General features: G+C 66.5%; 114 protein-coding genes, 1 pseudogene and 1 riboswitch (1 of these 116 only partly in view). Of the genes and pseudogenes, 39 read left to right on the top strand and 76 right to left on the bottom strand.

The window, feature by feature from the left end:
- The 7 genes from ACFWCF_RS14270 to ACFWCF_RS14240 form a co-directional block, all read left to right on the top strand.
- A protein-coding gene (locus tag ACFWCF_RS14270; RefSeq protein ID WP_378562320.1) for an ABC transporter substrate-binding protein crosses the window boundary here: on the top strand, positions 1–1,179 show its 3' portion. 465 nt of this gene lie to the left of the window's left edge; 1,179 of the gene's 1,644 nt are visible here — the last part of the coding sequence; its start codon lies beyond the left edge, outside the window; its stop codon occupies positions 1,177–1,179.
- Positions 1,179–2,189 (top strand): ABC transporter permease, encoded by a 1,011-nt coding sequence (locus ACFWCF_RS14265; protein WP_378562318.1) that lies wholly within the window; start codon positions 1,179–1,181, stop codon positions 2,187–2,189. The genes ACFWCF_RS14270 and ACFWCF_RS14265 overlap by 1 nt, the downstream gene beginning before the upstream one ends.
- Complete coding sequence (locus ACFWCF_RS14260) at positions 2,186–3,895, top strand: dipeptide/oligopeptide/nickel ABC transporter permease/ATP-binding protein (protein ID WP_378562316.1); 1,710 nt, start codon at positions 2,186–2,188, stop codon at positions 3,893–3,895. The genes ACFWCF_RS14265 and ACFWCF_RS14260 overlap by 4 nt, the downstream gene beginning before the upstream one ends.
- A complete protein-coding gene (locus tag ACFWCF_RS14255) occupies positions 3,892–4,653 on the top strand; it encodes an ABC transporter ATP-binding protein (RefSeq protein ID WP_378562313.1) in 762 nt (253 codons plus the stop codon). Before ACFWCF_RS14260 ends, ACFWCF_RS14255 begins: the two co-directional genes overlap by 4 nt.
- Before the next feature lie 20 nt (positions 4,654–4,673).
- Positions 4,674–5,180: a hypothetical protein gene (locus ACFWCF_RS14250; protein WP_378562310.1), complete on the top strand. Its 507-nt coding sequence runs from the start codon at positions 4,674–4,676 to the stop codon at positions 5,178–5,180.
- A gap of 19 nt (positions 5,181–5,199) precedes the next feature.
- A complete protein-coding gene (locus ACFWCF_RS14245) occupies positions 5,200–5,607 on the top strand; it encodes a hypothetical protein (protein WP_378562307.1) in 408 nt (135 codons plus the stop codon).
- Between the two features lie 76 nt (positions 5,608–5,683).
- On the top strand, positions 5,684–5,896 hold the full coding sequence (locus ACFWCF_RS14240) for a DUF4287 domain-containing protein (RefSeq protein ID WP_378490801.1): 213 nt from the start codon (positions 5,684–5,686) through the stop codon (positions 5,894–5,896).
- 62 nt (positions 5,897–5,958) lie between these two features.
- Here the strand turns inward: ACFWCF_RS14240 and ACFWCF_RS14235 are convergent, their stop codons facing one another.
- The 9 genes from ACFWCF_RS14235 to ACFWCF_RS14195 all read right to left on the bottom strand — a co-directional run bounded on the left by ACFWCF_RS14235 (position 5,959) and on the right by ACFWCF_RS14195 (position 14,463).
- The gene (locus ACFWCF_RS14235; RefSeq protein WP_378562593.1) at positions 5,959–6,633 is read right to left on the bottom strand and encodes a hypothetical protein; all 675 of its coding nucleotides are present in this window, start codon (positions 6,631–6,633) and stop codon (positions 5,959–5,961) included.
- On the bottom strand, positions 6,630–7,274 hold the full coding sequence (locus ACFWCF_RS14230; RefSeq protein ID WP_378562304.1) for a hypothetical protein: 645 nt from the start codon (positions 7,272–7,274) through the stop codon (positions 6,630–6,632). Before ACFWCF_RS14230 ends, ACFWCF_RS14235 begins: the two co-directional genes overlap by 4 nt.
- 107 nt (positions 7,275–7,381) lie before the next feature.
- On the bottom strand, positions 7,382–7,648 hold the full coding sequence (locus ACFWCF_RS14225) for a glycosyltransferase (RefSeq protein WP_378562590.1): 267 nt from the start codon (positions 7,646–7,648) through the stop codon (positions 7,382–7,384).
- A gap of 399 nt (positions 7,649–8,047) precedes the next feature.
- Positions 8,048–9,265, bottom strand: coding sequence for a glycosyltransferase 87 family protein (locus ACFWCF_RS14220; RefSeq protein ID WP_378490804.1), 1,218 nt, complete (start codon positions 9,263–9,265; stop codon positions 8,048–8,050).
- 86 nt (positions 9,266–9,351) lie between these two features.
- Positions 9,352–10,008, bottom strand: a complete 657-nt coding sequence (locus ACFWCF_RS14215) for a response regulator (RefSeq protein WP_378490805.1) — start codon at positions 10,006–10,008, stop codon at positions 9,352–9,354.
- Entirely contained in the window at positions 10,005–11,135 is a 1,131-nt protein-coding gene (locus tag ACFWCF_RS14210) for a sensor histidine kinase (protein ID WP_378562301.1), read from the bottom strand. The genes ACFWCF_RS14215 and ACFWCF_RS14210 overlap by 4 nt, the downstream gene beginning before the upstream one ends.
- Positions 11,136–11,383: 248 nt before the next feature.
- Positions 11,384–12,544 carry a M20 family metallopeptidase gene (locus ACFWCF_RS14205; protein ID WP_378562294.1) on the bottom strand — a complete coding sequence of 387 codons (1,161 nt, stop codon included), beginning with the start codon at positions 12,542–12,544 and terminating at the stop codon, positions 11,384–11,386.
- Positions 12,541–13,701 (bottom strand): M20 family metallopeptidase, encoded by a 1,161-nt coding sequence (locus ACFWCF_RS14200; RefSeq protein ID WP_378562291.1) that lies wholly within the window; start codon positions 13,699–13,701, stop codon positions 12,541–12,543. Before ACFWCF_RS14200 ends, ACFWCF_RS14205 begins: the two co-directional genes overlap by 4 nt.
- 63 nt (positions 13,702–13,764) lie before the next feature.
- Positions 13,765–14,463, bottom strand: coding sequence for an enoyl-CoA hydratase/isomerase family protein (locus ACFWCF_RS14195; protein WP_378562288.1), 699 nt, complete (start codon positions 14,461–14,463; stop codon positions 13,765–13,767).
- Positions 14,464–14,527: 64 nt separating this feature from the next.
- Between ACFWCF_RS14195 and ACFWCF_RS14190 the strand changes: the two genes are divergently transcribed.
- Both ACFWCF_RS14190 and ACFWCF_RS14185 read left to right on the top strand, forming a co-directional pair.
- Positions 14,528–15,337, top strand: coding sequence for a purine-nucleoside phosphorylase (locus ACFWCF_RS14190; RefSeq protein WP_378562285.1), 810 nt, complete (start codon positions 14,528–14,530; stop codon positions 15,335–15,337).
- Complete coding sequence (locus ACFWCF_RS14185) at positions 15,334–16,806, top strand: phospho-sugar mutase (protein ID WP_378562282.1); 1,473 nt, start codon at positions 15,334–15,336, stop codon at positions 16,804–16,806. The genes ACFWCF_RS14190 and ACFWCF_RS14185 overlap by 4 nt, the downstream gene beginning before the upstream one ends.
- Before the next feature lie 27 nt (positions 16,807–16,833).
- Here the strand turns inward: ACFWCF_RS14185 and upp are convergent, their stop codons facing one another.
- Positions 16,834–17,457 (bottom strand): uracil phosphoribosyltransferase, encoded by a 624-nt coding sequence (gene upp / locus ACFWCF_RS14180; protein ID WP_378562279.1) that lies wholly within the window; start codon positions 17,455–17,457, stop codon positions 16,834–16,836.
- 90 nt (positions 17,458–17,547) lie between these two features.
- Between upp and ACFWCF_RS14175 the strand changes: the two genes are divergently transcribed.
- The 5 genes from ACFWCF_RS14175 to ACFWCF_RS14155 all read left to right on the top strand — a co-directional run bounded on the left by ACFWCF_RS14175 (position 17,548) and on the right by ACFWCF_RS14155 (position 21,016).
- Positions 17,548–17,919, top strand: a complete 372-nt coding sequence (locus ACFWCF_RS14175) for a hypothetical protein (RefSeq protein ID WP_378562277.1) — start codon at positions 17,548–17,550, stop codon at positions 17,917–17,919.
- Positions 17,919–18,935, top strand: a complete 1,017-nt coding sequence (locus ACFWCF_RS14170) for a C40 family peptidase (RefSeq protein WP_378562274.1) — start codon at positions 17,919–17,921, stop codon at positions 18,933–18,935. Before ACFWCF_RS14175 ends, ACFWCF_RS14170 begins: the two co-directional genes overlap by 1 nt.
- A gap of 95 nt (positions 18,936–19,030) precedes the next feature.
- Positions 19,031–19,369 (top strand): hypothetical protein, encoded by a 339-nt coding sequence (locus ACFWCF_RS14165; RefSeq protein ID WP_378562271.1) that lies wholly within the window; start codon positions 19,031–19,033, stop codon positions 19,367–19,369.
- A 64-nt stretch (positions 19,370–19,433) separates the two neighbouring features.
- On the top strand, positions 19,434–19,733 hold the full coding sequence (locus ACFWCF_RS14160; RefSeq protein WP_378562268.1) for a YbaB/EbfC family DNA-binding protein: 300 nt from the start codon (positions 19,434–19,436) through the stop codon (positions 19,731–19,733).
- Positions 19,734–19,789: 56 nt separating this feature from the next.
- Positions 19,790–21,016: a primosomal protein gene (locus tag ACFWCF_RS14155; protein WP_378562265.1), complete on the top strand. Its 1,227-nt coding sequence runs from the start codon at positions 19,790–19,792 to the stop codon at positions 21,014–21,016.
- Positions 21,017–21,034: 18 nt separating this feature from the next.
- Here the strand turns inward: ACFWCF_RS14155 and ACFWCF_RS14150 are convergent, their stop codons facing one another.
- The 3 genes from ACFWCF_RS14150 to ACFWCF_RS14140 are packed head-to-tail and all read right to left on the bottom strand — an operon-like array spanning position 21,035 to position 23,837.
- The gene (locus tag ACFWCF_RS14150; protein WP_378490818.1) at positions 21,035–22,123 is read right to left on the bottom strand and encodes an adenosine deaminase; all 1,089 of its coding nucleotides are present in this window, start codon (positions 22,121–22,123) and stop codon (positions 21,035–21,037) included.
- Positions 22,124–22,141: 18 nt separating this feature from the next.
- Positions 22,142–23,425 carry a thymidine phosphorylase gene (locus ACFWCF_RS14145; protein WP_378562262.1) on the bottom strand — a complete coding sequence of 428 codons (1,284 nt, stop codon included), beginning with the start codon at positions 23,423–23,425 and terminating at the stop codon, positions 22,142–22,144.
- Positions 23,418–23,837, bottom strand: coding sequence for a cytidine deaminase (locus tag ACFWCF_RS14140; RefSeq protein WP_378490820.1), 420 nt, complete (start codon positions 23,835–23,837; stop codon positions 23,418–23,420). The genes ACFWCF_RS14145 and ACFWCF_RS14140 overlap by 8 nt, the downstream gene beginning before the upstream one ends.
- Positions 23,838–24,091: 254 nt before the next feature.
- Here ACFWCF_RS14140 and sdhC point away from each other — a divergent pair, with 254 nt between their 5' ends.
- Genes sdhC through ACFWCF_RS14120 form a run of 4 tightly spaced genes read left to right on the top strand, consistent with a single transcriptional unit; the run spans position 24,092 to position 27,483 of the window.
- On the top strand, positions 24,092–24,499 hold the full coding sequence (gene sdhC, locus ACFWCF_RS14135) for a succinate dehydrogenase, cytochrome b556 subunit (protein ID WP_378490821.1): 408 nt from the start codon (positions 24,092–24,094) through the stop codon (positions 24,497–24,499).
- A 1-nt stretch (position 24,500) separates the two neighbouring features.
- Positions 24,501–24,941: a succinate dehydrogenase hydrophobic membrane anchor subunit gene (locus ACFWCF_RS14130; RefSeq protein ID WP_378490822.1), complete on the top strand. Its 441-nt coding sequence runs from the start codon at positions 24,501–24,503 to the stop codon at positions 24,939–24,941.
- A gap of 14 nt (positions 24,942–24,955) precedes the next feature.
- The gene (gene sdhA / locus ACFWCF_RS14125; RefSeq protein WP_378490823.1) at positions 24,956–26,707 is read left to right on the top strand and encodes a succinate dehydrogenase flavoprotein subunit; all 1,752 of its coding nucleotides are present in this window, start codon (positions 24,956–24,958) and stop codon (positions 26,705–26,707) included.
- On the top strand, positions 26,707–27,483 hold the full coding sequence (locus ACFWCF_RS14120; protein WP_378490824.1) for a succinate dehydrogenase iron-sulfur subunit: 777 nt from the start codon (positions 26,707–26,709) through the stop codon (positions 27,481–27,483). Before sdhA ends, ACFWCF_RS14120 begins: the two co-directional genes overlap by 1 nt.
- A 64-nt stretch (positions 27,484–27,547) precedes the next feature.
- Here ACFWCF_RS14120 and ACFWCF_RS14115 read toward each other — a convergent pair whose 3' ends face one another.
- The 4 genes from ACFWCF_RS14115 to ACFWCF_RS14100 all read right to left on the bottom strand — a co-directional run bounded on the left by ACFWCF_RS14115 (position 27,548) and on the right by ACFWCF_RS14100 (position 31,801).
- Positions 27,548–28,582 (bottom strand): YhjD/YihY/BrkB family envelope integrity protein, encoded by a 1,035-nt coding sequence (locus ACFWCF_RS14115; protein WP_378562259.1) that lies wholly within the window; start codon positions 28,580–28,582, stop codon positions 27,548–27,550.
- Between the two features lie 19 nt (positions 28,583–28,601).
- Positions 28,602–29,651 carry a tryptophan--tRNA ligase gene (gene trpS, locus ACFWCF_RS14110; protein WP_378562256.1) on the bottom strand — a complete coding sequence of 350 codons (1,050 nt, stop codon included), beginning with the start codon at positions 29,649–29,651 and terminating at the stop codon, positions 28,602–28,604.
- A gap of 56 nt (positions 29,652–29,707) precedes the next feature.
- A complete protein-coding gene (locus ACFWCF_RS14105; protein ID WP_378562253.1) occupies positions 29,708–30,511 on the bottom strand; it encodes an exodeoxyribonuclease III in 804 nt (267 codons plus the stop codon).
- A 66-nt stretch (positions 30,512–30,577) separates the two neighbouring features.
- Complete coding sequence (locus tag ACFWCF_RS14100) at positions 30,578–31,801, bottom strand: NADP-dependent isocitrate dehydrogenase (RefSeq protein ID WP_378562250.1); 1,224 nt, start codon at positions 31,799–31,801, stop codon at positions 30,578–30,580.
- Between the two features lie 276 nt (positions 31,802–32,077).
- Positions 32,078–32,192, top strand: a riboswitch (SAM riboswitch).
- A gap of 36 nt (positions 32,193–32,228) precedes the next feature.
- Between ACFWCF_RS14100 and ACFWCF_RS14095 the strand changes: the two genes are divergently transcribed.
- A complete protein-coding gene (locus ACFWCF_RS14095; protein WP_378562247.1) occupies positions 32,229–33,356 on the top strand; it encodes a homoserine O-acetyltransferase in 1,128 nt (375 codons plus the stop codon).
- 12 nt (positions 33,357–33,368) lie between these two features.
- Here the strand turns inward: ACFWCF_RS14095 and ACFWCF_RS14090 are convergent, their stop codons facing one another.
- Both ACFWCF_RS14090 and ACFWCF_RS14085 read right to left on the bottom strand, forming a co-directional pair.
- A complete protein-coding gene (locus ACFWCF_RS14090) occupies positions 33,369–33,653 on the bottom strand; it encodes a DUF3017 domain-containing protein (protein WP_378490830.1) in 285 nt (94 codons plus the stop codon).
- Between the two features lie 9 nt (positions 33,654–33,662).
- Entirely contained in the window at positions 33,663–34,517 is an 855-nt protein-coding gene (locus ACFWCF_RS14085; RefSeq protein WP_378562244.1) for a bifunctional methylenetetrahydrofolate dehydrogenase/methenyltetrahydrofolate cyclohydrolase, read from the bottom strand.
- 86 nt (positions 34,518–34,603) lie between these two features.
- Here ACFWCF_RS14085 and ACFWCF_RS14080 point away from each other — a divergent pair, with 86 nt between their 5' ends.
- Positions 34,604–35,068, top strand: coding sequence for a tRNA (cytidine(34)-2'-O)-methyltransferase (locus ACFWCF_RS14080; RefSeq protein WP_378490861.1), 465 nt, complete (start codon positions 34,604–34,606; stop codon positions 35,066–35,068).
- 24 nt (positions 35,069–35,092) lie between these two features.
- Here the strand turns inward: ACFWCF_RS14080 and ACFWCF_RS14075 are convergent, their stop codons facing one another.
- Genes ACFWCF_RS14075 through ACFWCF_RS14055 form a run of 5 tightly spaced genes read right to left on the bottom strand, consistent with a single transcriptional unit; the run spans position 35,093 to position 41,017 of the window.
- Complete coding sequence (locus tag ACFWCF_RS14075; RefSeq protein ID WP_378562241.1) at positions 35,093–35,884, bottom strand: RsiV family protein; 792 nt, start codon at positions 35,882–35,884, stop codon at positions 35,093–35,095.
- On the bottom strand, positions 35,881–36,549 hold the full coding sequence (locus ACFWCF_RS14070) for a GNAT family N-acetyltransferase (protein ID WP_378562238.1): 669 nt from the start codon (positions 36,547–36,549) through the stop codon (positions 35,881–35,883). The genes ACFWCF_RS14075 and ACFWCF_RS14070 overlap by 4 nt, the downstream gene beginning before the upstream one ends.
- Before the next feature lie 37 nt (positions 36,550–36,586).
- Positions 36,587–36,895 (bottom strand): rhodanese-like domain-containing protein, encoded by a 309-nt coding sequence (locus ACFWCF_RS14065; protein ID WP_378490833.1) that lies wholly within the window; start codon positions 36,893–36,895, stop codon positions 36,587–36,589.
- The gene (locus ACFWCF_RS14060; protein WP_378562235.1) at positions 36,888–37,766 is read right to left on the bottom strand and encodes a DUF4349 domain-containing protein; all 879 of its coding nucleotides are present in this window, start codon (positions 37,764–37,766) and stop codon (positions 36,888–36,890) included. Before ACFWCF_RS14060 ends, ACFWCF_RS14065 begins: the two co-directional genes overlap by 8 nt.
- Positions 37,767–37,777: 11 nt before the next feature.
- The gene (locus ACFWCF_RS14055; protein WP_378562587.1) at positions 37,778–41,017 is read right to left on the bottom strand and encodes an error-prone DNA polymerase; all 3,240 of its coding nucleotides are present in this window, start codon (positions 41,015–41,017) and stop codon (positions 37,778–37,780) included.
- A gap of 176 nt (positions 41,018–41,193) precedes the next feature.
- On the opposite strand from ACFWCF_RS14055, the gene ACFWCF_RS14050 reads away from it, so the two are divergent.
- On the top strand, positions 41,194–41,526 hold the full coding sequence (locus ACFWCF_RS14050) for a DUF6191 domain-containing protein (protein ID WP_378562232.1): 333 nt from the start codon (positions 41,194–41,196) through the stop codon (positions 41,524–41,526).
- Here ACFWCF_RS14050 and ACFWCF_RS14045 read toward each other — a convergent pair.
- Complete coding sequence (locus ACFWCF_RS14045) at positions 41,474–42,382, bottom strand: D-isomer specific 2-hydroxyacid dehydrogenase family protein (protein WP_378562229.1); 909 nt, start codon at positions 42,380–42,382, stop codon at positions 41,474–41,476. The two genes, ACFWCF_RS14050 and ACFWCF_RS14045, sit on opposite strands and share 53 nt — an antisense overlap.
- Before the next feature lie 21 nt (positions 42,383–42,403).
- Complete coding sequence (locus tag ACFWCF_RS14040) at positions 42,404–42,661, bottom strand: hypothetical protein (RefSeq protein ID WP_378562227.1); 258 nt, start codon at positions 42,659–42,661, stop codon at positions 42,404–42,406.
- A gap of 133 nt (positions 42,662–42,794) precedes the next feature.
- On the opposite strand from ACFWCF_RS14040, the gene ACFWCF_RS14035 reads away from it, so the two are divergent.
- Positions 42,795–44,366, top strand: a complete 1,572-nt coding sequence (locus tag ACFWCF_RS14035; RefSeq protein ID WP_378562585.1) for a multicopper oxidase family protein — start codon at positions 42,795–42,797, stop codon at positions 44,364–44,366.
- A gap of 274 nt (positions 44,367–44,640) precedes the next feature.
- Entirely contained in the window at positions 44,641–46,764 is a 2,124-nt protein-coding gene (locus tag ACFWCF_RS14030; protein ID WP_378562224.1) for an MMPL family transporter, read from the top strand.
- Positions 46,765–46,805: 41 nt separating this feature from the next.
- Here the strand turns inward: ACFWCF_RS14030 and ACFWCF_RS14025 are convergent, their stop codons facing one another.
- The 4 genes and pseudogenes from ACFWCF_RS14025 to ACFWCF_RS14010 form a co-directional block, all read right to left on the bottom strand.
- Positions 46,806–47,684 carry a sucrase ferredoxin gene (locus tag ACFWCF_RS14025; RefSeq protein ID WP_378562222.1) on the bottom strand — a complete coding sequence of 293 codons (879 nt, stop codon included), beginning with the start codon at positions 47,682–47,684 and terminating at the stop codon, positions 46,806–46,808.
- Positions 47,685–47,736: 52 nt separating this feature from the next.
- On the bottom strand, positions 47,737–48,264 hold the full coding sequence (locus tag ACFWCF_RS14020) for a hypothetical protein (RefSeq protein WP_378562220.1): 528 nt from the start codon (positions 48,262–48,264) through the stop codon (positions 47,737–47,739).
- A gap of 106 nt (positions 48,265–48,370) precedes the next feature.
- Entirely contained in the window at positions 48,371–48,538 is a 168-nt protein-coding gene (locus tag ACFWCF_RS14015; RefSeq protein ID WP_378562217.1) for a zinc ribbon domain-containing protein, read from the bottom strand.
- 29 nt (positions 48,539–48,567) lie between these two features.
- Positions 48,568–49,443 (bottom strand): annotated as a pseudogene (locus tag ACFWCF_RS14010) (RNA-guided endonuclease InsQ/TnpB family protein); the annotation flags it as partial.
- Between the two features lie 235 nt (positions 49,444–49,678).
- On the opposite strand from ACFWCF_RS14010, the gene ACFWCF_RS14005 reads away from it, so the two are divergent.
- The 3 genes from ACFWCF_RS14005 to ACFWCF_RS13995 are packed head-to-tail and all read left to right on the top strand — an operon-like array spanning position 49,679 to position 53,199.
- Positions 49,679–49,984 carry a hypothetical protein gene (locus ACFWCF_RS14005; RefSeq protein WP_378562215.1) on the top strand — a complete coding sequence of 102 codons (306 nt, stop codon included), beginning with the start codon at positions 49,679–49,681 and terminating at the stop codon, positions 49,982–49,984.
- Between the two features lie 29 nt (positions 49,985–50,013).
- Entirely contained in the window at positions 50,014–52,407 is a 2,394-nt protein-coding gene (locus ACFWCF_RS14000; protein ID WP_378562212.1) for a hypothetical protein, read from the top strand.
- Positions 52,408–52,413: 6 nt separating this feature from the next.
- The gene (locus tag ACFWCF_RS13995) at positions 52,414–53,199 is read left to right on the top strand and encodes a hypothetical protein (RefSeq protein ID WP_378562209.1); all 786 of its coding nucleotides are present in this window, start codon (positions 52,414–52,416) and stop codon (positions 53,197–53,199) included.
- Positions 53,200–53,223: 24 nt separating this feature from the next.
- Here ACFWCF_RS13995 and ACFWCF_RS13990 read toward each other — a convergent pair whose 3' ends face one another.
- The 3 genes from ACFWCF_RS13990 to ACFWCF_RS13980 are packed head-to-tail and all read right to left on the bottom strand — an operon-like array spanning position 53,224 to position 56,396.
- The gene (locus ACFWCF_RS13990; protein WP_378562206.1) at positions 53,224–53,985 is read right to left on the bottom strand and encodes an alpha/beta fold hydrolase; all 762 of its coding nucleotides are present in this window, start codon (positions 53,983–53,985) and stop codon (positions 53,224–53,226) included.
- A 15-nt stretch (positions 53,986–54,000) separates the two neighbouring features.
- Positions 54,001–55,575 carry a DNA polymerase Y family protein gene (locus ACFWCF_RS13985; protein ID WP_378562203.1) on the bottom strand — a complete coding sequence of 525 codons (1,575 nt, stop codon included), beginning with the start codon at positions 55,573–55,575 and terminating at the stop codon, positions 54,001–54,003.
- Positions 55,572–56,396 carry a hypothetical protein gene (locus ACFWCF_RS13980; protein ID WP_378562582.1) on the bottom strand — a complete coding sequence of 275 codons (825 nt, stop codon included), beginning with the start codon at positions 56,394–56,396 and terminating at the stop codon, positions 55,572–55,574. The genes ACFWCF_RS13985 and ACFWCF_RS13980 overlap by 4 nt, the downstream gene beginning before the upstream one ends.
- 198 nt (positions 56,397–56,594) lie before the next feature.
- On the opposite strand from ACFWCF_RS13980, the gene ACFWCF_RS13975 reads away from it, so the two are divergent.
- Positions 56,595–57,791: a serine/threonine-protein kinase gene (locus ACFWCF_RS13975; protein WP_378562200.1), complete on the top strand. Its 1,197-nt coding sequence runs from the start codon at positions 56,595–56,597 to the stop codon at positions 57,789–57,791.
- Between the two features lie 104 nt (positions 57,792–57,895).
- Positions 57,896–58,357, top strand: coding sequence for a hypothetical protein (locus tag ACFWCF_RS13970; RefSeq protein WP_378562580.1), 462 nt, complete (start codon positions 57,896–57,898; stop codon positions 58,355–58,357).
- A gap of 48 nt (positions 58,358–58,405) precedes the next feature.
- Here ACFWCF_RS13970 and ACFWCF_RS13965 read toward each other — a convergent pair whose 3' ends face one another.
- The gene (locus tag ACFWCF_RS13965) at positions 58,406–59,092 is read right to left on the bottom strand and encodes a response regulator (protein ID WP_378562197.1); all 687 of its coding nucleotides are present in this window, start codon (positions 59,090–59,092) and stop codon (positions 58,406–58,408) included.
- A complete protein-coding gene (locus ACFWCF_RS13960; RefSeq protein WP_378562194.1) occupies positions 59,089–60,426 on the bottom strand; it encodes a PspC domain-containing protein in 1,338 nt (445 codons plus the stop codon). Before ACFWCF_RS13960 ends, ACFWCF_RS13965 begins: the two co-directional genes overlap by 4 nt.
- 97 nt (positions 60,427–60,523) lie before the next feature.
- Between ACFWCF_RS13960 and ACFWCF_RS13955 the strand changes: the two genes are divergently transcribed.
- On the top strand, positions 60,524–61,927 hold the full coding sequence (locus ACFWCF_RS13955) for a PspC domain-containing protein (RefSeq protein WP_378562191.1): 1,404 nt from the start codon (positions 60,524–60,526) through the stop codon (positions 61,925–61,927).
- On the top strand, positions 61,920–62,177 hold the full coding sequence (locus ACFWCF_RS13950) for a hypothetical protein (RefSeq protein WP_378562188.1): 258 nt from the start codon (positions 61,920–61,922) through the stop codon (positions 62,175–62,177). The genes ACFWCF_RS13955 and ACFWCF_RS13950 overlap by 8 nt, the downstream gene beginning before the upstream one ends.
- Positions 62,178–62,249: 72 nt before the next feature.
- Here ACFWCF_RS13950 and guaA read toward each other — a convergent pair whose 3' ends face one another.
- The 4 genes from guaA to guaB all read right to left on the bottom strand — a co-directional run bounded on the left by guaA (position 62,250) and on the right by guaB (position 68,563).
- Positions 62,250–63,821, bottom strand: coding sequence for a glutamine-hydrolyzing GMP synthase (guaA, locus tag ACFWCF_RS13945; RefSeq protein WP_378490851.1), 1,572 nt, complete (start codon positions 63,819–63,821; stop codon positions 62,250–62,252).
- 79 nt (positions 63,822–63,900) lie between these two features.
- Positions 63,901–65,628: an FAD-dependent oxidoreductase gene (locus ACFWCF_RS13940; RefSeq protein WP_378562185.1), complete on the bottom strand. Its 1,728-nt coding sequence runs from the start codon at positions 65,626–65,628 to the stop codon at positions 63,901–63,903.
- Positions 65,629–65,828: 200 nt separating this feature from the next.
- Positions 65,829–66,968, bottom strand: a complete 1,140-nt coding sequence (locus tag ACFWCF_RS13935) for a GuaB3 family IMP dehydrogenase-related protein (RefSeq protein WP_378490853.1) — start codon at positions 66,966–66,968, stop codon at positions 65,829–65,831.
- A gap of 71 nt (positions 66,969–67,039) precedes the next feature.
- Complete coding sequence (gene guaB, locus ACFWCF_RS13930; protein WP_378562182.1) at positions 67,040–68,563, bottom strand: IMP dehydrogenase; 1,524 nt, start codon at positions 68,561–68,563, stop codon at positions 67,040–67,042.
- A 261-nt stretch (positions 68,564–68,824) separates the two neighbouring features.
- Here guaB and ACFWCF_RS13925 point away from each other — a divergent pair, with 261 nt between their 5' ends.
- On the top strand, positions 68,825–69,235 hold the full coding sequence (locus ACFWCF_RS13925) for a DUF5319 domain-containing protein (protein WP_378562179.1): 411 nt from the start codon (positions 68,825–68,827) through the stop codon (positions 69,233–69,235).
- A 75-nt stretch (positions 69,236–69,310) separates the two neighbouring features.
- Here the strand turns inward: ACFWCF_RS13925 and ACFWCF_RS13920 are convergent, their stop codons facing one another.
- The 3 genes from ACFWCF_RS13920 to ACFWCF_RS13910 form a co-directional block, all read right to left on the bottom strand.
- Positions 69,311–70,357, bottom strand: a complete 1,047-nt coding sequence (locus tag ACFWCF_RS13920; RefSeq protein WP_378562176.1) for an anti-sigma-D factor RsdA — start codon at positions 70,355–70,357, stop codon at positions 69,311–69,313.
- The gene (locus ACFWCF_RS13915) at positions 70,350–70,928 is read right to left on the bottom strand and encodes a sigma-70 family RNA polymerase sigma factor (protein WP_378491979.1); all 579 of its coding nucleotides are present in this window, start codon (positions 70,926–70,928) and stop codon (positions 70,350–70,352) included. Before ACFWCF_RS13915 ends, ACFWCF_RS13920 begins: the two co-directional genes overlap by 8 nt.
- Before the next feature lie 122 nt (positions 70,929–71,050).
- The gene (locus tag ACFWCF_RS13910; RefSeq protein WP_378562173.1) at positions 71,051–71,974 is read right to left on the bottom strand and encodes a hypothetical protein; all 924 of its coding nucleotides are present in this window, start codon (positions 71,972–71,974) and stop codon (positions 71,051–71,053) included.
- 524 nt (positions 71,975–72,498) lie between these two features.
- On the opposite strand from ACFWCF_RS13910, the gene ACFWCF_RS13905 reads away from it, so the two are divergent.
- On the top strand, positions 72,499–72,792 hold the full coding sequence (locus tag ACFWCF_RS13905; RefSeq protein WP_054807538.1) for a WhiB family transcriptional regulator: 294 nt from the start codon (positions 72,499–72,501) through the stop codon (positions 72,790–72,792).
- A 145-nt stretch (positions 72,793–72,937) separates the two neighbouring features.
- On the opposite strand, the gene groL is transcribed toward ACFWCF_RS13905, so the two are convergent.
- Positions 72,938–74,554, bottom strand: a complete 1,617-nt coding sequence (gene groL / locus ACFWCF_RS13900) for a chaperonin GroEL (protein WP_378562170.1) — start codon at positions 74,552–74,554, stop codon at positions 72,938–72,940.
- Between the two features lie 87 nt (positions 74,555–74,641).
- A complete protein-coding gene (gene groES, locus ACFWCF_RS13895) occupies positions 74,642–74,944 on the bottom strand; it encodes a co-chaperone GroES (protein WP_006550071.1) in 303 nt (100 codons plus the stop codon).
- A 316-nt stretch (positions 74,945–75,260) separates the two neighbouring features.
- Between groES and ACFWCF_RS13890 the strand changes: the two genes are divergently transcribed.
- Positions 75,261–76,964: an Hsp70 family protein gene (locus ACFWCF_RS13890; RefSeq protein WP_378562167.1), complete on the top strand. Its 1,704-nt coding sequence runs from the start codon at positions 75,261–75,263 to the stop codon at positions 76,962–76,964.
- A 61-nt stretch (positions 76,965–77,025) separates the two neighbouring features.
- Here the strand turns inward: ACFWCF_RS13890 and tsaD are convergent, their stop codons facing one another.
- The 8 genes from tsaD to glmS form a co-directional block, all read right to left on the bottom strand.
- Entirely contained in the window at positions 77,026–78,054 is a 1,029-nt protein-coding gene (gene tsaD / locus ACFWCF_RS13885) for a tRNA (adenosine(37)-N6)-threonylcarbamoyltransferase complex transferase subunit TsaD (RefSeq protein WP_378492017.1), read from the bottom strand.
- A gap of 14 nt (positions 78,055–78,068) precedes the next feature.
- Positions 78,069–78,548: a ribosomal protein S18-alanine N-acetyltransferase gene (gene rimI, locus ACFWCF_RS13880; RefSeq protein ID WP_378562164.1), complete on the bottom strand. Its 480-nt coding sequence runs from the start codon at positions 78,546–78,548 to the stop codon at positions 78,069–78,071.
- Positions 78,545–79,216 (bottom strand): tRNA (adenosine(37)-N6)-threonylcarbamoyltransferase complex dimerization subunit type 1 TsaB, encoded by a 672-nt coding sequence (tsaB, locus tag ACFWCF_RS13875; RefSeq protein WP_378562161.1) that lies wholly within the window; start codon positions 79,214–79,216, stop codon positions 78,545–78,547. The genes rimI and tsaB overlap by 4 nt, the downstream gene beginning before the upstream one ends.
- Before the next feature lie 32 nt (positions 79,217–79,248).
- The gene (gene tsaE, locus ACFWCF_RS13870) at positions 79,249–79,737 is read right to left on the bottom strand and encodes a tRNA (adenosine(37)-N6)-threonylcarbamoyltransferase complex ATPase subunit type 1 TsaE (protein WP_378562158.1); all 489 of its coding nucleotides are present in this window, start codon (positions 79,735–79,737) and stop codon (positions 79,249–79,251) included.
- On the bottom strand, positions 79,703–80,761 hold the full coding sequence (locus tag ACFWCF_RS13865; protein ID WP_378562155.1) for an alpha/beta fold hydrolase: 1,059 nt from the start codon (positions 80,759–80,761) through the stop codon (positions 79,703–79,705). The genes tsaE and ACFWCF_RS13865 overlap by 35 nt, the downstream gene beginning before the upstream one ends.
- Positions 80,758–81,879: an alanine racemase gene (alr, locus tag ACFWCF_RS13860; protein WP_378562578.1), complete on the bottom strand. Its 1,122-nt coding sequence runs from the start codon at positions 81,877–81,879 to the stop codon at positions 80,758–80,760. The genes ACFWCF_RS13865 and alr overlap by 4 nt, the downstream gene beginning before the upstream one ends.
- A 118-nt stretch (positions 81,880–81,997) precedes the next feature.
- Complete coding sequence (locus tag ACFWCF_RS13855) at positions 81,998–83,458, bottom strand: NAD(P)H-hydrate dehydratase (RefSeq protein ID WP_378562152.1); 1,461 nt, start codon at positions 83,456–83,458, stop codon at positions 81,998–82,000.
- Positions 83,459–83,510: 52 nt separating this feature from the next.
- The gene (gene glmS, locus ACFWCF_RS13850) at positions 83,511–85,376 is read right to left on the bottom strand and encodes a glutamine--fructose-6-phosphate transaminase (isomerizing) (RefSeq protein WP_378562149.1); all 1,866 of its coding nucleotides are present in this window, start codon (positions 85,374–85,376) and stop codon (positions 83,511–83,513) included.
- Positions 85,377–85,515: 139 nt separating this feature from the next.
- On the opposite strand from glmS, the gene ACFWCF_RS13845 reads away from it, so the two are divergent.
- Complete coding sequence (locus ACFWCF_RS13845) at positions 85,516–86,364, top strand: hypothetical protein (RefSeq protein ID WP_378562146.1); 849 nt, start codon at positions 85,516–85,518, stop codon at positions 86,362–86,364.
- A gap of 9 nt (positions 86,365–86,373) precedes the next feature.
- Here ACFWCF_RS13845 and ACFWCF_RS13840 read toward each other — a convergent pair whose 3' ends face one another.
- The 9 genes from ACFWCF_RS13840 to eccCa all read right to left on the bottom strand — a co-directional run bounded on the left by ACFWCF_RS13840 (position 86,374) and on the right by eccCa (position 97,192).
- The gene (locus ACFWCF_RS13840; RefSeq protein ID WP_378562143.1) at positions 86,374–87,708 is read right to left on the bottom strand and encodes a hypothetical protein; all 1,335 of its coding nucleotides are present in this window, start codon (positions 87,706–87,708) and stop codon (positions 86,374–86,376) included.
- On the bottom strand, positions 87,705–88,052 hold the full coding sequence (locus tag ACFWCF_RS13835) for a hypothetical protein (protein ID WP_378562140.1): 348 nt from the start codon (positions 88,050–88,052) through the stop codon (positions 87,705–87,707). Before ACFWCF_RS13835 ends, ACFWCF_RS13840 begins: the two co-directional genes overlap by 4 nt.
- Before the next feature lie 108 nt (positions 88,053–88,160).
- On the bottom strand, positions 88,161–89,498 hold the full coding sequence (gene glmM, locus ACFWCF_RS13830; RefSeq protein WP_378562137.1) for a phosphoglucosamine mutase: 1,338 nt from the start codon (positions 89,496–89,498) through the stop codon (positions 88,161–88,163).
- A gap of 169 nt (positions 89,499–89,667) precedes the next feature.
- On the bottom strand, positions 89,668–90,201 hold the full coding sequence (gene rpsI / locus ACFWCF_RS13825; protein WP_378562135.1) for a 30S ribosomal protein S9: 534 nt from the start codon (positions 90,199–90,201) through the stop codon (positions 89,668–89,670).
- Entirely contained in the window at positions 90,198–90,641 is a 444-nt protein-coding gene (rplM, locus tag ACFWCF_RS13820) for a 50S ribosomal protein L13 (protein WP_378562132.1), read from the bottom strand. Before rplM ends, rpsI begins: the two co-directional genes overlap by 4 nt.
- Positions 90,642–90,926: 285 nt before the next feature.
- On the bottom strand, positions 90,927–91,232 hold the full coding sequence (locus tag ACFWCF_RS13815; RefSeq protein ID WP_378491996.1) for a WXG100 family type VII secretion target: 306 nt from the start codon (positions 91,230–91,232) through the stop codon (positions 90,927–90,929).
- Between the two features lie 44 nt (positions 91,233–91,276).
- On the bottom strand, positions 91,277–91,618 hold the full coding sequence (locus tag ACFWCF_RS13810; protein WP_378562129.1) for a WXG100 family type VII secretion target: 342 nt from the start codon (positions 91,616–91,618) through the stop codon (positions 91,277–91,279).
- Positions 91,619–91,751: 133 nt separating this feature from the next.
- Entirely contained in the window at positions 91,752–93,209 is a 1,458-nt protein-coding gene (locus ACFWCF_RS13805; RefSeq protein ID WP_378562126.1) for a type VII secretion-associated protein, read from the bottom strand.
- Positions 93,191–97,192, bottom strand: a complete 4,002-nt coding sequence (eccCa, locus tag ACFWCF_RS13800; protein ID WP_378562123.1) for a type VII secretion protein EccCa — start codon at positions 97,190–97,192, stop codon at positions 93,191–93,193. Before eccCa ends, ACFWCF_RS13805 begins: the two co-directional genes overlap by 19 nt.
- Positions 97,193–97,393: 201 nt before the next feature.
- On the opposite strand from eccCa, the gene eccD reads away from it, so the two are divergent.
- Complete coding sequence (gene eccD / locus ACFWCF_RS13795; RefSeq protein ID WP_378562120.1) at positions 97,394–98,857, top strand: type VII secretion integral membrane protein EccD; 1,464 nt, start codon at positions 97,394–97,396, stop codon at positions 98,855–98,857.
- A gap of 125 nt (positions 98,858–98,982) precedes the next feature.
- Positions 98,983–100,350, top strand: coding sequence for a type VII secretion-associated serine protease mycosin (gene mycP / locus ACFWCF_RS13790; RefSeq protein ID WP_378562117.1), 1,368 nt, complete (start codon positions 98,983–98,985; stop codon positions 100,348–100,350).
- Here the strand turns inward: mycP and eccB are convergent.
- A complete protein-coding gene (gene eccB, locus ACFWCF_RS13785; protein ID WP_378562114.1) occupies positions 100,296–101,750 on the bottom strand; it encodes a type VII secretion protein EccB in 1,455 nt (484 codons plus the stop codon). The two genes, mycP and eccB, sit on opposite strands and share 55 nt — an antisense overlap.
- 109 nt (positions 101,751–101,859) lie before the next feature.
- Here eccB and eccE point away from each other — a divergent pair, with 109 nt between their 5' ends.
- Entirely contained in the window at positions 101,860–103,503 is a 1,644-nt protein-coding gene (gene eccE / locus ACFWCF_RS13780) for a type VII secretion protein EccE (protein ID WP_378562111.1), read from the top strand.
- 8 nt (positions 103,504–103,511) lie between these two features.
- Here eccE and ACFWCF_RS13775 read toward each other — a convergent pair whose 3' ends face one another.
- Both ACFWCF_RS13775 and ACFWCF_RS13770 read right to left on the bottom strand, forming a co-directional pair.
- Positions 103,512–104,144, bottom strand: coding sequence for an NADPH-dependent FMN reductase (locus ACFWCF_RS13775; RefSeq protein WP_378562108.1), 633 nt, complete (start codon positions 104,142–104,144; stop codon positions 103,512–103,514).
- Positions 104,145–104,164: 20 nt separating this feature from the next.
- Entirely contained in the window at positions 104,165–104,320 is a 156-nt protein-coding gene (locus ACFWCF_RS13770; RefSeq protein WP_378562106.1) for a hypothetical protein, read from the bottom strand.
- A 461-nt stretch (positions 104,321–104,781) separates the two neighbouring features.
- Between ACFWCF_RS13770 and ACFWCF_RS13765 the strand changes: the two genes are divergently transcribed.
- A complete protein-coding gene (locus tag ACFWCF_RS13765; RefSeq protein WP_378562103.1) occupies positions 104,782–104,913 on the top strand; it encodes a hypothetical protein in 132 nt (43 codons plus the stop codon).
- Positions 104,914–104,991: 78 nt separating this feature from the next.
- Here the strand turns inward: ACFWCF_RS13765 and ACFWCF_RS13760 are convergent, their stop codons facing one another.
- The 9 genes from ACFWCF_RS13760 to infA form a co-directional block, all read right to left on the bottom strand.
- Positions 104,992–106,023, bottom strand: coding sequence for an alpha/beta hydrolase (locus ACFWCF_RS13760; protein WP_378562100.1), 1,032 nt, complete (start codon positions 106,021–106,023; stop codon positions 104,992–104,994).
- A 10-nt stretch (positions 106,024–106,033) separates the two neighbouring features.
- The gene (gene truA / locus ACFWCF_RS13755) at positions 106,034–106,942 is read right to left on the bottom strand and encodes a tRNA pseudouridine(38-40) synthase TruA (RefSeq protein WP_378562096.1); all 909 of its coding nucleotides are present in this window, start codon (positions 106,940–106,942) and stop codon (positions 106,034–106,036) included.
- Between the two features lie 5 nt (positions 106,943–106,947).
- Positions 106,948–107,508, bottom strand: coding sequence for a 50S ribosomal protein L17 (gene rplQ / locus ACFWCF_RS13750; protein WP_378492009.1), 561 nt, complete (start codon positions 107,506–107,508; stop codon positions 106,948–106,950).
- Positions 107,509–107,538: 30 nt separating this feature from the next.
- Positions 107,539–108,597 (bottom strand): DNA-directed RNA polymerase subunit alpha, encoded by a 1,059-nt coding sequence (locus ACFWCF_RS13745; RefSeq protein ID WP_378492010.1) that lies wholly within the window; start codon positions 108,595–108,597, stop codon positions 107,539–107,541.
- Positions 108,598–108,720: 123 nt separating this feature from the next.
- Positions 108,721–109,326 carry a 30S ribosomal protein S4 gene (rpsD, locus tag ACFWCF_RS13740; RefSeq protein WP_378492011.1) on the bottom strand — a complete coding sequence of 202 codons (606 nt, stop codon included), beginning with the start codon at positions 109,324–109,326 and terminating at the stop codon, positions 108,721–108,723.
- A 26-nt stretch (positions 109,327–109,352) separates the two neighbouring features.
- The gene (gene rpsK / locus ACFWCF_RS13735; RefSeq protein ID WP_132471062.1) at positions 109,353–109,766 is read right to left on the bottom strand and encodes a 30S ribosomal protein S11; all 414 of its coding nucleotides are present in this window, start codon (positions 109,764–109,766) and stop codon (positions 109,353–109,355) included.
- Positions 109,766–110,134 carry a 30S ribosomal protein S13 gene (rpsM, locus tag ACFWCF_RS13730; RefSeq protein ID WP_378562092.1) on the bottom strand — a complete coding sequence of 123 codons (369 nt, stop codon included), beginning with the start codon at positions 110,132–110,134 and terminating at the stop codon, positions 109,766–109,768. Before rpsM ends, rpsK begins: the two co-directional genes overlap by 1 nt.
- A 207-nt stretch (positions 110,135–110,341) precedes the next feature.
- Positions 110,342–110,455, bottom strand: a complete 114-nt coding sequence (rpmJ, locus tag ACFWCF_RS13725; RefSeq protein ID WP_003938068.1) for a 50S ribosomal protein L36 — start codon at positions 110,453–110,455, stop codon at positions 110,342–110,344.
- A gap of 92 nt (positions 110,456–110,547) precedes the next feature.
- Entirely contained in the window at positions 110,548–110,769 is a 222-nt protein-coding gene (gene infA, locus ACFWCF_RS13720; protein ID WP_006554587.1) for a translation initiation factor IF-1, read from the bottom strand.
- A gap of 185 nt (positions 110,770–110,954) precedes the next feature.
- Between infA and dtd the strand changes: the two genes are divergently transcribed.
- A complete protein-coding gene (gene dtd / locus ACFWCF_RS13715) occupies positions 110,955–111,392 on the top strand; it encodes a D-aminoacyl-tRNA deacylase (protein ID WP_378492013.1) in 438 nt (145 codons plus the stop codon).
- Positions 111,393–111,476: 84 nt separating this feature from the next.
- On the opposite strand, the gene map is transcribed toward dtd, so the two are convergent.
- The 3 genes from map to secY are packed head-to-tail and all read right to left on the bottom strand — an operon-like array spanning position 111,477 to position 114,161.
- Positions 111,477–112,274, bottom strand: coding sequence for a type I methionyl aminopeptidase (gene map, locus ACFWCF_RS13710; RefSeq protein ID WP_378562089.1), 798 nt, complete (start codon positions 112,272–112,274; stop codon positions 111,477–111,479).
- A gap of 31 nt (positions 112,275–112,305) precedes the next feature.
- Positions 112,306–112,851: an adenylate kinase gene (locus ACFWCF_RS13705; protein WP_378492015.1), complete on the bottom strand. Its 546-nt coding sequence runs from the start codon at positions 112,849–112,851 to the stop codon at positions 112,306–112,308.
- Positions 112,848–114,161, bottom strand: coding sequence for a preprotein translocase subunit SecY (gene secY, locus ACFWCF_RS13700; protein WP_378492016.1), 1,314 nt, complete (start codon positions 114,159–114,161; stop codon positions 112,848–112,850). The genes ACFWCF_RS13705 and secY overlap by 4 nt, the downstream gene beginning before the upstream one ends.
- Between the last annotated feature and the right edge of the window lie 211 nt (positions 114,162–114,372).

Raw genomic sequence — 114,372 nt, 5'->3', positions numbered from 1 at the left:
CGGTTCGTGTGCGACTACGCGTGCCCCGAGCTCGGCACCGTCACGCTCGCCGACCTCCCCGTCCTTCCCGAACACTTCTGGTCGGCGATCGACCCGGCGAAGGCGAAAGAGGTGACCGACTACCCGATCGGCACCGGCCCGTACAAGCTCGTCGACTACAGCCCCACCACCGGATACCGCTTCGAGGCCAACGCCGACTACTTCGCGGGCGCACCGACGGTCGACGCACTGGTCATGCCGGTGATCTCCGACTCGTCCGCCGCATTCACCGCGCTGCGTTCCGGCCAGGTCGACGCCGTCGACCGTGCGCTGACCCCCGAATTGGTCGATCAGTTCACCGCATCGAGCGACATCGGCACCCTCACCGTGGCGCCCTTGCAGTACCCCGAGCTCAAACTGAACTTCACGCGTGAGCCCTTCGCGCAGGCAGATTTCCGCGCTGCGCTGAACCTCGCGGTCGACCGCGACCAGATGCTCGACATCGTCGGCCTGGGCCAGGGCCGACCCGGCACCCAGGGCTATGTGCACCCGGACGCACCGTTCGCCGACCCCGACGCCTCCACCCCGTACGAGCCCGGGCAGGCCACCGCGCTCCTCGACTCACTCGGATGGAAGGACACAGACGGCGACGGCACCCGCGAGAACCCGGCCGGAGAGGACGCGTCGTTCACGTTGATCGTCAACGGCGGTGACGCGCCGATGGTCCGCGCCGCCGAACTGATCGCCGAGGACTTCGCCGAGGTCGGAATCGACGTCGCCGTGAGCCCGCTCGACGCCGGCTCGCTCTCGGATGCCTCTGCGAACAAGAACTTCGACCTCTACGTCACCACCAACAGCCCGCACGCGGTGGCCGACTCGACGCAGTTCATCATGTCGCACCGTTCGGGCAACCTGTGGAAGCACCCCGATCTCGCATACCCGGAATTCGATGCGCTGTACGAGAAGTGGCGCGCCACCCAGACCAACGAATCGCGCATCGCGGCGATGCAGGAGATGCAGGAGCTGTTCAACCGTCAGCCCACCGCCATCGCCCTGTACTACCCGGACGAAACCTGGGCATTCCGCTCCGACCGATTCACCGGCTGGGTCGAAACCCCCGGCTACGGCATCGTCCACAAGTGGTCGTTCCTGCCCTCCGACGTCGTCGACGCCGCGAACGCAGAAGCTCCGCAGGACTGATGACCGCGCTGCGCCGAGCGGGACAATACGCCCTGGTGCTGTGGGCCGCGGTGACGTTGAACTTCGTTCTTCCACACCTGGCACCGGGCGATCCGGTCAACTACCTCTACGGTGGCGACCAGCAGTCGCTCGACCCGGTTTACGTCGCACAGATACGCGCAGACTACGGCCTCGACCAGCCGATCCTCGAACAGTACGTCTCGTTCTGGTCCGGGCTGCTGCACGGAGATCTCGGGATGTCCGTGCAGCACAATCGTCCCGTGCTCGATGTGCTGTGGGAGAAGCTCCCGTGGACGATCGCGCTGGTCGGGATCGGGACACTCCTCGCGTTCGTCATCGGATCCCTGCTCGGCACGTGGGCGGCATGGCGCCGCGGCACCGCGAAGGAAACCGGGAGTGTCGTCACGGTTCTCGCGCTCGATTCGATGCCCGGCTTCTGGATCGGCATGATCCTCATCGCGGTGTTCTCGGTGACGCTCGGCTGGTTCCCTTCCTACGGCGCCGCCTCGTTCGATGCGACCGGATTCGAATGGCTCACCGAGGTCGCGTCCCGCATGGCGCTTCCCGTCGCGACACTCACCATCGCCGGCATCGGCGGGTTCTTCCTCATGACCCGCGCCTCGATGGTGGGCGTGCTGGACGAGCCGTTCATCCGGCTCGCCCGGGCGAAGGGGCTCGGCGAGCTTCGTGTCGCGCTCGGGCATGCACTACGCAATGCCCTGCTGCCCGTGTACACCACGCTCATCCTGACCGTCGGGGTGCTGCTGTCGGGAGCCGTCGTCGTCGAGTCCGTCTTCGCCTATCCGGGCCTGGGCAAACTCACCTTCGACGCCGTCACCGCGCGTGACTACCCGCTTCTGCAGGGCGCTTTCCTGCTCGCCACCGTCGGCATCGTCGCGGCGAATCTGCTCGCGGACCTCACCTACCCGCTGCTGGACCCTCGAGTGCGCAAAGACCGGACCGCAGCGAAGAAGCGCGACGCGCGATCACCGGAAGGGATACCGGCATGACGCTTCTCGGAACGAAGACCCGCTCGCAACGCCTCGCACTCGTGGGCACCCTGATTCTGGGGATACTTCTCCTCTGTGCGGCCACAGCACCGTGGCTCGCGCCGTACGATCCCACCGAACGCGTCACCCGGCCGTTCGCCGAACCTTCCGCAGACCACTGGCTCGGCGCCGACGACGTGGGCCACGACCTGCTGTCGATGCTCATCCACGGCGCCCAGATCTCCCTGTTCATCGGTGTGGTCGCGGCGCTGGTCGCGACGACGATCGGCACCGTGGTGGGCATTGCCGCCGGGTATGTGCGCGGCGCGGTCGACACCGTCCTGATGCGCATCGTCGACGTGGTGTTGTCGTTGCCGGTGCTGCCTCTGACGATCGTCATCGGAGTCTTCGCGGGCCCCGGCCTCGGCACGCAGATCATGGTGATCTCGGCGGTGCTGTGGGCGGGCTTGGCCCGGGAACTGCGCGCCCAGGTGCTCACTCTGCGCGAACGCGACTACATCCAAGCGGAACGTGCCATGGGTGCCGGCCCGGTGTATGTGTTGCGTCGGCATATCATCCCGGCGATCGTGCCGCTGGTGATCCCGCAGTTCGTGCTCACTGTCAAGACAGCAATCCTGCTCGAAGCATCACTGGCGTTCCTCGGACTCGGCGACATCTCGTCTGCAAGTTGGGGCTCGATGCTGTCGATGGCCCACGCGCGCAATGCCTTCCTCACCGACGCGTGGGTGTGGTGGGTTCTGCCACCCGGTATCGCGATCGCGGTCACGGTGCTCGGCTTTGCACTCCTCGGCAATGCGATCGAGGAGCGGTCCCGGCCGGTTCTCACCACCCGTGAACGGGCTCGTCTTCGCCGAAAAGCTCGCCCGGCAGAGACCTTCCCGGCCGGTGCGGCACCGGTCGTGAAAGCACCGACAGCTCCGCTCGTCGTCGACGATCTGACGGTCGTGTACGGCGAGAACGGTCGTGGCGCGACGAACGTCTCCTTCACCGTCGCAGCCGGCGAACTCGTCGGCCTCGTCGGTGAATCGGGCAGCGGCAAATCCACCGTTGCCGCCGCGACGCTCGGACTTCTTCCTTCCGCCGCCCGGATCGCATCGGGACGGGTCCTCGTCTCCGGCCGCGATGTCGCCACCCTGTCGAACACCGAACTGCGGACGCTCCGCGGAAACCGGATCTCCCTGATCCCGCAAGAAGCGTTGAGTGCGCTGAACCCCGTGCGGAGAGTCGGTTCTCAGATCGACGAGGCGATTCTCGTCCACCGCTCATGCAGTCGGCGCGAGGCACGCGACCGCACCCTCGCTCTGCTCACGCAGGTCGGACTCGGCGCCGACCGCGCCGACGCGTATCCGCACCAGTTGTCCGGCGGCATGCGCCAGCGGGTGGTCATCGCCATGGCCCTGGCCAACGAACCGGACGTGGTGATCGCCGACGAACCGACCAGTGGCCTCGATGTGCTCCGCGAGGCCGAAGTACTCGCGTTGCTCGACGATCTGCGCACGCGCCATTCGCTCGCACTGCTCATCGTCACGCACAACCTCCCGGTCATCGAACGGATCGCCGATCGCATTGCCGTGATGAAGGACGGCGAGCTCGTCGAGATGGGTACCGCCGCGCAGATCGCAACCGAGCCGCAGCATCCGTACACCCGCCGACTCGTCGACGCCGCGCCGCGGCTCGAACCCCTCAGGGAGAAGGTCACCCGATGAGCATCCTGCTCGAGGTCGAATCATTGTCGGTGGCGTTCGACGGGGCGCCCGCGGTCAGCGACGTGAACCTGCTGGTTTCGACCGGTGAATCCATTGCGCTCGTGGGAGGTTCCGGTGCCGGGAAATCCACTGTCGCGCGCGCGATCGCCGGCCTCGTGCCCCCGACGTCCGGGAGAATCGTCTTCGACGGTATCGATCTCGCGACTGCCTCGAGGCGCACGGGCCGGGCACTGCGGCGCGGGATGCACATGGTCTTCCAAGATCCGTATGCGTCGCTCCCACCCGGCATGCGGGTGGGCAACATCGTCGCCGAGCCGATGGTGATCCATCGCATCGGTACCCGGTCCGTGCAACGGGATGCGGCGCTGGACGCGCTGGAATCGGTGCGTTTGACACCGGCAGCCGATTTCGTCGACCGCTACCCACACGAGTTGTCGGGCGGGCAACGCCAGCGCGTCGCATTCGCGCGCGCCCTCGTCACTCGTCCCCGGCTCCTGCTCGCCGACGAACCCACCAGCGGGCTCGACGCGTCGCTGCGCATCGAGATCGTCGATCTGATGTCCGAACTCGCCCGCACTCAGGATCTTGCGGTCCTGCACATCACACACGATCTGGCGCTCGCGGCACGAAGCTGCGACACCGTCATGGTCATGCAGGACGGAAGGGTCGTCGAAAAGGGCGATTCCGCCGAAGTATTCACCGCCCCGTCGCACCAGTACACCGCGGCCTTGGTGGCCGCCGCGACCGGCACCCACTGACAGATATCCAGGAGAAGAACATGGCTGCACCGCTGGAACTCGTCGACAACGGAACACATCTCGATTTCACTGTCGCCGACGTCATGAAGTATCACGGGCCGGGATTCCCCGGAGGGGTCGCCCATGCCGTCAAGGTGCTCGAACGTGCCCTGCCCGTCCTGAGCCCCGACTCCCCCGCCGAACGGCGCGAGATCTCCGTCGCCACTGCCCACCGCGGTCCGGGCGTGCGCGACACGTTCGAAGCGGTGACCCGCGCCGTGACGGAGGATCGTTTCACGGTGGACTCGACTCTCGAACGCACCGACCGCGGCGCAACTCTGGAGCGGTACGTATTCGTGCTGACCTATCGCGGTGTCTCCGTGCGCCTCGAGATCCGGGAGGGGTTCGTCACCGACGAGTTCATCGGTCTCGGCCGCAAGGCGGATCGCACCGACGCGGAGAACGCACGACTGACCGTCCTCAAGCAGGAGATGGCCGATCACCTGTTCGCCGCACCTGCGGACGAGGTGTACGACATCATCGGATAGGTCCCCGTACCGTACGACCATGCCCACCACGCGCACAGCGCTGACCCTGATCGTCGTCGCCGCTGCGTCCGCGGCGACCTGGTTCGCATGGCTCGGGTGGGAGACCGGTTACCGAACGCTGCCGGATGGCAGTGTGACAGGACCGTATTCGACGATGCAGGTGGTCGCGGCCGGAGCGACGATTGCCTGCATCGTCGTCGCCGGGTGCCTGGCGTTGCGCTGCTCGGTCAGGGGCAGCATCGCGGTGGTCGCGTGCACGACCGTCGGGTTCGCGCTCGCGTGGGGGCGCGCCGCGGCAGCGAGCGACGAGACCGGATTGTGGGTCGTGGGTCTGCTCTTGCTCGTAGTGGGCACTGCTGCCGGAGGATCCGCGGTCGCGGTGCTCACCCGGCTCATGTCTCGCCGCGTACTGCAACACCGGCGCTGAGCGAGCCAGCCGCTGGTCGAGGTGGACCAGGCGACGTTCACCGAACGTGTCGGACGCCCCGATTACCCTCCCGAGCATGACCGACACACCCAAGGGCCCCGAATCGTACTTCCCGTCCATCGAGAAGAAGTACGGCCGTCCGATCGAGGAGTGGATGGCGTTGATCCGCTCGTCCGAACTGACGAAACACATGGAACTCGTGAACTGGCTGAAGGCCGATCACGAAATGGGGCATGGTCACGCGAATGCTCTTGTCGCCCATACCCTGAGGGATTCCCCGGCAGAGTAGGCCGGCGCCCGGTCACCGACAATGCGGTGACCGGGCGTCGTCGTCTCACATATCCGACGTACTCATGTGTTGTCGACCCAGCGCAGGAGCGCGTAGAGAAATCGGGTCGCGCCCGGCATGAAGTTGCTTCCGTGGTGGTACGTCGGATCGAGGGTCGTGACGATCAGGCGCCCCGGCGTCGAGACGGTGTCCTCGTACAGCATCATGCCCGCGTCGTGCGCGTCACCCGCGGCGTCGGGCTCCTCGGACACGATCAGCGGCACCACGTCCGCGTCCGTGCGCAGCAGTCCGTGGTGATGCCAGATCGCCGACTTGGTGGTCAGGTACTGCCATGATTCGTGGTCGTGACTGCGGGTGCGGATCAACGGATCCTCCCCGTGGAGCCACCACCAGAAGTTCGTCGGCCGCGGTTCCCATTCGACGCCGGGAAGCCAGGTGTGGACCTGGTTCTCGCCGAGTACGACGAGCGTGCCGCCGCGCTCGGCGACAGCGCGGAACTGCGCGGCGTGACGGGCAACGAGATCAGGGTGCAGGCGGTCTGCAACGATCACCGTCGAGTAGCCGTCGAGGTCGCCGTCGGCGAGGTCTGCGAGGTAGTGGAAGTCCGGCTGGTGGGCGAGCACCGCCGGGTCCTTCATCGTCTGCAGGTGCGGGTAGGAGCCGCCGTGGACGAGCGCGAGTCGCGTGCCCCGCGCAGGCGCACGGTCGGTACGGGAGAAGGGTTCGACGGTCGTCACCGCTGCATCAGCCAATCGATGAGTTGAGTGGTCAGTTTCGAAGAGCTGTTGGGGTCGTTCGCCCAGCCGGTGAGGTCGTTGCCGCCGTGAGCAAGCACCTGCCCCTCGCCCAGTGGGTAGACGTAGTCGAGGGGAAGCGCATGCCGCCCGATCCGGGTGGCGACGAGGGCGTCCTCCGGAATCTTGTCGATGTAGCCGCGCGCGTAGAACCCGGTGACACCCTTTCGAGTACTCAGATCGACAGGATCGACGCCGGCCCATACCGGGTGCGGGTCGCCGAGAGTGATCGCCAGGTCTTTCGGACCGGTGTACGCGAGCTTGCGCCACACCCCCAGCCCCGGAAGGAAATCGGTGAGCACGTGCCCCATGACCGCGACCCGGCCACCCGAGGTGACGAACTCGGTGAGCAGGTCCTTGTTGCGCTCGAGGAAGATCTGGTCCGATCCTCCGCCGATGATCAGGCCGCGTACCGACGTGAGGTCCGTGCTCGGCAGGCGGTAGAGGTCGACCTCACCGAGCCGAGGGTCGCCGTGGGTGCCCCCCGCGAGGTTGTCGGTTCCCATGGTGATTCGTAGGACCGGAGCGAGTGCGGCGGAGGCCGATTCGCCTGAGCCGGGAGCGATGAGTTCAGGTGCTGACACAGAATTCTTCCGTTAGGTCGAGCAGGACGCCCGTAAGGTGACGTAACGATTCATAAGGTAAGCCTTTCTTAACTGATGGTCAACTTTCACGCCTCTCCGCAATGGGCTCACTCCAGGAGACCGGCGAGTGTCTTCCAGGTCGCGTCCCATGCCCAACTCTGCGCCCACTCCCGTCCGGCGCTGCCCATTCGGGTTGCGGCGTCGGGATCGTCGAGCAACATGAGCGGGACGAGCGCGCGGAGGTCACGACGGCGAGGTCCGTCACCGACCGACACGAGTCGGGTGTCCGGGTGGCGGTCGCGGATCATCGGCAGCGCTCGAATCAAGGCGTCCTGTCCCTTTCTGCGCACCAGTCTCGCAACACACACAATCACCGGCCCCCTGTGCCCGATCGGGACCGTGCCGTTTCGCCCACCACGTTTCGTGCCCGTGGCCGGATGCGACGATGCGATGCACACCGACCGTGCGGAGGGGACGCGCAAGAGACGAGAGCGGCGCGGCAGCGGCGAACCAGACACGATCACATCCGTGCTCGACCGCGATCGACTGCACCGTCCGTGCCATACGCCGGGCGGGAAGAAGCATGCGCGAAAGATCCCTGATCACCCGAAACGGCATCTGCGCATCGTGGTGGACGGCACCCGGTTCAGCGGAGGTGTAGACGATCACGTCAGCCGGATCGAAGCGGCGGACCATCTCGAACGCGAACGTTTCGATACCCCCTGCCTGGGCAGGAAAATCGTTGGTCACGACCAGGATGCGGTTCTGGAAGTTCACCGGGCCGTCTCCGTCCGGCTCATCTGCACCCGAGTCCGCGCGGAGCGACAGGCCGTGTCCAGCGCGAACACGACTGCGGTGCCACCGAGAACCAGCGGGTAGACGAAGTACCCGAACCTGGAAGTGGGAGCGAGCAGGAAGACAACCGTGAGGAGGACGGCAGCGAACGAGGCAGCACGAACGAAGGAGTCCGGCGGATTCCGCACCAGCACCACGGCAGCACAGACTCCTGCAACGGCCAGAACGACCGACGCGAGCGTCGGACCGTACGGCACCAGACGAGCCAGTGCCCCGCCGACAAGGGAGTCTCCGGCCGGGGTCACGACGTCCGTGCGCCCCAGCGGGAAGAGCAGCGTGTGCCGGACGAAGGCCGCCGGATCGGTGAAGGCCGGAACGTGGAACACGACCGTCAGGGCGGCGCATGCCACCCCTGCCCGCAGGGCCGTGCGGCGGTCGTATCGCGCACACATCAGAACGAGCGCGACCACGAGAACCGGGACCGCGAGCGGCTTGAGAGCGCAGGCGAAGGCGAACGACACCGCCGTCGTCACCACCCGGCCTCGGGTCGCCGCCGCAAGACCGAGAAGTGCTGCACCGACAACCGGAAGATCGACTCCACCGACCGTCATGGCCAGGGCAACCACCGGCGACGCGATCAGAACCGTCATCTGCATTCCAGAGCGTCGCGGGAGCGGCCGGGCCAGGACCATCGTCGAGGTCAGCAGGACACACACGACGAAGAACAGTGCGAACCAGATTCGCGGATCACCGAGCGGGTTCTCCGGGAACAGTTGCGAGGGTGTGCCGAAGAGCGTCATTGCAGGGCCGTACGGGTTGTACTCGGCGAGCACCGACGGGTCCGGAACGTAGGGGCTGCCCGTGGTGATCAGATAAGCGGCCGACTCCGCGACCACCGACACTTCCAGCTGCGCGGTGCGTGTCGCGATCAGTGCCGTTCCCGGCGCCACTACGGCGCCGATCACCGCAGACACCGCGGCCGGCGTGAGGCGCCGCCTCACGGCAAGCACAGTGGCCACCGCATATCCGACGACTGCCCACAACGCCCAGACGCGATGCGGATGCAGCTGCGTCACTGCACCGTACACGAGAGCAACTACGGAGAAGGCCGCGAAGGTCAGCGTCCATCGATGGGCGAACAGACCGGCCGAGACGAAACGTGCCCGGTCGTGAATGCGGGTGCGCTCGAGTAGCATGCGGAAAACGCTACGGACGCACGATCATCCGAACATCCCCTGCAGCAGCGATTTTCGGGGTAGCTCGGGCGAGCTACCCCGAGCGCTCAGGCCCGGCCCTGGACGTGCTCGAAATAGAAGACGACCGCCTGCGTCCGGTCGCGCAGGCCCAGCTTCGCAAGGATTCGCCCGATGTGCGTTTTCACCGTTTCCTCCGCCACCGACAGTTCCGACGCGATCTCGGGATTCGACATGCCGCGCGCCATCACCTGCAGGACTTCCCGTTCCCTCGGCGTCAACACCGACGCCCGACCGGATTCCACGACCGCAGTGCCCTTGCGCCTGGCGAATTCGGCGATCAGACGGGTGGTGACCGACGGTGCGAGCATCGACTCCCCCGCTGCGACGGTGCGCACACCGGTGATGAAATCCGACGCGGGCGACTGCTTCAGCAGGAACCCGCTGGCTCCGAGACTCAGCGCGTCGTAGACGTAGTCGTCGAGGTCGAAGGTGGTCAGCATCATCACTCTGGTGCGATTGTCCGGTCTGGTGAGTACCGCCTCCGCAGCGCGGATTCCGTCGAGCCTGGGCATCCGGATGTCGAGGACCACGACGTCGGGATCCAATGCTGCGACGAGCTCGACCGCCTCCGCGCCGTCCTCCGCAGATCCCACCACGTCGATGTCGCTCTGAGTGTTCAGCACCGCGGCAATTCCGTCGCGGACGAGCGCCTGGTCGTCGGCCACCACCACGCGAATCATCATCGCTCCTCCCTGAGACCGGCGTGTGCCCCAGCACGATGGTCGAACTCGACATCGACGACGAACCGTCCATACTCGTCTGGGCCCGTCTCCACGGTCCCGCCGTACGCGGCGACCCGTTCGCGTATTCCGATGAGCCCGTGCCCTCCGCCACCGGACGCCGGGTGGCCGGGCACGATGACGTTACCGACCGTGAGGCGCGAATGTCCCGCTCCGATCCGGATCTCGACGGCCACGCCGCTTCCTGCCCCGTGCCGATGCGCATTGGTCAGCGCTTCCTGGAGGATGCGGTACATCGCACACGAGATCTCCGTCGGTACCGTGTCCGGATCCCCGAATACTCGCAGGTCCACCTGATGCCCCGACGAACCGCACCATCTCGCGACCAGGTCGTCGAGTCCGTCGAGTGTAGGAGCTTCCGATCCGCCCTCCGTTTCGGGGCCTCGGAGGACGTCGACGACCCTGCGCATCTCGGTCAACGCGGTCGCTGCCGCCGCGTGGATGTCGTCGAATGTGGAGTGCACACCGACCGGTAGTTCCGGATGTGTGAATGTCGCGGCCTGTGCCTGAACCGCGATCATCGACATATGGTGGGCAACCACGTCGTGCAACTCGCGTGCGATACGGGTGCGCTCGCGGGCGATGGCTTCGCGGTGTTCCTGTTCACGGCGCAGCCCTCGTTCCACGACCAGATGTGTCTCGGCAGCGCGCAGTCGCCGAAAGACCGCGCCGGCAGCCACGATCCCCGTAGCGGCAACAGCGATCATCGCAACCGCATGCAGCGGCAGGCCGACCGTCCACATTGCAGGAAGGACGACCAGGATCAGCGACGTCGACGCCGCAGCCGACACCACCCGAAGCGGCCGGTCCGAGGCGAGTGCGATCAGTGCCGTACCGGCCGAGATGCAACTTGCGACCGGCCATGGCACGACTTCGTCCTGGACCAGCCCCGAGACCGTGCCCGCAGCAAACCCGAAGGTCATCAGTTGCCAGGTCACCAGCGGGCTCGCGAACACGAACACCAGAGGAAGCACTTGTAGCGCCCCGAGCAGGTAGGCGGCCACGACCCACGGCACCATGTCGGTCAGCTGCCCGACCGACGTGCCGAACAGCAGGGTCAGCAACAGCACTGCACCGACGAGACCTGGTGTTCCGCTGCGTCCGCGCGGGCGCAGCGGAGCGTACGACGTCTCCGGTGTCCACGCTTCGACAACGGCCCGGCCCTGGCCGGAGGCGACATGCCGGACACGTGATGATGGGTCGGTCGCCCTCGATCTCGTATGGAGCACACCCGACACTAGGTCGATGGTTCGTCGTCGGGCATCCCCCCGGAGAGCTATTTATCTTGCGGGGGAATCCGCACCGCCCCGCGAAGGAGCTATCCGATCGCGCCGAGCGCAAGGTTGGTCAGCACCCGCACACCCACCGGGAGTGCCCGCTCGTCGAGATCGAACGTCGACTGGTGGATGTCGAGTTCCGGTCCGGAACCGGACCACACGCCGAGCCGTCCCATCGCGCCCTGGATCTGTTCGAGGTACCACGAGAAGTCCTCGCCCCCACCGGACTGCGGGGTGTCGGAGAGCATGTCGGGGCCGGCGGCGCGGATGGCGTCCTCGAACATCCGCGCGGACACCTCGTCGTTGACGACGGGCGGTACACCTCGACGGTAGTGCAGTTCGTAGCTCACCCCGGTGGGTGCGAGAAGCCCGTGCACGATCTCGCGGACCATCGGTTCGAGCAGTTCCCAGGTCTCGTGGTCGCCGGTGCGTACGGTGCCTGCCAGCATTCCGGTGCGCGGGATGGCGTTCGGAGCCTTGCCCGCGCTGACCGCACCCCACACCATGACGGTGCCGGTGCGCGGATCGATCCGTCGGCTGAGCATGCCCGGCAGTCCGGTGATCACGGTGCCGAGTCCGTAGACGAGGTCGCCCGTCAGGTGCGGGCGCGACGTGTGCCCGCCGGGTGAATCGAGGACGAGTTCGATGGTGTCGGCGGCCGAGGTGATCGCCCCTACCCGCATGCCCACCTTGCCGACCTCGAGCCGCGGATCGCAGTGCAGTGCGAAGATGCGCGAGACCCCGTCGAGGCCTCCGGCGGCAACGACGTCGAGCGCACCGCCCGGCATGACCTCCTCGGCGGGCTGGAACACCAGCCGCACACCGACGGGCAGTTCGGGGACCGATGCGAGCGCCAGACCTGCTCCGAGGAGCACGGTCGTGTGTGCGTCGTGGCCGCACGCATGTGAGACGCCGGGGACGGTCGAGGAGAAACTGAGCCCCGTCATCTCCTGCAGCGGGAGGGCATCCATGTCGGCACGCAGCGCGAGGCGTGGTCCGTCCGTCGGACCGAGATCGCAGATCAGACCTGTGCCCCGAGGCAGCACCTTGGGGGCAAGTCCGGCCGCTGTCAGCTTCGTCGCGACGAATTCGGTGGTGGCGTACTCCTGCCGCGCCAACTCGGGGTTGGCATGGATATGGCGACGCCACGCGATCAGATCGCCGGCGTGCTCGTCGAGCCACTTCTCCACGTACGAGTTCATCGGCGGCCGACCCCTTCGAGCAGGCGGGCACGCTGAGCGGGATCGGCGGCAGCGCGGGCCGCGGTCGCGGCGAGGGCCCGGGCACCGTCGAGGAGGGCACGGTCGGCGGAGTCGGTGATGCACGCAGCCGCGAATGCTGCCTGGTGTGTGACGGCGCCTCCCGAGTCGAGTCCGATGACCGGGTGTATTCCTGGCACGACGTTCGTCACGTTTCCCATGTCGGTGCTGCCCAGCGGGCGGAACCCTTCCTCCTCGACGGGCAGCGGTGCGCGCCCTAGACCGATGACCTCTTCACGATATGCCTGCACCAGCCACGGGTCGGGGGTGAGTTCGGTATAGGTGGGCGACACCGTCCGGATGCTGTGGGTGCACCCGGCAGCGAGCGCACCAGCAGCGAAGCAGTGCCCGGAGCGTTCACGGAGATCGTCGAGCAGGTCGGCGGTGGTCGCGCGCAGGTAGTAGAGCATCTCGGAGTGCCCGGGCACGATGTTGGGCGCGGCTCCGCCGTCGCTGACGATGCCGTGGATCTGCTGGCCGGGCATCAGATGCTGGCGCATGAGGCCGACCGCGACCTGCGCCACGGTTGCCGCGTCGGCCGCATTGCGTCCGTATTCGGGTGCCGCGGACGCGTGCGCTTCATGTCCGGCATAGGAGACGGCGATGTCGGCGAGCGCGAGCGAGGTCGCCCCGGTGATGTCGAACGGACCCGGATGGACCATCATGGCGGCGCCGACGTCGTCGAACTCGCCTCGCTCCAGCATGAGGACCTTGCCGCCACCGGTCTCCTCTGCGGGGGTGCCGATCACGCGGACGGTGACACCGAGTTCGTCCGCCAGCGCGGCCAGGCCGATGCCGGCACCGACGGCCGCAGCGGCAATGATGTTGTGCCCGCATGCGTGCCCGATTCCGGGAAGCGCGTCGTATTCTGCGCAGAAGGCGAGGACGAGATCGCCGCTGCCGTACCGGGCATCGAAGGCGGTGGGGAGATCGGCGACACCGGTGCGGACGTCGAACCCGCTGTGTCGCAAGACGTCGACGATCTTGGCTGCACTGCGATGTTCCTCGAACGCCAATTCCGGCTCTGCGTGGATCGAATGCGACAGTGCGATCAAGGTGTTTGAAGCAGCCTCGATCGCACTGTCGGCTTCGGTCGTCACGGTGCCCAGTCTGTCATGCCGGACGGGACACGATCGACGGTGCCACGCAATCCTGCCGGGTGGTCAGCCGAGGCGGAAGTTGGACTCGTCCGTCTTCGTCCGCAGGGCCTCGATCAGCGGCGCATGCAGGCCCCGCTTGATTCCGCCCAGGTTCTTGCCGCGGGTCGCGGTCAGCGTCGCAGCCTTCTCGACGGCAGCCGCGAGGACGCCGTCGCCGTCCACGTGCCGCTCGGCGATCCCGGCGTCGACTGCGTCGACACCTCCGAACCGGCGGCCGGTGGTCATCGCGTCGACCGCGGTCTGGATAGGGAGACGTTCCCGCATCAACGCGGACATTCCGACGGTGAACGGCATGTTCAGATTCACTTCCGGCAGGCACCAGAAACCGCGGTCGGCGCGCATCACCCGGAAATCGTGGGTGAGGGCGAGCATCGCCCCCGCCCCGAAGGCGTGGCCCTGCACTGCGGCGACCGTCGGCGCCTCGAAGGTGAGAATCCGGACGAAGAGTTCGTGAACCGAATCCAAATAGCCGGGTAGGTCTGCCAGGTTGCCGAAGATCCAGTCGGTGTCGAGGCCGTTACTCCAGAACTTCCCGGTCGCGGCGGTCACGAGGGCTGCGGGGCCCTCGTGGGCCTCGACCTCGTCGAGCCGGCGATGCAACTCGGTGAGCATGTCCGGGTGGAAGCGGTTCTCGCTCACCTCCTCGTCCCGGTTGCCGAGATTCAGGACGAAGACGTCGCCGTCGCGTTCGAGATAGGGCATGACGGCCACGATACCCCTTTCCTACTCACGAGTAACTTCCGAGTTCCCGCTAGGGTCTGACCTCATGGGAACACCCGAGATACTCGATCCCGCCACCACGGCGAAGGCCGCGGCCGATGTCGTCACCGAACGCACAGGCGTCACCGCGCACAGCGTTGCGATCGTCCTCGGTTCGGGCTGGCGCGCTGCCGTCGACCGATTCGGTGCACCCACCGCGAGCATCCCGATGAGCGACCTCCCCGGTTTCGCGCCGCCCACCGCTGCCGGACACCCCGGCACCGTGCACTCGTTCGTCGTCGGCGGCAACGCAGTGCTCGTACTCGCCGGGCGCACACACGCCTACGAGGGCCACGACCTGAGCCGGGTCGTCCACCCGGTACGCACCGCGGTCGCCGCGGGTGCACACACCGTGATCCTCACCAACGCCGCAGGCGGAATCGATCCCGATTTCCGCGTGGGTCAACCGGTACTCATCTCCGACCACCTCAACCTCACCGGTCGCTCACCGCTCGTCGGCGCCCAGTTCGTCGATCTCGTCGACGCGTACTCCTCCGATCTGCGCGCCCTCGCCCACGAGATCGATCCGACTCTGCCCGAGGGCGTCTACGCAGGACTACCGGGACCGCACTACGAGACACCCGCCGAGATCCGCATGCTCCGAACCCTCGGCGCCGACCTCGTGGGCATGTCGACGGTGCACGAGACCATCGCCGCCCGCGCGGCAGGTGCGCGCGTCCTCGGACTCTCACTGGTGACCAACGCCGCCGCGGGCGTCACCGGCGAGCACCTCGACCACGAAGAGGTCCTCGCCGCAGGACGAAACGCCGCGACCCGCATGGGAGACCTGCTCCACGACCTGGCGGCCCGGCTGTGACGCTCCGGTTCGGGACCGCGGGGCTGCGCGGCCCCGTCGGCGACGGGCCGGACTGCATGAACGTCCCGACCGTCGTGCGCACCACAGCGGGCCTCGCAGCGTGGTTGATCGAGCAGGGGCACCGCGGCGGCACAGTCGTCGTCGGGCGCGACGCGCGAACCGGTTCCGCGGAGTTCTTCACGGCGGCCACCGAGGTGCTCGCCGCGGCAGAGTTCGACGTCGTCGCCCTCCCCCGCCCACTTCCGACCCCGGTCACCGCGTACGCGGTACGCGAGCTGAATGCAGTTGCCGGAGTGCAGATCACCGCGTCGCACAATCCCGCAACCGACAACGGCTACAAGGTGTACCTCGCCGGTGGCGCCCAGATCGTCTCGCCGGCCGACCGTCGGATCGAGTCGGCGATCGACGACGCGCCCGACGCCGATGCAGTTCCGCGCGCAGCAGTAGCCGCCTCGGGCGGAGACCTCGTCGACCGCTATCTCACGCGGGTGGCGTCGCTGCCACGCTCGCAGCACCGGAACCTGAGGATCGCGTTGACGCCACTGCACGGCGTAGGAGGCGAGACAGCCGTCGCCGCATTGCACACGACCGGATTCACCGACGTGCACGTCGTTGCGGCGCAGTTCGAACCCGATCCCGCATTTCCGACGGTCGCGTTCCCGAATCCGGAGGAGCCCGGCGCCGCCGACGCCGTGCTCGAACTCGCCGCCGACGTCAACGCCGACATCGCGATCGCATTGGATCCGGACGCCGATCGCTGCGCGGTCGCGGTGCCCACCGCGACCGGGTGGCGGCTACTGCGCGGCGACGAAACCGGGGTGCTCCTCGGCGACCGCATCCTCGAGAACGCACCGGAGGGCTCGCTGGTGGCCACGACGATCGTCTCGTCGGCCCTGCTCGGCACCCTGGCCGCCGCGCGCGGCGCCCGATTCGCGCAGACCCTCACCGGCTTCAAGTGGCTCACCCGGGCCGGCGAGGGGCTGGTCTACGCGTACGAGGAAGCTATCGGGCACTGCGTCGACCCCGACGCCGTGCGCGACAAGGACGGGATCGCCACGGCAGTCCTGGTCGCCGACTATGCGGCCGAGCTCAAAGCGTCGGGCCGCACCCTCGTGGACGCACTCGACGACCTGCATCGCGAGTTCGGCGTGCATGTGGGCGATCAGGTGGCGATCCGTGTCACCGAACTCACGCAGATCGACACGATCATGGCGGGATTGCGTGCAGATCCGCCTCCCGCGTTGGCCGAGGAGTTGGTGACCACGACCGATCTCGCGACCGACCCGGGACCACTGAACACCGACGCACTCGTCTTCGAGGGTGCCACGGTCCGTGTCGTGGTCAGGCCGTCCGGGACCGAACCGAAACTCAAGTGCTATCTCGAAGCGGTATCCCGCAGCGGCGATCGCGACACAGCGACGAGGTCGCTGGACGCGTTGCGCCGCTGGGCGATCGGACTCGCCGGCTGACCGGCCGTCAGAGCGCCGGCTGGTTTGTCAGCGCGGCCCGAACTGGCGATCGCCGGCGTCACCGAGCCCCGGAACGATGTACTTCGCGTCGTTGAGACCCTCGTCGATCGAGGCGGTCACGAGGCGAACGGGATGCCCCGACGCGGCGAGCGTCTCGACGCCCTCCGGCGCGCACACGACGCACACCGCGGTGATGTCGGTCGCGCCGCGCGAGACCAGCATGTCGAGCGTCTGCACCATCGATCCGCCGGTCGCGAGCATCGGGTCGAGCACGAACACCGGAAGACTCGACAGATCCTCGGGCAGCGACTCCAGGTACGGCACCGGTTCGAAGGTCTTCTCGTCGCGGGCCAGCCCTACGAATCCCACCTGTGCCTGGGGGATGAGTGCGTGCGCCTGCTCGACCATGCCGAGCCCGGCGCGCAGAACCGGAACGAGCAGCGGGGGCTGCTGCAAACGCACCCCGGTGGTGACCGCGACGGGCGTCCGGACGTCGAATTTTTCGACCGGCGCTTCACGCACCGCCTCATAGATCAGCATCTGGGTGAGCCGGCGCAGTGCGTGCCGGAATGCAGCATTGTCGCTGCGTTCATCCCTGAGGGTGGTGAGCAGGGAAGCGGCGAGCGGGTGGTCGACCACGAGCGAATCCATGAATCGAAGGATAGAACGAGGGAACCGACGAGTCCTCCGGTGCGTCCAAGCAATGTGACACACATCCATCGGCGAACGAGGAGACACGCGGTGCCCGACCCACAGACCGACACAGCAACACTTCAGGCCGACACAGCAACACTTCGGGCCGACACAGGGGTCATCGCGGGATTCGGCCGCATCGCTGCCGACCTCGCCGAACAGATCGATCAGGCCGCACTCCAGACCCGGATGACCGATCCGACCGGACTCACGCCTCTGCTCGGCGCCGTCGGCACCGACTTCCTCGCCGCGTTCACCGCTGCATACGCCGGCCACACCCGCGAACTCGACCGGATCCGCGAGGTCCTCTCCGGGATGGGCACGGCGGCGACGCTGACCGCGGCCGCGTACGAACGCACCGTGGGCGAGACGGCCGACGCTCTGCGGGGCGCCGCCGAGCGGCTCGGGGACACCCCGTGATGGCCGGGGTGGGGGCAGATGCCCTCGTCTCGCCGCTGCACGACCTGCTCGGGGCGTTCGGTTCCGAGATGTCGCCGGGTTCGGACCCGGGCAGCGGCCTGCGCGCCGGTTCCGCGATGACAGAACAAGCGCATGCCACGTGCCGGACCGCGCTCGCCGAACTCGCATGGGGGTGGACCGGTACTGCCGCCGAGACCGCACTCGTCAGCGGCGAGAGGGTCCTCGCCGACACCATCGGTGCCGTCGACCGCGGGATCGAGCTCGCCACCGGCGTCCTCGACGCCACGGTCACGGTGGTCACCGGAGCGGCCGAACTGAAGCGCATCATCGACTCGTTCGTGGCTCTTGCCCAGCAGGCGGCTCCCGTGCTGGCTCTCCCGCAGGGACAGCTGATGCTGATCACCGCCGCGATCGAGCACATCACCGAGGGGCTCGGCGTGCTCACACGGGTGGTGGCCGCGCTGTCCGAGCTCACCGCGAAGGTGACGGCGTTGATCCCCGAACCACCGATGGGCGCTCCGATGCCGGGCGATGGCGGCGCTGCACGGGCCGAGCTCGGGGGCCCGGCCACGGGGTCCGGCGAGATCTCGACGATGGGCGGTTCGGCACCCGGCTCCGGCGGCGGGATCGCAGTGACGCTGCCCGACGGCACCGTCGCACACGCTCCGAACCCGACCGCCGCCGAAGCCGTTCGTCGTGCACTCGACCAACAGGGAACTCCGTACGTGTGGGGCGGCACGACTCCGGGTCGCGGACTCGACTGCAGCGGCCTGACCCAGTGGGCGTATGGAGAGGCGGGCCTCGAACTGCCGCGTCTCGCGCAGGAACAGGACGTCGGAGCACCTGTCGACTCCGGATCCGTGCTGCCGGGCGACCTCGCGGTCTGGGATGGGCACGTCGCAATGGTTGTCGGCGGCGGAATGATGGTCGAAGCAGGCGATCCGGTGTCCGTGACGCCCATCCGTACCACGAACGGAGCGATGGGCTTCCAGGGTTTCTACCGGCCGACCGAGTGACCGGAATCGGTGTTGCGACCGGAACACTGCCGGGTGCCGCTGATCTCTCCCGCACAAGAGGGAACCGATTCGCCTTCCGATGCGTCCAACCGTGTATGGACACCATCAAGACGATTCCGGTGACGGCCACCGCACAGAACGCAGCAGGCACGATCCGGATCCGCACGACCGATGAAGGCCTGCCGATCGATCTGCGCATCGACCCGCGAGAACTTCGGTTCGGGGCAGCGCAGCTCGCCGATGCCATCGTGGCGCTGAATCGGCGGGCAGCACTCGAAGCGGCGATTCTGCGGCGTGAGCAACTGTCCGCCCAGGGCGTCCACAGCGACGTCCTCGACCGGATGGGCATGCCCACCCGCGACGACCTGCCCGACCTCGATCACGACGACGCCGGGCACGGCACACACCCGATCTGGATGCACCGGCCCCTGTGACCGCATACCCGACAACACGGAAAGGCCGAGACGCGATGAGACAGCACCGAAAGGACCCGACGTCATGAGCGAACAGCAGGTCGAAGCGATCGTCGATCGCGTACGCACACAGCTGGGGTCTCTCGAGCACACACTCGACGGCCTCGGTACGGTTCGCGGTTCCGCGAGGAACGAGGACGGCAGCATCGTCGCGTACGTCGACGGTCGAGGTGCCCTGGCGGGCCTGGACCTGGCCGAATCGGTCACCCGGCGCGACCCGGCCGAGCTCGGGTCCGAGATTCTCGCGACGATTCATGAGGCCGCTCGCCGTGCAGCCACAGAACGCGCCCGGCTGCTTCACGACCTGCGAAGTGCCCTCTCGTGACGCTTTTCCCCCTCCCGCGCTATATCTTCGGCGGCGACATGGCTAGGCTTCCCGCCATGGCTGGAGACATCGTCCCGATCGAACTCGGTCTCACCGACGGCGACCTCGTCACTTTGTGGGCACCCAAGTGGCGCGAAGGCGACGACGAGTGGGAGGCCTTTCTCGGCCACGGCGACGACCTGTACGCATTCCCGTCGGTGGCGCATCTCGTCGCGTTCGTCCGCGCGAACAACGACAACGACCTTGTCGAGCATCCGGCGTGGCCGGTCGTCTCGAAGCTCGCCGCCGTCGAGTTCGAGCCCGATGAAGCGCACGCGTTCGATCTGATCGCTGTCCCCGAGCTCGTGGCCGGCGATCTCGATCCGGTCTTCGTGTCGGAACTCCAGGACACCTTCGACATCGTCAGCATCCTCGGCGACGTGTGCGAGCTCGATGTGGTCACCAAGTTCTTCGAGCGCCCCGAGGTGGAGTCCGTGCTTCGGTACGGCGTCGCAGCATTCGACGACCGCGCCGGCATGGAGTTGTGGAACAAGCTCGGTGCCGCGGTCGTCGAGGACTGGGACGCCGTGATCGATGCGCTCGACGCAGTGGTCACGACCCCGGACACCGAGGCGGCGGCCGTGTCGGAGATCGAGTCGGAGCTGGTGGCGGTCGACGAGAACGACGTCGAGGCGGACGACGCGGTCGATGACGCCGAGGAGGATGAATACGAGTACGTCGACGACGAGGCGGGCGACGACTTCTGGACGTCCGTAGGCATCGACCCCATCAAGATCATCACGACCGAGGGCACGTGGTTCACGCTGCGGTGCTATCTCGACGACGACGCCGTGTTCCTCGGCTCCGAGAGCTCGATCCTCGTGTTCGGGTCCGAACGCGCGCTCGGCCGGTACCTCGCCGACAACCACGACCACGATCTGGCGACGCTGGAAACGTACGAGACCATCCGGCACGCCGCCACCGACGGGTCACTCGAAGTCACTGTCACCGAGGACAACGTCTACGTGCTCACCGGCATCGCCGACGACATCGTCGAGGGAGTCACCGCGGTCGATCCCGAACAGATGGAGCTCGCTGTCGAGCTGTTCACCGATGCCGCGAACTACGTCGGCGAGGACGCAACCGACGCCGCGCTCGCCGGCTCCACCGAGCTCGGCTGGTTCGTCAACTATGTGATCGAGCCGGATTCGAGCAGGCCCTCCCCGAGCACACCGTTCGACGCAGAAGCCGTCGCGTGGCGCGGGCTCGAGCGCGAGTTCGAGGCCCACCTGCGCAAACTGTGAGCTGTCCGGCCCGGGTACTCAGCCCACGAGCACTGCGTATCCCGGCTTGATGACGTCGTCGATCAGTTCGAGGCGCTGGTCGAACGGGAGGAACGCCGATTTCATCGCATTGATGGTGAAGCGCTCCAGATCCGACCACCCGTAACCGAACGCCTCGACCAGCCGAGTCATCTCCCGTGTCATCGTGGTGTCACTCATCAGCCGGTTGTCGGTGTTGACGGTCACCCGGAAACGCAGACGGGCGAGCAGATCGAACGGGTGCTCCTCGATGGTCCGCACGGCCCCGGTCTGCACATTGGAACTGGGACACAGTTCCAGCGGAATCCTCTTGTCCCGCACATAGTTCGCGAGCAGCCCGAGGGACTTCGTCCCGTCCGGGTGGACGGTGATGTCGTCGACGATACGCACGCCGTGCCCGAGACGGTCGGTGCCGCAGAACGCCACTGCCTCGTGGATCGAGGGCAACCCGAACGCCTCGCCTGCGTGAATGGTGAAGTGTGCGTTCGCGGCGCGCGTGTACTCGAATGCGTCGAGGTGCCTGCTCGGTGGATTTCCCGCCTCCGCACCTGCGATGTCGAATCCGACGACCCCTCGGTCACGGAACCTCACGGCCAGTTCGGCGATCTCCCGGGATCGCGCGGCATGCCGCATCGCGGTGAGCAAGCAGCCCACCCGAACCTGTCGCCCGCTCGTCGCGGCCACCTCGGACTCCCCCGCACGGAATCCCTCGAGAACGTGTTCGACGACGCGATCAAGGCTCAACCCCAGCTCGAGATGCTGCTCGGGAGCGAACCGCACCTCGGCGTAGATGACGCCGTCCTCCGCAAGGTCGATGACGCATTCCCGCGCGACCCGCTCCAGGCCCTCGGGGGTCTGCATCACGCCGACGGTGTGCTCGAAGGTCTCCAGGTAGCGTTCGAGCGACCCACTGTCGGCGGAGTCACGGAACCACGAGGCGAGCCCGTCTGCGGTATCGGCAGGCAATCGATGACCGCACTCACCGGCGAGCTCGAGGATCGTCGCGGGCCGGAGCCCGCCGTCCAGGTGGTCGTGCAGGACCACTTTCGGCGCGACCCGAAGGCGCGTCCCTCCCGGCTGCTCGTTCATGTTCCGGACGGTAGTCGCCTAGTCGGTGATCCGCTCGATGACGAGGGGTCGCCGTTGCGGCGCCTCGGTCCCGATCCGCAATCCGTCACGCAGGGCGGTGAGCGCGGCCGGGAGAATCTGCGGCGTGTCGGTGTGGAGGGTCGCGATCGGCTGCCCCGCCCGGACCGAATCGCCCGGGGTGCCGTGCAGTTCGACACCCGCACCCGCCTGCACAGCGCTGCCCTGGTGTGTTCGCCCTGCGCCGAGCCGCCATGCGGAGAGCCCGACGGCCATCGCATCGAGACCGACGAGTACCCCGTCCGCGTCGGCGTACAGGGTTTCGGTGTGGTGTGCGGTCGGCAGCGGCGCATCCGGGTCGCCGCCCTGCGCGACGATCATCGAGCGCCAGCGATCCATCGCGGATCCGTCACGCAGTCGATCCGCGGGGTCGAGGTCGTCGATGCCCGCCGCGGCGAGCATGTCGCGAGCGAGCGCCAACGTCAGTTCGACGACGTCGTCGGGGCCGCCGCCTGCGAGCACTTCGACGGCTTCTCGCACCTCGAGGGCATTGCCCGCGGTACGACCGAGCGGTGCGTCCATCCGGGTGAGCAGTGCGGTGGTGATCAGGCCGGCATCGGTACCCAGTTCCACCATCGTCCTGGCGAGCTCTCGGGCTTCTCCGAGCTCCTTCATGAATGCTCCGCTGCCGACCTTCACGTCGAGGACCAACGCCCCGGTCCCCTCGGCGATCTTCTTGCTCATGATCGAGCTGGCGATGAGGGGTATCGATTCGACGGTTCCTGTCACGTCGCGCAGCGCGTAGAGCTTCCGGTCGGCGGGGGCCAGATCTGCGCCCGCGGCGCAGACGACGGCGCCGACATCGGGGTCGGTGAGGATCTCGGCCATCTCGGCGGTGCTCAGGTCGGCGCGCCAACCCGGAATCGATTCGAGCTTGTCGAGCGTGCCTCCCGTGTGCCCGAGCCCGCGACCCGACAGTTGAGGCACCGCCGCTCCGCATGCGGCCACCAGCGGAGCGAGAGGCAGGGTGATCTTGTCCCCGACTCCTCCGGTGGAATGCTTGTCGACGGTGCGCAGGCCCAGGCCGGTGAAGTCGAGTCGTCTGCCCGAGTCGATCATCGCCGTCGTCCAGCGTGAGGTCTCGGTGCGGCTCATTCCGCGGAAATAGATGGCCATGGCGAGCGCTGCCATCTGCTCGTCGGCGACGATACCGTGGGTGAACGCTTCTATCACCCAGTCGATTTCGGATCCGGTCAGCTCGAAGCCGTCGCGCTTGCTTCGGATGATCGAGGTGATTTCAGGCATGTTCACCACCGTCGGGGCCGGTCGCAGCAAGGTCCTCGGGGCCGAATGCGTCGGGAAGTAGCTCCGACATCGGGCGGGCACCGGTGGTCGTATCGATGAGCAGACCCGGGCCACCGTGCTCGAGCAGGACCTGCCGGCACCGGCCACACGGCATCAGTATTGCTCCACGTGCGTCACACACCGAGACAGCGCGAAGGCGACCCCCACCACCGGAGATCAAGTTACCGACGAGTACGCATTCGGCACAAAGACCCAAGCCGTGTGAGACATTTTCCACATTGCACCCGCTCACAGTCCGGTCGTCCACGGTGAGAGCAGCAGCCCCCACCGGAAACTTCGAGTAGGGTGCGTAAGCGCACTCCATGGCCTCATGTGCTTTGGCGCGCAAGGACTTCCAGTCAATTTCCGGCACAATCACGCATCTTTCCATGGTGGTCTGCGCAACGATTCGACGCCCCCGCCGTCCGCAATCACAGTTGGAAAGGCAAACCTAACTTACGTTTTCACGCCGGTACGAATCAGGCGGGAGATTAGTTCCCGGCTTTGCGATGGGTTTAGAGTCATCCCAAGTCGGTTCAGGTTTCACGTCGGGCCCGTACTGCGGAATTTCCCACAGGCGAGAGCGGCTCGACGCGTCCACCATTGACGTTGGAGGCACAGCACTCGATGAGCAGCACGACTGAAGCCGCCCCCGTAGAAGCGGGGCGCACACGGTCGCTATACCGGGGGGACCCCGGAATGTGGTCCTGGGTTCTACACCGGATCACCGGCGTGGCGACATTTTTCTTCCTGTTCGTCCATGTCCTCGATACCGCACTCGTCCGGGTGAACCCCGAGACCTACGACGCGGTGATCGATACCTACAAGACCCCGATCGTCGGCCTGATGGAGCTCGGCCTGGTGGCCATGGTGCTCTACCACGCCCTCAACGGTATCCGCGTCATGCTCGTCGACTTCTGGTCCAAGGGCCCGAAGTACCAGCGCGTGATGCTCTGGACGATCCTGGCGATCTGGTTCGTGGTGATGATCCCCGCAACCATTCGCATCTTCTACAACATGTTTGCGGGGCACTGACATGACTGAAGCGAAGACCCTCGGCACGGCGTACGACCGCCCCGCCAGTCTCGACAACCCTCGGTCCCCGCGTCGTGCCGCGAAGAACAACTTCGAGCTCTACGCGTGGCTGTTCATGCGCCTGTCCGGCATGGCCCTGGTCATCCTGGTGCTCGGTCACCTTCTGATCATGCTCATGCTCGACGACGGTGTGCACCGCATCAACTTCGCCTTCGTCGCAGGTCGCTGGTCCAGCCCGTTCTGGCAGGTCTGGGATCTGTCGATGCTCTGGCTCGCGCAGCTGCACGGCGGCAACGGCCTGCGCACCGTCATCGCGGACTACGCACGCAAGGACTCCACCCGGTTCTGGCTCAACACGATCCTGGTCGTGTCGATGATCCTGATCATGGGCCTGGGCACCTACGTGATCTTCACCTTCGATCCCAACATCGTTGCGAGCTAGGGGACCAAGACTTCATGCAGGAACATCGTTATGACGTGGTCATCGTCGGTGCCGGTGGCGCCGGAATGCGCGCCGCGATCGAAGCCGGCCCCCGGGCCCGCACCGCGGTTCTAACCAAGCTCTACCCCACTCGCAGCCACACCGGCGCAGCGCAGGGTGGCATGTGCGCCGCCCTCGCGAACGTCGAGGAAGACAACTGGGAGTGGCACACCTTCGACACCGTCAAGGGCGGCGACTACCTCGCCGACCAGGACGCCGTCGAAATCATGGCGAAGGAAGCCATCGACGCGGTCCTCGACCTCGAGAAGATGGGCCTTCCGTTCAACCGCACGCCCGAGGGCAAGATCGACCAGCGTCGATTCGGCGGACACACCCGCGACCACGGCAAGGCTCCGGTCCGTCGCGCGTGCTACGCAGCCGACCGCACGGGTCACATGATCCTGCAGACGCTGTACCAGAACTGCGTCAAGCACGACGTCGAGTTCTACAACGAGTTCTACGCGCTCGACATCGCCCTGACCGAGACCGAGAACGGCCCGGTCGCGACGGGTGTCATCGCCTACGAGCTCGCCACCGGCGAGATCCACATCTTCCACGCGAAGTCGATCGTGTTCGCCACGGGCGGCTCGGGCCGCATGTACAAGACGACGTCCAACGCCCACACCCTCACCGGTGACGGCCTCGGCATCATCTTCCGCAAGGGCCTGCCGCTCGAGGACATGGAGTTCCACCAGTTCCATCCGACGGGACTGGCCGGGCTCGGCATCCTCATCTCGGAGGCCGTCCGCGGTGAAGGCGGCATCCTGCGCAACGCCGACGGCGAGCGCTTCATGGAGCGGTACGCCCCCACCATCAAGGACCTCGCGCCCCGCGACATCGTCGCGCGCTCGATGGTTCTCGAGGTGCTCGAAGGCCGCGGTGCCGGACCGAACAAGGATTACGTCTACATCGACGTGACCCACCTCGGCGAAGACGTCCTCGAGGAGAAGCTCCCGGACATCACCGAGTTCGCTCGCACCTATCTCGGCGTCGACCCCGTCACGGAACTCGTGCCCGTGTACCCCACCTGCCACTACGTCATGGGTGGTATCCCCACCAATGTCCAGGGTGAGGTGCTCCGCGACAACGACAACGTCGTCCCGGGTCTGTACGCCGCCGGTGAGTGCGCATGTGTGTCCGTGCACGGTGCCAACCGTCTCGGCACCAACTCGCTCCTCGACATCAATGTGTTCGGCCGCCGCGCCGGCATCGCTGCCGCCGAGTACGCGAACAGCCACGACCACGTGGACATGCCGGAGAACCCGACGAAGTACGTCGACGACTGGCTCGACCTGATCCTCCACCAAGGTGGCAGCGAGCGTGTCGCAGACATCCGTCGCGATCTGCAGCAGACGATGGACAACAACGCATCGGTGTTCCGCACCGAGGAGACGCTGACGCAGGCGCTCAACGATGTCCACGAGCTGAAGAAGCGCTACAAGGAGATCACGGTCCACGACAAGGGCAAGCGCTACAACAGCGACCTGCTCGAGGCGGTCGAGCTCGGCTTCCTGCTCGAAATGGCCGAGGTGACCGTCGTCGGCGCCCTGAACCGCAAGGAATCGCGCGGCGGTCACGCACGCGAGGACTACCCGAACCGGGACGATGCGACCTACATGAAGCACACCATGGCCTACAAGGTGGGCGAGGAACTGATCTCCGACATCCGCCTGGACTACAAGCCGGTGGTCCAGACCCGGTACGAGCCCATGGAGCGGAAGTACTGATGACAACTCTCGAAAAGCACGACACTGCCGCAGAGGATCTTCCTCCTGTTCCCGAGGGCGCCGTCATGGTCACCCTCAAGATCGCGCGGTTCAATCCGGAAGACACCAAGGGTCAGCACTGGGACTCCTTCCAGGTGCCTGCGCTTCCGAGCGACCGGATGCTCAACCTGCTGCTGTATGTGAAGGGCTACCTCGACGGCACCCTCACCTTCCGTCGCAGCTGCGCGCACGGTGTCTGCGGCTCCGACGCGATGCGGATCAACGGTGTCAACCGCCTGGCCTGCAAGATCCTGATGAAGGACATGCTGCCCAAGGACGGCAAGCCGGTCACCATCACGATCGAGCCCATCCGCGGTCTTCCGGTCGAGAAGGACCTCGTCGTCGACATGGAGCCGTTCTTCGACGCGTTCCGTGCCGTCAAGCCGTTCCTCATGACCACGGGCAACGAGCCGACCCGCGAGCGCATCCAGTCGCAGCACGACCGCGCACGTTTCGATGACACCACCAAGTGCATCCTGTGTGCGTGCTGCACCACCTCGTGCCCGGTGTACTGGAGCGACGGCAGCTACTTCGGTCCCGCTGCCATCGTCAACGCTCACCGCTTCATCTTCGATTCGCGTGACGAAGGTGCTGCAGAGCGTCTGGACATCCTCAACGACAAAGAAGGCGTGTGGCGCTGCCGCACCACCTTCAACTGCACCGACGCATGCCCTCGCGGCATCCAGGTGACGAAGGCGATTCAGGAAGTCAAGCGCGCGCTGATGTTTGCTCGCTGATTTCCAGCACAGAATGCGGGCCGGCCCTAATGGGGCCGGCCCGCATTGTTTGTTTCGTGTCAGTTCACTTGCGGCGCAGCCGCACCCCTGCAAGCACCCCGCCGACGACACCGGCGCCGAGCAGAGCCAGCCCTCCTCGTACACCGGGCCCCTCCTGGACCTGGACGCGCGGCGTGATCACCGCGGGATCCGGTGCGGGAATGTACGCGAGCGCGAGGCTCGCCTTCGTCGACGCGGCGAACGCAGTGCAGAACAACACGAGCTGCGCGGTGATGTTGCCGAACACGAGGATGCCCAGGATCGGACCGAACGCGACACCCGCAGGGCCTTGGAGGACACTCCCGAGGTAGATCGAACCGACCTGTTTGAGGATCTCGAATCCGATGCCCGCGATCACGCCGGCCAGGATCGCACTGCGGAACGGGACCGGTTCGCGCGGCAGGCGGGCGATGACCCACGTGAACACCGCACTCGTGGCGGCCACCGCAATGAGGAGCGCAGCGATGCGCAGCAGCACACCCACGCCGACGATGTTCTCGATGTTCAGGAACTCCACGATCCACCGCATCACCGGTCCGCTGCTGACCGCGGACAACCCCAGCGACACGACCATCGCCAGGCCCAGACTGATCAGCGCGCCGGCATCGCGGAGCTTGACGACGAGGAAATTTCCCGTCTCGCGCGGGTTGTCCCACATTGCGGTGAGGGCATTGCGCAGGTTCGCCATCCAACCCAGGCCGGCATACGACGCCGTGATCAGACCGATCACGCCCACCGCGCCGCGAGAATCGATCGCGGACTCGATGATTCCCTGGACGGTTCCGCCGAGTTCACCGGGGATGTTCTCGGCGATCGTGTCGCTGATCTGCTGCAGCATCTCCGGTCGGCCGGCAAGGATGAAACCCGCGATGGAGAACGCGACCATGATGATCGGGACGATCGCGAGGACCGTGAAGTATGTGAGCCCCGCGGCATAGTAGCTGCCCTTGTTCTCCTGATATCGCATACCGGAACGCACCAGATGGTCGAGCCAAGGCCTGGCTGCCCTCTGACGTTCGAGGAAACTCGGCTCTTTGTCGCCGTCCGGCGCACCGACCATCAGCTGCTCCTTAACGCGATCACTTCCGAGGTAGGAATCCCACCTTGTCATAGACCTGGGCCAGTGTCCGGGAAGCCACCTCACGTGCCCGATCCGCACCGTTCGACAGAATCCGGAGCAGTTCTGCCTCGTCAGCGAGGTACTCGTCCACTTTCGCTCGCAACGGTGTGACGAACTCGGTGAGCACCTCTGCGGTGTCGCCCTTGAGGTCGCCGTAGCCCTTGCCTTCGTACCCGGCGACGAGGTCGTCGATCGAGCGGCCCGAGAGCGCCGACTGAATGGTGAGCAGGTTGCTCACACCCGCCTTGTTCTCCGGGTCGAATCGGATCTCACGGTCGTTGTCGGTCACCGCCGACTTGATCTTCTTCGCCGAGACCTTCGGGTCGTCGAGCAGGTTGATCAGGCCGGCTTCTGTCGCCGCCGACTTACTCATCTTCGACGTCGGGTCCTGCAGGTCGTAGATCTTGGCTGTCCCCTTGACGATCTGGGCCTCCGGGACGACGAAGGTCTTGCCGAAACGCTTGTTGAAGCGCTGCGCGAGGTCGCGGGTGAGCTCGAGGTGCTGCCGCTGGTCCTCACCGACCGGGACCTTGTGGGCGCGGTAGAGCAGAATGTCCGCGGCCATGAGGACCGGGTAGGTGAACAGGCCGACGCTCGCATGCTCGGAACCCTGTTTGGCGGACTTGTCCTTGAACTGGGTCATGCGGCTCGCCTCACCGAAACCGGTGAGGCAGTTGAGGACCCAGGACAGCTCGGCGTGTTCGGGGACCTGGCTCTGCACGAACAGGACGGAGCGCTCCGGGTCGATACCGATGGCCAGCAGCTGTGCGGCGGCGGTGAGGACCCGCTTACGCAGTTCCTTCGGCTTCTGCGGCACGGTGATGGCGTGCAGGTCGGGGATGAAGTAGAAGGCGTCGTTCTCGTCCTGCGCGGGAACCCACTGCTGCAGCGCACCGAGGAAGTTCCCGAGGTGGAACGAATCCGAGGTGGGCTGGATGCCCGAGAGCACCCGGGGCCGCGCGGCGGGGCGGGCGTCCTGCGCTGTGGCGTTCTGATCTGCAGTCGACATGACCTCGATAATTTCACGCATCGGTTTCCGAGGCCGAACGAGGTCGGTGAATGTGCCTACCCGAACGTGACGGTGACCGGGGCGTGATCCGACCAGCGGTCGGCGTAGGTCGCAGCGCGCTCCACCCGCGCGTCGGTCGCCCGAGCGGCCAGGGCAGGCGTGACGAGGTGGTAGTCGATCCGCCAGCCGGCGTCGGTGTCGAAGGCCTTGCCGCGGTAGGACCACCAGGAGTAGGGGCCTGCGACGTCGCCGTGCAGGTCGCGCACGACGTCGCGCCACCGGCCGGTGGCGAGCAGATCGTCCACCCAGGCACGCTCGCCGGGCAGGAAGCCGGATTTCTTGATGTTGCCCTTCCAGTTCTTGATGTCGCGCTCGGTGTGGGCGATGTTCCAGTCGCCGCACACGACCATGTCGCGACCGGCCGTGACGACGTCCGACGCGCGCTCCCCCAGGTATGCGGCGAAGCCTTTCATGAAGCGTTCCTTCTCGTCCTGCTTCGGGGTGTCCGCCTCCCCGGTGGGCAGGTACAGGCTGCCCACCGTCACGTCCCGGTAGTCGGCCTCGATGTAGCGGCCTGCGTCGCCGAAGTCGTCGACGCCGAAGCCGATGCGCACGGCGTCTGCGGGAGTACGCGACAGGATCGCGACACCCGCGCGCCCCTTGGCGGAGGCCTCCGCTCCGACGACGTGCCATCCCGCGTCCAGGGCCGGCGCGATCGCAGTGTGGAACTGCTTCTCGCTCGCGCGGACTTCCTGAAGGCAGACGATGTCCGCGGGGGAAGTGTCGAGCCAGGCGAGCAGGCCCTTGCCTGCTGCTGCGCGCACGCCGTTGACGTTGACCGTGGTGATGGTGAGGGACACGCCGGACACCGTATCCGAGACCGCGAGTGGAGCGGAAAACTCCGAGACCGTGAGCAGAGCGGATTCTCAGCGCGATGCGTGGGCCTTCTGCAGGTTCTCGTCGAGCGCGCCGAGGAATTCCTCGGTGGTCAGCCACGCCTGCTCGGGACCGACGAGCAGCGCGAGGTCCTTGGTCATCCGGCCGGCTTCGACGGTCTTGATGACGACATCTTCGAGTGCCTGCGCGAACTCGATCACGTCGGGGGTGTTGTCGAGTTTGCCGCGGTGCTCGAGACCTCGGGTCCAGGCGAAGATCGACGCGATCGGGTTGGTCGAGGTGGGCTTGCCCTGCTGGTGCTGCCGGTAGTGGCGGGTGACGGTGCCGTGCGCGGCTTCGGCTTCGACGGTCTTTCCGTCCGGCGTCATCAGCACGGAGGTCATGAGGCCGAGCGAGCCGTAGCCCTGCGCGACGGTGTCCGACTGGACGTCACCGTCGTAGTTCTTGCAGGCCCAGACGTAGCCACCTTCCCATTTGAGGGATGCTGCCACCATGTCGTCGATGAGTCGGTGCTCGTAGGTGAGGCCCGCAGCATCGAATTCCACCTTGAACTCTTCCTCGTAGATCCGCTGGAACTCGTCCTTGAACATGCCGTCGTAAGCCTTGAGGATCGTGTTCTTGGTCGACAGGTAGACCGGGTAGTTGCGCTGCAGGCCGTATGACAGTGAGGCGCGCGCGAAGTCCTGGATGGACTTCTTGTAGTTGAACATCCCCATGACGACTCCGCCGTCCTCGGGAATCCTGCAGACCTCGTGCTCGATCGGCTCCGAGCCGTCGTCGGGCGTGTAGGTGATGGTGACGGTGCCGGCTCCGGGGACCTTGAAGTCGGTGGCGCGGTATTGGTCGCCGAATGCGTGACGACCGACGATGACCGGCTTGGTCCAGCCCGGGACCAGTCGGGGCACGTTGGAGATGATGATGGGCGCACGGAAGATGGTGCCGCCGAGGATGTTACGGATGGTGCCGTTGGGTGACCGCCACATCGTCTTCAGGCCGAATTCCTCGACGCGTGCCTCGTCGGGGGTGATGGTCGCGCACTTGACGCCGACGCCGTGCTTCTTGATGGCGTTCGCAGAGTCGATGGTGACCTGGTCGTCGGTCGCATCGCGGTTCTCGATGCCGAGGTCGTAGTACTCGAGATCCACATCCAGGTAGGGATGGATGAGCTTGTCCTTGATGAACTGCCAGATGATGCGAGTCATCTCGTCGCCATCGAGTTCGACGACCTTACCCTCAACCTTGATCTTGGACATACGCGGTTCGTGTCCTCCTTGGACGGCTGTCGAGTCCCCGATCGGCCGCACTTCACGGTGAGGCCGCCTTCGGCTCGGACATCTGAGCATGACACTGAGCGCGTCCGGCCCAGAGCCAAACAGAACAAGCGTACTGCTATTCATTGCGCGCACAAGACTCCTCACATCCTCATGATCACTACCGGCCGGTAACATTTCGGCCGGCCGGAGACCCGTCGGGAGGAGGTCGAGAGCCGCCTACCGGGCCGTGCATGCCAGCCGTTAGACTTCCGGCGAGGTCATGAGTGCCAGCGCGAAGCCCCGGCTTGCTGGTCGGCAACCCTCCGGCCAGGGTGGGGTGCTCCGGGTGAGGACACGGTCGTCGGCGCACCGCAGACGACAAGCCGGCTCATGGGAGGTTCGAAATGCTGATGAAGGCGGTCGCATCTTGACAGCAGGCACCAACCGTCGGCGGATCGAGCTCCCCGCGGAACACGGACAGCTCGGCACCGTCGACATCGGCAACATCACCCTCGAGAGCGGCGAGACCCTTCCCGGCGTCACCGTTGCGCTGCAGCGATGGGGCGCGCTGTCCCCCACCCGCGACAACGTCGTGCTCGTGGAGCACGCCCTGACCGGCGACTCGCACATCACCGGACCCGCCGGACCGGATCATCCGTCACCCGGCTGGTGGTCCGGCATGGTCGGGCCCGGCGCCCCGATCGACACCGACCGGTGGTGTGTGGTGGCCACGAACGTCCTCGGCGGATGCCAGGGCACCACCGGACCGGGCAGCACCGCGCCCGACGGAAAGCCGTGGGGTGCGCGATTCCCCCGAATCACCATCCGCGATCAGATCACCGCGGAAGCTGCACTCCTCGACGCCCTCGGCATCGACACGTTGGCCGCCGTGACCGGCGGCTCGATGGGTGGCATGCGCTCGCTCGAGTGGATCGTGACCCACCCGAACCGAGTGCGGTCTGCGTTGGTCCTCGCAGTAGGTGCACGCGCAACCGCCGACCAGATCGGTGTTCAGAGCACCCAGATCGCTGCCATCACGGCGGATCCGGATTGGCAGGGCGGCAACTACTACGAGAGCGGGCGCCGACCGGAAGCCGGTTTGGGTATCGCTCGCCGCATGGCCCACCTGTCCTATCGCAGCGAGGAAGAACTCGACTCACGGTTCGCGAATCTGCCTCAAGGCGACGAGGATCCGTGGCGCGACGGGCGGTACGCGGTGCAGAGCTATCTCGACCATCAGGCGTCGAAGCTCGTCTCGCGGTTCGATCCCGGGACCTACGTGGTGCTCAGCGACGCCATGAACCGGCACGACGTGGGCCGCGGTCGCGGCGGTATCGAGGCGGCACTGGGCCGTACACATGTGCCGACCATCGTCGCGGGCGTCGATTCCGACCGGCTCTACCCGATCCGGTTGCAGCAGGAGATCGCCGACGGGCTTCCCCACTGCGATGAGTTGCGCGTTCTCGCGTCACGAGACGGACACGACGGCTTCCTCACCGAGGCCGATGCAGTCGCGAAGCTGCTCGTCGAGCTGATGGAGCTGGCGGACTCCTGAGTCCCGTGCGCCCTAACCCGTGCCCAGCGGGTCGATCGAGACTGCCAGAGTGACGATCGCTCCGCCCATGGCGAGCATCGCAGCCACGTCGAAGCGTTTGCCGCGTACCGCGAGCACTCCCACCTGATCCGAGTCGAGAGCCCACCTGAGGATCCCCGCCAGAATCATCGCACCGCCGAACACGAAGGCTCCTCGGCGCCAGCGATCGGCGAGGACGAGGACCACCGCTGCAGCGATCACCAGGGTGACCGCCAGCAGCGGCAGGTTCAGTCGTGTGATTCGCACCGAACTGTCCATGTCGCGTGACTAGAGGCCGGCGTCGTGCTCGGCGCGTTCGACGACGTTGGTCAGCAGGAACGCACGGGTGAGTGGCCCGACACCCCCGGGATTCGGGGAGAGGAACCCTGCGACGTCGCGAACGTCCGGGGCGACGTCGCCGCGGAGTCCGTCGTCCGTGCGTGAGACACCCACGTCGAGCACGGCTGCGCCGGGCTTGACCATGTCGGCGGTGATGAGGCCGGGGACGCCTGCGGCAGCGACGATGATGTCGGCGCGCTTCACCTCGGCGGCGAGGTCTCGAGTACCGGTGTGGCACAGCGTCACGGTGGCGTTCTCGCTGCGGCGGGTCAGCAGCAGCCCGATCGGGCGGCCCACGGTCACGCCGCGGCCGATGACCACCACGTGGGCACCGTTGATGGGCACCTCGTAGCGGCGCAGCAGGTGCACGATCCCGCGTGGGGTGCACGGCAACGCCGCTTCCTTGCCGAGGACGAGACGTCCGAGGTTGACGGGATGAAGCCCGTCGGCATCCTTGGCGGGGTCGATGCGCTCGAGCGCGGCGTTCTCATCGAGGTGCTTCGGTAGCGGCAGCTGCACGATGTAACCCGTGCATGCGGGGTCGGCGTTGAGTTCGTCGATCGCCGCCTCGAGCTGCTCCTGGGTGATGTCGGCGGGCAGATCCTTGCGGATGGAGGTGATGCCGACCTTGGCGCAGTCGTTGTGTTTGCCGCGCACATACGCTGCCGATCCAGGGTCCTCGCCCACCAGGATCGTGCCGAGGCCGGGCGTGATGCCCTTGTCCTTCAGCGCGGCCACACGGACCAACAGGTCCTCGAAGATTTCGTCGCGGGTTGCTTTGCCGTCCAGAATGGTCGCAGTCACGGCCACCATTGTTCCAGGCGACCGCCGAACCTCGTGTGGCGACCGGGCGGATGAGCCTGCTTGCCGCTTCTGGCAAGCTGGTTCGAGTGTTCCGAGTGATGTTCCACGAACCTCGTATCCCCCCGAATACCGGCAACGCGATCAGGATGGTCGCCGCGACCGGTGCCGAACTGCACCTCGTGGGTCCGCTCGGTTTCGACCTGTCCGAACCGAAGCTGCGCCGGGCCGGTCTCGACTATCACGACCTGGCCTCGGTGACGGTGCACGCCGATCTGGCCACAGCGTGGGAGGCCCTGCGGCCGGAACGTGTCTTCGCGTTCACGGCGCACGGCACCACCGGTTACACCGACATCGAGTACCTGCCCGGCGACGTGCTGCTCTTCGGACCGGAACCGACCGGCCTGTCGGACGAGGTGCTCGCCGATCCCCACATCACGATGCAGGTGCGCATTCCGATGCTGCCCGGACGACGATCCCTGAATCTGTCGAATGCCGCCGCGGTGGTGGCCTACGAGGCGTGGCGCCAGCACGGGTTCGACGGCGCGGTCTGAACAGCGGCTCGGTCTGACCGACTGTCAGCTGCTGACCACCCGCAGGATCGCGGGATCCATGACGTCCGCGAGCTCGTCCCACGGGACGGTGACGGTGACCAGTCCGATGGCGTGCGGACCCACTTGGTAGTCGCCGAAATGAACCTCCATGCCCTCGGGCGTCGGAAGCCAGTTGGAGAAGTTGATCTCCTCGGGTGCGATGCCCTCTGCGACGTAGTCCGGGCCCGCTGCGGTCTCCGGTAGGAGCAGCGCCGAGTGCTCGGACAACCGGTTCAGTCCGGCCTGCAGGTCTGGGAACAGGTCCTGCAGCGTGATGGGAGCGGCGTTGTCGGTGTTCACGACCACCGTGGACTCTATCGCCGTCGGGTGAGCTCCCGGTGGGTTCATGTTGTAGGACGTGACGAGCAGACCCGCGACGACGCGCTCACCGATCCGGGTCACCTCGTGCGTGCCGGTCGCGAGTGTGTAGCGCTCGGTTCCCGGGCCGTCGATCAGATTCTGCAGCGCGGCGCGCATCGACTCGTTGAACTCGGCAACGACCGCTGGGTCCCCACCGCTGATCTGAGGTATCTCGACGTCGTAGTCGACGCGGTCGGTCGATCCGGACACCAGGAGCGCCTCGGCGCGGTACGGCTCGGATCCGGTTTCGGCCGTAGTGGGGGCGGTCGTGGTGCGCTCGACAGTCGACGGGGCCGCCGACCGGGCGGCCGTCGAGGATTCGGCCACCGCAGTACCGCTCTCGACGCTACAACCCGTGAGCACCACGACAACCACGCCGCAGGCACCGACAACGGCGGAGAGACGACGATCATTCATCGGTCAGGTGTAACACGCGAGAGGTGCAACAGGCGGGAGACCAGACGTTCGCGCACCTCCGGCCAGTCGTCCGCGGTGATCGAGAACAGGACCGAGTCGCGGACCGTGCCGTCGGCGCGGCGATAGTGCCGCCGCAGGGTGCCTTCGTGCCGGGCACCGAGACGTGCGATCGCCTGCTGGGAACGGATGTTCCGCGCATCGGTCTTCAACTGCACCCGCCCCGCGCGGAGTTCGTCGAAGGCGTGGGCGAGCAGGAGCAGTTTCGAATCCGGGTTCACCACGCCGGCCCACACCTCGGGAGTGAAGATCGTGGCACCGATCTCCAGAGACGCGTGGGCGACGCTCGCATCGATATACGACGTGAGGCCGACGAGCGAGCCCGCTGTCTGCCGACCGACGTCACGTCGCAGTCGTACCGCCCACGGATGCCACCCCGGTGTCGCGCACCATGCTTCCAGCTGCCGGGCGAGACCGTCCGGGCCGGTGGGCCGCACAGGAATGTGAGCCCAGCACACGTCATGATCGAGCACTCGGTACAACTCGGCCGCATCCACCGACGGATCGAGCGCACTGAGGTGCACCGCTTCGCCCGTCAATTCCGTACCGGTGACGACCGGCCAGTTCAGTTCTGGCCACGGCTCGTCGTCGGGGCGTGGGTCGGGCACAGACTCGAAACGCTCACATTCCACAGTTCTCCACCGGTTACGCGCCGCTCTCGACGGGTCGGCCCGACTGCTGCCAGCCGTCGGTGCCACCCGCGACGGACACGGCGTTGATTCCACGACCGGACAGGTAGTCGGCGGCCTGCAGGCTACGTCCGCCCACCGCACAGATGATGTACACGGTCTCGGCCGCGGGGATCTCCTCGACCCGCGCGACGAAGTCGCTGAGCGGAATGTGGATCACGCCCGGCACCCGCACCTGGACGTATTCGTCGAGTTCGCGCACGTCGATGACGGGCGCTCCCTCGGCGAGTGCGGTTTCCAGTGCAGCCAGATCGACCTCACGCATCGTTGTCGGTCCTCTCGTCGGGGGCTTCGCCGGGATTTCCGGCGGAAGACCGTCCCGATCGGGCGATCAACCGGACCACCAGGTAGATGATGCCGGCGCACACGATCAGGAACGCCAACCACGGTAGCGCGACACCCGCTGCGACCACCGCGGCCCCCAGGGTCGTCCACAGACTGTTCCAGCCTTCGACGATGCCGTCCCAGAAGCTGTCGCTGTCCGACGGTCGCTGCTGCGTGCTGATGTCGACGGTGAGCGTCGACAGATCGACCATGTCGGCCAACTGCCGACGCTGAGCTTCGAGACTGTCGAGGTCTGCCTGACGCTGGGCCAGGGCATTTTCCGCTTCGATGACGTCGGCGGTGTTGTCAGCCGTCTCGATGAGCGTTCGTAACCGGTCGACCGAAGCGCGCAGGGCGCCGACCCGTGCCTCGAGGTCGGTGTACTGCAGGGTGACGTCGTCGCGGCTCGTGGTCAGGCTCGTGACGCGGCCGAGCTGCCGCACATCGTCGATCACCGCATCGAGCCCGTCCGCGGGAACACGAACGGTGAGCACACTGCTCGACTCGGGTCGTTCGGTGATCGAGTCGACGCGGCCGTCTGCGGCTTCCACGATGGTGGCCACCTCACGACCGGTCGCGACGGGGTCGTCGGCGGTGAGCATGATGCGCCCGGTCACGACCTCTTTCCGGTCGGGTGTCGCCTCGGCGGAGGGCACCGATGAGCGAGCGCCGTCGGAGAGCGATGGCGCTGACTCCGACATCGCAGGTCCCGAACCCGTCATGGGTCCCGAGTCGCTGCCGCCTCCCTCACCACACGCGGCTGCAACGAACGCGACCAGCGCGAGGAACACAACGATCAGCAGGCGTCTCATGGGGCGCGATGCTATCGAAAGTCTCGGGACTTCACCGATGTTCGCAGATCCATCCGCTGCAGCCGGTCGGCCAGCACCGTCACGACGCCGTCCGCGTTCTGGACCCGTCCGCGCACCAGCAGCGCGGGCGCGGTGTGTGCGAGGGTCCGGTACCTCGCCCACAGCCCTACCGAGCACACCACATTCACCATGCCGGTCTCGTCCTCCAGGTTGAGGAAGGTGACGCCGGCCGCGGTCGCCGGCCGCTGCCGATGGGTGACAGCGCCACCGACGAGCACGCGCGTCCCGTCCGGAACCTGCAGTAGACGCGATGCGGGGACCACCCCCAGGGCGTCGAGCCGGTCGCGCAGGAACTGCGTCGGATAGCTGTCGGGTGAGACACCCGTGGCCCACACGTCGGCGGCGGCGAGTTCGATGTCGCTCATGCCGGGCAGCGCGGGAGCCGGGGAAGACGCGCCGATACCGGGTAGCCGGCCCGCGCGCTGCGTCGACGCAGGCCCGGCCGCCCACAGCGCTTCTCGCCTGGTGGCACCGAAACCCGACAGGGCACCGGCCGTCGCGAGTGCTTCGGCCTCAGGCGTGGAGAGTTCGATGCGGGCGGTCAGATCGAGCAGTGAGAGATACGGACCGTGCGCCTGTCGTTCCTCGACGATCCGTCCGGCGAGGTCGTCGCCGATGTATCGCACCTCTCCCAATCCGAGGCGCACCTCCTGACCTCTGTTCGCGACGGTCGCGTGAGCAAGACTCGCATTGACGTCAGGGCCGTGCACCACCACACCGTGCCGCCTGGCGTCGGCCACCAGCGACTGCGGCGAGTAGAACCCCATCGGCTGCGCACGCAGCAGACCCGCGCAGAACGCCGCGGGGTGATGCAGCTTGAACCAGGACGAGTAGAACACCAGCGACGCGAAACTCTGCGAATGACTTTCGGGGAAACCGAAATTCGCGAACGCATACAGTTTCTCGTAGATGCGGTCGGCGACGTCCCCGGTGAGACCGTGCAGTTCGCGCATGCCCCGATAGAACCGGTCGCGCAGACGTTCCATCTTCTCCGGAGATCTCTTCGATCCCATCGCGCGACGCAACTGGTCGGCTTCCGCCGCGGTGAAACCCGCGACGTCGACGGCCATCTGCATCAACTGCTCCTGGAACAGCGGTATCCCGAGGGTGCGTTCGAGCGACTTCTCGAGGCACGGATGGTCGTAGACGACCGGTTCGAGTCCGTTGCGCCGACGGATGTACGGGTGCACGGATCCGCCCTGGATGGGCCCCGGGCGGATCAACGCCACTTCGATGACGAGGTCGTAGAAGTGCCTCGGTTTCAACCGCGGCAGCGTCGCCATCTGTGCGCGCGATTCCACTTGGAACACGCCGACGGAATCTGCGCGACGCAGCATCTCGTAGACGGCTTCCTCCGACAGGTCGAGCTGCGCAAGATCGACGTGAATGCCTTCGTGTTCGGCGACGAGGTCGATCATGTAGTGCAGCGCCGAGAGCATGCCGAGGCCGAGCAGATCGAATTTGACGAGCCCGACGGCGGCACAGTCGTCCTTGTCCCATTGCAGAACGGTGCGACCGGCCATGCGGGCCCATTCGACCGGGACGACGTCGGCGACGGGACGGTCGCAGATCACCATCCCTCCCGAGTGGATGCCGAGGTGCCGCGGCAGGCCTTCGATCTGAGCTGCGAGCCGGAGCACCGGTTCGGGGATGTCGGTGTCGGTTTCTGTCGTCACCCCGCTCCAGCGGCTGACCTGCTTGCTCCACGCGTCCTGCTGACCCTGCGCATAGCCGAGCGCGCGCGCCATGTCGCGCACCGCGGACTTGCCGCGGTAGGTGATGACGTTGGCCACCTGTGCTGCGTGGGTTCGTCCGTATTTCTCGTAGACATGTTGGATGGCTTCTTCACGACGGTCGGATTCGATGTCGAGGTCGATGTCGGGTGGTCCGTCTCGTTCCGGCGACAGGAACCTCTCGAACAGCAGACCGTTGCCGACGGGATCGACGTTGGTGATGCCGATCGCGTAGCACACCGCGGAGTTGGCCGCGGACCCTCTTCCCTGACACAGGATGTCGTTGCTCACGCAGAACTGCACGATGTCGTGGACGACAAGGAAGTATCCGTGGAAGTCCAGCTGCCCGATGATGGCGAGTTCGTGTTCGATCTGCCGATAGGCCTCCCGATAGCGTTCGGGTGGTCCGTATCGGCGCAGCGCCCCGTCGTAGGTGAGTTCACGGAGCCACGTCTGTTCGGTGTGCCCGTCGGGTACGTCGAACGGTGGCAGTTTCGGCGCGATGAGACGCAGGTCGAAGGCGCATTCGCGGCCGAGATCCGCGGCGGCCTGTACGACGCCGGGAAATGCTTCGGACAGGCTCGCCATCTCCGCGCCCGACCGCAGGTGGCCGCCGCCGGCCGGAGGGAGCCTGCTCGCGGCGAGGTCGAGGCTCTGCCGATCGGAGATGGCGGCCATGGCCATCGCCAGTCTGCGCCGGTCCGGGGCGGCGAAGTGTGCGGCTGTGCTCGCCACACACGAAAGCCCGTATCGCCCGGCGAGTTCCGCGAGAGCGCTGTTCCGTTCGTGGTCGTCAGGCAGGCCGTGCCAGGTGAGTTCGACGGTGACGCGCTCGGCTCCGAATCGGTCGACGAGTTCGCGCAGAGCGCGGTCGGCACCGGCCGGCCCGTCCGTGTCGAGAGCCTGCCGCACATGCCCTCTGCGGCATCCGGTGAGGATCTGCCAATGCCCCCCGGCGGCCTCCGTAAGAGCGTCATAGTCGTAGCGGGGTGTGTTCTTCTTCCCTCCGGCCAGGTGCGCGGCGGCAATCTGTCGCGAGAGACGTCGATACCCTTCCTCACCCCGTGCGAGGACGAGCAAGTGCGCGTCGTCGAGGCTCAGTTCGGCTCCGAAGACGGTACGCATGTCGAGTTCACGCGCAGCCTCGGCGAATCGCACCACGCCGTAGAGGCCGTCGTGGTCGGTGAGCGCGAGCGCGTCGAGGCCCAGCCGGACCGCCTCCTCGACGAGCTCTTCGGGTGTGGAGGCACCGTCGAGGAAGCTGTAGGCCGAGTGCGAGTGCAGCTCGGCGTACGGCACGACAGGGCCGGCGGGCAGCTGCACCCTCCCCTCGTAGTCGGGGCGGGTGCGCGACCAGGCGGGGGCGTCGCTGCCGTCGCCGGGGTACACCGGAGCAGGCCGACCGGACAGCACACGCTCCATTTCGGACCAGGTCGGCGGCCCGTTGCTCCACCCCATCTTCACCTCCGATGCCACACTTTTGATCAATCGTACATATGTTCGACTCATCTTTCCTCCTGCTTCGCGGGTTCCCGGAGGTTCTGAACCAACGGAAACCCGTGTGACGGGAGGAAAGTTCAGTCGAAGACCCGAGCACGTATCGTCGAAACGGACCGCCACCGAAGGAGCGCCTCGTGTACACCGCCGTGGGAATCGTCACTGTGCTGCTGCTCATGTTCGCGATCGATCGTCTCGGCCTGTTCGCCGAACGGCGCGGTTGGGTCTACTGGCGCGACCGCAACCGCCCCGCAGGCACGAGCGCCGGCGTGTTCGGGGAGATGCAATCGTTCCTGTCGCCGGCGTACCAGCATGTCGTCGAGGAGCAGCACCGGCAGCAGACGTCGCGACAGGACCACTCCACGGGGGCTCCCCCGCTCGGCATCGATCTCGACACAGGTATCGCAGCCCTGCCTGTCAGTACCCGGCGCTCGGCTCGACCCGAGCGAGCAACTCCTCCCCCGCGATGAACCGGCGTACGTTCTCCCGCAGCGTCGGCGCGAAATTCTCGGTCAGATGACTTCGGGTGTTGGCGATGTGCGGAGTGATCACGACGTTGTCGAGATCCCACAGCGGATGACCGTCGGGCAGGGGTTCGGGATCGGTCACGTCGAGCACTGCACCGGCGATCTTCCCCTCTCGCATCGCATCGACGAGTGCGTCGGTGTCGACGAGATTGCCGCGCGCAACGTTCACGAGCCACGCGGTGTCGGGCATTGCCTCCAGCACAGCGGCGTCGACGAGACGATCGGTGTCCTCGGTCGCGGGCGCCGCGATCACGAAATGATCTGCCATGGACCACACTTCACGGGTGCGGACAGACGGCAGCGTCACCTTCGCTCCGTCGACGGGGCGACCTGACCGGTTGACCGCCACCACCTCCGCACCGAGAGCGTGCAGCCGCGGGATCATGGCCCGGCCGATCCCGCCGCACCCGACGATCGCGACGGTCGCGCCGTGGAGTGTCCGCACCCGCGGATCGATGTCGTCCTTGCGCCAGCTCTTCGCCGCCAACGAGGAGTGGAACTGCCGCAGTCCCACGAGCAGACCCCCCACGGCGTACTCGGCGACGTTGTCGGCATACACACCGGACGCATTCGCCCAGAGGCGACGATCGTCGATCAGGCCCGCCCGGAAGAACGGTTCGATGCCCGCGTAGGTGAGCTGCACCAGGCGGATCCGGTCGGGCAGATCCGTCGGGAAGTCGTCGGGACCGCCGTCCCACACGAGGGCGTCCGCGTCGTCGAGTCCGACGAGCGTGCCCCCACCCTCGACGATCGCGTTCGCAAGATGATCGTCACGTCCGGGACCGAGATGAATACGCATGAATCGACTCTATCGCCGGACTCACTCGTCGGCCGGGGCAAGCATCTCCCGATGTTCGGCGGTGCCGTCGACGTTCGCGTTGATCCGCTCGGCGATGCGCCACCCGCCTGGGGTGCGAACCCGACGCCAGGTATCGGCCGAGACCCGGGCGACCCAGAACCGGTCGGCGTCAGCGTCCCAACGGATGTTGAGCGTAGCTGCGGCCGGTTGCCTCGTCGCCGTCGACCTCGATGTGCGGCACGGCATCGAAGACGCCCGCAGTTCGTCGATCTCGCTCATGTTCGGCTCTTTCGATTCGGTGCAGGCCTGATCACGGACCTCAGCCACTCGACTGCACATACAGAAGGGCTTCTCCTGTGATCACAGCACCGGTAGGGGACATCCCCGATCCGAAGATCGGGTGCCACACCTGATGTGCCGATACGCGACGACGACCAGGATCGAAGGTGTGAAATTACTCGGGCGGATCGTGGCGACCTCGTTCGCGGTCGGTATGACCTTGATCCTCGGCGCAGCGGCAGTCGGTCTCTACTTCTGGAACACCACCTCGATCGACACGACGGGTCAGGTGACGTTCGACCGGCCGGTGCAGATCCCCCCACTCGCGGAGAGCACGGTCGCCGACGACGGGACACGCGTGTTCGACCTGACCATGCAGCGCGGCACCAGCGACCTGGGGCACGGGCCCGACACACAGACCTGGGGCGTGAACGGCGACTACCTCGGCCCGACCCTGCGTGCCGAGCGCGGTGAGAACGTCCGGGTGAACGTGACCAACGAGGTCGGCGAGATGAGCACGCTGCACTGGCACGGGATGCATCTGCCCGCCGCGATGGATGGCGGCCCCCACCAGACGGTCGAACCCGGCGCCACCTGGTCTCCGCACTGGACGATCGATCAGCCTGCCGCAAGCCTCTGGTACCACCCGCATCTGCACGGCTCGACGGCCTCGCACGTGTACCGAGGTCTCGCGGGCATGTTCCTCGTCGACGACCAGGACGGACCTGTGCTCCCCGACGAGTACGGTGTCGACGACATCCCGGTGATCGTGCAGGACAAGAAGTTCAATGGAAACCAACTCGACGAGGACGGCGCCGTCTTCGCCAACGTCGGGACACTCGGCGACGAGATCCTCGTCAACGGCACCCCCGGCGCTTTCCTGGACGTGACCACCGAACGCGTCCGGCTGCGTCTGCTCAACGCATCGAACGCACGCATCTACAACTTCTCGTTCGACACCGGTCTGCCGTTCGATCTGATCGGCACCGACGGCGGGCTCCTGGAATCACCTGTGACGCTCCGCAGCCTCCAACTCTCCCCCGGCGAACGAGCGGAGATCGTCGTCGAGGTACCCGCAGGTACCCGGAATGTGCTCCGCAGCACCCCGCCCGACCTGCGCGCCGACCTCTGGCAGACCCATTTCTCTGGGGGCGACGACAGCTTCGACGTTCTCGAACTACGTGCCGCCGCCACTCTCGAATCGAACGAGTCGGTCCCGGACCACTTGGCGACGCTGGAAGACCTCGGTGAGCCGACCGTCACACGCTCCTTCGAACTCACGAGCACCACCGAGATCAACGGTTCGAAGATGGACATGAACCGCATCGACGAGGTCGTCGTCGCCGGCACCACCGAACTGTGGGAGATCGACAACGTGAGCGGGATGGTCCACAACTTCCACGTCCACGACGTGCAGTTCCAGGTCGTCGAGGCAACCGGGATGCCAGCGGACCATCCGACACTGACGGGCAGGAAGGACACCGTCTACGTACCGCCCGGCACCACGGTGCGACTGCTCATGCGGTTCGACGGCCACACCGACCCCAACATTCCGTACATGTACCACTGTCATCTGCTCCGGCACGAGGACGACGGCATGATGGGCCAGTTCGTGGTCGTCGGCGCCGATGAGGTCGAAGAGGTGGGCGTCCTTCCCATCCACTCGGCCCACCACGACCACGGCGGAGAGAGCCACACCGGGTAGGTGGGTGTGCGCTGCGTCGCACAACGGGGCTCGCGGAATAGATTCTCGTGCGACCGCGTTGACCCATTCGGATCGACGCGTCGCGTACGCCCCGGAGCCAATGTGAATTGCCTTCGTGGAATACCGTCCGGCTGGAACCACGTTGCGCCCCGTGCCGTGAGGCATCCGGCGCGTCGGTCCACCCAACTCCTCTTCCCGCCCCACCGAGGGCCACCCCGGTATCGCTCGCGATTACAGTTGCCGTTCGGCAGCACCGAGCGAACCGGGAGTACGTATGAATCGTTGGGCCGAGATCGTCGTGACGAGAAGCCGGTGGGTCCTCGCCGTGGTCCTGCTCGTCGTTCTCGCCGCCGGCGCCTGGGGCATCGGTGTGTTCGGCAAGCTGTCGGGCTCCGGCTACTACGTCGCCGACAGTGAAGCCATGCAGGCCCAGCAGATCATCTACGACACGTTCGGGTCGCAGACTGCGGACATCATCGCGATGTACACCGCGCCTGAGGGCAGCACCGTCGACGACATCCGGCCCGATATCGAGCAGACACTCACCGCGTTCGACGAGCAATACCCGTCCGAGGCCATCACGACGTACTGGACGGCACCGCCGCCGACGAACCAGCTGTTGCTCTCGACCGACGGGCGAAGTGTGGCGGCAACCATCACGCTCGGCACGAACTCGGGCGTGACGTCGGCCGACTTCCAATCGGCCCTCGACAAGCTCGAGGTGCCCGGGGTCGAATCCCAGTTCGCGGGCAACACCGTCGTCTCCATCGAATTCACTCATACCCTCGAGAATGATCTCGTCAAGTCCGAGGTCATCGCGATCCCGGTGACACTCGTCCTGCTCGTCCTCATCTTCGGTGGCGTGGTGGCCGCGGCCGTCCCTGTCTTCGTCGGTGTGCTGGCCATCTTCTCCTCGCTCGCGACGCTGCGCTTGTTGTCGACGGTCACCGAGGTGTCGTCGTACGCGCTCAACATCACGTCGCTGATCGGTCTCGGTCTGGCGATCGACTACGGGCTGTTCATCGTCAGCCGGTACCGCGAGGAACTCGCATCCGGGTCGGACCCTACCGCCGCGACGAAACGAACGATGCTGACCGCGGGGCGCACCGTGATGTTCTCGGCGGCCCTACTCATCTGTGCCTTCGCCGGCATGCTCGTCTTCCCGCAGGCGGTGCTCCGATCGCTCGGTCTGGGGGCGATGGCCTCGGTGTTCAGCGCGGCCGTCCTGTCGCTGACGGCGGTGCCGGCAGTGCTTGCACTCCTCGGCCACCGCATCAACGCGTGGACCTGGGACCGCGAGGCCTCGACACGCAGTGAGGCACGCGCACGCAAGTTCTGGGGCAGTCTCGTACGCAAGGTCATGAAGCGACCCGCCATCATCGCGATCACCATCACCGCGGGCCTGCTGTTCCTCGCCACTCCGGTCCTCCAGGCCCAGTTCGGTGAGGTCGAGTACACCGCGTTGCCCGAAGACAGTGCTGCGCGTGCGGCAACCCAGACACTCCTCGACGAGTTCCCGAGCACCGGTAACGGCCCGACGCTCGTTCTACGCGACGAAGGCGGGCAGGCCACGGACCCCGAGGCCATCCGCGCGGTGTCGCGCGAGGTTGCCGGTGTCGAGGGCATCTCACAGGTCGTCACTGTGGGGCAGCAGGACGACGTGGCGGTGGTGCAGGCGATCTACGCGCAGGGCGTGGACGGCACCGATCGGGCCAGCGAGATCACCGGTGAACTGCGGGCGATCCCGGTCCCGGACGGCACCGAACTTCTCGTCGGCGGGAGCCGGGCGCTGGTCGACGACGCCAACACCGCGGTCTCCGACGCACTGCCGTGGATGGTTCTGATCATGGTGGTCTCGACCCTGATCCTGCTGTTCCTCGCGTTCGGGTCGGTGGTGCTGCCGATCAAGGCGGTGCTGATGGCCGGCCTGAGCCTCGCCGCGACGTTCGGTGTGCTCACCTGGGTGTTCCAGCTCGGACACGGCGCATCACTTCTCGATGTGGTGCCCAACGAGCTGGAACCGACATTCGTCGTCCTGATCCTCGCCGTGGTGTTCGGCCTGTCCACCGACTACGAGGTGTTCCTGATGTCGCGCATGGTCGAAGCGCGGGCGGCAGGAGCGACGACGGTCGAAGCGGTCGAGTACGGCATCGCACGCACCGGACGTGTGGTCACCTCCGCAGCATTGCTGCTGATCGTGGTGACCGGTGCGTTCACCATCTCGGGATTGTCGATCATGCGATTCCTCGGTGTCGGCATGATCATCGCCCTGATCATCGATGCGACCGTCGTGCGCATGCTGCTGGTGCCGTCGCTGATCAAGCTCATGGGCGAAGCCAACTGGTGGGCGCCGCAGTGGATGAAGAAGGTCCACGAGAAGGTCGGACTGGGGCACTAGCACTACTTCTGGCGCAACCGGCCACCTGGTCATCGACACATCTACAGCGCGGTGACCTTCGTCGCGACCACCGGACGCACCGGTTTCGGTACGGCACCGCAACTCGCAGGCCGGGCGGGAAGCTCCCGGGTCTCGACGTCGACCCGCCACGTCCGGCCGTCGCGGTGGCGCACCAACAGTTCCGTTCCGGTCTCGTCGACGGTGAAGGCTCCCATCGAGGTATCGCCGACGACGTCACGGACCGCGAGTTCGGCGACCTGACCTGCCGCTCCCCACGCGCTGCGGCCGCGCAGGCCAGGGGCATACACCTCACCGCGCGCAGCCGCGCGCACAGCCTCGATGCTCTGCGCGGCGTCGAGACGACCATACGAATATCCGGTGGGCAGCAAGATCATCGACGGAGCGAATCGATGCCCGCCGGTATGCGAGCACTCCCACACCGAGTCCGAGAATTCGGCCTGCAGCGCCGACGCGATCGGACGGCCCAGAACGGCACAGCACTGGTCGCGTTTGCCGTGCACGCAGACGAGCACGGTCGGGCCTGACAGCGTCTCCCCCAGCCCCGGAGGAGGTCCGGCCACCACGCGCGGCACGATGTCGAGCAAATCGGCCGGGTCGCCGACCTCGAGACGTTCGCACCACACATTGTCCGGCTCGGTACGAGCGAGGAGCACGGTCTTCGCCGGTCGCGGGACGTCGCGGCCCGGACGCCGGATGAACATGATCCGTACCCCGGCCGTATCCGCGCGGGCGGAGAGTTCGCCTGCCAAGTCTGCACCGAGCGCAGTGCCGTCGAGCACGTCGCGACCCCAGGCCGACGGGAACTCCAGGCATACGTAGCCGGGGGCTGTCGCAGTGGTGCCGGGCAACGGCTCGTCGACGGCGGACAGCGCAGAACAAGTGGGGGCAGCGGTGGTCACGTCGCCATTGTGTCCTGCCCGCACAACCGAAGAAAGTCGAGCGGCGACGGTGTCAGCGGGTGCGACGCAGACGCCGGATCCCCGCCTGCGCCCAGATTCGCAGGAAGCCCTGGGAGAGGTACGCGAGGCAGCCGACCGCGAGCGTCCACTTGGTGACGCTGATCGTGGATGCGGCGCGCACCCTCTCGTCGGTGATCTTGTCGCGGTGGTCGAGCAGGTACAGGCCGGTGATGTTCTCCGCGTAGTCGCCTGCCGCGGCGACAACGGGAGCGGTGAGCAGGGCTCTGCGCACGACCGGCGACAGCGGCCTGTGGTGATCGAGTGCGCGCGCACCGGCCCTCAGCGCCACAGCGAAGGTCAGCGGATGGAACATGTCCCAGTAGTAGTGCTCCCGGTAGCGGGAGAGTTCGGCGGGTCCGAGATTGTCGAGGATCTTCCTGTACTTCGACGCCGAGAACGTCGTCTGCACTGTGCCGACGGTCAGCGCGGTGGAACCGAGGACGCGGGCAATGTTCGCCTGCGAGACGACGAACAGTGCGGAGGTGGCGAGAAGCTTCCGGTCGGGTGAGGACAAGGACATGACCCGATCGTATTTGACGTCCTCCCGGCCGTAAACGACCGGGATTCCTCCTGCGGCGCTACGCCCCACTCCGGTGGGTTCCTGTTTCACCGGGACTCGCCTCCCGTCAGACGGAAGGACTGACAGCCCATCCGCAGGCGTTTAACCACTCCGCACGTCCTGCGGCGTGGATGTTCTTCGCAGCGTTGAAGTCGCGGTGATGGACCGACCCACACGCCGCACACTGCCACCCCCGAATCGAGAGCGGTTTCGGCCCGTCGAGCACCCCACACATCGAGCAGAGCTGGGACGACGGGACCAGCGGTCCACCTTCACGAAGGTGCGCCCGTACCGGGCGGCCTTCTCCTCCAACATGCGGGTGAACATGCCCCACCCGGCGTCGTGCACCGACTTCGCCAACCTCGTTCGCGCCAGACCGGTGACACACAAGTCCTCGACGAACACCGCTTGGCTCTCGCGGATGATCGCCGTGGACTGTGTGTGCGCCCAATCCTTGCGGGCATCGGTTACCTTCGCGTGGGCCTTGGCGACGCGGATGCGTGCCTTGGCCCGGTTGTTGCTGCCTTTGTCCTTGCGGGACAGGGCTTGCTGCGCCTTCTTCAACCGCCGTTCGGCCTGGCGGAGGAACTTCGGGGATTCGATGACCTTGCCGTCCGAGAGCACCGCGAACGTCGTCAAACCCAGGTCGATACCGACCTCCGCGCCGCACTCCGGCAGCGGATCGTCGGTCGTCTCGACAACGAACGACGCGAAGTACCGTCCCGCCACATCCTTGATGATCGTGACCGAGGAGGGCTCCGTCGGCAGCTCCCGCGACCACGCCACATACAACTTCCGGTTGCCTCGGATACCGAACCCATTGCGCGTGAGCCGGATCGCCTGCCGGTTGTCCTTGCGGGCCCGGAACCGCGGCGCCCCGATCCTGCGGCCCTTCCGCTTCCCCGACATCGAGTCGAACCAGTTCCGGTACGCGCGCCGCGCGTCCTGGCAGGCCTGCACCAACACCACCGACGCCACCTCGGCAAGCCACGCCCGATGCGGGGTCTTCTTCGCCTCGGTGACCACCAGTTTCTGCACGTCGGTGTCCGGAAGCTTCACCCCGGCCGCATACGCGTCCTGCCGGGCACGCAGCGCATCGTTGAACACCACCCGCGCACACCCGAACGACCGGGCCAGCATGTCCTGCTGGCCGGGCGTCAGGTATACGCGGTACTGGTATCGAAGCTGCACAGCGGGACCATAGCCACGACCACCGACATGATTGATGCGCTAACCCGGCCCTGAAGGACTGTGCTTGCGCACTACGTTCTCCGGTCAGTCCACTCCAGGGTGAGGGCCTGAAGAGCAGGCATCGAGATCGACCGCGCAGAGCGTGCGCTATCGTGTTCGCACTACCAACGCCCCGGGGGAGACGATGGAAGACACCATCAGAGCCGACATCGACGAGATTCGCGTTGTATCCGTCTCTTTCGATTCGAATGCGGAGACCGTCAGCCGCATCGACACGCGGGGAGTCGTCGCGGGAGCTGCCGAGGGATTCAGCGGTGGCGCGGCGATCGTGACGGCGCTGGGCTCGGCCGAGGCCGCGATGCGGCGTGCGATCTCGATGATCGCTGACCGTGCGTGGTCGTTGGCCGATACCCTCGATCGCGTCGGTGCGGATTACGAGCACACCGACGCATATTTGGCCGCGGAACTCGCCGCGGCTGTTCCGGAGTGATCCCACAGCTCGGTCACGCTCGACGCTGGATGCCTTCGGTGCTCTCCGACCACGCGACGGCCGTCGACGACGCGGCCGCCGGCCTCGACACCACCCGCACCCAGCTTTCCGGAGCGGCGTCGACGCTGCGGCACCACTGGGAAGGCCGGGCGGCCGAGGCCTGCGAACACCACCTCGACCGCGAACAGCGTTGCATCGGCGCCGTGGTCGGAGAATTCGAAGCACTGGCCGGTCTGATCCGCCGTGCAGAGGAATCACTGTCGTGGATGATCCGCACTATCAACAACGCGATCGACGACGCCGAACGTGCTGGTTTCACCGTCGATGATTCCGGTGCGATCACCGGTGAAGGTGTGGACACGAAGCCCGGTGAGCGCACGGCGGCGGAGCACGCCGACGCAATCCGCACTCACCTCGTCGGTCTCGGAGAAATCGACGACCACTACGCCGCACGCATCGTTCAGGCGGTCTCCGAGCTGATCGAGGTGACACCACGTGCCGCCTCGTTCTCACCGGACGAAGCAGCGCACGACTGGAAGATGTTCGACGATGGTGAACTCACCGGCGAGGAGATCGGCCGCCTGTTGTCCAACCTGACAGCGGCGGGACTCGATCCAGCAGCACTCGCCGACCTCGCGGCAGGGCAGGACGTCCGCACGCTCCCCACCGGAGCAGTCCAGTATCTCGAAGACCTGTATCGCGAGGGCGGTGTCGACGGATTCCTGGCCCTCCATCGCGCCCTCACGGATGACGGCGGGCCGCAGGCGGTAGCCGCCGCGGAAGCATTGGGTTCGGGTGTCCTGATCGTGTCGCACGAGCAGGTCTTCGACGCGGGCGGCGCACAGGGCGGCTGGGAGCGACTCCCCGACGATGTGCGAGCACTGACGCAACTGGAGCCGTCGACACCTCCCGCCGCAACACTCGACGAGTTCCTCGGATCCGTGTCGCCGTTCGAGCGTGAACGACTCGAATCGGTACCCGGTGCAGCCGCGGCCGCACACGCCGAGCACCTTCTGGATCCCGACGGCACCTACGTCCGACGGGTGGTGCAGCAGAACGATTTCTGGGCGGCCGTCGCGGCGTCGGACGCAGTACCCGGATCACGCCTCGGGGTCGAACTCGTTCAGGCGGCCTCCGCCCAGGTTGGTCTGGTCGATGCGCCGCACCACACCCCGTTCACGTCCACGTCATGGTCGGCCCCGGCCGATCTCGGCGAACCCCTGCTCGATATCGCTACCCGCAACAATGACGTCAACACACACATCCTCACGGGCGACCTCGACGGCGACGGCACCCCCGACACGCAACGCGACGACATCCTCACCCCGTTGTTCACCCACGACTGGGGTGACGACGGTGCCTCGCTCGGCCGGATGACATCGTGGATGACGGACGAGGCCATCGGTGCGACCGACCCGAGTGACGCCGATGCGGTCGCACGGCGAGACCAGGCCGACCGCGCCGCACTCGGACTGGTGCAGTACGTCTCGCACGCCGAGAACTACACGCGGCTCATGGATATTCACGGTTCCGACACGTCCGATCTGGGCGAGGCGAACCCGGCCCTGCTTCACGCCATGAGCAGCGGTCTTGTCGGCTACATCCCGCATCTCGCCGGAATCGATACGAATAGCAGCGAATGGACCTTGCGCGCAGTCGAATCGAGTGACGACGGAGACAAGCGGTTCGTCCACGCACAGCGCGTCTTCTCGCTGATGTCGACCGGCGCCGACGCGAACACGACATTCATGGGCGGGGCGTTGACATTCCAGGAAGCATACGACCGGCAGTTCGTGCGCAGCCTCATCGAACCCGACGAGTACGGCATGATTTCACCGAACACCGCCGCGGCCGGGAACACCGCCCATATCCAAGCCCTGATCGACACCGGTATTTACAACGCCGCCCTCGAACAGACCCGCGACCAGGAGAACATCCAGAATCTCGTCGCGGAACGCCGCAACCAGGCATACGACACCGGATACACGATGATGCGCAACACGATCGCATCGTTCGTTCCCACGAACTTCACCGCCGGCCTGGCAATGGACATGCTGAACCCGATCGTGCGCGACCACTTCACGATCCCCGAAACACCGACAGAGAACAGCGCATTCATTCTGAACGACTCGGCAATCTCCGCGGAGAACGATTTGAGGGTTGCGCGCTATCTCGTCGAAATGAACGGACCACCCTCACACCCTTCCGCAGTAGAAAATCTCACCGCAGTGGGGATCCTTTCTGCCGACGGGACATCCGAGAATAAATACACCGATTCCGTTGGTCACTCCGTTCAAACAATTCGAAAGATGATCACAATTGCGCTGAATGCCGAATACGGCACCGACTATTCGGATAACTACAATGAGGAGTATTTGATCAGTTACCGGGATGTTGCGCCCACCATCAACTTTGTCCCGTAAGTCCACATGAAGAACGTCGCGATCATTGCGCTTGTTTGCACAGCCCTGTGCTCAGGATGCGCCACAGTCGAATCCCGTCCGGAGATTCCATCGGAGACCCCCCCGACTGCGATGGAGGAGTCGCCCAACTCTCCGAATTTTGAAACGCAGAACCTGTCGCATCGATGGACCGCTGACCCCGGAATCAGTTTGGAATCCGTCGAACTCCAGGCGGTCCGCGCATTCCAGGAATCGGAGGACTTCTACTACAGTTCAGGTAGCGTCCATCCCACATATTCTGGCTTCATCGATGCCGCGCCGTACAACGTGGCCGAGACTACAGAAGCATTTCCTCGCACAGGCACGATTCACAACCACGTCATCGATGTCAGCACGCTCACCGACCGGATAGGACGCGATGTCACTCGCGTCACTTTCTGCGAAGATCGGTCAAACATCGCCGAACCCACGCAAAATACATGGACCGTGCGAGATCCGGGCAGCAGCATAACGGTTATCATAGTCACCCGAACCGATTCTCCGATCGTCGTACCAACACTCGATCTCAGCACAAGGACTGCCCATCCGAATTGGAATACCCTACAAGGGTGGGCTATCGAACAATCTGTTGATTTCGACGACTGGTTCTTCGATATCAGCGATCCACTCGACCAAAATTTGGTCGACTACTGCACAAACATGCTCCGGCGGTCCGAGCCACTAGCCTTTCCCGGTGACATCCTCACCACCGCACCAGAGGTCGAACCCTTCACACCGGGCTGGCCAACCGCCCTCGACACCACCACCGGATGAGCAGAGGTCGCCAAGCCTGAATGGTCAGTCGACGAGAAAGGACAGCACCGTCGCCACGAATTCTGCAGACCGATCGCGATGAATACTGTGTCCGCACGAAACCTCCCGCACCGCACCGTTCGGGAGCAGTGACAGCGCGTCGGCAAGAAGATGTGGATCGACCATGCTGCCACGACGCACCCCGCGCAGCAGCAACGTCGGAGACTTCAGTGCCGGAAGTTCCTCCCACCACATCGGATTCGGGGTGCGGAATTGAGATATCACGGATTCGGTCATCGACCGATCGAACGCGAAGACCGCCCGCGGATTGAGCACCATACTGGTCGTGGCGTGCCACAGTTCCGCGGGAGTGGGCCGGTGCGACGGTATCTCCGGAACCGGATCGTTCTCGCGCAACGGCAGCGGCGCTTCTTCGAGGATGAGCCTGCGCACCAACCCCGGATACTGCTGCGCCATCAGCGACCCGGCATGTCCACCGAGGGAATGTCCCACCAGATCCACCGTGTCGAAACCCAGGTGCTCACACAGCCCGGCGACATCGGCGGCAAACTCGGAGAATCGGTACGACGACGCACGAGCGCTGCGACCGTGCCCACGCAGATCCACAGCAACCACCCGGCGCCCGGCGGCGGTCAGCCGCCGGGCGAGCCGGTCCCAGGTGCGTCCGTCGCCGCCCATGCCGTGCACCAGCACGACCGGAACACCCGTGTCGGCACTGTGAGGCACCGAAGCCCGGTAGGCGATCGTGACACCGTTCGGTGTCGCCGTGCGAGCAGAAGTTTCCACAAGTCACGAGCGTAGTCAGTCGTAGACACCCTCCACTCGCCAGCCGTCGGCTCTGTGGACGATCAACAGGGCCCGACCTCCGTCGAGCAACACCTGCAGTCGCGCGATGTCGTGGGCGGCCTCGGGGTCCCACCAGTATTCGTCCACCGGCCAGGGCCCGGCCCATCCGATCACCTGCCAGCTGCGACTTCCCCATCGCAACTGTGCCGGCCGACCGCTGAGCAGACCCCGCTCGGTGATCGTCACCGCCTGACCCACGTCGTCGTCCACCGTGATCGGCGGCGGCACGTGCATCACCATGGCCGGAGCCGGTGGCGGTAGCCGACCCGGCCAGGGCGCATCCGGATCCGACGATGGCACCGCCTCCTCTCCCACCGGGACGAGCGTGATTCGTTCAGTGGGGCCGCGCCCACCGCTGAGCACCCCCACCCGGACCGCGTCACCGCCGAGCAGACCCTGCACCCGGACCAGCGCCCGTCGTGCCCGTTCGTCCTCGTCTCCGACGCCACCCCACAGGCCCAGCTGCAAGGCGCCGGAGGCCACCACCTCCACGGGTTCGAGGCGCAACAGCGTGACCCCGGCGGTGGGGCGGTCGGCGCTACGTCCGGTGAGCCAGCCGTCGAGTTGCCAACGCACCCGGTCGGCAGTCCCCTCTGGGGTCAGCGGTTCGGCGCAGCGCCACGTCCGCGCCAGTTCTTCCCCGTTGCCGGTGCGGGCCGACACGAGCAGCCGAGTGCAGGCCACATTCGCTGCGGCAAGACGGGTGTGCAGCAGTTCGGCAAGCATCCGGCCGATGAACGCCGCGGTGTCCACTCGCTCGACCGGGGGGTCGCATGCGTGCTCCACGGTGAGATCGGGAGGAACTGCACGCCCTGACGGCGGGCGCTCCGGTAGTCCACGCGCACTTCGGTGTGCCGCCACTGCGTCGGCACCGAACCTCGACGCCACATCGGATACGGACAGCGCCGCAAACGCCCCCATCGTGCGCACCCCGAGCCGCCGAAGCAGATCCACCAGTTCTGCCCGTTCCGGAGCGGCCAGCGCCGGCTCCACCGACAACTGAGAAATCGGCAGCGGAGCGAGGAACCCGGGGCCGCCACCGCTCGGCACCAACGCGGCCCGACGCGCGGCGAGCACCGCGGTGGACAGTTCGTCGGCGACACCCACCTGGCATTCCACTCCGACGGATGCCACCTCGTCGACAAGGCGTTCGGCGGCGGTCTCCTCCGATCCGAACCATCGCACGACGCCACGCGCCGCGAGAACTACGAGGCCCGGACGCAACACCTCGACACCGGGGGCGGCCGCGTCGACCGCCGCGACCACAGGTTCGAACAGTCGCGCATCCCGGTCCGGATCATTCTGTGCCACATGTAATTCAGGACATCTTCCTTGAGCTTCGCGACGCACCGAGCCGCGTACGACACCGGCTGCCCGCGCCGATTCCGAACATGCAACCACCCGATTCGCGGACACCACAGCGATCGGAGTGGTGGCGGGGATGCCCGCTGCCGCAGCCGCGGCCACCGCGGGCCAGTCCGGGCACCACACCGCCACGACACGCGACGCCGGCCGGCCGGCCCTGGTCACCGGGCCACCTCGAGATTCGGGGCCACCTCGAGGTTCGGGGCCGCTTCGAGGTTCGGGGCCGCTTCGAGGTTCGGACCGGAATCGGTTCGCCGTCGCTCACCGGATATCCACCGCACACCGCCCGGTCCGGCACAGACGTCGATGCACGCGTCCCGTGGAGCGGCGGCGCGTCCCAGTGCCCGCACCGACAACCTGGTACCGCACAGCCGCGTCCGCCCCGGTCCGGTCAATCCCTCGTAGCCGCTCACCTTCGCTTCGAGACGCACCTGCGCGCCGTCCCAATGCCCGTCGGTGACCACCAGGACCGCACCCTTGCTCCGCACACGAGCGGCGACGACACGGGTCCGCGATGGCGGAACCGACTTTCCCCCCAGGCCGAGCACCACCAGGTCCAGACCGTCGAGCAGTACCGTCGCGATCTCGACCGGATCGGGGCCCGGGTCAGGGATCACCGCCACCCGATTCAACCGGGCTCCCATCTCCGCTGCCGCGAGCAGCCCGAGTCGCCGTTGGCCGATGACTGCGGCGTGGCCGCCCGCTGCCGTCACCGCCGCCACCATTCCCAGCAGCAACGACGCCGACCCCGACACGGACACCACGGTGCCGCGGACCAGTCCTCCGCGCGGAAGCAGTTCGGCGAGGGGTTCCGGCACCGGAAGCAGTCGCTCGACCGGACTGTGTGCCGGAGCAGGCGCGGAGACTTCCCCCTTCGCCGGAACCGCGGAGATCCGGCGTCTCAGCGTCTCGATCCGTTCCGCTCGGCTCGGTTCTTCACTGCCGACCGGATCTTCACCGACCGGAAATTCGGCCACTTTGCCCACATACACCCCTGTCATCCGCCTGTCGCATGTACTCACGACCTGCCGACCACGGGGAAGACGCGGCCCAGCTCGATTTATTCGAACGTATTTTCGAACTCCTCCAGTAGACCTGATATCGGCACCGGCCGTCAAGTGATCAACCCCACCTCGACCCGTCGACCTCCCGAGGTATCCGCCCGGATCGATTACCCTCGTGAGGTGGCAGAACGGGAACGAGAAGGAAGGGTCGTCGGTCCGGATCACCTGGTGGCCGGGCGATATCGACTCGATTCCAAGCTCGGTGGCGGAGGCATGGGCGCCGTATGGCTCGCTCGCGACAACCGACTCGGGCGGAACGTGGCCGTCAAGCAGGTGATCTCCACCGCAGACCTCGACCCCGCCGCCGCCGAGGAAATCCGCCGACGCGCTCTCCGCGAAGGCCGGGTCGCTGCCCAGCTCACCCACGAGCACGCGATCTCCATGTACGACGTCGCGCTCCACTACGGCGAACCGTGGCTGGTCATGGAGCATCTGCCGTCCCGCAGCCTCGCTCAGGTCATGAACGCGATCGACACCCTGCCGCCGTACGTGGTCGCGCAGATCGGCGCCGATGTCGCCGACGCTCTCGCCGCCGCCCACGAGGCCGGCATCGTGCATCGCGACGTCAAGCCCGGCAACATTCTGATCGCCGAACGCGGCCACGACGCCGGTGTCGTGAAGATCAGCGACTTCGGCATCGCACGAGCCAAGGGCGACAACGATCCGTCCAGCGTGATCATCGGTACTCCCGCGTATTTCGCACCCGAGGTCGCGCGGGGCAGCGATCCCACCGAGGCCAGCGACGTGTTCTCCCTCGGCGCCACCCTCTACACCGCGGTCGAGGGGCAGCCACCGTTCGGCTACGAAACGGATTCGATAGCGCTACTGCACCGCGTTGCTCGCGCCGAGATCATCCCGCCCACCAGAACCGGTCTCCTCACCGACACCCTGCTCACCATGCTCGAACCCGACCCGTCGCGCCGGCCGACGATGAGCGAGGCACGCGATCGTCTCACCGCGGTGGTCCTCGGCCCCGGAGGGAACCCTGCCATGCTCCGCGGCAGGCCCATCGTCTCCCAGGACGGCACCGTCCCGTCCTGGGCGCAACGCTCGTCTCCGGTCGACGACCAGACACGCCCCCGCAGTTCGTTCATGGACCAGCCCCTGAACATGCCCACAACACCGCGGGCGCCGGACCGTGGTTCGTCCGCGTCGTGGGTGGCCGGTGTGCGCGACCGACTGATCCCCAAGGGCGAACTCCCCGAATCGACGCAGGAGAAGGTCCTCGCTTATGCACCGCTGGCGATGGCGGCGATGGCGGCGATCGTTCTGGTGGCGTTGGTCGTCGCGCTCGTCATCGCGTTCCTCGTGGCCTGATCCCCGCACCGTGTCGGTGCCGTGTGCCACTCTTCCGTCACATCCAGCGACACAGTACGAGGAGACCCGTGGCCACACCCGATCCGACCACACCCGATCCGACCATGGTCGCCATCACCGACGCCGTCACTGCAGGCCGTTCCGGCGATACCGCCGCCGCACGCCTGAACCTCGAAAGCCTGTGGGACGAGATCGGACCCGACGGCGACGCCCTGCACCGCTGCACTCTCGCGCACTTCCTCGCCGACCTCTACGACGATGCCGCCACTTCCCTCGTGTGGGACGCCCGAGCGCTCGAGGCAGCCGATTCTCTCGACGACACCCGAGTGCAGCAGGAGCATGCCTCGCTGCAGATCCGAGGGTTCTATCCGTCGTTGCACCTCAATCTCGCCGACGACCACCGACGTCTGGGCGATTTCGATGCCGCTACCGAGCACCTCACCGCGGCACGCATCTACGTCGACGCCCTCGCCGACGACGGATACGGCGCCACCGTCCGGTCCGGCATCGACAACGTGACAGAGGCGATCGAGGCGAAGAGCACCGCACGCCTCGTCACGCACTGACCACGCCCCGTCACGCACAGACGGAGTCGGCCGACATCCCGCCCTGTATCAGTCGATACGCCGCCGATGCGCCCACCGGGTGAGCGCATTACGGTTGGACTGCTGCGTCTTTCGCAACACATTCGACGCGTGCGTCTCGACGGTCTTCACCGAAATCACGAGTTCCTCGGCGATCTCACGGTATGTGTACCCGCGGGCGAGCAGTCGCAGCACCTCGAGTTCGCGAGGGGTCAGCGAATCGAGTTCAGGGTCCAGCGGGGGCTCCGGCGCGGTGGACCTACCGGTGAACGAATCCAGCACGAACCCGGCCAGCCGGGGGCTGAACACCGCATCTCCCCCTGCCACCCGACGCACGGCGTCGGCGAGATCCGGGCCGGAGATCGTCTTGGTGACATAGCCGCGGGCGCCCGCCCTGATCACCGCGATGACGTCCTCCGCGGCATCGGACACGCTCAGCGCCAAACACACCGAGCCCGGGTCGATGCGGCCGAGAACTGCGACCCCACCCCCGTCGGGCATGTGCACGTCGAGCAGCACCACATCGGGTTTCGTCGACTCGATCCCGGCCACTGCCTCTGCCACACCGCCGGCTTCACCGACGATCTCCATGTCGTGTTCGCGTCCCAATTCGGTTCGGACGCCGGACCTGAACACCGCGTGATCGTCGACGAGGAAGACCCGGAACCGCCGGGTCGATTCGGAGATCTCGGACGATATCGCCGGAGTCGAACTCACTGGGGCTGCTCCTCGTGGTGGGGATGTGTCGCCTCCCACTCTAGGGTTGCCTCTTGCGTGGTTGCCTCTTGCGGGGTCGTCTCCTCGGCGTGCCCCGCACCGGATCGCGGCATGTGGATGCGGATCTCGGTGCCCTTCCCGAGTGCAGTCTTGACCACGGTGCGTCCGCCGCGTCGTTCGATGCGCGCCCTGATCGAACGTGCCAGACCCTGCCGGTCTTCCGGCACAACGTCCGGATCGAACCCGACACCGCGGTCGCGGACGAACACGCTGATCTCGTGAGATTCGACCTCCACGAACAGGTCGATACTGTCGACCTGCGCATGCTTCGCAGCGTTGACCAGAGCCTCTCTGGTGGCGCCGAGCACCGCCGTGAGCGCTTCGGCCGACACGTCCTCGTCGTCGGGTGCCACGTCGCCGACGATCACAGGAGCCACGGACACGCCGCGCTGGTCCTCCACTTCCCCTGCGATGGTGCGCAGCGCTTCCGCCAGGGACGTGCGCGGAGTCTCGTCGCCGCCGAAGAGCCAGCGCCGCAGTTCACGTTCCTGACTGCGCGCGAGCCGCACGACCTCCTGCGGGCTGTCCGCCCGCTTCTGGATCAGCGCCAACGTCTGCAACACCGAATCGTGCAGGTGCGAGGCGATCTCGTCGCGCTCTTCGGTGCGGACCCGCGCCGCACGCTCGGTCTCCAGGGCACGCCACATACGGATCCACAGCGGCACGGACAGCAACACAGCCCCCACCAACGTGACGATGACGGCGAGCAACGACGACCGCAGTGCCTCGACGTCCACCTGAGCAAGGACGACGACCCCGAGACCGGTCACCACGAGGGTGAGTCCTCCGAGGACTCGCGCCCACGCGAGCACGGTCGGTTTGGCAGGCAGACCGAACACCGAGCGGGGGCCTTCGGCGTCGAACTCCCTCCAGACGAGAGCCGCTCCCACCGACACCACGACCACCGGCGCTATCGCCGAGGCCGCACCTCCGCTGAACAGCCACGACAGCCCGATGGCGAGCGCGATACCCATGACCGCGAGCCCAAGGGCGCGTCGGCGTTCTGTCCCGGACGGCCGATCGGTGTCGTCTCCGGGGGGAACGAACATCCACAACAGCCCGTAGGCGACGATGCCCAGCCCGCCGAGAGCGGCGAGCACCGTGAACGCGACACGTACCTTGGTGACGTCGATATCGAGATGGTCGGCAAGTCCACCCGCGACCCCACCGACGACTCGACCGCCGACTCTCCGTTCGAGACGGTCGACAGGCACGGGTAATCCGGATACGAGGTCCACACCTCGATACTGACACGATGTGCCGACCGGGGGCATCGGGGATCGACCCTGAGGTCGAGGCCCCCGACCACGGCCACGAAATCAGGGTTCGTCCCTGATGTGCGAAACGGTCTCGGCCGCCAGGATGGATGCCATGACCACGCGAACCTTCCCAGAACAACTCACGGATATGTGGCGTACCCGCCCTGTGCGGTTGCCCGAGCAGGGGCACGTCGCCGGTGTGTGCGCAGGTATCGGTGTGCGGTACGGCATCGATCCGGTGCTGGTGCGGATAGCGTTCGTCGTGTCAGCGCTCTTCGGTGGCGCCGGCATCGTGCTGTATCTAGCAGCGTGGGTGCTGTTCACCCGCCACGGCGATCAGGTGTCGGCGATCGAATCGCTCGTCGGCCGCGGGCACAGCTCCGATTCGAGTACCAAGGTGATCGTGCTTCTCGTCGCGCTCGCCATCGCGGCGAGTGCCGTCGGCCCGGTCGGTGTCGGCTCGGGCGGATCAGGATTCATCAGCATGGTACTGATGCTGGGCGGGTGGTGGTTGCTGTACCAGCGCCGGCCCGAGCCTCCGACGCTTCCACCACCGGTCGGCGGGTTCTCTTTCCACCGCACCATGTTTCCTCAGCAGCAGTTCGGACAACCGTTCCAGACGCCGTTCACGCAGACACCGTTCACGCAGACTCCGTTCCAAGCTCCGTTCGCGTCCGAACCTACGACCGCGCCGCGAGAGACCGACAGCCGTGCAACCGATAGCAATCAGACCGACAGCAGTGGGATCGACAGCAGTGGGACCGACAGCACCGTCTCGCTGTCGAAGGACACACCCCGGTCCTCGGACACCACACAAGTGCAGGAGCAGACCTTCTCGACCGGCAGTGGCACTCCGCCCTCGTGGGACCCCCTCGGCGTCGCCCCCTTTGCATGGGATCTTCCCGAGCCGACACCGACGCACTCGCCAGTGCCCGTCGAGAAGAAGCCGCGCTCACGGCTGACCACCACGATCCTCGGATTCGCGGTGCTGGCCGCGGCAGCTGCCGGGACTGTCGCCGTCTCCACCGACATCGAGTGGCTCACCCCTGCACGCATCGGAGCCATCGCCCTCGCGATGATCGGCCTGGGTCTTCTACTGGGTGCGTTCATGCATCGCGGATACGGCCTACTGGTGGTGACGGGTCCGCTGATGGGGTTCGTGATCCTGGGGTCACTCGTCGGACCGATCCAGATCGAATCGTCGGGTGAACAACGTTTCGCACCGCTGACCGCCGCCGAATTGGAGTCCGAATACGCCGTGCAGCTCGGAGATCTCGAGCTCGATCTGCGCAACCTCGAGCTGACGCAGGATCACGCGATCACGATCGACACCCGGCTCGCCTCCACGCAGATCCATCTGCCTCCGGAGCTCGACGTCGACATCACGTGCACGTCGAAGGCCGCGTCCCCGTGCATGCCACAGGGCCTCGACGGCGGAGCCGACGGACCCGGCGGACCGGTCCTGTCCATCGATATCAACACCGTTATGGGAAGCACGGAGGTGCGACGTGGCTGACTTCGACACCACATTCGACGCCGGAGCCGACGACACCGGCACGGACACAACACACGCGCGACGCGGACCCTCGATCCTGCTGCTGCTATCCGCGATCGCCGCGCTGGCGGTCAGCGCATGGGCCCTGGTCGGCCCCTTCCGCCTCGACTTCCTTGCCACGCTCGACATGGGATGGATCCTCGTCGCCGCCGCGATCGTCATCGGCGCGATCCTCGTACTGGCGCCGGGACGCAGAAAGAACCATCACTAGAGACGAGAACGCCTGTGCCCCGGACCACGACGGTCCGGGGCACAGGCGTGTCTCACGACACGGATCGTGTCGTCACTCCCACTCGATGGTTCCCGGCGGCTTGCTCGTCACGTCGAGCACCACGCGGTTGACGTCGGCCACCTCGTTGGTGATGCGCGTGGAGATCCGTTCGAGGGTCTCGTAGGGCAGGCGCGTCCAGTCGGCGGTCATCGCGTCCTCACTGGACACCGGACGCAGCACGATCGGATGACCGTAGGTGCGGCCGTCGCCCTGGACACCGACGCTGCGCACGTCGGCGAGCAGCACCACCGGGCACTGCCAGATCTGACCGTCCAGACCGGCGGAGGTCAGTTCCTCACGCGCGATCGAATCGGCGTGCCGCAGGATCTCGAGACGGTCGCGGGTGACTTCACCGATGATGCGGATACCGAGGCCGGGACCGGGGAACGGCTGACGGCCCACGATCTCCTCGGGCAATCCCAACTGACGGCCGACCGCGCGCACCTCGTCCTTGAAGAGCAGGCGCAGCGGCTCGACGAGCGCGAACTTCAGGTCTTCGGGGAGCCCGCCGACGTTGTGGTGGCTCTTGATGTTCGCGGTCCCGGATCCACCGCCGGATTCGACGACGTCGGGGTACAGGGTGCCCTGCACCAGGAACTCGACCTTCTCGCCCTTCGATGCGCCCTCGCCGAGAACCTCGGACACTGCGCCTTCGAAGCTGCGGATGAACTCGCGGCCGATGATCTTGCGCTTGGTTTCGGGGTCGGTGACGCCGGACAGTTCGCGCAGGAACGTCTCCGATGCGTCGACGGTGATGAGGCGGGCCCCGGTGGCCGCGACGAAGTCCTTCTCGACCTGCTGCCGTTCACCTTCGCGCATGAGTCCGTGGTCGACGAACACACACGTCAACCGGTCTCCGATGGCGCGCTGCACCAGCGCGGCCGCGACCGCGGAATCGACACCGCCGGACAGTCCGCAGATCGCGCGACCGTCGCCGACCTGCTCGCGCACCTGCTCGATGAGCGAGTCCGCGATGTTGGCGGCGGTCCACGCGCCGGGGATGCCCGCGATCTCGTGCAGGAACCGGCTCAGGACCTGCTGTCCGTGCGGCGAATGCAGCACCTCGGGGTGGTACTGGACACCGGCGAGGCGGCGCGCGCGGTCCTCGAACGCGGCGACGGGTGCGCCTGCGCTGGTGGCGGTCACCTCGAATCCTTCGGGTGCGACGGTCACGCCGTCACCGTGGCTCATCCACACCGGCTGTGTCGCGGGCAGACCGTCGTGCAACACACCGCCGGACACCGACAGGTCGGTGCGGCCGTACTCGCGGGCTCCGGTGTGCGCCACCGTTCCTCCGAGGGCATTCGCCATGGCCTGGAAGCCGTAGCAGATTCCGAACACCGGAATGTCCAGGTCGAACAGCTTCGGGTCGAGTTCCGGGGCGCCGTCCTCGTACACGCTCGAAGGGCCGCCGGACAGGATCACCGCGAGGGGTTCCTTGGCCGCGATCTCTTCGACGCTCGTGGTGTGCGGAACAACTTCCGAATAGACCTTGGCCTCGCGCACGCGTCGTGCGATCAGCTGTGCGTACTGGGCTCCGAAGTCGACGACGAGTACGGGCCGGGACTGCTGGGTTTGCGACACTCGAACAGTCTAAGCGGCCGCGCCCGGACATCCGGACGCGGCCGCTCAGGTCCCGGGTAGATCACATCTGTCGTGGCACTCAGGCCACTCCCGCTCCACCGGTGATCTCGACGATCGGCAGGGACAACGCGCCGGGAGCGCCCTCCGGCACGACGGGACTGTTCGGCGTGATCGGTTGTACCCGGCCGTACGGCTCGCCCTGCGCAGGGCGCAGGTCCTGTTCACCCTTGTTCGGCCACAGCGCAGCGGCACGTTCTGCCTGCGCCGCGATGGTCAGTGAAGGATTGACGCCGAGGTTCGCCGAGACGGCGGCGCCGTCGACCACGCTCAGGGTCGGGTAGCCGTACACCCGGTGGTACGGATCGATGACGCCGTGCTCCGGGTCGGTTCCGATGACTGCACCTCCGAGGAAGTGCGCGGTGAGCGGGATATTGAAGATCTCGCCCCAGGTACCGCCGGCGATACCGTCGATCTTCTCTGCGATCCGACGCGTCGCCTCGTTTCCGGCCGGGATCCACGTCGGGTTCGGCTCCCCGTGGCCCTGCTTACTGGTGACCTTGCGGCGACCGAACACACCCTTCCTGGTGTAGGTGGTGATGGAGTTGTCCAGGTTCTGCATCACCAGAGCGATGATGGTCCGCTCGCTCCAATCCTTCACCGACAACATCCGCAGCATCTTGGCGGGATTCTTCGCGACCTGTCCGAGGAACTTCACCCACCGGGGTACCGGGCCGCCGCCGTCGGTCATCAGTGTCTGCAGCAGTCCCATGGCGTTGGAACCCTTCCCGTACCGGACGGGTTCGATGTGGGTGTCCGATGTGGGGTGGAACGACGAGGTGATCGCGACACCTTCGGTCAGATCCATCTCGGGATCGACCTTCAGTTTGCCCGCGCCGACGATGGACTCGGAGTTCGTGCGGGTGAGTTCACCGACGCGGTCGGACAGCTCGGGCAGGGCCCCGGTGTCCTTGAGGTGGTGCAGCAGGTGCTGGGTGCCCCAGGTCCCGGCGGCCAGCACGACATGTGACGCGGTGAAGTCCCGCCGGGACTTGCGCACCAGCGCGCCGGTGCGTTCGGTACGCACCGTCCAGGTGCCGTCCGGGCTTTCGCGCAGATCGGTCACGGTGGTCATGGGGAGGATGTCCGCACCCGCGCGCTCAGCGAGGCCGAGGTAGTTCTTCATCAGGGTGTTCTTCGCTCCGTGGCGGCACCCGGTCATGCATTCGCCGCATTCGATGCAGCCGGCACGGTCCGGGCCTGCGCCGCCGAAGTACGGGTCCGGGACGGTTCTACCGGGTTCACCGAAGTACACCCCCACCGGCGTCTGGATGAACGTGTCGCCGACGCCCATGTCGTCGGCAACTTCCTTGATGACCTTGTCGGCCGCGGTCATGCGGTGATACTGCACCACGCCGAGCATGCGTCGCGCCTGGTCGTAGAACGGACTCAGTTCGTCGTGCCAGTCGGTGATGTCCGCCCACTGCTGGTCCTGGAAGAACGCGGCCGGCGGCTTGTACAGCGTGTTGGCGTAGTTGAGCGAGCCACCCCCGACGCCCGCTCCCGCGAGGATCAGGCAGTCGCGGAGGAGGTGGACCCGCTGAATGCCGAAACATCCGAGCTTCGGCGCCCAGAGGAACCGTTTCAGATCCCAGCTGGTCTTGGCGAAGTCCGCGTCGGCGAATCGACGACCGGCTTCGAGAATGCCGACCTTGTATCCCTTCTCGACCAGCCGCAACGCGGTCACACTGCCACCGAAACCCGACCCGACGATCAGTACGTCGTAGTCCACGACCCGTTGTTCACCCATTGGAGCACCTCCGCCGAACCTGCGTTGTTACCGGCCAGTATGCACCCCCGCCGGTGACCCTGCACACAAGGGGCATCTTATCCGTTACTGCAGGTGTCAGAGATTGCAGGTCGCTTCGTACGACAGTGGCCGAATGTCACATTTGCGCACTTCAACGCACACAATGTCACATTCGGCCACCACACAGCAGCAGAATCAGATCAGGCGCGCACCGACAACCCGACCTTCTGGAACTCCTTGAGATCCGAGTAACCCGACTTCGCCATCGCCCGTCGCAGACCACCGACGAAGTTGAGCGATCCGTACGGGTCGTCGGACGGCCCGGTCAACACACGCTCGAGACTCGGGCGCTCATCGTAGGCAACCTGAAGCGCAGCGCCACGCGGAAGCGACGGATGCGCGGCGGCGGACGGCCAGTACCATCCCTGGCCCGGGGCCTCGGCCGCGATCGCGAGTGGCGCGCCCAACACCGCAGCGTCGGCACCGCACGCGATCGCCTTCGCGAGGTCGCCGGAGGTCTCGATGTCGCCGTCGGCAATGACGTGGACGTAACGTCCCCCGGTCTCGTCCAGATAGTCGCGACGAGCTGCAGCAGCATCTGCGATCGCGGTGGCCATGGGCACCCCGATCCCGAGCGACGCGCTGGTGGTCGTCGCGCCGTGCGTCGAACCGAAACCGACGATGACACCGGCGGCACCCGTGCGCATCAGATGCAGCGCCGTACGGTGATCGCTCACCCCACCCGCCACGACCGGCACATCGAGTTCGGAGATGAATGTCTTCAGGTTGAGCGGTTCGCTGTCACCGTGCGCCACGTGTTCCGCGGAAATGATCGTGCCGTGCACGACCAAGAGATCGACGCCTGCTTTGACCAGCTCCGGCGTCAACGCCCGAGCATTCTGCGGGCTCACGCGCACCGCGGTGGTGACACCCGCGTCACGGACCTGTGCGACGGCCGCAGCCAGCAGAGCCGGCTGCAGCGGGGCCGCGTGCAGCTCCTGCAGGTATGCGATGGCCGCGCTCGGATCGGGATCGCTCTCGGCGATGCCGACGAGACGGGCGATCACGGCCTCGACGTCGGCGTGCCGACCCCACAGCCCCTCACCGTTGATCACACCGAGGCCACCGGCCTTGCCGAGTTCCACGGCGAAGGCCGGCGACACGAGGGCGTCGGTCGGATGCGCGAGCACGGGAATGTCGAAGCGGTAGGCGTCGATCTGCCACGTGGTCGACACCTCTTTCGACGACCGGGTACGACGGGATGGCACGATGTCCACATCGTCCAGCTCGTACGTGCGGCGGGCCGTCCGGCCCATGCCGATTTCAACGAGGTCGCGCACGCGCGCCCCTTTCTCGTGAGAATGCGGTTGTCCCGTCGACCGCGACGGGATCTGCTGCGAACGCGTCGAACCTAGCGGGCGGCGTAGTTCGGCGCCTCGGCAGTGATCGTGATGTCGTGCGGATGACTCTCCTTGAGTCCCGCAGCGGTGATCTGCACGAACTGGGCGCGTTGCAGTTCCTCGATGGTCGACGCTCCGGTGTAGCCCATGGCTGCACGCAGACCACCGATGAGCTGGTGGGTAACCTGCTGCAGTGGTCCGCGGAACGGCACCCGGCCTTCGATACCTTCGGGGACGAGCTTGTCTTCCGACAGAACATCGTCCTGGAAGTAGCGGTCCTTGGAATACGACTTGGCCTGGCCACGGGTCTGCATGGCGCCGAGTGAACCCATCCCGCGGTAGCTCTTGAACTGCTTGCCGTTGACGAGAATCAACTCGCCCGGCGATTCGGCTGTACCGGCGAGAAGCGAGCCCAGCATGGCGGTGGACGCGCCGGCAGCGAGAGCCTTCGCGACGTCGCCCGAGAACTGCAGGCCACCATCGGCGATCACGGGGACGCCGAGCGCCGTCGCCGCCGCGGTGGCTTCGAGGATCGCCGTGATCTGCGGAGCGCCCACACCTGCGATGACACGGGTCGTACAGATCGAGCCCGGCCCGACACCGACCTTGACGGCATCGACACCGGCCTCGATGAGCGCAGTGGCTCCAGCGCGGGTGGCAACGTTTCCGCCGATGATCTGCACGCGGTCACCGACCTCCGCCTTGAGCTTCGAGATCATGGCCAGAACCCCGGCGGAATGCCCGTGGGCGCTGTCGACCACGAGCACGTCGACTCCGGCGTCGGTCAGCGTCATCGCGCGGGTCCAGGCTTCGTCGCCGACACCGACGGCAGCACCGACGAGTAGCCGTCCGTCGCGGTCCTTCGTGGCATTGGGATGCTGCTCGGTCTTGACGAAGTCCTTGACCGTGATCAGGCCGGTGAGCTTGCCCTGCCCGTCGACGATCGGCAGTTTCTCGATCTTGTGGCGGCGCAGAAGGCCGAGTGCGGCCTCCGCCGTCACGCCTTCACTCGCGGTGACGAGCGGCGCCTTGGTCATCACTTCGGCGACCGGACGGTTCTGATCCACCTCGAACCGCATATCGCGGTTCGTGATGATGCCGACGAGCTGGTTCGCGTCGTCGGTCACCGGCAGTCCCGAGATCCGGAAACGCGCGCACTTCGCGTCGACGTCGGCAAGGGTGTCGGTGGGCTTGCAGGTCACCGGGTCGGTGACCATGCCCGCTTCCGAGCGTTTGACGGTCTCGATCTGCGCTGCCTGCGTCTCCGCAGGCATGTTTCGGTGCAGGACGCCCATGCCACCTGCTCGCGCCATGGCGATGGCCATGCGGGATTCGGTGACCGTGTCCATGGCGGAACTGACCAGCGGGATCCGCAGGCGGATCTCTCGGGTGAGCTGACTCGAGGTGTCGACCCTGTTCGGAACGATGTCCGACGCCGCGGGCAGCAGCAGCACATCGTCGAAGGTCAGACCGAGCATTGCGACCTTGTTCGGGTCGTCACCGCCGGTGTGCACATGCCCTCCGGTACTACTCATGCGGTTCGGACCCTCCGTGGTGATCGATGGGTGCGGACGGACGGACCGTCCGGCAGTGGGATTATGCGAAACGACGGGATTATGTGAAACGACGACGCCACCTCTGGCGAAGCCGTCGACGACCATGGTATCTGTTTGCAACTACGCAACTCGCCGCAACCCGTGCCGGCGTGCTCGAGATCTCTCGAATACGCGCCGTTCATCGGCGTGTCCACGCTGGACGGCTGGCGCGGAACCCCTCGAACTGCGTACCGTGGTGGCGTGCGTGATCAGTTGCCCCCCGGTCTGCCACCGGATCCGTTTGCAGGAGATCCCGACGATCCGTCCGCAGCATTGGACGCGATCGAGCCGGGCCAGCCCCTGGACCCTGCCGAACGGCTCGCGGTCGAAGAAGACCTTGCCGACCTCGCGGTGTACGAGGCGTTGCTGGCTCCACGCGGAGTCCGCGGCCTCGTCGTCTGTTGTGAGGATTGCCATCAGGAGCACTACCACGACTGGGACATGCTCCGCGCGAACCTGCTCCAACTGCTCGTCGACGGGACGATCCGCCCCCACGAGCCCGCCTTCGATCCGGCCCCCGACGCGTACGTCACCTGGGACTACTGTCGCGGCTACGCCGACGCGTCGATGAACGAAGCCCTGCCGGTCGACCCCTACGGACTCGATTCCTGACGACCGGACACCACTGCAACGAAAGGCCCGGCAGCACACATGCTGCCGGGCCTTTCGTTGCTATGGTCCGACGCGTCAGGCGCCGCCGGACGTCGTCTCATCCATCCTCATGTCCGAAGACGAGGGCTGCTGTCCGGTGTTCGATCCCTGTGTGTCCGACGCAGTCGAAGTACTCGGGTCCGGCACGGACACCGTGGTCGTCGGAGCGGGTTGAGTCGTGCCGGTCGACTCGCCCGGAGTCGATGTATCGGTGGTCGGCGGCACGGTCGGGGACGTCGTCTCCACCGGCGATGTAGGCGAATTCAAGATCGTCGGGTCGACGGTCGACCCCGGATTCGGCGTCGATTCGACGGGTGCCTGCGGCGTGGCCGACTGCTGCGGGGCGCCCGGGGTGCTCGGCTGCACCTGCGGGACTGCTGCGGCTCCGGGCCCGGGCGGCAGTGGCGCTCCCGGAACGAGCGGTCCCGGCAGGGTCGGCACGATGCGGTTCATCTCTTCGGTGAGCCGCTGCAACCAATCACCGAGTTCGTTGCGTTGCCCCGCGTCCGTGACCCCCGTGGAACGGACCTCTGCGGATCGGAGCAGTTCGGTCGCGGCCTCGGTCTGGCCTTCTGCGATGAGCTCCTCGGCCCTCTGCAGAGTCGAACTGGTGTCGATCCGCGCCATGGTCGACTCGGCCTGTTCACTGAACACCACTTCTTTGACGCCCCAGAGAGCGTCACCAGGTTCTGCGCTGTACGAGACCGTGGCAGCACCGCCGATGGCAGCTGCGATGAGCGCGGCGGCCCCGGCAAGGGGTCGAATGAGTCGAAGCTGCCCCTTGGAACGCGTGGGCGGTTGCGCCGCCAGAGCCTCGCGGGCACCGAGCTCACGGTTGACCGCCGCGACGACCTCGTCGAAATCGGGGCCGACAGGTAGCGGCTCCGCCAGGATCTCTGCTCGCCATCCGGCAAGCATCGTGGCGAGTTCGTATTCTTCGGCCGATCGTGTCTCCACCGGACCGTCGCCCGAGATCGCATCGATGAGGGCATCATCGCGCCGTACCGACGCGATGTCCACGGGGGTGCCGTCGTCGGGAAGATCGTCGGATATGCCGTGCCCCGCGCCGCGCCTCCTACCCATTCCTCTCACCTGCTCTCGTCACTTCCTTCTTGAGTTTCGCGATGGCCCGGTGCTGGGCCACACGGATCGCACCTGCAGTACTCCCAAGGGCGGACGCCGTCTCTTCGGCCGACATCCCCATGACCAGACGCATGATGAGGATTTCGCGCTGCTTCTCGGGAAGCGTGCCGAGCAGCTCTTTCATCTGCCGACTCGCCTCCGAGTTCAACGCGTGTTCCTCGGGACTGTCGTCGAGCGACATCACCTCGGGTACATCGGCCACCGGGTCCGCACGGTTACGTGCAGAGTTACGGTGCGCATCGGCGACTTTGTGTGCGGCAATGCCGTACACGAATGCCATGAAAGGACGTCCTTGATCCTGGTAACGGGGCAACGCCGTCATCACCGCCAAGCACACCTCCTGCGCCACATCGTCTGCCGAAAGCTGTCCGCGCTCGGCAGATCCGACCCGCGCCCGGCAATACCGGACCACGAGTGGCCGAATACTTGCTAGTACTCGAGCGAGAGCAGCCCGATCGCCCTGCGCAGCCGCAGCAACGGCGGAGCCCAACTCCTCACCCATAACAGTCATCGAATGCGCAAGTCCTGGCGTTACAAGTGGCACGGTCCCCCAACCGGGTGTGCTTCCACCTGGCGTGGAACTCCTCCAGAGTAACGACACCCCATGACGAACCGTCGCATGCGGGCACCGAACTATGGTCGGATCGTTGCGAAGCGGCCACCACCGTGCTCCACTGCCGTAGCGCATTCGTTACGCACACGCTCGGCATCGACGCCTGCACCCAGCCCGACGAGCAGCATCGACGCCGCCCACCGCAGCGGAATCAACCCGTGAGCAGCAGCCCGATCACATACGTCGGCCGCAAGCCCGAGCGCCGGGGCCCGGTCTGCACCGTCGGTGAGCGCGGCAGCCCTGAGCAGGTCGGATTTCACCTGGTGGCGCACCGACCCGAACCTTTCGGAGTCCGCCGCACCACGGGTCGCGAACACGCGCGCGGTCTCGAAATCGCCGGACGCGAGGGCCGTCTCCGCAGTGACCCACGAGAGCCGGATCCGCTGACGCAGCAAACCGCCTTCACCTTGCAGCTCGTCGTCACCCGAACGAGACACGACGAGAAGATCGGCGCACCGCTCGAGCAACCTGCGCGCCTGCGCAAGCCTCCCGCGACCGAGCGCGTCGGCCGCCAGACCGGTCAATGCGTCGCAGCGCGCCGCGACGAGTCGCGCTCTCTGGCCGGCGGTGCGGGCTACGGAGTCCATTCCTGCGACTGCGGCCAGTGCACGGCCGTCGTGCACGGCAGCCACGCGGTGCCACCCGAGTTGACGCAGCAACGATGCTTCGGTGCTCTCGGCGAGCGACACCCATACCCCTCGCGAGCCCGAGCGTCGCACCTCGGCCAGTTGTGTCCGGGCGGCGCTGTATCGCCCCTGCCCCCCGAGCGCGACCGCGCGCAACCAGCGCTCTTCGAGCCCCTGTGCGGCGCACCCGTCACGCGTAGGGACCGCCCCCACCGGCACGCTCTCGGGGGACCTACCGAAGGCGGCTGCATGCAACGACAACGCCGCGGCCGGTGGCGCTGTATCGATTTCGAATTCCGAGTTGCTGAGGATCGACATAGGGAGAATCATTGCACTGGCACTGCAAAGTCTCCCATTCCGGGAGATTCGAGAATTCGCACTGAGAGCGCAACAATTCTCAAACAATGGATTCAGACATCTCCCTAGCTCCGGGACCGACATCCAGTTGAACAAATGGTTAATTGCATACATGTTGCATGTATGTTCACCGAAGGTAACTCGGCAGCTCCATGGTCGAATCGCTCAGCATCCACTCCACCACCAACTGCGCATAAGGCCAGCTCAATGGCTATTAATACTGCACATCACGGTGCAATCACAGACCTCCGCACCCAGCGAAACACTCGACTGCAATCATGTTCACCCACCAATGTAAATATTTCCGACGTTAATTCTTTCCATTTTCGTTATGGACTATCCCACTGAGCGAAGGCATTGACGGCTAATCGGTAATACTTTTACGGTAGGACAGCCGGAGATAATTGGATCCGGCTCGGAAGGACGTCTTTCCGAACGATGGTCCGCTCGTCTCTTCGAGGCGAGCACGCTGCGAAGGAGTGCACATGCCCGCACCTCACACCCTGCCCGGTCCGAACGCTGACCTCTGGGACTGGCAGATGCACGGCACCTGCCGAGGCGCGGACTCTTCAGTGTTCTTCCACCCGGACGGCGAGCGCGGACGTGCCCGCAGCCAGCGCGAGAACCGGGCCAAGGAACTGTGCCAGAGCTGCCCCGTCCTCATCCAGTGCCGCGAACACGCACTCCGTGTCGCCGAGCCGTACGGCATCTGGGGCGGAATGTCCGAGAGCGAACGTGAGCTGTACACGCGACATCATCGCCGCAAGGTTGCGGTGTGACCGGCGGTCCCCCGCCCTCACTGCAGGGATGACAGCCGGCCCCGAGATCGACGGCATCGATCTACGACGAAGCCCCGCACGGAGAAATCCGTGCGGGGCTTCGTGCATCGTGGCCCCTCGGAGCTGCCCGAGGGGCCTGCGATATCTAGTGGGCGTGTCCGTGCCCGTGTGCGTCGCCGTCGACAGGCTCGGGCTTCTCCACGATTGCGCTCTCCGTGGTCAGAATCATCCGTGCCACAGAGGCAGCGTTGACGACCGCGGAACGGGTCACCTTCACCGGATCGACGACACCGTCGGCGATCAGGTCACCGTAGGTGAGCGTGGCCGCGTTGAATCCGTGGCCCTTGGGTGCCTCGGACACCTTGTTCACCACGACAGCACCATCGAGCCCTGCGTTCGAAGCGATCCAGTACAGCGGTGCCGTAAGGGCGGTCCGCAGTACTGCGACACCGGTCGCCTCGTCGCCGGACAACGAATCCTCGAGCTCGACAAGCGCCAACGAGGCCTGTACCAGCGCAGAACCACCGCCGGGCACGATGCCCTCCTCGACGGCAGCCTTCGCAGCATTGACCGCATCTTCGACCCGGAACTTACGTTCCTTCAGATCGGTCTCGGTGGCAGCGCCGACCTGAATGACGGCGATTCCACCCGAGAGCTTGGCAAGACGCTCCTCGAGCTTCTCGCGATCCCAATCGGAATCGGTGTTCTCGATCTCGCGACGGAGCTGAGCCGCGCGGTTCTCGATGTCCTCGGCGGTGCCTGCACCGTCGACGATCGTGGTGTTGTCCTTCGTCACTACGACACGACGGGCCGATCCGAGCAGATCGAGTCCGGCTTCCTTCAACGACAGACCGATGTCGGAGTTGATCACAGTACCGGCGGTCACGACCGCGAGGTCGTCGAGGAACGCCTTCCGACGGTCGCCGAAGAACGGGGCCTTCACCGCAACGGCCTTGAGGGTCTTTCGGATCGAGTTGATCACCAGCGTCGAGAGCGGCTCGCCCTCGATGTCCTCAGCGATGAGGAGGACCGGCTTACCCGATTCGGCAATCTTCTCGAGCAACGGCAGGAAGTCGGGCAGCGCGCTGATCTTCTCGCGGTACAGCAGCACGAGAGCATCCTCGAGGACAGCTTCCTGAGTATCGACGTCGGTGATGAAGTACGGCGACAGGAAACCCTTGTCGAACTGAACTCCCTCGGTGACGACGAGTTCGGTGCTCAGAGTCGAGGACTCCTCGACCGTGACCACACCGTTCTTACCGACGATGGTGAGTGCTTCGCCCACCATCTCGCCGATCACGGCGTCGCGCGAGGAGACGGTAGCGACCTGCGCGATCGCTTTCTTTCCTTCGACGGGAGTCGCGGCAGCGAGAAGCGCCTCGGAGACCTTCTCGACACCCTGGGCAATTCCCACGCCGAGCGAGATGGGGTTGGCACCCGCAGCAACGTTCTTCAGGCCGGCCTTGACGAGCGCCTGAGCCAGAACCGTCGCGGTGGTCGTGCCGTCGCCTGCGACGTCGTTGGTCTTGGTGGCGACACTCTTGACGAGCTGAGCCCCGAGGTTCTCGAACGGATCTTCCAGCTCGATCTCGCGGGCGATGCTCACGCCGTCGTTGGTCACAGTGGGGCCGCCGAACGCCTTGGCGAGCACCACATGCCGCCCACGGGGGCCGAGGGTGACCTTGACGGCGTCGGCGAGCTGGTCGACGCCGCGCTCGAGAGCGCGACGCGCGGTTTCGTTGAACTCGATTTGCTTGGACATGTTCTCCGACTACTCCTGGGTTCGGATGATCCCCAACGGATTCCGCCCCGGGTCCGTTACGGAACTCCGGGGCGGAACTGTTGCGGCCTACTTGGCGACGACAGCCAGAACGTCGCGGGCCGAGAGGATCAAGTACTCCTCGCCGGCGTACTTGATCTCGGTTCCGCCGTACTTGCTGTAGATGACGACGTCGCCTTCCTTGACGTCCAGCGGGATGCGCTTGTCGCCATCTTCGTCCCAGCGGCCGGGGCCGACAGCGACGACGGTGCCCTCCTGGGGCTTTTCCTTCGCCGTATCAGGAATGACCAGGCCGGAGGCAGTCGTCGTCTCGGCCTCGTTGGCCTGGACGAGGATCTTGTCCTCGAGCGGCTTGATGTTCACGCTCGCCACGATGCGCCCTCCACTTTCAGGGGTATTTGGGTCCGAGGCTCTCGTTGTCCTCGAACTCGGTTTTGTTCAGTCACCAGAGTGACTCCGCGCGCAGTCCCGTCGTCGCGGGTGCCGGGCCGACGCTCGGTGTCAACTAGCACTCTATACACGCGAGTGCCAGCGCTCAAGGGCTGCGGGTGCTGACACGCGGAGAGCGAACAGAAGGGCCCATATGTTACGGTTCAATAACGGAAACCGAGAGCGTGATCATTCGGTGACCATGTGCAGCGAGCGAACCTTGCCGCCCCGGTCGCCGGTCACGCACGAGAGGTGAACAATGCCCACGTCGCTAGGGATCTCCGTCGGCGCCTCCGGCGTCGGCGCCGCCCTGCTCGTCGACACTGCCACCGGGCTCACGTCCGAGTACCGCAGGCTAGCGGTCGATTCCGGTCATCGCCGCGATATCGGCGATCTCGTCTTCGATGCGATCTCGTTGATGACGACACAGGTCGTGGATCAACCCGTCCCCGATGCCGTCACCGTCGCCTACCGCACCGAAGAACAGGCAGACGCGATCCGCACCGCCGCGGAACGTCACGGAAAGCTCGTGCGACTCGTTCCCGAGACCACCGCACTCCTGGCGTACCTCCGAACCGTCGGAGTACGCACCGAACCCGGCGCGATCGCGGTCGCCGACATGGGAGCGTCCGGCACCACCGTCTCGGTGCTGGACCAGGAATCCGGCACCGTACTGCGATCGGCGCGCACAGAGAACGTCAGCGGCAATGCGGTCGGCACGGTGATCTACGACCACGTCCACCGCGCCACCAACCGCATGCGAACGCGCATGCAGGTCGATCCGGCCTTGCTGAAGGCGCGTTGTCAGGGCGCCCAAGAAGTACTCACCACCTCCGAGCGCACCCGGATCGACATCGCCGAAGCGGGGCCCGACGCGTCGGTGACCCTGACACGCACCGATCTGGCGGCGCTTGCCGCCGAACTCTCCGAGACCGCGGCCGCGTTCACCCGCCAGGTCACGACCCAGTCGTTGCCGCGTCCGGGCACGCTCGCCCTCGTCGGCGGTACCGCCGCGGTGCCAGCCCTGGCCGCCGCCGTCACCGACAGTTTCGACGGTCATGTCATCACTGTCCCGGAACCGGCGTCCGCAGCCGCCCAGGGTGCCGCGCACCTGTCCGGCTCCGCGCACTTCGGCGGTTACGACATCGTCGGCTCCGCAAGGGCTTCCTCCGCCTCGGCGGGAGCGCGCATGTCAGGCGCTGTGGCGGCGGCGCTCGTACTCGCCGCAGTGGTCGCTGGATTCGCCACCGACAAGTTCACCGACCGGACCGCCAGCACGCCGGTGTCTCCAGCCGGGACCAACGGTGTCGTCGTCACGGAAGACCCGTCGCAGCCGTCGTATCGGACAGAGACCGACATCCCGTCGTCCGATCCCGACTCTTCGCTGTCACCGACGCAGACCACGGACGGCGATCTCGACGGAACACCTCTTCCGGCTCCGCCCCCGTCGACGGTTCCGCGGACGGATATCCCGGTGACGAGCGACAACTCCACAGCCACTCCCACCCCGATCGATCAGGTGCAGACACTCGAGTCGGCACCCGGCGAGATCCCCGACAAGTGGGGTCCGCACGACTCGGATGAATCGACGACGTCGCCACGACCGACGCCGACGCCCACGAACCCGACTTTCCCCACCGATCCGACCGAACCCACAGAACCCACGACTCCGACCGATCCGACCGACCCCACAACCCCCACCGACCCGACCGATCCGACCGACCCGACCGATCCGACCGATCCGACCGATCCGACCGATCCGACCGACCCCACAACCCCGACCGACCCCACGACTCCGGAACCCGGGCCGGGCATCACACCCGAGCCTTCTGATCCAGCGCTGACCACGTCTCCCGGACTGAACTCACCGACGTCGACCATCGGGGAAAGGTCGGTCACCGAGAGCAGCATCAGCGGCGATCCGACGACCTCGGACGACGTGGACACCTCGACGACCCGCTGACGATCCTCGCACTCTCGGCCAGGTACAGCACTCTCGGTCAGGTTCAGAGTGGAGCCGAGAGTCAGGCCGAGACCTGCGCGACCGAGACGGACAGTCCCGGATCGGTTCCCACGGACAGCGCCGACGGGGTCGCTCCACCGGCAATGAGATGTGCACCCAGGGCTGCAATCATCACACCGTTGTCGGTGCACAGACTCGGTCGAGGCACACGCAGGGTCATGCCGGCTTCGGCACACCGCTCCTCTGCAAGCTCACGCAGCCGCGTGTTGGCTGTCGCGCCCCCGCCGAGCACCAGGGTGTCGACACCGACGTCACGAGCCGCCCGCACCGCCTTCATGGTGAGAACGTCGGCCACGGCCTCCTGGAAGCCTGCAGCCACATCCGCGACCGGCACCGGTTCGCCAGCGCGTTCCTTCGCTTCGACGAACCGGGCCACGGCAGTCTTCAGCCCGGAGAACGAGAAGTCGTTGCGGGCATCTCGCGGGCCCGTCATACCACGCGGGAACACCACAGCGGTCCGGTCGCCTACTCGCGCGAGCCGATCGACTTCCGGCCCCCCGGGATAGCCCAGTCCGAGCAGCCGCGCCACCTTGTCGAATGCTTCCCCCGCCGCGTCGTCGACGGTGGTGCCGAGTTCGACGATCGGCTTGCTCAGGTCCTCGACATGCAGCAGATGAGTATGCCCGCCCGAGACCAGCAGTGCAACGCACGGCGGCATCGGTCCGTGTTCGAGCGTGTCGACGGCGACGTGACCTGCGAGGTGGTTGATCGCATAGAAGGGGACGTTCCACGCGGCTGCGTAGGCCTTGGCAGCGGCAACTCCGACGAGGAGCGCACCCGCCAATCCCGGTCCTATCGTCACGCATACCGCGTCGGGTTTGGCGATGCCTGCCGAGGCGAGTGCCCGTTGCATGGTGGGAACCATCGCCTCGAGGTGGGCGCGGGATGCGATCTCCGGGACCACACCACCGAAGCGGGCGTGCTCGTCGACGCTCGAGGCCACCTCGTCGGCGAGAAGCTCGAGGGTGCCGTCACCGACGAAGCGGACGATACCGACGCCCGTCTCGTCGCACGAGCTCTCGATCCCCATCACTATCGGTCCGGTCACTGTCGTGGCTCCTCTCGCCGATCCGGGCGGCGCATGGTGTACGCATCGGCCCCACTCGGCTGGTAGTAACGCTTCCTCGTCCCCACGACCTCGAAACCCTCACGTCGATACAACGCAATCGCCGCGTCGTTGTCGGTGCGGACCTCGAGGAACACCGGGCCGCCCCACCGATCCGCGACACGCAGCAACTCTGCCAGCAGCGCCCCACCGATCCCGCGGCGCCGCGCGTCCGGGTCGACGCCGATCGTGTGCACCTCGGACTCCGGGTCCATTCCGGTGCCGAGCCGCGCCAGTCCGGCGTAGCCGACGAGGGCTCCCGACTCGTCGCGTGCAGCGACGTAATGGTTGTGGGCCGATGCGAGTTCGGAGCGGAACGCGGCGGCGCTCCACGGGTCGTCACCGGGGAACAGTACGGTTTCGAGTTCTGCGCACCTGTCCACATCATCGCCGCGGAGTGCATCGACGAGGACGCTCATGTGCGACGATCCGCGGTCGCGACGGCATCGGGGCGGCGCAGGTACAGGGGTATCAGTGGCTCGGGGAGCGTCCTCGCGCACAGGTCAGCCGATGCCGCTGCAACCAGACCTGCAGGCGACGGTGAGTACACGGGCACCGCGGGAAGATCGAACAAGGCGGTGTGCTGGGACGATCCCGCGACACGGTGTGACGGCGCGGACGGCACCTCCGCAGGCTTGCGGACATCGGGACCCTCGACACGACCTCGGGTTCCGTCGTACCGAGCGAAGTACACCTCACGACGCCGTGCGTCGGTGACGACGAGCAGATCACCCCCGTCGGGCGCTTCACTGCGCACGTCCTCGGCGATCGCATCGAGGCTGCAGACACCGTGAACCGGAATTCCGAGGGCATCACCGAATGCCGCGGCAGTGACCATGCCGACCCGCAGGCCGGTGAACGGCCCCGGCCCCACCCCCACGACGATCGCGTCGAGGTCGGCCGGAGTGCATCCGGCCTCGTCGAGGCACTCGAGGATCTGTGGGGTGAGGATCTCCGCGTGGGCACGTGGATTGTCGGTCAGGCGCACAGCAACCGTGGTGATGTGGGCTGGGTCTCCCTCACCACCGTGTCGGACGAGACCCGAGGTCACGGCGGGTGTTGAGGTATCGACGGCGAGCACAAGCACGATTCATCAGGATACCCGGTCCACAGAGTCGGTCAGTCCACCCAGGCCCATTCCGCCCGACGCACATCGGACTCGGGATCACGACGCAATCGCACCCGCAGGTGCCGGTCGGTGAGCTTCTCGACGAGTCCTCCGCCCCACTCGACCACCACGACCGCCGCGCCGAGGTCGGTGTCGAGGTCCAGCGCATCGAGTTCGTCGAGGGCATTCGGGCCGTCGCCCAGTCGGTACGCATCGACGTGGACCAGCCCTACCGGTGGAGCGCCTTCACGACTGCCCGGCCGGTGTTCGCGCGCGATGACGAATGTCGGTGACGTCACCCGGCCCTGTACCCCGAGCCCTGCTGCGAGACCTCTCGTCAATGCAGTCTTGCCTGCGCCGAGCGGACCGTCGAGCACCACGAGGTCGCCGGCGCGAAGATCCTGTGCAAGACGGCGGCCGAAAGCCTCGGTGTCCTCGACGGTCGGCAGTTCGATGTGGGCGGAGTCAGACAATTGCGGCTCGCCTGGTCGAAACGTCATGCGCGAAACCTCGCTGGATCAGCCGGTCGATCGCACGGTCGACGACCTCCGGGAACTCGAATTGCACAAGGTGCCCACCGCCACGAACCCGCTTGAGTTCGCATCCCGGGAGCGCCTCGGCAAGCTTCTCCGAACTCGGGAACGGAATCACCATGTCGGCGTCGCCGCAGAGCACGAGCGACGGTACCGAACCCAGCACGGGGAGCGCGGCGGATTCGTCGTGTATCTCGAGGGTGCGCAAGAAGTTCACGATCGTCAGCACCGAAGTCTCGTCGAGCATCCGATCGGACAACTCGACGAGGCGCGGGCTGACCACTGTTCCGTACGACGCCGCGCGCAGGATCGGCGTGACGACCGCACGGGCCATACCGCGCGCTACCTGCACCAGCCCGGGGGCCGTGCGCGCGGCGTACCGGAAGGCATCGATGACTGGGTTCTCGAGGTTCCGGCCGATTCCACTCTTGTCGAGGCCCGCCGCAGTGGTCGCGAGTAGCCCTACTCCCACGATTCGGGACTCGAACAGGTCGGGTCGTTGCGACGCAAGAGCGATCGTCGTCATGCCGCCCATCGAATGGCCGATCACCACCACCGGCCCGCCGGGGGCGGTCTCGTCGATGATCCGGCCGAGATCGCGTCCGAGTTGCGCGATGGTGCACGTTTCGAGGGCGGGCATGCCGGACTCGCCGTGGCCACGCTGGTCGTAGAACACCATCCGGACGTCGTCGCCCCACCGCTCGAGCATGTGCCGATACTGCAGATGCCACGACTGCATGCGCAGACAGTAGCCGTGGACGAAGACGACGGTCAGCGGAGCACGTGCCGGCCCGGATTCACGCACGACGAGCGGGACGTCGTCGTCGGTCATGACGATCCGCTTGGGCAATTGCAGTAAGGCGTCGAAGTCCTCTCCCTGGTACATCTCGGTGGCGGGCATCCCGGCGCTCCGCACGGCATACAGCCCCGCGGATGACGCGAGTGTCACCAGGCTTGCGCCCAGCAGACCCATTCGGCCCATCAGCGTCATCGCAACTCGCCTCCTTCGCCACCTACATAGGTGCGGACGGTTCGGCCACCCACCCCGGTCACGATCTCGTAGTTGATCGTGTCCAGGAGATCCGCCCAGTCCTGGGCTCCGCATTCACCGAGACGTCCGTCACCGAAGAACAACGCTTCGTCGCCCTCATGTACTCCCCCACCGTCCGGGCCGAGGTCGACGACAACCTGATCCATGCAGACGCGTCCCAGTTGAGGGCGTCGGCGCCCACCCAGCAGCACTTCGATCCGGCCACTGAGATTGCGGCGGATCCCGTCGGCATACCCCATCGGCAGAAGTGCCACGGTCGTGTCGGTCGGGGCGATCCAGCGGTGCCCGTACGACACCCCGGAACCTGCGGAGACCTTCTTCACCAGCGCCACCCTCGTTCGCAGTGTCATCACCGGTCGGAACCCGAAATCGCCTTCCTCGGGGATCGGTGTCAGCCCGTATATCGCGATTCCGGGCCGGACCATATCGAATCGCAGGTCAGGGCGGGTAACGGTGGCTGCGGAATTCGCCAGGTGGACGACCTCCGGAGTGAGCGACACACGTCGAAGGTCGTGGGTGGCCTGGTGGAGCCTGTCGCGCTGTGAATCGATCTCGGGGTGGCCGAGTTCGTCGCCGTGTGCCAGGTGCGAGAACAACCCCCGCAGCCGCACCGCTCCGGACGCCTGCGCTCGAGCGACGTCCCGCACGAAATCGGGCCATTCGTCGTGTGCGACACCATTGCGGTTGAGGCCGGTGTCGACCTTGGCGGTGATGACGGCGGTGTCACCGGTGGTCTCGGCTGCCGCGACGATGGCCGCGAGGTGCCGCGACGACGACACGCTGAGTTCGATACCCGCCGCGATCGCGGGCGCGAAGTCGGCGTCGACCGTGTGCAGCCACGAGAGCACGGGCGCATCGATTCCTGCGGCACGCAGTTCGAGCCCCTCGTCGAGCGTGGTGACGCCCAGTTCACGTGCCCCCGCCGCGAGCGCGGCGCGAGCAACCGGAACGGCACCGTGGTTGTAGGCGTCGGCCTTCACGACTGCCATGACCGCTGCGTCACCGGCATAGTCCCGAAGGCGCCTGACGTTGTGTGCGACCGCGTCCAGATCGATCATCGCTTCCGCTTGGGGAAGTGCTCGGCGGTCGGTGGACGGGGTGCGTTGTAGGGCGGTCACATGGATTGATCCTGCCACCGCAGCGATCGGCGTCGTCGGGGAGCCCGGGTGTGTCCGATTACGATTCGGATGCGTAGGCCCGCAGAATTCGCACCGCGGCACGGAGCTGCTCGGAGATGGCGCTCGCCGATACCGGTGCAGTTCCGGCTCTCTCGCCGTCCTCGCCGCGCGCTGCGAGATTCGCGGCAAGTGCGTGCGCACGTGCACCCGCCGCCGCAGCCAGGTCGATCGGCATGCCCGACGACATCAACGCTCCCACGAGCCCGGACAGCAGGTCCCCGGCGCCCGCGGTCGACGCCCACGACCCACCCGCGTCGTTGACGAACGTGTGTCCGTCCGGTCGGGCGATGAGCGTCGCATGGCCCTTGAGCAGTACGTGCACCTGCCAGTCCGCGGCAAGCGCCCGCGCGGCAGCGACACGATCCGACTGCGGGTTGCCGCTGCCGGTGAGCCGCGCGAACTCCCCGGCGTGCGGGGTCAGCAGTGTCGGCGCGGAACGCCCCCGCACGAGCGACGGGTTGCGCGCGAGGAGGGTCAGTCCGTCGGCGTCGACGAGCACCGGCAGATCGGTCGCCAGAACATCGCGCAGCGTGTCCTCCGCCTGCTCGTCGGTACCACCGCCCGGCCCGACGACCCACGCCTGCGCCCGTCCTGCAGCGTCGAACGTCGGGGCCGCGACGACCTCCGGGTAGCGCGCGAGGACCTCTGCCGCCGCACTGCCGACGTAGCGCACCATGCCGGACGTCGCGGCCACCGCGGCGCCCGTGCACAGCACCCCCGCTCCCGGATAGTGCGCGCTGCCTGCCACGATGCCGACCACGCCCTGGCTGTACTTGTCGTCGTCGGCGCCGGGCACCGGCCAGACGGCGCCCAGTTCGGCAGGTTCCGCCGACACCAGGTCCGCGGGCGGCAGATCGAGACCGATATCGATCAGTTCCACACGACCGCATCGGGCAGGCGCCAGGATGTGCACGGGCTTCCGCGCGCCGAAGGTGACCGTGAGGACCGCGTTCACTGCCGGCCCCTCGACCTCACCGGTGTCGGGGTCGACACCGCTCGGGGTGTCGATCGCGACGATCGGCGCGGTGATCGCATCGACGAGAGCAGCGGCTGCCGGACGCAACGGTCCACGACCAGAGATCCCGACGATGCCGTCGAGCACGAGGTCGGGATCACCGAGATGCTCGGGCGTCGCCGGCGCCGTACGACCCCCGGCAGCGCGCAGCGCTGCGAGTCCCGCGGGGTGCGCGCGCTCGGCGTCGAGCAGCAGTGCTGTCACCGCGACCCCGCGCCGACGCAGGAACGTGCCTGCCCACAGCGCGTCGCCACCGTTGTCACCGGAACCGACGAGCAGGCTCACCTTCCGGCCGGCGACAGCGCCCGTGCGTGTGTGGAGTTCATCGGCGACCACTCGAGCGAGCCCGTACGACGCTCGGCGCATCAGCGTTCCTTCGGGCAAGGCCGCAAGGAGAGGCGCTTCTGCGGCGCGTACCTGCTCGCACGGGTAGTAGCTGCGCATCGGTGCTCCCGGTCGCTCGGCCTGTTCTACGTGTGACTCATGTGTGCTTGCTCTACTCCACGGTGACGGACTTGGCGAGGTTACGGGGCTTGTCCACGTCGTACCCACGCGACTGCGCGACCTCCGCAGCGAACACCTGCAACGGCACCGTCGACAACAACGGCTGAAGCAACGACGGCGACGCCGGGATCTCCACGAGGTGATCCGCGAACGGCCGCACCGTCTCGTCACCCTCCTCGGCGATCACCACGGTCACCGCACCACGCGCCTGGATCTCACGGATGTTGCTGAGCAACTTGCTGTGCAGAACTGCGCGTCCCTTCGGCGACGGCATGACGACGATGACGGGCAACCCGTCCTCGATCAACGCGATCGGCCCATGCTTGAGTTCACCCGCCGCGAAACCCTCCGCGTGCATGTACGCCAGCTCCTTGAGCTTGAGCGCACCCTCGAGTGCCACCGGATATCCCACATGCCGACCCAGGAACAACACCGCGGGCGACGCCGCCAACTCCCGCGCCAACTCCCGCACCGGCTCCATCCCGCCCAGCAACTGCTCGATCTTCGCGGGCATCGCCTCGAGCTCCTGATACTCGCGCGCCACCTCATCGGGATACTTGGTGCCCCGCGCCTGCGCCAACGCCAACCCCACCAACAGGTTCGCCGCCATCTGCGCCAGGAACGCCTTCGTCGACGCCACCCCGATCTCCGGCCCCGTCCGCGTGTACAACACCGCATCCGCCTCACGCGGAATCTGCGCACCGTTGGTGTTGCACACCGCCAGCACCCGCGCCTTCTGATCCTTCGCGTGCCGCACCGCCTCGAGCGTGTCCGCGGTCTCCCCCGACTGCGAGATCGCCACGACCAGCGTCGACCGGTCCAGCACCGGATCCCGATACCGGAACTCCGAGGCCAGCTCCACCTCCACAGGCAGCCGCGTCCAATGTTCGATCGCGTACTTCGCCACCAGACCCGAGTGATACGAGCTACCACACGCGACGACGAACACCTTGTCGATGTCGCGCAGTTCCTGATCCGACAGACGCTGCTCGTCGAGCACGATCCGGCCGTCGACGAAATGCCCGCGCAACGTGTCCGCGACCGCGGTGGGCTGCTCCTCGATCTCCTTGAGCATGAAGTAGTCGTGGCCGCCCTTCTCCGCGGCCGCCAGATCCCAGTCGATGGTGAACGGCTGCGTCGGCACATCGGTGTTGCCGTCGAAGTCGGTGACCTCGTACGAATCCTTCGTGATCACCACGACCTGGTCCTGGCCGAGCTCGACGGCATCGCGGGTGAACTCGATGAACGCCGCCACATCCGAGGCGATGAACATCTCACCGTCGCCGACACCGACGACCAACGGTGTCGAGCGGCGGGCCGCGATGATCGTCCCGGGGTGATCGGCATGCACGAACACCAGCGTGAACGCACCTTCGAGGCGGCGCAGCACACTGCGGGTGCTCTCGACGAAATCGCCGGCCGTGGGCCCCTCTGCGTAAGCACGGGCCACCAGGTGCACCGCAACCTCGGTGTCGGTGTCGGATTCCAGTTCGACGCCGGCGTCTTCGAGTTCGGCGCGCAACGGCGCGAAGTTCTCGATGATGCCGTTGTGGACCACCGCCATCCGGCCGCTGGCATCGCGATGCGGGTGCGCGTTGCGGTCGGTGGGCCGACCGTGCGTCGCCCACCGCGTGTGTCCCATCCCGGCCGTGCCGTCGAATCGGTCCTCGCCGATCTCGTCGAGTTCGGCTTCGAGGTTGGCGAGCCGACCGGCCTTACGCTCGACAGCGAGGCCACCCTCGCCGTCGAGGACGGCGATACCGGCCGAGTCGTAACCTCGGTACTCCATCCGCCGAAGGGCCTCCACCACGACGTCGAGGGCACGGCGGTGCCCGACATACCCCACGATTCCGCACATGGTTAGCAGGGTACTTGGCAGGGAGGGCTCATCGACAACGCACTGGTGGCCCGGTGGCGAGCGCTACACAGGACCGCTGCGGCACGCCCATCTCGATCACCACACCCGTCTCCCGACTCGATCGGCTAACGTTCTCGCCGTGGCGGCGAACCCGAAATCCCTGGCTCGGCAACTCTCGAAGCGCGGCCCCCATACGGTGCTCCGCGGCGACCTCGCGCTCGCCGGTCTCCCCGGCGTCGTCTATACCCCTGCGGAAGGCTTCAACCTTCCCGCGGTGGCATTCGGTCACAGCTGGTTGACCGGCATCAGCAAGTACTCGGGACTGCTCGAGCACCTCGCGTCCTGGGGGGTCGTGGCGGCCGCACCCGGCACCGAACGTGGGCCTGCCCCTTCCTCGATCGGATTCGCCACCGATCTGCTGACCACCCTCGACATCTGCACCGGGGTGCGTCTGGGCACCGGTCGCATCAGCGTGCACCCACACCGACTGGCCCTCGCCGGGCACGGACTCGGCGCCGGTGCCGCGATCCTCGCTGCAGCACAGCGCAGGGTGGCCGCTGTCGCGGCGCTCTATCCCACCCCCACCACCCCGTCCGCGGCCCAGGCCGCCGCTCGCGTCGAAGCACCCGGGTTGGTGCTCGTCGGAGAGAAGAGCGTCGGATCGATGAACAGCGACGCGGTGTCGGTAGCCCAACAGTGGGGTGGGGAGGACGTACAGCTGCGCGTCGTCGACGACGCCGACGACCAAGGGCTCGTCGAGGGCCGCCGGCTGCTCGGTGCGCTCGGGTTCGGTGGCGCCGAACGGAAGACCCAGGAACGCACTCGGGCGCTGCTGACAGGGTTCCTCCTGTATCGACTCACCGGTGACAAGACCTACGCGGCGTTCGCCGATCCCACCACCGAAGTACCCGGCTCCACTGTGATCACGGATCCTTCTCTGGTCGAGCAGGATCTCGGTAGCCGGATCAGCACGCTGCTCAGCTTCTGACGCAGAGGGTCACAACGGGCCTGCCTCGGCCAGCACGACACCGTCTCCGTCGTCCGTGGGTGGCTCTGCTTCGTCGGAGTCGGTGGTCGCGGCGCCCGCGTTCGCTCCCGTACGACGATCGACCCGGACCCCGGCCGGCACCTGAGCGACCACCGGACCCGATGGTCTCGCGCCTTCTGACGGCGAACTTTCCGGGGGCAGGAGTTCCGGCTCCGAGGGCAGGATTCCCGAGGACAGGGCTCCCGAGGACAGGGATTCCGGCCGCGGAGTAGGAGCAGGTTCCGCATGCGCTGCCAGACCTGTCGGCGGGGGCAGGATCGGCGGGGGCAGGATCTGCGGAGACACAGAACCTTCGACGCTCGGCCCGACGATACCGAACGTGACGGCATCCGCGACGGCGGTCGCTCCCTCCACCGCTGTCGTCGCGAAATCGACCACCGCGCCGGTCAATTCCGCAACGGCCCCGACGAGTTCTCGACCGGCATCCACAAGATCGGTTGCCGCTCGCAGCACATCGGTCGGCCCGTCCGTGATCCCGGCCGTATCGCGGGAGCCACCACCGAGGTACCTCGCGCCCTCGGACGCCGGTGCCGGTGCCGGTGCCGGTGCCGGTGCGTCGAGCAGGTCGAACGCCCGGGCAACTGCGGAGAGGTGGTCGTCGACCGTGTCGTCGGCGATATCGCACGTCGCGATGAACCGGTCGATTCGTTCCTGGATCGTGGGCCCGAACACCTCGTGCAACCATCGCTCACACCACGCGGCCACGCTGCCCGGTCCGGGACTCGGCGTACCGGATTCCGCACACCAACTTGCCACCTGTTCGACGGTGGGGCCTGCAGCGTCGCCGTCGCGCGCTCCCGCAATGATGACGTCTATGTCCTCCGGGGTCCGGCCATCGACCGACCCACCCGCGAACTGCCCGATCTCATATGCCTTCTCGGCGACCGCACGGGTAATGCCGTCGACCGCACCCGTACATGCTCCGGCCAGGGCATGCACCGCGTCGAACACTTTCGCACCGCGCTGCACCGCTCGGTCCAGGTCGTCGCGGGCAAGGTCACCGGCGTCACCACGCCACGCTGAACGCAACGCACGCACGCCATCCGTCTGCTCCTCGATGCGACTCGCCAGATCTGCCACGAGTCGGGTGAACACGGCCGCGTCGTCCGCGAGTACCGACACGTCGAGCCCGTTCTGCTCGTCGTAGCGGCTGCCCAGCCCTTCGACGGTGACCCGGCCTGCGATACCGACCTGGTGGGCACGGGGGAGGTACGCGGCGAAGAAGTCCAGACCGAGTGCACCGGCATCGAGCATGTCGCTCAGACGCGCGCTCGGTGAACTCATCGAGGGGGCTCCGTCCGGATCTCGCGCAGTGCGTCGACCGTGGTTCGTTCCTGGTCGTGGTATCCGTCCGCTGCCGCGGCCGCAGCGTCTGCATACCGGTTCGTCGCCGCTGTCCACTCATCCAGCGCACGCCGCAGTCGCATGTAACCGTCTTCGACGGCAACACCGCGCGTCCGATACCTCTCCCCTGCGTACCGGGGCCCGAATTCCAGGGCTCCGAGGGCACGGCGGCAGGCTCGGTCTGCAGCTACCGCGGAACTGGTCACCGTCGAGGCGACGGCTCTGACCGCTGTGTCGTCGAAATACAACAGGTCATCGGAAAACAGTTCGGATCGTGGCTCCACGTCCACTCCTTCACGTGTCGGTCGACACCGTCACAGAGTTGGACGCAGCGCAGGAGGATCCGGTTCCCTTTCGACGAAAAGAATCGACTGCCCGCAGGCGGCGATCGCTCAGACGCCGGCGACGACCTTGGCGAGACGATCGGCGACCGCCTGTGCCTGGGCGTCCTCCGCCGCTTCGACCATGACACGTACGAGCTGTTCGGTGCCGGACGGACGCAGCAGCACTCGACCTGTGTCGCCGAGTTCACGTTCGGCTTCCGCGACAGCCTCCGCGACCGCCCGGTTCGCAGCGACCGCCGCTTTGTCGGATACGGCGACGTTGACGAGGACTTGCGGGAGCGATCGCATCACCGCGGCCAATTCCGCCAGGGGCGTGCCGGTCGATGCGATCCGTTCCATCAACCGCAGCCCGGTCAGGACACCGTCGCCGGTCGTGCCATGTGCAGGGAAGACGACGTGCCCGGATTGTTCGCCTCCGAGGGAGAATCCGCCACGACGCAGTTCCTCGAGTACATACCGGTCGCCGACTCCGACGGTCACGACCTCGATGCCGGACTCCCGCATCGCCAGGTGCAGACCCAGATTGCTCATGACAGTCGCGACGAGAGTGTCCTCGTGCAGCTCGCGGCGGTCTCGCATGCTCAGTGCCAGCACCGCCATGATCGCGTCGCCGTCCACGACCGCACCGGATGCATCGACCGCGAGGCAGCGGTCCGCATCACCGTCGTGCCCGAGACCGAGGTCGGCGCCGTGCTCGAGTACCGCCTTCTGCAGGGATTCGAGATGCGTCGACCCGCAGCCGTCGTTGATGTTGAGGCCGTCCGGTTCGGCGCTGATCGCGATCACCGTGGCACCGGCGGCGGCGTAGGCGGCGGGACCGACGTGCGACGCCGCGCCGTGTGCACAGTCGACGACGACGGTGACACCCTCGAGCGACACGCTCGTCGCACTCGCGAGGTGCGCAAGGTAGCGATCTGCGGCGTCGGAGGCGGTCCGGATCCGGCCGACGCCGGCCCCGGTCGGCCGCGCCGGAGTCACACCGTCGTGCAGTGCCGCCTCGATACGGTCCTCGGCGGCATCGTCGAGTTTGTGACCGCCCGCGGCGAAGATCTTGATTCCGTTGTCCGGCATGGGGTTGTGCGACGCCGAGATCATCACGCCGAGATCTGCGGCGTACTCACCGGTGAGGTACGCGACCGCAGGAGTGGGCAACACACCGACCGACACGACGTCGACACCGGCTGCGGCAAGGCCCGCGGTGACGGCGGCTTCGAGCATCTCGCCGCTGGCACGCGGATCGCGCCCCACCACTGCAACCGGACGACGACCGTCGCGGCCCGGCGCGAGCACGGTCGCCGCAGCACCCGCGAGTTGCATCGCCAATTCCACTGTCAGTCCGGCGTTCGCCATTCCGCGAACTCCGTCGGTGCCGAACAACCGGGCCATGTACACGTCCTTCACGTCGAAGCTGTCGAGTCGCCGGAAGACAGGCCGCCACGAGCACTGCCCCCGAATCAGAATGCACGAAAGCAGGCGCCGGTAGTAGTTCTCTACCGGCGCCTGCTCTCGTGGTCGAACAGGTGCCGAGGCTGACAAGGTCAGCGTCGGCGACACATCAGCGCTTGGAGTACTGAGGTGCCTTACGTGCCTTCTTGAGACCGTACTTCTTACGCTCGGTCGCACGCGGGTCACGCGTGAGGAAGCCTGCGCGCTTGAGCGCCGGGCGGTCCTCGGGGGTGACCTCGATCAGCGCACGCGCGATGGCGAGACGCAGAGCGCCGGCCTGGCCGGACGGTCCGCCGCCGTGGAGACTCGCGTGGATGTCGAACGACTCGCTGCGCTCGACGGTCACCAGCGGCGACTTCACGAGCTGCTGGTGCACCTTGTTCGGGAAGTAATCCTCGATGGTGCGGCCGTTGAGCACGAACTTGCCGGTGCCGGGCATGAGGCGGACGCGAGCGACTGCCTCCTTACGGCGACCGACGGTCTGGATCGGGCGATCGAACACGATCGGCTCGGCGGGTGCCTCGGCGAAGTCCTCGGCAGCCTCCTCGACCACGTATTCGTCCGCGGCAACCTCGACGTTGTCGACGTCGACGTTGTCAGCGAACTCTTCGGGATTCACGCTCTGCTCCTCCGGCGCCGTCACTGGGCCACCTGCTTGATCTCGAACGGCACCGGCTGCTGCGCGGCATGGGGGTGGTTCGGGCCCGCGTACACCTTCAGCTTCTTGGCGATGGCGCGGCCGAGCTTGTTCTTCGGGAGCATGCCGGTGACGGCCTTCTCCACGAGACGGTCGGGGTTCTTCTCGAGAACCTCGCCCACGGAACGAGCGCGGAGACCACCCGGATGACCGGAGTGGCTGTAGAGGAACTTGCCCTCGCGCTTGTTGCCGGAGATCGCGACCTTCTCGGCGTTGATGATGATGACGAAGTCACCACCGTCGGCGTGCGGGGCAAAAGTGGGCTTGTGCTTGCCACGGAGCAGGCTCGCCGCCTGTACCGCAAGGCGACCGAGCACCACATCAGTGGCGTCGATGACGAGCCACTGGTGGCTCAGGTCGCCGGCTTTCGGTGTGTACGTAGACACAGATCTTCCTCGTCTATCGTTTCGCTGCTGGCCCGCCTGCCGCACATAGTCGCCCTCGGCGGCCAGTTGAGACCCGAGAGACGACACTTGCCGCGCACATGGCTACGACAGCGTGCGACACGCCGATCGCACACATTACCCGTCCCTCGGTCGCCGGGTCAAAGAACGGCTCTCGGAGCACTCCGGATCGCATCCCCGCCAGATCACACGATGTCCCGGTGGCCTCTCCACCACCGGGACATCGCGCGGCGAGTCTCCCCGGTCACTCGCCTCGTGAATGGACCATCACCCGCCGTGCCGGGCTGCGTTCATCCTTTCGGTGATCTGCATCTGCTCATTGCCGCGCCCCACAGTTCCGCTGATCTCTGCCAGCACCTGGTTCAGACCGAGTCGGGCCTGGGACCAGCGCCGCTGGGTGTCCGCGTATGCCTCGTTGGCCTTGCCTTCCCAGCTGTCGTCCAGTCGGGCCACCTGGGCCTCGATGCCGTCGAGGATGCTGTTCATCTGCTTCTGGACCCCGGCGACTCCCGCGTTGAGGGTGTCAACGCCTTCGAAGTTCTGGAAGATCTCGCCATTCGAGCCGAACGCCATTGCCTGCTCCTTGAGTGTTGTGTGATTGCCCGCCGTCGGGTCGGTCAGTAGTCGCCGCTGAGTGCACTGGCCGCGCCCTTCAGCTCCGTTACCTGAGTGGCCGCAGCCTCCTCGTAGGACCGGCCGCCGGTGCGGACGGCCTCGGCGATCTCGTCGAGCGCCTGGTTCAACTGGTTCGCATTGTGAGTCCAGCGCTCCATGATGCTCGTGAACTCCGTTGCCCCCTGGCTCTTCCACACCGCCGACGTCTCCGACACTCGCGCGCCGAGCGTCCTCACCGCGCCCTCGAGTTCCTCGCGTGACTGCTGCAGCTGAGTCGACGCCACTTCCATTGCGACGACGTCAGCGTTGAGCTGCTGTCCACCACCGGTTCCGCCCTCACTCATCGTGCACCCCTCCATCATTCTGCGTCCCGGTTCACTCGGCCCCCGTTGGTCCGACCGTTTCGCCCCTACACCTGATTCGACGCAGCCCGCACCGGATCGGTTCCGCTCGATCCGAACTACATCGAAGTTTTTTTCACACCGGCTCCACTGTGTGGACGGCCTGCTCACATTCGCTTCTGATTCCGGTCCATTCTTCGGCGAGGAACTGACAGCCGATCGAGACCTGCAAGCCCGGCATGACCACGACCGACCACCTCACCGTGGAGAACTCGTCGGGCACCTCTACGTACGAGATGACCGGCCGGTCCCCGAAGCGCGTGTCCGAGTCCAGCTCTCGGATGACTCCGCTGCGCGCCGTCGCGCGGGCAGCAAGGCTCCTCGCCACCGCATCCGAATCGATTCCGTCCGCGAGAGCGGAGTACACGACCACGATCCTGCGGTCGGGGCCCGAATCCGGGAGCAGCTCAGCTCTTCCCGGCTCCGACCGTCCGGCATCGCGTATGCGCCAATACGACGGAAGGTCGAGACGTACGGGACCGAGATCGATCGTGGCGAAGTCGGGCGCATCCTGATCGGACGCCGCCGCGACGGGGGCATCGATGGACGGTTCCGGCCGGACGGCCGCCGCACTGTCGGCGACACTCCCGTCCGCGACGGCCTGGCGGAGGTTCGCATCACCCGACAGGAACACGATCGCGGCCACCACGACGATCACGATCATCGCTCCAGCGATCACCCATCCGAAGCTGGGTGCGCGTGACGGCTCGGGCATGGGCGCACGGATGTCCTGCAGCCACTGCGCCGTGGACGATCCGACCTCGACGCCAGGCGCCGCCTCCCCCACCGCGGTCGGCGCGGACATTTCTGTGATCGGCGCAAGCATTTCCGAGGCCGCGACCGGCACGACCCGAATTCCACGTCCGATCCGCTCGGCCAACCTCCCGCACAGTTCGACGCCCGCAGGCTCACCCGGGATTCCCGTCACCAACAACACATCCGGGTCGTTCCGCCCGGAGACCGATCCGATCAGAGCCTCGAGGCGCGTCACGCCGTCGTCGGAATCCGCCGCGTCCGCCGCCAGGCCCGGATCCCTCGCCACACGGTCGATCACGGCCCTGCCCCCGGGACACGGTTCGAGCAAGGTCGCTGTGACCCCTTCCGCCGCGACCTCGAGAGCCACGCATCGCACATCCGCATCCATCTCGATCGCGTCGTATGCAGCGACCGCAATCGGCACCAACTCCGCATTGCGCGCAACATGCCGAGCTGCGGTGTACAGCGCGTCGCGGCGCCGCGCGCTCCACTTCGTGGGATGCACCACCACGACAGTTCCGGTGTTCGGGGGCGCACCCACCGCAGCAGCGGCGTAACGCACCAGACCTGTCAGCAACTCGGCGGAGTCGTCTGTTCGGGCGGCAGCGAGAACGTCGGTTACCTCGAGCGACGTCGCGGCGTCTCCGAAGACCCATCCATCGCCCAGTCTCGCTGCCACGGCAGGCACGTAGCGGATTCGCTCTGCCCGGCGCGCACACACGCTGGACGCTCCGACGTGCAGCCCGAGGACATCCGCGCTCACGACGGCTGCAGCCATGCCGTCTGGATGAGTTCGTTACCGTTGCGTCGCACGAGAATTCCTCGGCCCGGCGGCATCGGGCCGGGTCTTGCCGTGCCCACGAGCGCGCCTTCGTCGCGGTTTCCGCTCATGATCAGGCCCGGCGTGGACAGGTCACGTAGCCGGGCGATGACCGGTTCGTACAGCGCTCGGCCTGCTCCGCCCGCGCGTCGCGCGACGATCAGGTGCAGACCGATGTCCTTGGCCTGCGGCAGATACTCGAGCAACGGGGTCAGCGGGTTCTGTCCCGATGTGGCCACCAGGTCGTAGTCGTCGACGATGACGAACACTTCTGGGCCGTTCCACCACGACCGGTCGCGCAGTTGCTGTTGCGTGGTGTCGGCTCCCGGGAGCCGACGTTCGAAGACCCCGGCGAGTTCGGTCGTCATCGCAGACAGAACCGATGTGCCCGGTGCGTAACCGCCGAGATGGTCGCCTTCGACGACGCCGAGCATGGTCCGGCGATAGTCCCCGATGATGATCCGTGCCTGCGCACCGGTGTTCGACTCCATGAGGCTCCGGCAGATTCCGCGGAGCAGCGCAGTCTTCCCACAGCCGGAATCGCCGAACACCAGCAGGTGCGGGCTCTCGGCGAAGTCGAGGGTCACCGGTGCGAGCTCCGCTTCGTCGATTCCGATCGGCACGCGCAGTCGCTGCGCGACCGGTGCGCTGATCGGGACCGGCCATCCACCGGGAATCGCGGTGAGGACGGCCGCTCGGTCGATTTCCTCGGGAAGCATCCTGACTGCAGGCGCGTGACCACCCGTGGTTGCAGCTGTGATCGCGGCGACTGCCGCTGCCACGCCGTCGGCCAGATCGTCGACGCCGGAGCTGCCGTCCACCCGCGGCAGTGCTGCCAGCACGTGAAGTCCGTCGCGTTCGATTCCTCGTCCGGGCCTGCCCTCGGGCACCAGTGCTGCCCTCTTACGTCCGTATTCCGAATCGGCCGGGTCGCCGAGGCGGAGTTCGAGGCGGGTGCCGAGATGGTCGCGTAGCGCCGGGCGGACATCCCACCACCGTGGTGCGCTGATCACCACATGAATTCCGTAGGACAACCCGCGTGAGGCCAACACCCCGACGCTCTGTTCGAGTGGTTCGAAGTCCTCCCGGATACTGGTCCAGCCGTCGATCACGAGGAAGACGTCGCCGAACGGGTCTGCCGAGACATGCTGCACTCCGTCGGCGCGCAACCGTCGCAGTTGCGACATCGATTCGATGCCCCATTCGCCGAACTGCCGTTCCCTTCGATGCAGCAACCCCATGAGTTCAGCGACAGTGCGGCGGACCCGATCGGCGGCGAGACGATTGGCCACGGAGCCCACGTGTGGGAGACCTGCGAGCCCCGCAAGGGTGCCGCCACCGAAATCGAGGCAGTAGAACTGCACCTGTTCGGCCGTGTGGGTGGCGGCCATCGACATGATCAAGGTGCGCAGCAGCGTCGATTTGCCCGACTGCGGACCACCGACCACGATGGCGTTGCCTGCAGCTCCCGACAGATCGACGACCAGGGGGTCTCGACGCTGTTCGAAGGGCCGGTCGACGATCCCGATCGTCGTCCGCAAAGTGGACTGGCGCAGAAGATCTCCGGTCAGCAGCGAGTGCGACAGCAACATATCGAGGCTCGCGGACTCGTCGAGCGGCGGCAACCACACCTCATGTGCGGGAGTGCCGTGTCCGCGCACTCTGCTGACCACGACGTCGAGGACACTGCGGCCGACCTCGGAGGAGGTCGTGTCGATGTCCGGGGCCTGGCCGGCGCCCGGCGGCACGGGCAGAGGTACACCACGATCGACCGGTACCTCTCGTGCGGTGAACACACGAGGGCCAGGAATCCCGGCAGCTGCCGTCCGGATCCGGCGCGCCGGGCGGCCGGGTTCGTACGGCCCCGACACGTAGGCCGCGTCGAAGCGTACGATCTCGGCCGAATCACATTTGAGGTAGCCGGCACCCGGCGTTGGCGGCAGGCTGTAGGCATCCGGAACACCGAGGACACTCCGGGATTCGTTCGCGGAGAAGGTCTTCAAACCGATCCGGTAGGACAGGTGACTGTCGAGGCCGCGCAGTTTTCCCTCGTCGAGTCGCTGGCTCGCCAACAGCAGATGCATGTGCAGCGACCGTCCGAGACGGCCGATCGCCGCGAAGAGATCTGCGAACTCGGGCTGCTGAGAGAGCAGCTCGGAGAACTCGTCGACGACGATGAACAGTGCGGGCAGCGGTGCCAGCGGAGCACCTGCGGCCCGCGCCTTCTCGTAGTCACCGACGTTGGCGAAGTTGCCGGACGCCCGCAGCAGCTCCTGCCGGCGCGTCATCTCTCCCTCGAGTGCGTCCTTCATCCGCTCGACCATCGCGAGTTCGTCGGCGAGATTGGTGATGACCGCAGCGACGTGGGGACTCCGGTCGAGCCCGAGGAAAGTCGCGCCCCCCTTGAAGTCGACGAGCACGAGATTGAGCGCATCGGGTGAGTGCGTCGCGACGAGGCCGAGCACGAGGGTCCGGAGGAACTCACTCTTTCCCGAGCCCGTGGCACCGATGCAGAGTCCGTGAGGACCCATTCCGTTCTCTGCGGACTCCTTCAGGTCGATCTCGACCGGAGCGCCGTCCGCACCGACACCGATCGGCACTCGCAGCCGGTCGCGACCGGATCGTGGCGCCCATGCCTGCTGCGGATCGAATCGCGCGATGTCGCCGAGCCCGAGTAGGTCCTGCCATGTCTCGATGCTGTCGTCTGCGGCGCCGTCGTCCGTTGCAAGCTGGGTCGCGGCCCGATATGGGGCAAGTCGTCGCGCAAGTGCCTGCGACTGCGGGGCGCTGATCCCGTCGACCTCCGCAAACGTCTCCACCGAGCTTCCGGTCCTCGCCCCGAGCCGACCGTTCTCCGCGACGAGCTGCAGCCCACGAAGCGCCGCGAGCCGCGGGGCGAATCCGGAGAGGTCGAGCAGAGTCACCGAGTCGAGCCCGTCGCCGAGCAGCCCGGACCCGGATCCGGAGACCCCACCGTCGATGACGATCAACAACTGCGGAACGCCCTCGACAGCGGGTGTTCCGCGGACGAACCGTCCGCGCGCGGACAGGTGTACGCCGAGGACCGTCTCGAGCTCGAGCACCGAACCGAACAGCATGCGTGCGCTCCCTGCACCGTCGCGCGCATCCGGATGCTGGGCATGGGGAAGCCACTTGACCCACTCCCACTCCGCCGCCGTGTCAGGTCCGCATACCACCGCTACCTGGAGTACGTCGGGCGCGTGGAACGTGCACAGCTGCGCGAGCATCGATCGAGCCAATTGCTGCGCCGTCTCCCGATCGCCGCCGATCCCGACCGATGCGAAGCCGCGCAGCGATACCGCCGTCGGGAGTGCGGGTACCACCGAGTGTGCGCGGACGAAGCGGCGCAACGACACTGCGGCAACAGGTTCGAGGTCCTCGACCGGACCGGTCTCGGGAGCGATGAGCTTCGTGGCCAGGCGCTGCCCGCCACGGCCCACCCGAACGTGGCAGAAGTCGACGTCGGCCGTGCGGCGTTCCCACATCCGCACGGTCCCCACGAGGGTCCACAACAACGCCGGATCCGGGTGCGTCCACTCGAGGGCCCGCCGCTGCCCCGAACCGGTCTCTGCCACGTCGCGCCGCAGGGTGTCGAGGTAGCGCAGGTAGTCCTTGCGATCCTCGTTCGTCTCGGAGGTTTTCGCGCCCCCACCGCGACCGCCGTTGGCCAGCATGCCGATCATCGACACCATCATCATCAGCGGGAAGATCAGGGCCATCGGGCTGCGCGCCATACCGGAACTGAACATGAGCGCGACCATGCCGATCATCGCCGCAACCATCACCAATGGCAGCAGCTTCATCAGCAGATTGCCCGGTGTGGCTCTCGGAATATCGGGCGGCGCCTGCAGACTCACTTCACCACCGGGTGCACGCGGCGCATCCCGTCGTGTTTTGCGCGCGAACCGCACAGTGCTCAAGTTCCCCAACCCCCGTACACACAGGCCGCCGACAACGACCTACCCCCCTCGGTGGTGGAAGCGTAGCGCACCATCGCGACAGTTACATCCGCGACGATGCCGTCAGCGGTTCCGCCGCGATGTCGTAAGGTCTGCGTCGTCGAAAGGTCCGCGCCGCCTTCGGTCGCCGGGCCGGCGCACGAACGACGGGGGAACAATTCGATGACGACTGTACCGACGAGCCCGAACGTACCCGGTGCGGTAGCAGCACCGGAATTGTGCCGTATCACGGTGCTCACCAAACACTCCGAGGTCGACCTGACTCTGCCACTGGGCGTTCCGGTTGCCTTGCTGCTCGCGGGAATCGTCGACCTCGTGGCCGCGCATCGACCCGACAACGAGTTCGACGTCACCCCCGAACGGGTCGAGCCGGAAGCATGGACCCTGGCACGAATCGGCCAGGGTCCGCTCGCAGGTGAACTCGGTCTCGACGAGCTCGGGATCCGCGACGGTGAGGTCCTCGTCCTCGAGCAATCCTCGGCACCGTCGTCACCGCCGCTGTTCGACGACGTGATGTACAACGTGGCGGTTGCGGGCCGCGACCGGTTGCGCCGATGGTCCGATCGCACCGCGGCCATGGTCGGTGCAGCGGTCGCGTCGGCGTCGATCACGATCGGGTGCGGGTCGTTGCTCCTGCTGCCGTCTTCCGGCAGCGAGCGGGCGGTCGCGGGAATCGTCACCGCGGTGCTGGCGCTGCTGCTCGTCACGGCAGCCGCCGTCATCGCACGGGTCTACCTCGACCGGCTGATCGGGCTGCTGCTCGCGGTGTGCGCGGTCCCTGTCTCCTCGGTCACCGGAATGCTTCTGGTGCCCGGCGACTTCGGTGCACCACACCTGATGCTGGCGACCATCCTCACCGGAGCGGTCGGCGTGGTCGCGGTGAGTGTCACGACGGTCGGACTCGCAACGTTCACTGCGATCCCGACGATGTCCGCGGTCGCGACGATCGCACTGGTCATCGGCACGGCCACCTCCGTACCGGTTCAGGCGCTCGGAGCCGGCGTCGTCGTGACCGCGCTACTGCTGGCGACCTTTGCCGCTCGTGCGGCCACGCTCCTCGCGCGTCTCCCCCTGCCTCCGGTTCCCGCACCCGGAACATCCCTGGACCCGGTGGTTCCCGATCCGGACGACGAGAACCCGCCGCCCACGTTCGAGGAGCTCGAGGCGAAGACGGCGCGTGCCCGAGCTCATCTGACCGGGTGGGTGTACGCGGTGGTCGTGCTCGCGACAGCAGGTGCGTGGTGCGCGGCGTGGCCGATACCGGATGCGGGTATCTCATGGCCCGGGGTCGCGTTGGCCGTAGCGACGGGAATCGTCCTCATGTTCCGGGGACGCACATACATCGGGGCGGAGCAGGCGGCTCCGATGATCGTGGGTGGTGCAGTTCTCGTCCTGGGTCTGGTCGTCGCCGCCGCTCTCGCCGGAACCGTCGCTCCGCAGGCACTCTTCGGGGTCACCGTCGTATTGTTCGTCGGCGCCCTGATCTTCGGGGTCGTTGCGCCGCGGCGCACGTTCACACCTGTGCAGCGCCGGATCAGCGAAATCGCCGAGTACACCGTCATCGCCACGATCGTGCCGTTGGCATGCTGGGTTGCCGGTCTCTACTCCGCGGTCCGTGGGCTGTGACGCACCTCCGCGGTCCGCGGACTGTGACGCACCTCCGCGGTCCGCGGACTGTGACGCACCGTCGACGGTCCGTCCCGGCTTCCTTCGTCACCACCCTGGTCGTCTCACTGTCCACAGTCGCCGCTGTGGGTACGGCGTCGGCGACTCCCCCGGTACCGGACAGCGGACTACTTCCCGCCGGCGGTCTGCCCGCGGCTCCGGAACCCACCGAGCAGCGCTACTTGTGCACCCGTGCCCAGCCTGTCGCCGACGGCCCGCAACGCCCGCTCGCGCAACGCATCATGGACTTCGAACGGGTGTGGCCCCTGACCCGGGGTGCCGGACAGATCGTCGCGGTGATCGACACCGGGGTGAACCGGCATCCACGACTTCCCGGCATCACCCCCGGCGGCGACTACGTGTCGACGGACGACGGCACGGTCGACTGCGACGCGCACGGAACACTCGTCGCGGGCCTGATCGCTGCACGACCGGTCGAAGGTTCGGGATTCGCCGGTGGTGCACCGGACGTCGAAGTGATCGCCATCCGTCAATCCAGCCGCAACTACTCCGACAGCTCCGTGGGGGATGAGGAGGCGGCCCAGAACTCCCCCGGTTACGGGGATGTACGCACACTGGCGTCCGCGGTGCGCCATGCCGCGGATCTCGGAGCCACCGTCATCAACATCTCCGAGGTCGCGTGCATGCTCGCGAGCGACGGGATCGCCGACGGGCCGCTCGGGGCCGCCGTCCAGTACGCCACCGATGTCAAAGACGCGGTGGTGGTCGCGGCAGCCGGAAACACCGAAGTATGCCGGGCATCGAATCCTCCGGCTGCGAATCCACTCGACCCTGATGCAGACCCGTGGGATTCGATCACGACGATCGCCTCCCCCGCCTGGTACGACGACCATGTGCTCACTGTCGGCTCGGTCGAGGCCGACGGCACACCGTCCGACTACAGCGTTCCCGGGCCGTGGGTCGATGTCGCGGCCCCAGGGAGCGGCATCGTCTCCCTCGACCCGTTCTCCGACGGTCTCGTCGATGCATACGTTGGCGCCGAAGGGCCGGTGCCGATCGCCGGAACGAGTTTCTCGGTGCCACTCGTCTCTGCAACGGTCGCGCTGGTGAGAGCGCGCCACCCCCACCTCGACGCGCGCATGGTGATGGACCGCATCGAATCGACCGCACATGCCCCCGCCGAAGGGTGGAACCCTCGGGTCGGGCACGGCGTCGTCGATCCGTTGGCCGCGGTCACCGCACCGCTGCCCGCCGAACGGGATGTCCCCGCGCCTCCGAAAGAGATCGCCGGACCCACGCCGGTCGATCCTCCCGACCCGACTCCGCGACACGTCGCGTGGGTCGCAAGCGCCGCCGTGTTCGGGATACTCGTCCTCGCGCTGCTTGCGGCCCTACCCTTTCGGGAGCGTGCCCGCCTCCGGGACCGCGCGGGCGGCGGTCATCCACCTGTTCCGAGCGGCGCGGGTCGAGGGTCCGGGGCGACGCCGTCGTGAGCGAGGAGCGCCTCGGCGCGCCCGAGTGAGGGGCCCGGGGCGAGCAGGTCGACGATCTGCCACGGCGCTCGCGCCGGCTCTCCTTCGAGACCGAGTGCCTCCGCCGCGTCCCCATCGGTGATGCCGTACCGGACGCCTGTGTCCGCGACGTAGAACAGGGCCCCTCGGCGTTCACTGTCGGGGACGATCGACGTCGTCTGCACGAATGCGCCCCGTCCCGGCGGAATGTGGACGACATCCACGTTCGGGCCCGGCCCGTCGGCCTGTGCGGGCTCGACCGGTATCGCATCCTCGGCGATCGGCAGGACGCTGCCCGCCGACAGCACCAGCGCCGAGCGTCGTTGGGCGTCGGAGCCTTCTTCGGGGTTCCATGTCAGGCATCCGACGGGTCGGTCCGCCGGATCGACGATCGTGGGTACCACTGCCGGGAAGGTGTCGACAGCCAGGTGGCGCACCGTCGGCGCGTCCTTGAGCGTGTCGGGCGGCACGATCGGAATCTCTGCAACGCCTTGGGAATCCGATGCATGGATGATCTGCGCGGTTGCGCTCGACACCTCCTGCACCCCGTCGCTCAAGACGACGTAGTAGCGCTGGCCGTCCGGTTCCGCGAGTCCTACGACGGATCCGACGCGGGAATCACCGACCGGCACTCGTGGTCTGCTCCCGGCGTCCGGGATCACGGGCGCGGTGAGTTTCGGCAATTCGGGGAGCGCCGCGAGCAACCCCGCGCCCACGGGACGTGCCGATCCGACGTCGATGCCCAGGACGCGTGTCAGGGCGCGATCCTGCGGGTCGATCTCCGCCCGGCCACCGCCGTAGGCGAGATGGTACTCACCGTCGAAGGTCATCAGGAGCGCTTCGTCGTCGAGAGGTCCGCCGTCGCCGGTGTACTCGGGTGTGCCTGCCGTCACGGCGGTGGTGACGAACTGCCGTCCGCCGGGGTCGACCGAGTCGCACACGGTCCAGGACATGTCGTGATCGACATGCGCGAGGGACGACGGAGCGCCGGGGATGCCGACCAGCGGCCCCCTCGGCCGGTCCTCGAGTTCCTCATCGGCGACGACCGCGGGTTCGGCAGGCGCATCGAGCACCAGTCGTGCGGACGCGAGATTCATCGCGGGATGGAAGGTTCCATCGATCGCGACGTAGAGCGCGCCGGAATCCCTGCCCACCACCAGCGGGGCACTGCCGATCTTGTCCTGTGGCCGGAACAGTGCCAGGGCAGCGCATCCGGCAAGGACCAGGCAGGCGACCACCGTCCCCACCATGAGCGAACGCGACTGCGATCGCATCGGGTCGTGGATCATGCGGACGTCGCGACGAACGAGCGCATGCTCCATCCGTCTCATCAGAAATCTGTAACCGCTCACCTGCCATCGAGTGGTGGGCTGCGATGCCATATGTCCTCCCCCGTGCGGCACGCTCACTGCCGCAACACAGTACAGTTGCGCGTTGGGAAGCTCGGGCGGGCACCCACAGGCCTGCCCGATCGGTGTCGGGGGGAGTGCCGTGGATAGAACTGTGTCCGAGGTCGTGCGTGAAAGATCCGGCGTGTACGGACAAGCCCGGGTCGTGTCACGGCTCGTCGTGGCACAGTGCGCGGGTATCGCAGTCTGGATGGCGGTGGCCGCGACCGGCGCACCCGCATGGGTGGCACCGACCGCAGCAGCCGCGTCCGCTGCTCTGCTGCTCATCCGGATCCGGGGTCGCGATGCGATTGCCGCGACGACGACGCTGCTGCGACACAGGTTTCCGCGCGTGCATGCCCCCGCCGAGATCCGCGATGCGGCGCAGCCGACCGGCCGCCCGGTGGGTTTGAGGTGGGACGGCACATGCGTCACTGCGGTCGTCGAGGTACTCGCTCCCGCCGGAGTCACCACCCGGCTCGGGCGGGATCGCGCCGACTCGTCGCAGACGCTGCCCCTCGGCGCACTGTCCGATTGCCTACGCCGACACGACGTGACGCTCGACGGAATCGATGTCGTCGTCCACGGTCGCCGGGTACTGGACGCGACCCCCGCCGGTCAGGTCTACGCGCAACTCATCGGACCGCTGCCCGCAGCTGCGATGCGCACGGTGTGGCTCGCACTGCGCCTCGACGCGTCGACGTGTCGAGACGCGGTGGACCGGCGCGGCGGTGGCACCGAAGGCGCGACCCGCACGATCATCGCGTCGGCGCGAAGGGTCATCAGAACGCTGGGCGATTCCGGTTGCGCAGCAAGAATGCTGACTGCTTCGGAGATCCACTCGGCCGCGAGCCGGATCACTCACGGCGCAGATCCGCTGGCGGCGGAATGTTCTTGGAGCCACGTCCGCCTCCCCGTCGGGTACAGCACCGGGGGTGTGCTCGATCCGAGACGACTCGACGCGAGCGCCCTGACCCACATCTGGACCCACCCGTCGCTGTCGTCGACGGTGGCGGTGCGCATGCGCCCCGGTTCCTACGGTACGACCCGCGTCGGTGGTCTCGTCCGGTACGCGACACGCACGGCGGACGGTCCGGTGACGTCCGGTGCTCGCCCGGTCCACGGCCGCGAACGTGACGCGCTGCGCGCATCTCTGCCGTACGCGTCGAACGGCCTCGAAGACATCACCGAACTGCGCAGCGTGAGCCGCGACGAACTCGACGGGTTGGCGCTGCCCGCCGCGGGTTGCGGTCAGTTGATCGGGGCGGACGAGTCAGGACGGGCGGTCGCGGTGCGCCTGACCGGCCCGGGTGTGCGCTCTGTCCATGTTGCGGGCGAGTTGTATCTCGCACAGCAGATCGTGTTCCGCGCCGTGGCGATCGGTGCACGCGTGGTGATCCACACCGATCGCGCCGATGCCTGGCGGTCACTCCTGGACGGGGCGGCGTCCCCGGATCGACTCAGGATCGCCGGTGAGTATCCGGGCGACCGCGAGTTCGACACTGTGGTCTTCGATGGGGCCCAGCCGACGACGAGGCCTCACACCGGCGCCATCCACGTACATGCGCGTCCCGACCAGTGGCCCCGCGAACGTCCTACCGTCGCCATCGAACAACCGAACGGAGCCGGCGACCGGGTGGTGCTCACCACGCGCGGACAGCGGATGGGGCTGACGCTCGTCACCATCGCGGCCGAGTCCGCGCACATCGGGCGACCACGTGTCGCGCAGGCGGTGCCGGTGCGCTGACCGGCATTTCAGCCCGGGTATGGCGCGAGGTCGCGTCCGGCACGAATAGTGGCAGCCCACCATGCGAGTTGGTCGAGCATGCGTTCGGCAGAATCGATGGCCGCGCCGTCGCTCGTGGTGCCGTCTGCAGCGAAGGCGTACTTGACGCGGTGGAAACTCACCGATTCTCGCACCGGCACCATGTGGACCTCGACGATCACCTGCCGGAGTTGCTCCACTGCGCGTAGGCCACCGGACAGACCGCCGTAGGACACGAATCCGACGGGCTTGGCGCGCCATTCGCGTTTGACGCTGTCGATCGCGGTCTTGAGCGCGGCGGGATATCCGTGGTTGTACTCGGAGGTGATCACGACGAATGCCTCGGCCGCGTCGATCCGCCGGGTGAAGGCCTCGACCGCCGGACCTCCCGACAGTTCCTGCGGTAGCGGGACCTCGGCGAGATCGATGCTATCGACATCGAATTCTGTGGTGTCGGTTCCTGCGGTGTCCGACCCCGTCGTGCCGTCGTCAGCACCGTCCGACACCGTGCGTCGACGCACCGTCTCGGTGAACCAGTTCGCGACGACCGGTGCGACCCGTCCCTCCCTCACGCTCGCCACGATGATCCCGAGTCGGATCGGTTCCTGCCGCTTCTGGTCCATGTCACCGATCGTAAGGTGCATCAGGTCGTCAGACCGTGGGTGAGCAGGGCTGGGAGTTCACCGTAGGCCTGTGCGTCGTCGAGGCCGGTCTGCTCAGCAGCCTGTCGCTGCTGGATACGCACCATGACCGCGGAGACCTCGGCTCCCCAGCATCGGCGACTTCGGCTTCGACGCATTCCGTCGCGCCGCGGAAGAATGCACGGTGACCGCGTAGACGAATCGGTCCCTGTTCTCGGCGAGGTAGAGCGTCGCTTTCGAACAGCGCAGGCGGGCTGCGATGGTCGGAGCCCTTCTCAGAAAATCCCGTGCGCCATGGATGGTTAGCTTCTCCCCATCCGGGTAGGCATCTGATGGGCGGCCGAGGCCCTCACCCCCCATCGGGGGCCGAGGCCGCCTCCCCCGCGCCCATTCACGGGCCGGGGCATACAACGAAGGAGGAACGACATGGTTCTCGGTTCACTCGGCGCTACCCTTCTCACCCTGCTGGCAGGTCTGGGCATTCTGCTCTGATCGTCGCCGTACGTGGCCGGGGTGGGATGCAGCGCCTGAGGAGCACGACAGGCCCTGAACGGACGCGCGGTAACGCAGAGACTGCTGGTGCCGATGTGACGGATGACTACTGGGTCTTTCTCCCCCTGTGAACGACCCAGAAGTCACTTCGACTTCGATCGAAGACGAAGGTCATCAACCTGTTGGAGGAAACATGATTCTCGGTTCACTCGGCGCCACCCTGTTCACGCTTCTGGCGGGTCTGGGCATCCTGCTCTGATAAGCCGATCTGCGGCGTGCCACCGTCTCCGAGGGGACGGTGGCACGCCGCAGATTTGCAGCCCTCCGATCCAGAGCCTCAGGCGTCGATGGCATCCGAGAGTAGGGGCCAGGATTCGTGTAACGCGTCCTCCCAGTATCCCCACGTGTGAGTCCCCTCGGCTCGAGTCGAATAGGTCGCCTCGATTCGGAGTCCGTCCAACGCGGTACGGAGTCGGTCCGTGCAGCCGCTCACCGCGGTCTCGATGACCCCGAGCAATGCGACATCGGGTATCACCGCAGGCCCGTACTCTTCCCATGCCGCAACCTCGTGCGAGCCGGGCAGGCCCCCGCTCGACGACACGAATATCGCCGTTCCACGCAATCGCTCCGCGTGGCGGATCACGTCCTGTTCGCCCCAGTGCGGGGCCCCGACCGGACCCCACATGTTCTCGACATCACCGCCGCCCAACCCGACAACCATCTCGACGTACCGGCTACCCACGTCCGTCGAAGTCTCGGCGCAACCGCTGTACGATGCCACCGCGTCATACAGCTGCGGTGCATGCTCGGCGAGTGCGAGCGCGGACGTGGCAGACATCGAGACACCCGCAATCGCGTTGCGTCCGCTCGCGTCGAGCGCAGCATCGACGATCGGGGGTACTTCCTCCGTGAGGAAGGTCGTCCACTTGTTGCGACCCAGTTCCGGATCGTCGGCGAGCCAATCGGTGTAGTAGCTGAATGCACCGCCGATCGGCGTGACGACATTGACATTCTTGTCACCGAAGAAATCGACGACATCGGTCTGTTTACGCCAGGTGGCGTCGTCGACACCACCTCCTGCGCCGTTGAGCAGATACAGCACGGGGCGCGACTCGGTGGTGTCTGCGGGACGGATCACCCGAAGTTCGATCGTGCGATCCATTGCCCCGGAATGGACGAAAAGAGACCAATCGCGGTCGGAATGCCGGTCCACGCGTTCGAGTCTGGCGCCACCGACTTCCATTGCACCGGAAGGCAGTTCGTCGGCGACGCCGATCCCCGGGGCCGCGCCACCTGTCGCTGTGACCACAGCTGCCGCGATCGCCGCGATCGCCGCGATGAGTACACACCGTCGTCCAGCCAAGATCATCTCTCCTTCGTCAACCGCAGCAGCCGCGTGCGATCGGCCCGCGCGTCTCCCGCGTCGCGGAGTTGCGCGCGGCGAGATCCCCATCGGCAGGGTAGTCGACGCCGACAAGTGAGAGTCCGTGCGCCGGAGCCACTGCGACCGACGCTGCCCGTTCGCGCTCGTCGAGGAGGGCAGTCATCCAGTCGACCGAGCGACGCCCCTCTCCCACTGCAAGCGCGGCACCGACGAGGCTGCGGACCATCGACCAGCAGAATGCGTCGGCACTCACATGGGCGGTGAGGATGTCGCCGGAGCGGGTCCAGTCGTAGCGCTGCAATTCGCGGACGGTCGTGGCGCCCTCGCGCCGCTTACAGAATGCGGCGAAATCGTGCAGCCCCAACAGGGAACGCGATGCGTGTTGCATTGCCTCGAGATCGACCGTTTTCGGCCAGGAGACGGTGTCGCGGGCACGCAGCGGGTCGGCTCCGTATACGGCTGCCGTCACCCGATACTCGTAGTGTCGTCGGATCGCGGAGAACCGCGCGTCGAAATGCTCCGGTGCCACCGAGATTCCGGTCACTCGGACATCGCGCGGAAGAAACCGTGCGAGTCGACGGATCCAGCGCGACGGATCGTCCGGCAGCGCCTCGGTCGGCACATCGACGTGCGCAACCTGACCCGATGCGTGCACTCCCGCATCGGTGCGACCGGCAACGGTGAGGAGCACGGGCTCCCGCACGATGGCGGACAGCTTCTCTTCGATCTCGCCGCACACCGTGCGCCGGCCGGGCTGGCGGGCCCAGCCGGAGAAATCGGTGCCGTCGTAGGAAATGTCGAGGCGGAGCCTGGTTCGCTCACCGGAAACTGTGTCCGAAGCGACGAGCCCGCCGTCCCTGTGCTGGGCGGCGGGCTCGTTCGATTCAGCAGATGCCGAAACCAAGTGGACTAGTCCTTCTTGGCCTCGTCCGCCTCGGGCGCGTCAGCGGCCGTAGCGGTGGTGTCTTCGATCGCCTCGACGACAGCATCGGCGTTGTCGACCTGAGCGTCGGTGGCATCGGCCTCGACGGCCTCCACCACGTTCTCCTCGGCAGCCGGTGCAGCCTTCGATGCCGAGACGCGACGAGCGCGGTCGGCCTCGGAGGACACGGTCTTCTCGCGCACGAGTTCGATGACCGCCATGGGCGCGTTGTCGCCCTTGCGCGGCATCGTCTTGATGATGCGCGTGTAGCCGCCGTTGCGGTCCTCGAAGGAGGGACCGATCTCCGCGAACAGGGCGTGCACGACGTCCTTGTTGCGGATGACCTTCAGCACCTCACGACGCGAAGCCAGCGTGCCGGCCTTTGCGTACGTGACGAGCTTCTCGGCGTACGGACGCAAGGCCTTGGCCTTGGCCTCCGTGGTGGTGATGCGGCCGTGCTCGAAGAGCGCGGTGGCCAGGTTGGCGAAGATCGCCTTCTGGTGCGAGGCCGACCCGCCGAAGCGGGCGCCCTTCTTGGGCTTGGGCATGATTTTCTCCTAGTAACGGACCGTGAGCTGCTACAGCTGCTCGGTCTCGGCGTAGTCCTCGTTGCCGTCGGTGTCGCTGAACCCGGCGTCGGTATCGCTCCAGGTACCGGTGGCGGCGTCGTAGCCGGCCACACTGCTGGGATCGAAGGACGCGGGGCTGTCCTTCAGCGACAGGCCGAGCGAGTGCAGCTTGACCTTGACCTCATCGATGGACTTCTGACCGAAGTTGCGGATGTCGAGCAGGTCGGACTCCGTGCGTGCCACCAGCTCACCGACGGTGTGAACACCTTCACGCTTGAGGCAGTTGTAGGACCGGACCGTCAGGTCCAGGTCCTCGATCGGAAGTCCGAAGGAGGCGATGTGGTCGGCCTCGGCAGGCGAGGGACCGATCTCGATGCCTTCTGCTTCGACGTTCAGCTCACGAGCCAGACCGAAGAGCTCGACCAGGGTCTTGCCCGCCGACGCGAGTGCATCGCGTGCGGCGATCGAGTTCTTGGTCTCCACATCGAGGATCAACCGATCGAAGTCGGTGCGCTGCTCGACGCGGGTGGCCTCTACCTTGTACGTCACCTTGAGCACCGGCGAGTAGATCGAGTCGACCGGGATACGGCCGATCTCGGCACCGGATGCCTTGTTCTGGACGGCGGGAACGTAACCGCGACCGCGCTCGACGACGAGCTCGATCTCCAGCTTGCCCTTGTCGTTCAGGGTGGCGATGTGCAGATCGGGGTTGTGGATCTCGACACCCGCCGGCGGAACGATGTCCGCTGCGGTAACGACACCCGGGCCCTGCTTGCGGACGTACATGGTGACCGGCTCGTCCTCTTCCGAGCTGACCACGAGCCCCTTGAGGTTCAGGATGATGTCGGTGACATCCTCCTTCACACCCGGAACCGTGGTGAACTCGTGGAGCACGCCATCGATGCGAATGCTGGTGACGGCGGCACCGGGAATCGAGGAGAGCAGGGTGCGACGAAGCGAGTTGCCGAGCGTGTAGCCGAAGCCGGGCTCGAGCGGCTCGATGACGAACTTCGACCGGTCGTCAGCGATGACCTCTTCGGTCAGCGTGGGTCGCTGCGAGATGAGCATGAGTTGCCTCCTTGTGGGCGTCCGCTATTTGACGCCCTAGTGGTGGTGTGGTGCCCTCCCCGCCCAACAGGGCAAGGAGGACACCACGCACGAGGTGCTCTGGTGACAGAGCACGAAGCGCTCTTACTTCGAGTAGTACTCGACGATGAGCTGTTCCTGCAGCGGGATCTCGATCTGCGCGCGCTCGGGGAGCTGGTGGACCAGCACCCGCAGACGCGGACCGACGACCTGCAGCCACGGCGCGACAGGGCGATCGCCCTGGGATTCACGCGCGATCTGGAACGGCAGGGTGCTCAGCGACTTCTCGCGGACATCGATGATGTCGTACTGGGAGACGCGGTAGCTCGGGATGTCGACCTTCTTGCCGTTGACCACGAAGTGTCCGTGGGAGACCAACTGGCGGGCCTGGCGGCGGGTGCGCGCGAGGCCTGCACGGTAGACAACGTTGTCCAGACGCGACTCGAGGATGGTCAGCAGGACCTCACCGGTCTTACCCGGGCGGCTGGCTGCTTCCTCGTAGTAACGACGGAACTGCTTCTCCATGACGCCGTAGGAGAAGCGAGCCTTCTGCTTCTCCTGCAGCTGGAGCAGGTATTCGCTCTCCTTGATCCGCGCGCGGCCGTGCTGGCCGGGCGGGTAGGGGCGACGCTCGAAGGCCTGATCGCCTCCGACCAGGTCGACGCGGAGACGACGCGACTTACGTGTAACGGGACCGGTATAACGTGCCATGACTTAGAACCTTTCCTTTCCCGTTTTTAGACGCGACGGCGCTTGGGCGGGCGGCAGCCGTTGTGCGGCTGAGGAGTGACGTCGGAGATCGTTCCGACCTCGAGGCCGGCGGCCTGGAGTGAGCGGATCGCGGTCTCGCGGCCCGAACCCGGGCCCTTGACGAAGACGTCGACCTTCTTGACGCCGTGCTCCTGCGCCTTGCGGGCAGCGTTCTCGGCGGCGAGCTGTGCGGCGAACGGGGTCGACTTACGCGAACCCTTGAAGCCGACATGTCCCGAGGAAGCCCAGGAGATCACGTTGCCCTGGGGATCCGTGATCGAGACGATGGTGTTGTTGAAGGTGCTCTTGATGTGAGCAGCGCCGTGCGGGACGTTCTTCTTGTCCCTGCGCCGTGCCTTCTGGGTCTTCTTCGGACCGGCGGTGCGTGACTTGGGAGGCATTACTTCTTCTTTCCTGCGACGGTGCGCTTCGGGCCCTTACGGGTACGAGCGTTGGTCTTGGTGCGCTGTCCACGCACGGGCAGACCACGACGGTGCCGCAGGCCCTGGTAGCAGCCGATCTCGATCTTGCGGCGGATGTCCGCCTGAACCTCGCGGCGCAGGTCACCCTCGACCTTGTAGCTGTCCTCGATGCACTCGCGGAGCTTTGCGAGGTCCTCGTCGGACAGATCCTTGCTGCGCAGGTCCGGGCTGACGCCGGTTGCCTCGAGGATTTCCTTCGAGCGAGTACGGCCGATGCCGTAGATGTATGTGAGTGCGATCTCCATCCGCTTCTCGCGGGGAAGATCAACACCTGAGAGACGTGCCATGTGGCATTCCTATTCGGTGTATGGAGGTCTGCTCCCAGCCCGTCCCCTGCGTAAGAAACTGTGTGGTGACAAACACAGTGGGGCCCCGGCCTCCGAACCGAGGGTGAATCGCACAGCTCCCCGACGGATCGAGGATCGTAACCGTGCGACTGGTACTGGAAGGTCTTCTTGCTTGTTGCCAAGCAGATCTTCGCGAGGAAGGTCGATCTAGCCCTGACGCTGCTTGTGACGCAGGTTCTCGCAGATCACCATGACCCGACCGTTACGACGGATCACCTTGCACTTCTCGCAGATCTTCTTGACGCTAGGCTGAACCTTCACGTGCGTCCGATCTCCTGTATGTGCGCCCCCGGATACGACGCAAGCCCGTCCGGAGACATGTTTTTCCCCGACCGTTCGGCCGGGGAAGTCTGTTACTTGTAGCGGTAGACGATGCGTCCACGCGTGAGGTCGTAGGGCGAGAGCTCCACGACAACCCGGTCCTCGGGAAGGATGCGAATGTAGTGCTGCCGCATCTTGCCGCTGATGTGGGCCAGCACTTTGTGGCCGTTCTCCAGCTCGATGCGGAACATCGCATTGGGAAGTGGTTCGATAACCCGACCCTCGACCTCGATTGCGCCGTCCTTCTTAGCCATATCCTCCGCGATCCGTTGTTCGACGTGTGGTTGCACCGGCATCCGATACCGTGACGCTCGGCATCCCCGAATCCCCTTGCGAAGACCATGTCGACGCAGACCGACCGGAGCGCAGCGCGCACCATCGAACGATATTACGGGAACTTTCCCACCAGGCCAAATAGCAATGATGTAAGGAGGCACACGTGCGTGCGCTGGTTCAACGGGTCAGTAGCGCAGCCGTCACCGTCGACGGAGCGGAGGTCGCGCGGATCACGCCCCCGGACGGTGGCCACGGGCTGCTCGTGCTCGTCGGCGTCACCCACGACGACGACCCAGCGAAAGCCGCGACACTCGCCCGCAAGGTCTGGACGATGCGGATCCTCGAGGACGAGAAGTCGGCATCCGACCTGAACGCCCCGCTGCTGGTCGTCAGCCAATTCACCTTGATGGCGGATACGCGGAAGAGCCGACGTCCGTCGTGGTCGGCGGCGGCGCCCAGGCCGGTAGCCGAACCCTTGATCGACGAGTTCGCGTCAGCGTTGCGCACACTCGGTGCGCATGTCGAATCGGGAGTGTTCGGTGCCCACATGGAGGTGAGCCTCGTCAACGACGGACCGGTGACCCTACTCGTCGAGGTATGACCGACTCGCCCTCATTGAGCGAATGTATCGTTCGTCTCCTTCAGCAGAACGAACGATACATTCGCTCGACTGGGAGCGGAGCGACTACTCGGGACGGAGAGTGAGGATCCGCGGACCGTCCTCGGTGACCGCAACGGTGTGCTCCCAGTGCGCGGCGCGACTGCCGTCGGTGGTCACGACGGTCCACTCGTCCTCGAGAACCACCGTCTCGTAGGTGCCGAGGGTGAGCATCGGCTCGATCGCCAGCACCGAACCCACGACGAGTTGCGGGCCCTTGCCCGGCTTGCCCTCGTTGGGCAGGAACGGATCCATGTGCATCTCACGGCCGATGGCGTGTCCCCCGTAGCCGTCGACGATGCCGTAGGGGCGTCCGTGCAGACGTTCCGCGGCGTGCGTGCCTTCTTCGATTGCGTGGGACACATCGGTGAGGCGGCTGCCGGCGATCATCGCGGCGATACCCGCCTCCATCGACAGGCGCGTGGCGTCGCTGAGATCGGAGTCTGCAGCGGACAGCTCGCCCACCCCGAAGCTCCAGGCCGAATCGCCATGCCACCCGTCGAGGATCGCTCCGCAGTCGATCGACACCAGATCGCCTTCGACGAGGATGTCGTCAGCCGACGGGATGCCGTGTACGACCCGGTCGTTGACCGACGAGCAGATCGACCCGGTGAAGCCGTGATATCCCAGGAACGACGGAACGGCGCCCGCATCACGGATCACCGACTCCGCCACCCGGTCGAGTTCCAGGGTGCTCACGCCCGGCTTTGCTGCATCCCGCACCGCGACGAGCGCGGCCCCCACGATGGCGCCCGCGGCTGCCATCGCGTCGAGTTCGCCGGAAGTGCGGAACGGAACCACCTTGCGTTTACGCCCGAAACCCATACCCGAATTCCTGTATCTCTGGTCTTGCCGTCTACTTGCCGAGTGCGGCGAGTGCGCGTGCGTTGATCTCCTCGACTTCGCCGACGGCGTCGACGGTGATGAGGACATCTGCGTAGTGGTCGAGCAGCGGCGCGGTCTCCTCACGGTAGACCCGGAGACGGTTGCGGATCACGTCCTCGGTGTCGTCCGCGCGGCCGCGAGCGAGCATGCGCTCGACGACGATGTCCTCGTCGATGACGAACGACAGCACACCGTCGAGAGCGGTGTCGAGGTTCTTCAGGATCTTGGCGAGCTCCTCGGCCTGCTCGACGCTGCGGGGGAACCCGTCGAGAAGGAATCCGTTCGCTGCGTCGGGCTCCGCGAGGCGCTCGCGCACCATGTTGTTGGTGATCTCCGCGGGGACGAGGTCTCCAGCGTCGATGTACTTCTTGGCCTCCAAGCCGAGCGCAGTGCCCTGGCCGATATTGGCGCGGAAGAGATCGCCGGTCGAGATGGCGGGAACGCCGAGTTTCTCCGACAGGATTGCGGCCTGTGTGCCTTTGCCGGCACCGGGAGGACCGAGGAGTACAAGTCTCACTTGAGGAACCCTTCGTAGTTACGCTGCATCAATTGACTTTCGATCTGCTTGACAGTGTCCAGCGCGACACTGACGAGAATGAGCACCGCTGCGCCGCCGAAGATGCTGCTGGCGGTCTGGCCGCCCGACAGGAAGAAGTTCGGAAGCACTGCGATGAGACCGAGGTAGATCGAGCCCGGAACCGTAATGCGGTTGAGCACGTAGCTGAGATATTCAGCGGTGGGCCGCCCCGGGCGGATACCCGGGATGAAGCCGCCGTACTTCTTCATCTCGTCGGCGCGTTCCTCGGGATTGAACGTGATGGCGACGTAGAAGAACACGAAGAACACGATCAATCCGAAGTACAGCGCGATGTAGACCGGGTTGTTCGGGTTGACCAGATACTCGTTGATGATGCGCTGCCACCAGCTCGGCTCGGGATTGGTGGTAGCACCGGTGAGCTGAGCGATCAGGTTGGGCAGATACAGCAGCGACGACGCGAAGATCACCGGGATGATGCCCGCCTGGTTGACCTTCAGCGGCAGGTACGTCGACGAGCCGCCGTACATGCGGCGACCCACCATCCGCTTGGCGTACTGCACCGGGATACGACGCTGTCCCTGCTCGACGAAGACGACGCCGACGATCAGAGCCAGTGCGACGGCAAGCACGATCGTGAAGACGAGACCACCGCGGGATTCGAGGATCGTCCGACCCTCGCTCGGCAGCGCAGATGCGATACCGGCGAAGATGAGGATCGACATGCCGTTGCCGACGCCGCGTTCGGTGATCAGTTCGCCGAACCACATCACGACTGCGGCACCCGCGGTCATGACGAGGACGATGACGACCATGCCGAAGACGCTGTCGTCGGCCAGGATAGGTTCGGAACAGCCCTGCAGCAGCTGGCCTCGGGCGGCAAGCGCCACGATGCCGGTCGACTGCAGAACGGCGAGCGCCACGGCCAGATATCGCGTGTACTGCGTCATCTTGGCCTGCCCCGCTTGGCCCTCCTTGCGGAGTTCCTCGAATCTGGGGATCACGACGGTGAGCAGCTGCACGATGATGCTCGCGGTGATGAACGGCATGATGCCGATCGCGAACACCGACAGCTGGAGGAGGGCACCACCCGAGAACAGATTGATCAGGGAGTAGATGCCGGCCTGTTCGCTGCCGGCGAGCTGGTCGACGCACGCCTGGACGTTTCCGTAGTCGACGCCCGGGGACGGCACCGAGGCGCCGAGACGGTACAGAGCCACCAGCCCGAGGGCGATGAGGATCTTCCGCCTCAGGTCCGGTGTCCTGAGGGCCGAGACGAAGGCGGAAAGCAAGAATCCTCCTGGCAGGCCGGTCGGGAGCGACAGGCCGGATAGGCCCGTCGGACAGTAGACAACTCTAGAACTCTAACAGTGCACACCCTCGCGGCCACCGGCCAGGATCGCCGACGGGACGACGCGAGGGTGCAACGAAGCTGCGAGTACGTCACAAGCGTACGGCAGCACAGAGATACGCGAACGGCCGCGGTGCAGTCATCGACTGCAC

This window comes from Rhodococcus sp. NPDC060090 (genome assembly GCF_042729855.1).
GTDB lineage: Bacteria > Actinomycetota > Actinomycetes > Mycobacteriales > Mycobacteriaceae > Rhodococcus.
Note: the sequence above shows the minus strand (reverse complement) of the source record. Positions and strands in the feature narration are given on the sequence as shown.

Bases quoted from the DNA above. Each gene is read 5' to 3' on its own strand.
- sdhA (WP_378490823.1), top strand. From the start codon at position 24,956: ATGCAGGAACATCGTTATGACGTGGTCATCGTCGGTGCCGGTGGCGCC.
- ACFWCF_RS14015 (WP_378562217.1), bottom strand. From the start codon at position 48,538: ATGTGTGGGGTGCTCGACGGGCCGAAACCGCTCTCGATTCGGGGGTGG.
- ACFWCF_RS14055 (WP_378562587.1), bottom strand. From the start codon at position 41,017: ATGGGGTGGAGCAACGGGCCGCCGACCTGGTCCGAAATGGAGCGTGTG.
- ACFWCF_RS14165 (WP_378562271.1), top strand. From the start codon at position 19,031: ATGGACACCATCAAGACGATTCCGGTGACGGCCACCGCACAGAACGCA.
- ACFWCF_RS13810 (WP_378562129.1), bottom strand. From the start codon at position 91,618: ATGAGTGAGGGCGGAACCGGTGGTGGACAGCAGCTCAACGCTGACGTC.
- ACFWCF_RS13865 (WP_378562155.1), bottom strand. From the start codon at position 80,761: ATGACGCTGATGGGCCGAATGGGTCTGCTGGGCGCAAGCCTGGTGACA.
- ACFWCF_RS14030 (WP_378562224.1), top strand. From the start codon at position 44,641: ATGAATCGTTGGGCCGAGATCGTCGTGACGAGAAGCCGGTGGGTCCTC.
- ACFWCF_RS14255 (WP_378562313.1), top strand. From the start codon at position 3,892: ATGAGCATCCTGCTCGAGGTCGAATCATTGTCGGTGGCGTTCGACGGG.
- groL (WP_378562170.1), bottom strand. From the start codon at position 74,554: ATGTCCAAGCAAATCGAGTTCAACGAAACCGCGCGTCGCGCTCTCGAG.
- ACFWCF_RS14120 (WP_378490824.1), top strand. From the start codon at position 26,707: ATGACAACTCTCGAAAAGCACGACACTGCCGCAGAGGATCTTCCTCCT.
- ACFWCF_RS14150 (WP_378490818.1), bottom strand. From the start codon at position 22,123: ATGAACGAGCAGCCGGGAGGGACGCGCCTTCGGGTCGCGCCGAAAGTG.
- sdhC (WP_378490821.1), top strand. From the start codon at position 24,092: ATGAGCAGCACGACTGAAGCCGCCCCCGTAGAAGCGGGGCGCACACGG.
- ACFWCF_RS14075 (WP_378562241.1), bottom strand. From the start codon at position 35,884: ATGAATGATCGTCGTCTCTCCGCCGTTGTCGGTGCCTGCGGCGTGGTT.
- ACFWCF_RS14040 (WP_378562227.1), bottom strand. From the start codon at position 42,661: ATGAGCGAGATCGACGAACTGCGGGCGTCTTCGATGCCGTGCCGCACA.
- ACFWCF_RS14130 (WP_378490822.1), top strand. From the start codon at position 24,501: ATGACTGAAGCGAAGACCCTCGGCACGGCGTACGACCGCCCCGCCAGT.
- rpsK (WP_132471062.1), bottom strand. From the start codon at position 109,766: ATGCCTCCCAAGTCACGCACCGCCGGTCCGAAGAAGACCCAGAAGGCA.
- guaB (WP_378562182.1), bottom strand. From the start codon at position 68,563: ATGAGTAGTACCGGAGGGCATGTGCACACCGGCGGTGACGACCCGAAC.
- glmM (WP_378562137.1), bottom strand. From the start codon at position 89,498: ATGGCCCGGTTGTTCGGCACCGACGGAGTTCGCGGAATGGCGAACGCC.
- ACFWCF_RS14160 (WP_378562268.1), top strand. From the start codon at position 19,434: ATGAGCGAACAGCAGGTCGAAGCGATCGTCGATCGCGTACGCACACAG.
- ACFWCF_RS13890 (WP_378562167.1), top strand. From the start codon at position 75,261: ATGCCCACGTCGCTAGGGATCTCCGTCGGCGCCTCCGGCGTCGGCGCC.
- ACFWCF_RS14155 (WP_378562265.1), top strand. From the start codon at position 19,790: ATGGCTGGAGACATCGTCCCGATCGAACTCGGTCTCACCGACGGCGAC.
- ACFWCF_RS14060 (WP_378562235.1), bottom strand. From the start codon at position 37,766: ATGAGACGCCTGCTGATCGTTGTGTTCCTCGCGCTGGTCGCGTTCGTT.
- ACFWCF_RS13805 (WP_378562126.1), bottom strand. From the start codon at position 93,209: ATGGCTGCAGCCGTCGTGAGCGCGGATGTCCTCGGGCTGCACGTCGGA.
- ACFWCF_RS13910 (WP_378562173.1), bottom strand. From the start codon at position 71,974: ATGTCGATCCTCAGCAACTCGGAATTCGAAATCGATACAGCGCCACCG.
- rpsM (WP_378562092.1), bottom strand. From the start codon at position 110,134: ATGGCACGTCTCTCAGGTGTTGATCTTCCCCGCGAGAAGCGGATGGAG.
- ACFWCF_RS14000 (WP_378562212.1), top strand. From the start codon at position 50,014: ATGCCTTCGGTGCTCTCCGACCACGCGACGGCCGTCGACGACGCGGCC.
- rimI (WP_378562164.1), bottom strand. From the start codon at position 78,548: ATGAGCGTCCTCGTCGATGCACTCCGCGGCGATGATGTGGACAGGTGC.
- alr (WP_378562578.1), bottom strand. From the start codon at position 81,879: ATGATCGATCTGGACGCGGTCGCACACAACGTCAGGCGCCTTCGGGAC.
- ACFWCF_RS13995 (WP_378562209.1), top strand. From the start codon at position 52,414: ATGAAGAACGTCGCGATCATTGCGCTTGTTTGCACAGCCCTGTGCTCA.
- ACFWCF_RS14065 (WP_378490833.1), bottom strand. From the start codon at position 36,895: ATGCGTGAGGTCGATCTGGCTGCACTGGAAACCGCACTCGCCGAGGGA.
- ACFWCF_RS13915 (WP_378491979.1), bottom strand. From the start codon at position 70,928: ATGACTGTTATGGGTGAGGAGTTGGGCTCCGCCGTTGCTGCGGCTGCG.
- rplQ (WP_378492009.1), bottom strand. From the start codon at position 107,508: ATGCCCAAGCCCAAGAAGGGCGCCCGCTTCGGCGGGTCGGCCTCGCAC.
- ACFWCF_RS13970 (WP_378562580.1), top strand. From the start codon at position 57,896: ATGGTCGCCATCACCGACGCCGTCACTGCAGGCCGTTCCGGCGATACC.
- tsaD (WP_378492017.1), bottom strand. From the start codon at position 78,054: ATGGGGATCGAGAGCTCGTGCGACGAGACGGGCGTCGGTATCGTCCGC.
- infA (WP_006554587.1), bottom strand. From the start codon at position 110,769: ATGGCTAAGAAGGACGGCGCAATCGAGGTCGAGGGTCGGGTTATCGAA.
- trpS (WP_378562256.1), bottom strand. From the start codon at position 29,651: ATGTCGACTGCAGATCAGAACGCCACAGCGCAGGACGCCCGCCCCGCC.
- glmS (WP_378562149.1), bottom strand. From the start codon at position 85,376: ATGTGCGGAATCGTGGGGTATGTCGGGCACCGCCGTGCCCTCGACGTC.
- ACFWCF_RS14195 (WP_378562288.1), bottom strand. From the start codon at position 14,463: ATGCCCTATCTCGAACGCGACGGCGACGTCTTCGTCCTGAATCTCGGC.
- ACFWCF_RS13775 (WP_378562108.1), bottom strand. From the start codon at position 104,144: ATGGACCAGAAGCGGCAGGAACCGATCCGACTCGGGATCATCGTGGCG.
- tsaE (WP_378562158.1), bottom strand. From the start codon at position 79,737: ATGACGTTTCGACCAGGCGAGCCGCAATTGTCTGACTCCGCCCACATC.
- ACFWCF_RS13815 (WP_378491996.1), bottom strand. From the start codon at position 91,232: ATGGCGTTCGGCTCGAATGGCGAGATCTTCCAGAACTTCGAAGGCGTT.
- ACFWCF_RS14145 (WP_378562262.1), bottom strand. From the start codon at position 23,425: ATGCCTGAAATCACCTCGATCATCCGAAGCAAGCGCGACGGCTTCGAG.
- ACFWCF_RS14220 (WP_378490804.1), bottom strand. From the start codon at position 9,265: ATGCTACTCGAGCGCACCCGCATTCACGACCGGGCACGTTTCGTCTCG.
- ACFWCF_RS13955 (WP_378562191.1), top strand. From the start codon at position 60,524: ATGACCACGCGAACCTTCCCAGAACAACTCACGGATATGTGGCGTACC.
- ACFWCF_RS14115 (WP_378562259.1), bottom strand. From the start codon at position 28,582: ATGGTCGGTGCGCCGGACGGCGACAAAGAGCCGAGTTTCCTCGAACGT.
- ACFWCF_RS13840 (WP_378562143.1), bottom strand. From the start codon at position 87,708: ATGAGTTCACCGAGCGCGCGTCTGAGCGACATGCTCGATGCCGGTGCA.
- ACFWCF_RS14045 (WP_378562229.1), bottom strand. From the start codon at position 42,382: ATGCGTATTCATCTCGGTCCCGGACGTGACGATCATCTTGCGAACGCG.
- ACFWCF_RS14005 (WP_378562215.1), top strand. From the start codon at position 49,679: ATGGAAGACACCATCAGAGCCGACATCGACGAGATTCGCGTTGTATCC.
- ACFWCF_RS14260 (WP_378562316.1), top strand. From the start codon at position 2,186: ATGACGCTTCTCGGAACGAAGACCCGCTCGCAACGCCTCGCACTCGTG.
- rpsD (WP_378492011.1), bottom strand. From the start codon at position 109,326: ATGGCACGTTATACCGGTCCCGTTACACGTAAGTCGCGTCGTCTCCGC.
- ACFWCF_RS14215 (WP_378490805.1), bottom strand. From the start codon at position 10,008: ATGATGATTCGCGTGGTGGTGGCCGACGACCAGGCGCTCGTCCGCGAC.
- ACFWCF_RS13940 (WP_378562185.1), bottom strand. From the start codon at position 65,628: ATGGGTGAACAACGGGTCGTGGACTACGACGTACTGATCGTCGGGTCG.
- map (WP_378562089.1), bottom strand. From the start codon at position 112,274: ATGGGTTTCGGGCGTAAACGCAAGGTGGTTCCGTTCCGCACTTCCGGC.
- ACFWCF_RS13855 (WP_378562152.1), bottom strand. From the start codon at position 83,458: ATGCGCAGCTACTACCCGTGCGAGCAGGTACGCGCCGCAGAAGCGCCT.
- ACFWCF_RS14090 (WP_378490830.1), bottom strand. From the start codon at position 33,653: ATGGACAGTTCGGTGCGAATCACACGACTGAACCTGCCGCTGCTGGCG.
- eccB (WP_378562114.1), bottom strand. From the start codon at position 101,750: ATGGCATCGCAGCCCACCACTCGATGGCAGGTGAGCGGTTACAGATTT.
- ACFWCF_RS13920 (WP_378562176.1), bottom strand. From the start codon at position 70,357: ATGGGTAGGAGGCGCGGCGCGGGGCACGGCATATCCGACGATCTTCCC.
- ACFWCF_RS14170 (WP_378562274.1), top strand. From the start codon at position 17,919: ATGGCCGGGGTGGGGGCAGATGCCCTCGTCTCGCCGCTGCACGACCTG.
- ACFWCF_RS14035 (WP_378562585.1), top strand. From the start codon at position 42,795: ATGTGCCGATACGCGACGACGACCAGGATCGAAGGTGTGAAATTACTC.
- ACFWCF_RS14250 (WP_378562310.1), top strand. From the start codon at position 4,674: ATGGCTGCACCGCTGGAACTCGTCGACAACGGAACACATCTCGATTTC.
- ACFWCF_RS13905 (WP_054807538.1), top strand. From the start codon at position 72,499: ATGCCCGCACCTCACACCCTGCCCGGTCCGAACGCTGACCTCTGGGAC.
- ACFWCF_RS14240 (WP_378490801.1), top strand. From the start codon at position 5,684: ATGACCGACACACCCAAGGGCCCCGAATCGTACTTCCCGTCCATCGAG.
- ACFWCF_RS14020 (WP_378562220.1), bottom strand. From the start codon at position 48,264: ATGTCCTTGTCCTCACCCGACCGGAAGCTTCTCGCCACCTCCGCACTG.
- ACFWCF_RS14205 (WP_378562294.1), bottom strand. From the start codon at position 12,544: ATGAACTCGTACGTGGAGAAGTGGCTCGACGAGCACGCCGGCGATCTG.
- ACFWCF_RS13760 (WP_378562100.1), bottom strand. From the start codon at position 106,023: ATGATCTTGGCTGGACGACGGTGTGTACTCATCGCGGCGATCGCGGCG.
- upp (WP_378562279.1), bottom strand. From the start codon at position 17,457: ATGGATTCGCTCGTGGTCGACCACCCGCTCGCCGCTTCCCTGCTCACC.
- ACFWCF_RS14190 (WP_378562285.1), top strand. From the start codon at position 14,528: ATGGGAACACCCGAGATACTCGATCCCGCCACCACGGCGAAGGCCGCG.
- ACFWCF_RS13770 (WP_378562106.1), bottom strand. From the start codon at position 104,320: ATGCGTCGAAGCCGAAGTCGCCGATGCTGGGGAGCCGAGGTCTCCGCG.
- ACFWCF_RS14245 (WP_378562307.1), top strand. From the start codon at position 5,200: ATGCCCACCACGCGCACAGCGCTGACCCTGATCGTCGTCGCCGCTGCG.
- ACFWCF_RS13960 (WP_378562194.1), bottom strand. From the start codon at position 60,426: ATGCCCCCGGTCGGCACATCGTGTCAGTATCGAGGTGTGGACCTCGTA.
- ACFWCF_RS14100 (WP_378562250.1), bottom strand. From the start codon at position 31,801: ATGTCCAAGATCAAGGTTGAGGGTAAGGTCGTCGAACTCGATGGCGAC.
- ACFWCF_RS13745 (WP_378492010.1), bottom strand. From the start codon at position 108,597: ATGCTCATCTCGCAGCGACCCACGCTGACCGAAGAGGTCATCGCTGAC.
- eccD (WP_378562120.1), top strand. From the start codon at position 97,394: ATGACGACTGTACCGACGAGCCCGAACGTACCCGGTGCGGTAGCAGCA.
- ACFWCF_RS14265 (WP_378562318.1), top strand. From the start codon at position 1,179: ATGACCGCGCTGCGCCGAGCGGGACAATACGCCCTGGTGCTGTGGGCC.